The sequence below is a fragment of the Buttiauxella brennerae ATCC 51605 genome (assembly GCF_001654925.1).
Taxonomy (GTDB): domain Bacteria; phylum Pseudomonadota; class Gammaproteobacteria; order Enterobacterales; family Enterobacteriaceae; genus Buttiauxella; species Buttiauxella brennerae.
On sequence record NZ_LXER01000032.1, the window covers coordinates 172815 to 288157 of the forward strand.

A 115343-nucleotide genomic window follows, 5' to 3' on the forward strand; every position below is an offset into this window, starting at 1 on the left:
TGGCTGCCGAGCATCACCAGCCACAGCACCGTAAAACCAATCACCATGCTTCCGGCATCACCCATAAAAACTTTAAGGCGCTTGCCGCCTATAAAACCCATGTTGAACATCAAATAAGGGATCAGGGCGACTATCATTAACAGACACCACATGGCACGAATTTCTGTCCCAGCCAGTAAGAAGACCACCATTAGTGCTGCGAATATCACGCATGACACGGAACCGAGTAAACCATCAACACCATCAATCATATTGAAAGCATTGATAGCGGCCCAGGTGGCAAACAGCGTCGCCAGATAACCCACTGGGCCAAGCTGCAGTTCTTGTTCGCCTAACAGGTGGCCGAAAGTATGTAGGTAAAGGCCGTCGACCATAAGAATGACAGCGGAAAGCGCCTGAATGACAACGCGTGGAGCCACCGGAAGATCAAAGCGGTCATCCGCAATGCCAACAAAAAGCAGCAATGAAACGCTCAGTAAATAGGTAAGAAAATGTGCTTCGGTGTGGGGCAAAACTTCAGGGCTGAACAGATAACACATTGCGATAACGCAATAGAATGAAATCCCACCGACCAGAGGTATTTCACCTTTGTGTTGTTTACGACCGCCGGGTTTATCCACCAGGCCACATTTTAAGGCCACCACGCGAGCGATAAGGAGCGCTGCCATTGCGGTCAAAAAAATGATGATGATTTCTTTAATCATGATGCTGATACCTAAATTCCTTTTAACAACGCTACCGCCCATAGCGAACGTGGAAATAACCACGGCCATTACAGAGATTCATTTTGTGCACACATCACAACAACCACATCCGTGTGGTTACTTAAGTCTTAAGAAGAGTGAATTTCGCGCATTCTATTACAGGAAATTAAGAGGAGCAAAAAAGCACCAGCTTTATATTGAGCCATTAAAAACTTACAATAATATTTCATTAAAAATTAATTTATACATAAAAAACAAACAGTTAAAACCATTTAATTAATGGAAATTAATTTTTTATAATTTCTTAAAATACGAATTAAATGGCAATTACTTATTATTTAATAAATCATTAGCCATCGAGAATTAAGGTTTTTAAATCATTGCTAGCTATATATTTAGTATATATTCAAGTAATATATAAAAGATGTATTTATCGTGAGTTGTAAATCTCCACATAAAACCGGATGGAGAGTATCGATGTATATTGTTATTTTATATTCAGAGCTGCGTTATCTGAAAAAGTAAGGGGATAGTGTTTAATATCCAGACCGAATGGTTGTTTGTTTTTTACGCACCACCTGTAAAAAATCGCTCTCAGAATAATCTTAGCCAGCCAAAAACAAAGATAGTTTTTTTGCGAGGGAACATCTTCACCGTATCGCGACTAACAATTTGAAACAAAAAGATTTTATGAGAATGTGATGTTCTCATATCAACTGTAGCAAACTGATTTAACCGCTAGTTAAGCAAACATAAATAATTAATTCAGTAAACTTGTAGAACTATTGCGGCAGGCTCGTTGAATAGTGATAAGAAGTGAATAAATGGATGATAAGCAGTCATTTCTCGCCCTGCTGCCTTGCGAATCTGACGGATCTAACAGCGAGTTGTGTTATACACCCGTATTCAGAAATGGTGAGAATTGAGAAGATAATTGCTGGAAATCTACACACAAGCGATAACAGATAAGGTCAGAATTTCCCCCATAGAACCCCGCTTTCACAATTAAATCTTTTGCGAAAATTCCGTAAACCGACTGCGATTATTCTGCAAATTCAACGTTTCGCTGCCAGGGGTGGCGCTATCGCAAGGCTCCGTTCACTTCTGGTTAGTGAGGATGCAATAAAATAGTGGTGTATTGTCGTAGCTAAACAAATAGCTCGACACATTTTCGCGGATCATTTTCAGGCTGATTCCGCGCTCGCGATAAATGAAAAAGTCCGGTGTTTGCGGAAAGTACTGACTGAACACCTTCTCCAGCTCGCTATGCTCACCAGAAATCATGATGATTTTTCCGTCTTCATGCCAGTATTTGAAGCTGAAATTATTGTTGGTATTGATCTCAGGTTTACCCTTTTCTTTCAGTATCCCCAGTGACGAGTAAGTCCCCGAGCCGTTATCAAAAGTGAGGTGAGTAATCATGTCATAGCTGATATTTTCACCGACAATATTCGTTGTAGCATCACAAGAAAAATGGTCCTTTTGATAAGACTGATACCAGGAAAGAGACAACGGGAGTGCGATTAATAAAACAATCAAAACCCAGCAGTACGCCGCTTTTCTAGTTTTCATAGCGATCTTTCCTGAGAATGTATGACTGGCACTGGGTGTTGCTGTATTCAATTTTACTGTTACATAGCAACACCGACACGCCCTGCTGAGAGTGATTCAGTGTTAAATAAGCAACTGTGCCGGTTTTACATATCACCGGTTGGCGCTTATCCAACAACAGAAAAGTGCTGATACTTTTCTCCTCACCAGACCATGATGAATAAAGTGAACAGCCTTTTACCTGACCGATGTAATGGTAATCAGAATAGAAAGAATCGCCGCCGATTCTTTGCATATAGAGCACACTGCAAGAAAGAATAAATGCCAGTCCTGCAATAAAATATGCCCAGCGCGAGTGGAAAACTTCAATGATGCGTGTTTTTTGCGCTGCAGGTTCATGGCGTTTTGGAGTCAATATTTCATCGGTGAGAGGCGCTGGCTCAGCACTTTCAACAGGTATGAGGAAATCACTTATTGTCCCTTCCCGCACCGTAGCAATCGATTTAAAACCCATTTTAGGCACAGTTTTAATGATGTTTTCCGCAAGCCCAGCCGACTGTAGCCCTTTTCTGAGGGAGGCAATACTTTGATAGAGCGCATTGGTCGTCACCACGGCACCATGCTTTTCCCAAACCTGTTCAAACAAAAATCGCTGGGTTAATACCTGATGGTTGTGGCGTAGCAAGAGTAGTAAGCATTCACTTGCAGGGGTATGAATTATCACCTTGCTACCAGGAAACCCCTCCTGCGGGCGCAGGCTGTGCTCATCCGGGTCGAAAAGCAGCGAGTCATTAATCAAAAAGACCGTGTTCATTGCATTGCCCTCGCCATATTCTTCGCCATCTACGGGAGCTTCAGGGGGAAAAGTTCTCGTTATAAAAATCTGATTCAGATTTTTTACATTTAAAATCAATTAATTAAAATCGTCACAAAGTATTAGTCTCCAGTAAAACCAAGTTGTAGCTAAGTATAAATCATATAAATTCACTCCTCCTGGCGCATGAAATCGCTATGCTAACTCCATCGTCAAAAACAGTCGGTTTGCTGATAAAAGCGACTTTAATAAGGAAAATTCCTGGTTGTGACTCTTTTGCTGGCAGGGTGAAATAGATTTTCAAAACAGTAGATTAACTGTCGAGTCAGATTAATAATCCAAACATGCTGCACAATTCGAAATTTTATCTTGAGCGGTGGAGTAATGATCATTATCCAGACTAAAGAGTGGTTATTTTGTTTTGTTAGTTTTTTTATGCTGAAAACTATCATCTTGTAAGCGTTTAACTCTAAAAAAAGAAGTTCAGGCCCTTTGAACGACTCTGCTGGCGCATATGTTGTAAGTATTCACCGTAGTCATATAATCCTCCCCTATAAAATGTAGGGCTTATAGGAAATGAACACGAGTGATACCTCCTTAGTCGGATTTATTTTATATGAGCATGAAAGATATGGACTATCAATTGCATGGATTCATGATCGGCAAGGAAATCCATTTTGATATTTATAGCGGCAGGCTATATCGCCTACCGTCTGGTGGCACTGAACGTAATTTCATTTTTGCTTCGATCTTCTTTAATGACACGATGCTGCAGTTATTTACGTATCTATTACTGCATGCCCGGCATAAAAAAGTCACCAAAGATGAATTACTGAAAAAAATTTGGGAAGAAAATAACCTTATCCCTTCCACGCAACGCTTGTGGCAGGTGTTAAACAATCTCAATAAAAGGCTGCATCTGTTGGGGTTACCTGATGATTTCATTTTAAATATGAAAGGCAGTGGCTATATGATCAATTCATTTGATGTCACACCCATTTACTACAAATTAAGCGACGCACCGGTTATTTCCGATATGGATAAAAAATAACAATATAAAGTAGCACCTTGAGTAAGTGCTACGATAGCAGGATGCATTTGCCCTGATTATAGATATTTTCAGGGCTTTTTTTATAAATACCTTCATTGATGAGTGATTCTTGCAACCTCTCCGTTCGAGAGTGAGTTGTTGGTGAGGGTATTTATCAAAAAAGACCACCTTTTGCATTTCACAAATGATAGCAACTTCAAATAATAACGCTAACCAAAGGCTATGTAGCCATTACTGGATATAGTATGAGTATAATAAACGCGTTTTCCAATTTAAAAATCAGCAAAAAACTCTTTCTGGGGTTTGCAACTGTATTAACGATTACGATTATTATCGTCGTCTGCGGGCTGTCTGGTCTGATAAACATCCAGGATAAAATAACCAAAAGCGCATTAACGGCTGAACTCAATAATAGCCTGACCGCAGCGCGCCTGAGCCGCACTAACTATCAATACACTCATAATCCTCATTATCTTGATCAAAACAGCAATGCCCTGAATCAAATGGCAGAAACGGTTTCTCAGTTGAAAACATTAAACTGGTCACCGCAAAGTATGGATGCCTTGCTGAAAACAGAAACCGCGGTGAAAAGTTACATGCTTAGCACCACACCTTTCATTAATGCCCTGAATCAAAAAAATCAGGATGAAGATCGCCTCAATTCAAAAGATCTGTATCAAAAATCTGTTATCGCAGACAAGCTCAGCCGCAATGAAACGCTGGCTTCTGCGCAACAAACTCAGGTATCCCAGCTGAGTTTTATCTTTAATGACATCGATTCGATGTTAAATGATTACAAAGCGAACCCCACTTTACAGTCCCAGCAGTTACTGCAAACACGTTTAACGACGGGGATTAACCATGCGAAACAACTGCTGCCTATGCTTCCGGCGTCTGAGCAAACGTGGGTGCAGGAGGGCATCAGTGAAAGCCAGGGGTTTACTGCTGAACTCCCCGCTTATCTTGCCGCGTGGACGCAACAAAACACCCTTTCAGCACAGTTGACCGATCGTGCCGTGGAGCTGACACGTTCGATTAATGCTCTGTTTGAGCTACAGCAGCTGACGGCTGAAAAAGTCGTCATCACCACTGAATGGGAAATGGCGATCGTTTCTCTTGTTGGGATTCTGATTGGCGTACTGATGGCTTTATTTATCACCCGATCAATTACGCGCCCACTGAACGAAACGCTGCGGGTTGCTGAACAAATTGCCAAAGGCGACCTGACCGGCACGCTGGAAAGCCAGCGCAGCGATGAGCCAGGCTTACTCATGCAGGCAGTTTCAACAATGAATACCAACCTCAAAGATATCATCCACAACGTGCGCGAAGGCGTCGATAGTGTGGCGCGTTCGTCATCGGAGATTGCCGCCGGGAATATGGATTTATCTTCCCGCACGGAGCAGCAGTCTGCCGCCGTGGTGGAAACCGCCGCAAGTATGGAACAGCTAACGTCAACCGTGGCGCTGAATGCTGAGAATGCAAAACATGCGCGCCAGTTAGCGGAAGCCGCCTCGCAAAAGGCCAATGAAGGAAGTCAGATTTCTAAGATGGTCATCGACACGATGAAAAACGTGCAAAGCAGTTCGCACCGAATTTCTGAAATTACGTCGGTGATTAACAGCATCGCATTCCAGACCAATATTCTGGCGCTGAATGCCGCGGTTGAAGCTGCACGAGCAGGAGATCAGGGGAAAGGGTTTGCCGTGGTAGCAGGGGAAGTGCGTAACCTGGCGCAACGAAGCGCGCAGTCAGCAAAAGAGATTGAAACCTTAATCCACGAATCTGTTTCTTATGTCGATTCAGGGTTCCGTCTGGTGGAAGGTGCGGGCGTAGCCATGGATAACATCGAAACATCTGTTATCCAGGTTCGCGACATTATGAGTGAAATTGCTGCCGCAACAGATGAGCAAAGCAAAGGAATTTCGCAGATTGCGCAAGCGATGGCAGAAATGGACACGACCACTCAGCAAAATGCGGCGTTGGTCGAAGAATCCTCCGCTGCCGCCAGCTCGCTTGAAGAACAAGCCGTGCAGCTGGAAAAAGTCGTGTCGATATTTCGTGTGTCAAAAACGCAAAACGACGCCGAGGAGGCTCGCGCTGTGACCAACCATTCCGTGGCTTCTGTGGTAACAAAAAGATCGACAGTAAACAGCAAAGATAGCTGGGTAGAATTTTAACGATTGATTTTGTCATGCCAATACCAGGGGAAACAAAGGGCGGGAAACCGCCCTTTACTTTTCGACTATTATTTCTTCTTATTTAGCATCGATTTTAAATCTGCGAACGGGTTATACGTCGCTTCGCCGACATCTTTTTGCGCGTCTTCACCCGCAACGACGGTGGAACCATACTGGTCAGCTTCGGTGTACTTTGAGTGTTCGTGATCGTGGCAATACAAGCACAACAGTTCCCAGTTACTGCCATCTTCCGGGTTATTGGTGTGGTCGTGGTCCATGTGGTGTACGGTGAGTTCGCGCAAATTCGAATATACGAACTCACGGGAGCAACGCCCGCAGACCCACGGGAAAAGTTTCAGTGCTTTTTCACGGTAGCCACTTTCCAGCCGCGTGTAGTTTTTTGGGATAAGAGCCATAGTCGATGTTTATCCAGTTCATACCCTCGAATTATTTAGGGTATAGAGGTTAAAGTTGGCGCCAGTTTCCGGCTAAATTACGTCTTTATCAATCCCCAAACGCTTCATACGCGAAAGCAATGTGGTACGTTTTAGCCCCAAACGTTGTGCTGCACCACGTGGCCCGGCGACCACACCATTGGTTTCTTTAAGCACACGCAAAATTCTCTGCGCTTCATCTTCCCCTTCGCGGATTTCTTCGCTCGCGACAAGCTGCATCGGTTTTTCTTCCGGTTGCTGGTATTCCATCTCTGGCAACGAAAGATGCAGCACATTGCCGCGGGTTAACAGCACAGCACGTTCAATCACGTTTTCCAGTTCACGCACATTGCCCGGCCAGTCCATGCGGCTCAGGGTACGCAAAGTTTCCGCCGGAATACTGTCGATATTGCGGTTCATGCGATGGGCGATTTTAAAGGTAAAAGATTTCACCAACAGCGGGATATCTTCCGGACGCTCACGCAGCGGCGGCAACATAATTGGGAACACGTTCAGGCGATAGTAGAGGTCGCTACGGAATTCTCGCTCGGTGACCATCTCTTTGAGGTTACGGTTAGTCGCAGCAATCAGGCGCACATCCACCTGCTGAACTTTATTACTGCCGAGGCGCTCAAACTCTTGTTCCTGTAGCACGCGCAACAGCTTAGGTTGCAGCTCCAGCGGCATATCGCCCACTTCATCGAGAAACAGCGAGCTTTTGTCCGCCAGCTCAAAACGCCCGATGCGCTGAGTGTTCGCGCCGGTAAACGCACCGCGTTCATGGCCGAACAGGTCACTTTCCAGCAGACCGGCAGGCATCGCCGCACAGTTAATTTTCACCATCCGGCGGCTGTTGCGCTCGCTCAGGTTGTGAATAGCGCGGGCAATCAGTTCTTTACCGGTGCCCGTTTCGCCGAGGATCAGCACAGTACTGTCGCTTTTCGCCACCATCTCGACTTGTTTAAGCACATTCGACATCACGTCGCTGCGGCCAATAATTTCACCAAAATCACTGGCGACATTATTGATTTGCTCGGTGAGATAGAGGTTCTCGTCGACCAGGTTTTCTTTCAGGCGATTGATTTCCTGATACGCCAGCGCGTTATCTACCGCGATGGCGATACGTTCGGCAATCTGGCGCAGAAGTTTCAGGTTTTGTGGCGTGAAGACGCCCGCTTCGCATTGCGCCAGTTTCAGCACGCCGAGCATGTTACTGCCAAAGGTCAGTGGCAGCAGGCACAGCGTCTGGAGTTGGTTGCCCCACATCTCAAACAGCATGCGTTCATACGGCGCGAGTTGGTCACCGTGATGCAGGTTCAACAGCAGCATTTCACCACTTTTGAGTACCCGCTCAGAAAGTGTACCCGCCATTGCCACATCGCTTTGGTCGTGGATTGATGACTGTTCTTTCACGAAATGCGTGGAGTAGACCGTCAGGCGGTCTTTGCGGTTTCCGCGCAGCACGACACTTATCGAGTCTATCGAGAAATAGTGGTGAATCTCGTTACCAATTTCGCTGATCAACTCATCGAGATCGAGTTTAGAAAGTACAGCGTTCGTCACTGCGACGAGGATTCGGTAATCGTCACGTTCGCGGCACAGCTGTTGATAACCGAGGTTGGAATCCAGGCGGCTTTGAATTTGCTCCGCAACCAGCGCCACAACTTGAGCCAGGGTGTGCAAGCGGTTGAGTTCTTTATCCGTCCAGGCTGCATCGTTGTTGCGAATAAACTCACAGCCACCAAAAATTTTACCTTCCGCCGCCAGAGGCAGCAGGCAGTAGCGGCCAAATGGCGCATACAGTTCCAGGTTCATCACCTGTGGCCAGGTGTCGGTGAACTCTTCGTGTGTACAGATCAGTGCTTCCGGGCGCGACAGCACACGCCGCACAGGCCCGTTTGCCAGCACCATTTCATCTTCGTAATGCAGTTCCTTGCCATTTTTATCCGTGCCATAAAATGCCACACGCTGATGCAGCGGATGATAAAGCAGAATATGCACTCTATCCGCTAACGCACCTTGCTTTGCCATTTGAGTCAAGCAGTTAGCAAGTGCCGGGAGATCAGGTTGCTGCAACAGGTTGCGCGTAATATCAAATAAACCCTGTTGCCCGAGATCGCTCATCGGTGTGTATGACATTTTGCTTATCCATGAAGGTGAAAACTGAAGGAAGCTACAAATCAGAACGCCCGGCGATTTGTCATATAAATAGTGCTTAAGTGTAGCCAGGACATCTCGCTGGGTTTATGGCTTAGGTCAACAAATGCGAGGTAGCGGTTCTGAATGTGGCAAATCTAAGGTCCGTTTTACACCATAAAGCCCGGCGACACGCACGCCTTTGCGCTCAACCACATCGCCGATAATAGCCGCATTTTGCCCCAATGGATGTGCCTGTAAAGCCGCAAGAACGCTTTCTGCGGCATCCCTCGCAACGGCAATCACCAGTTTGCCTTCGTTGGCAAAGTTAAGCGCATCGAGGCCGAGCAATTCGCATACGCCACGCACAGCCGGGTTCAATGGCAGCAGGCTTTCTGTCACTTCCATCCCGCAACCGCAAGATGCCGCAAACTCATGCAACACGGCATTTACTCCACCACGCGTCGCATCACGCAGCGCCTTAACGCCAGCAATATTCAGCAATGGCGCAATTAACGGAGCCAGCACGGCGCAATCACTGATCAGTGCACCTTCCAGACCAAGCGATTCACGCAGGTTAAGGATGGTCGCGCCGTGGTCGCCCAACGTGCCGCTGACGATAAGCACATCGCCAACGCCAATGTGTTGCGTGCCCCAATTCAGGCCGGCAGGAATAGCGCCGATACCCGCAGTGTTGATAAACAGTTTATCTGCAGCCCCACGCTGCACGACTTTAGTATCACCGGTGACCACCGCGATACCCGCCGCTTTTGCCGTCGCCGCCATGCTGGTGACCACGCGCTCGAGCGTTTCAAGCGGTAAACCTTCTTCAAGGATAAAACCGCACGACAGCCAGCGCGGTGTTGCACCGCTTACCGCAACGTCGTTCGCCGTACCGCAAATGGCTAACTTACCGATATCGCCACCCGGGAAAAAGAGGGGGTCGATAACGTAGCTGTCAGTTGAAAATGCCAGGCGATCGCCGCTTGCGGTGAGTTCAGCCAGCGGTAACCGCGCCTGATCTTCTTGCTCAGCAAGCCATGGATTATCAAACGCCTGCATAAACAAGTCAGCTACCAATTTTTGCATTGCCTGGCCGCCGCTGCCGTGGGCCATTTCGATTGTTTTCATACTTCGCTCTCCTGCCCGCGATATTGATACCATGCGGCACACGCGCCTTCGGATGACACCATCAGTGCACCAAAAGCATTTTGCGGATTACAGGTTTTACCAAACATTGGGCACTGGTGTGGTTTGCAACGCCCGGTGAGCACATCACCACAACGGGCGAGTGGGTCGTCGTAAACCTGCTGCGGTGCGGGCTTGAAATGATCTTCTGCGTCGAACTGGCGATAGTCGTCTGTCAGCTGAACGCCAGAATCGCTAATCGTGCCAAGCCCGCGCCATTCTGCATCACCACGCACGGTAAAGACATCGGCAATAGCTTGCTGCGCAAGGCTATTACCGGCATCCGGCACCACACGTTTGTATTGGTTTTCCACTGTACTGTGTTGATGGATTTTTTGCTCCACCAGCATCACCACACCTTGCAGTAAATCCAGCGGTTCAAAACCCGCAACGACGAGTGGGCGATGATGTTGGGTGGCAATAAAATCATAGGCTTCGGTGCCTATCACCATGCTGACGTGACCAGGAGCCAGGAAAGCATCAATGCCGTTATCCGGCTGCTCCAGCAAGCTACGCAGCGTTGGAATAAGCGTAATGTGCTGGCAGAAAAAGTAAAAATTATTAATGCCCTGCGCTTTCGCCTGTTTCAACGTGATGGCCGTTGTCGGCATCGTCGTTTCAAACCCTAGGCCGAAAAAGACCACTTTGCGATCCGGGTTCTGGCTCGCCATCGCGAGCGCATCCATTGGCGAGTAAACCACGCGCACATCCGCGCCACGCGCTTTGGCCTGCATCAACGAACCATTTTTCCCCGGCACACGCATTGCGTCGCCAAAGGTACAAAAAATGACGTCGGGATGGCTGGCAATCTCAATACAGGCATCAATACGGCCCATCGGTAACACACACACCGGGCAACCCGGTCCGTGGATAAATTCGATGTTTTCCGGCAGCAACTGGTCGAGGCCAAACTTAAAGATGGCATGGGTGTGCCCGCCGCAGACTTCCATAATACGTAACGGGCGCTGTGCGGTGTACGCGAGTTTAGGTGCACGCTCGCGCAGTACATCAATAAGTTGCATAACTTTTTCTGGCGCGCGGTATTCATCTACAAAATGCATCATCCGCGTTCTTCCCCGAAGAGCAAGCCGCCAACATCAGGCTCCACTTCGAACATGTTTTGTAGTGCATCCAGAGTGTCGCGGGCTTCGGCTTCATCAATGATGCTCATCGCAAAACCGACATGAACCAACACCCACTGGCCGATTTGCGCATCGCCCACCAGCATCAGGTTTACATCACGCTTAATACCGCAGACGTCCACTTTGGCGCTGCCATCTGGCAGTTTTTCAACAATCTGACCCGGAATGCCTATACACATCGTTGCGTCTCCAGCCAGTTCAGCCACTCGTCCATGCCTTCACCGCTTGTCGCGGAAACCAGCAAGATTTCAATATTCGGGTTCACCTGGCGTGCATAGTCGAGGCACTTCTCGACATCAAATTGCAAATACGGCAACAGGTCGATTTTGTTGAGCAGCATTAATGAAGAGGCAGCAAACATATGCGGATACTTAAGCGGTTTGTCTTCACCTTCGGTCACGGAAAGCACCGCCACTTTATGGCGTTCGCCGAGGTCAAAACTCGCCGGACACACCAGGTTGCCGACGTTTTCGATAAACAGAATGCCGTTGCGTTCAAGCGGCAGGCGCTGCATCGCATCGCGGATCATCTGTGCATCAAGGTGGCAGCCTTTACCGGTGTTAACCTGAATGGCTGGCGTGCCGGTTGCGCGAATGCGCTCGGCATCGTTTACCGTTTGCTGATCGCCTTCAATCACGGCGCAAGGCACATTTCCGTGTAGGCGCTTCAGGCTTTCGGTCAGCAATGTGGTTTTGCCGGAACCAGGGCTTGAAACCAGGTTCAGCACCAACTGTTGCTGTTTCGCAAACTGTTCACGGTTATACACCGCGAGCTGGTTGTTTTTATCCAGCACGTTGAGTTCGATTTCCAGCATACGGCGCTGAGTCATACCCGGCGCGTGGGTGCCTGCGGCACCGTGGCCATAATGCAGGTCGCCTTGTTCATCGGCGGTGGGGGCAAATTTCACCCCGGTGATTTGCATTGTTGCGCGCGCAGCTGGCGCGAAAGGTGCGCTACGGAATCCTGAGTGCGGGTTGCGCTCGTCGCCTTCTATATACAAGTTGCCTTCAGCGCAACCACAAGTACTACACATGATTCGTCTCCTCCACTTCCAGACGCTTAATCTGCACGCCATCATCTGCAACGATGCGTAAATTACTGCCTTCACACAACGGGCAGCGCCTCACCAACTGAGTCACCAGGGTGATGTGTTGCTGGCAGTCGTAGCACCAGCACTCCGCTTCTTGCTGGTGAATATAAAGCTGGCAGCCTTCGGCTAATGTGTCGCGGCACACTAATTCGAAACAGAACTCCAGCGCGCTTTGCTCAACGCATGAGAAAGCGCCCACTTCCAGCCAAACACCTGTGACGCGCGTGGCGCCGTGTTGGCGGGCTTGAGTTTCGATGAGTTCCAGTGCGCGTTGGCAGAGGGTGATTTCGTGCATGTTGCCTCCGGGGATGTCTGCTGGAGGTAATGCAAGGATGATGCCAGGGTTTATACACTTGCCGTTTGGGAGGCAATACTATGTCCGGCATGGTGATTTTCCGTTCACCCGGACGTTATTCGATCCCTGGTTTATCTGCGAACGGTGAACGTCCCAGGAGGATTACGACATCCCCCTGGGGACCCCGTCGCCCGGTGATTAAATTGCCGCTGCGCGGTAAACCCCAGCTTATCCCCAACGTTCAGGGTCGTTCGCGACTCGCTCCCGGCGATCGCTCTCTTTCGCTGCTCCAGGCAGCTCAACCCTGACTTGGGGAACACTGGGGCAATTTATACCGGGAACAAGGTCAAAACCGGCTCAGTGTGGTCTTTAGGCCTTTAGGTTTTGACGTTGACCTTGGGTTCCGGCTTCAATCGCCTCCGTTTTGACTCCAGGTGGCCGGGTCCAGCCGTCGGGAACGGCTGGAGGGCGCGATCGCCGGGAGCGAATCGCAACCGACCCTGACACGGAGGCAAAATGGAGGTTTACCGCTTGCGGCGATTGACTGGCCGGACGCCTGGATTATCAAGGGGTTGGCGTTAACCCCTTGATACGTTCACCGTTCACTAATTTATGTGGGAGCGGATAACTTTCGGGTGAACGGAAAATCTCCATCCTCCCATAGGAGCTACCTCAACAGGGCCAAATGTCACTCCCCGTCAAACATGACGAAATGACATGTCAATCCTGTGGTCATTTACTGACATTTAATACAAAAACCAATAATTTCAACAAAATACAATATTGGCACGAAACGTGCTCTGTAGACGCAACAGCAAAAACAGAGTGATTTAATAATGAACATTTGGGAACTGAGCGAAAAAGCCGAATACATTGCCGACAAGCACCAGCGCTTGCTCGCGCAATGGCAACATTACTGCAATAGCTTGATTCAGGGCATCACCCTTTCTAAAGCAAAACTGCATCACGCCGTAGGGTGCAATCCTGATGATTCCCTGCGCTTCTTCTTATTTGACCATTTCGTCATTCACGTGCGCCTCGCCGAAGGCTTCAACAGCCATACCATCGAGTACTACGTTGAGAAGCGTAATGGTGAAGATAGAGTATTGATTGCCAAGGCAATCCTTGATGACGAAGGCCGCATCGATAACAGCATCAGCAACCGTAACCGTGAAGATGTGCTCGAGCATTATCTCGAAAAAATTCACCCGGTATACGAAAGCCTGTACAGCGCCGTTAACACCGATACTCCGGTATCGATGGGGCAGCTACAACAAAGCGCTCAGGCCTGATAGCCATGTTGGGTGTCGAAAACTGTCGAAACGACAGCCGTCGGCACAGTTTCGTCAAAATTGATGACGTGTTCTAAGGAAGACCTGGTGAATCGCTTTATTATCGCCGACTCCAAACTTTGCATGGGTTGCCACACCTGTGAGGCGGCTTGTTCTGAAACGCACCGCCTGCATGGTCTGCAATCTATGCCGCGCCTGAAAGTCATGCGTGATGCTAATGATTCCGCGCCGCAAATGTGCCACCACTGCGAAGATGCGCCTTGCGCGGGCGTTTGCCCGGCGAACGCCATCACCCGCATCGATGGGGCCGTACAGCTTAATGAAAGCCTGTGCGTAAGTTGCAAACTGTGCGCCATTGCCTGCCCATTTGGCTCTATTGAGTTTTCCGGCAGCCGCCCGATTCACATCCCTGCCAATGCCAACAGCCCGAAAGCGCCACCTGCGCCACCAGCCCCTGCGCGAGTCAGTACGCTGATCGACTGGGTTCCTGGCATTCGCGCAATCGCGGTGAAATGCGACATGTGCAGCTTTGATGAAGATGGCCCGGCGTGCGTGCGCACCTGCCCAACCAAAGCGCTGCGCGTGGTTGATAACAATGACATTGCCAAATCCAGCAAACGTAAACGTGAACTGACTCTGGGCGCAACGCTTGGCGATCTCACAATGTTTACCCAGCCTGAGGTGAAAAAATGAGTGCTTTTATCCTGATTCATTGGGCGCTGATGGGTTTTCTGCTGAGCGCAGTACTGGCAGGTATCACGGCATTTAATAAAACGCTGAGCGGTTTAATTGCCGGTCTGGGCGGCGCGATAAGTTCGGTTCTGGTGCTGATTGCCGGTTTCGACGCGTTAACCGGGTTTAGCGGTATGGCACAAATCTGGCAGCTGCATTTACAGCTCAACGCCTTTAACGGCGTGTGGTTGGTCACCTTAGCGCTGCCAGGCCTGTTTATCTCTCTGTTTAATATCGACTGGCATCGCCATGACGCCGTTAAAGCCAATGGCTTGCTGGTGAACCTGGTGATGGCGGCAGCGGTCGCGACTCTGGTTGCTGACAACCTCGGCATGTTGGTCGTGCTGGCTGAAATCGTGGCACTTAGCGGCTACTTCCTGACGGGCTGCCAGAAATCCGGGCAGTTGTGGTTTGCATTGGGCCGCCTCGGCACCGTGTTGCTGGCCATTGCGTGCTGGATGCTGTGGAAACAGTACGGCACCCTCAGCTACGCCGAATTGCACTTGATGACCAATGGCGCACCGGTTAGCTCGGTTATCTGGTTGCTGGGTCTGGTTGGTTTTGGCCTGATGGCCGGCATTATCCCGCTTCACGGTTGGGTACCGCAGGCACATGCCAACGCTTCTGCTCCGGCAGCGGCACTGTTCTCAGCCGTTGTGCTGAAAATTGGCCTGTACGGCATCATGAGTTTCTCGCTGATCAGCAATGTTATGCCGCTGTGGTGGGGCATTCTGGTGGTCGTGCTGGGTATGATTACGGCTTTCATCGGCGGCCTGTATGCGCTGATGGAACATAACATCAACCGCCTGCTCGCTTATCACTCCCTTGAAAACATCGGCATTATCCTGCTCGGCCTTGGCTGTGGCCTGATGGGCCTGGCGCTGAACGAATCCACGCTGGTTGCGCTCGGTATGATTGGTGGCTTGTATCACCTGTTCAACCATAGCGTGTTCAAAACGACGTTGTTCCTTGGCGCAGGCGCGGTGTGGTTCCGCACCGGTCATCGCGACATCGAAAAACTCGGTGGTATCGGCAAGCGTATGCCGTTGATTTCCATCGCGATGCTGGTTGGCTTAATGGCGATGGCTGCACTGCCTCCGCTTAACGGCTTTGCTGGCGAGTGGGTGATTTACCAGTCGTTCTTCCATCTCGGTACTCTGCCGCTGTTTATCGCACGTTTCTTAGGCCCAATGCTGGCTGTAGGTCTGGCGATTACTGGTGCACTGGCAGTGATGTGTATGGCGAAAGTCTATGGCGTCACCTTCCTTGGCGCACCACGCACACCAGAAGCTGAAAACGCGACTTCTGCACCGTTCCTGATGAACCTGAGTGTGGCGGCCCTTGCCGCATGTTGTGTGATTGCCGGTGTTGCCGCTCCGTGGCTGATTCCACTGCTGCAAAACGCGATTCCACTGCCGCTGCAAACGGCTAACACCACCGTTTCACAACCAATGATCACCCTGCTGCTGATTGCCAGCCCACTGCTGCCATTCATTCTGATGGTGATTTTCCGTGGTGATCGCCTGCCAAACCGCACACGCGGCACGGCCTGGGTCTGCGGTTACGACCACGAACAAGCGATGGTGATTACTGCGGGTGGCTTTGCTCAGCCAGTGAAAGCGGCGTTCGCGCCACTGCTGAAACTGCGCAAAACCCTGAACCCGGTGAAATGGGTACCTGGCTGGCAGTGTGATTGCCTTGCCGGTACGTTCCGTCGCCTGGCGATGATCGAACTGGCCGTGTTGCTGGTTGCGGTTTGCGCTTAAGGAGCCTGAGATGAATACCATTTTCTTTTCGTTGATTCAGGCGCTGGTTCTGTTTGCCGTCGCGCCACTGCTGTCCGGTATTACCCGCGTCACTCGCGCCCGCATGCACAACCGCCGTGGGCCTGGTGTGATGCAGGAATATCGTGACCTGTTCAAATTGTTCAGCCGCCAGAGCGTGGCCCCGGCCGCGTCCGGTTGGGTGTTCCGCCTGATGCCGTTTGTGATGGTTGGCGTCATGCTGACGATTGCCACCGCGCTGCCGGTTGTGACCCTCTGGTCACCGCTGCCGTCGCTGGGCGATTTGATAACGCTCATCTACCTGTTCGCCATTGCCCGTTTCTTCTTTGCGATTGCAGGCCTGGATACCGGTAGCCCGTTTACCGGCATTGGTGCCAGCCGTGAAGCGATGCTTGGTGTGTTGGTTGAGCCAATCCTGATTCTGGGGCTGTGGGTTGCGGCACAAGTTGCTGGCAGCACACATATCAGCAATATCGCCTCCACCATCTACCACTGGCCTGCCGCGCAGAGTTTGACTCTGATTCTGGCGCTCGCCGCTTGTGCCTTCGCCACGTTTATCGAAATGGGCAAACTGCCATTCGACCTCGCAGAAGCCGAGCAAGAGTTACAGGAAGGTCCGCTGACCGAGTACAGCGGCGCAGGTTTTGCGGTGCTGAAATGGGGGATTTCCCTCAAGCAATTGGTCGTACTGCAGATGTTCGTTGGCGTGTTCCTGCCATGGGGCCAGATGAGCGAATTTAGCTGGGGCGGCCTCGTGATTGCGCTGGTTCTGGCGGCTGTAAAACTGGTTGCTGGCGTGCTGATTATCGCGCTGTTTGAAAACAGTATGGCGCGTTTACGGATGCTGGAAACCTCACGCATTACCTGGGCCGGTTTTGGCTTTGCCTTTTTAGCCTTCGTCTCCTTGCTGGCGGCGTGATTTAAGAGAATTTATCAATGTCTGAAGAAAAGATTGGCCAACATTATCTCGCCGCTTTGCATAAGCAATTTCCTCATGCGGTGATCGACGAAGCGTGGCAAACCAAAGACCAAATCACCGTCACCGTGAAGCTCAACATGCTGCCAGAAGTGGTGGAGTGGCTTTACTACCAGCAAGGCGGTTGGTTATCCGTATTGTTCGGCAACGATGAGCGCCAGTTGTGCGGCAACTATGCAGTGTATTACGTGCTTTCGATGGAAACCGGCGTGAAATGCTGGATCACCGTGCGCGTAGAAGTGGACGCTGACAAACCAGAGTTCCCATCCGTGACGCCACGCGTTCCTGCTGCGGTTTGGGGCGAGCGTGAAGTACGTGATATGTACGGCCTGCAACCTGTTGGCCTGCCGGATGAGCGCCGTTTAGTGCTGCCAGATGATTGGCCTGATGACCTGTATCCGCTGCGTAAAGACAGCATGGATTACCGTCAGCGCCCGGCACCGACCAGCGATCAGGAAACATATCAGTTCATCAATGAGCTGGGCAGCAAGAAGAACAACGTGGTGCCGATTGGCCCACTGCATGTGACTTCCGATGAGCCAGGCCACTTCCGCCTGTTCGTTGATGGTGAAAACATCATTGATGCCGATTACCGCCTGTTCTACGTCCACCGTGGCATGGAAAAACTGGCTGAAACCCGCATGGGTTACAACGAAGTGACCTTCCTGTCTGACCGTGTTTGCGGTATTTGCGGCTTCGCCCACTCCACCGCGTACACCACGTCGGTTGAGAACGCGATGGGTATCGTGGTGCCAGAACGCGCCCAGATGATCCGCGCCATCTTGCTGGAAGTTGAACGCCTGCACAGCCACCTGCTGAACCTCGGCCTGGCTTGCCACTTTGTCGGCTTCGACTCAGGCTTTATGCAGTTCTTCCGCGTGCGTGAGATGTCCATGAAAATGGCGGAAATCCTCACCGGCGCACGTAAGACTTACGGCCTGAACCTGATCGGCGGGATTCGTCGCGATCTGTTGAAAGACGACATGATCCAGACGCGCCAGCTCGCACAGCAAATGCGCCGCGAAGTGAAAGACTTGGTCGATATTCTGATGACCACGCCAAACATCGAACAGCGCACTGTCGGCATTGGCCGCCTTGACCCGCAAATCGCCCGCGATTTCAGTAACGTCGGCCCAATGGTTCGCGCCAGCGGTCACGCTCGTGATACCCGTGCCGATCACCCGTTCGTTGGTTACGGTTTGCTGCCAATGGAAGTTCATAGCGAAACAGGCTGCGACGTGCTTTCACGCCTGAAAGTGCGTATCAACGAAGTCTATACCGCGTTGAACATGATTGATTTCGGCCTCGATAACCTGCCTGGCGGCCCACTGGCTGTAGATGGTTTCACCTACATTCCAAACCGCTTCGCCCTTGGCTTCTCCGAAGCACCACGCGGTGACGATATTCACTGGTCAATGACTGGCGATAACCAGAAGTTGTATCGCTGGCGCTGCCGTGCGGCAACGTATGCCAACTGGCCGACGCTTCGCTACATGCTGCGCGGTAACACCGTTTCTGATGCGCCATTGATCATCGGCAGCCTGGATCCTTGCTACTCATGTACCGACCGCATGACGATTGTCGATGTGCGTAAGCGCAAGACCAAAGTGGTGCCGTACAAAGAGCTTGAGCGCTACAGCATTGAGCGCACCAATTCGCCGCTGAAATAAGCTGGAGTCACCATGTTTAACTTCATCAAAAAAGCCATTAAAGGCGGCGTGGCCACTGAGTCGTACCCGCTACAACCGATAGCCGTGGATCCGAACTTCCGTGGTAAACCGGAGCATAATCCACAGCAATGTATCGGCTGTGCGGCGTGTGTGAACGCCTGCCCATCGAACGCATTAACGGTGGAAACCGACCTCGTGGCGGGGCAACTGGCGTGGACCTTCAACCTTGGGCGCTGCATTTTCTGCGCGCGCTGTGAAGAAGTCTGCCCAACGGCTGCCATCAAGCTTTCTCAGGAATACGAACTGGCCGTCTGGAATAAAGCCGACTTCCTGCAACAGGCGCGTTTTGACCTGTGCAACTGCCGCCAGTGCAGCAAGCCTTTCGCGGTACAAAAAGAGATTGATTACGCGATTGCCTTGCTTGAGCACAACGGTGACAAGCTTGCCGAAGCGCATCGCGCCTCGTTTGAAACCTGCCCGGAATGCAAACGCCAGCAAAGCCTGGTCTCTTCCGACCAAATTGACCTTAGCCGCCAAATTAGAGAGGCCAGCTAATGAGTATGTTACTCGGCCCACGCGACGACAACGGCATGCCAGTGCCAATGACGGTGGATGAATCCATCGCCGCGATGAAAACGTCGTTGCTCAAAAAGATTAAACGTTCCGCGTATGTATACCGCGTTGACTGCGGTGGTTGTAACGGGTGTGAAATTGAAATTTTCGCCACCCTTTCACCACTTTTCGATGCAGAACGCTTCGGGATTAAAGTTGTTCCGTCTCCTCGTCACGCGGATATTTTACTGTTTACCGGCGCTGTGACTCGCGCCATGCGTTCCCCCGCGCTACGTGCCTGGGAATCAGCGCCGGACCCTAAAATTTGCATCTCTTACGGCGCGTGCGGTAACAGCGGCGGTATCTTCCACGACCTGTATTGCGTCTGGGGCGGCACCGACAAAATCGTACCGGTGGATGTCTATATTCCGGGTTGCCCGCCAACACCTGCGGCAACGCTGTATGGTTTTGCCATGGCGCTTGGCCTGCTGGAGCAAAAAATCCACGCCCGCGAAGCCAGTGAAATGGATGCACAACCGGCGCAAATTCTGCACCCGGATATGGTTCAACCATTGCGTGTGCGTATCGACCGTGCCGCGCGCAGCCTTGCGGGTTATCGCTATGGCCGCCAGATTGCTGACAGCTATATGGAAAACCTCACCGCCGGTGGCGGCAGTGTTCAGCAGTGGCTGGCACACGAGAACGATCCGCGTCTGACTGAAATCGTCACGCATCTGGAAGATCTGGTTAAGCAGGAGCGCGTGTAATGAGCGAGTCGGTGGTGTTTTGCCAGCTTAGCCGTAAGTTTGTCGATGAAAACGACAACACACCGAGTGATGCGCAGCAGGTGGTTTATTACAGCCTGGCAATCGGCCACCATCTCGGCGTTATCGACTGCCTGAAAGAGAACCTGGTTTGCTCGTATGAGCCTTACAAAGCGTGGATTTCCACGCTTGAAGAAGGTAGCGAAGCGCGGCGCAAAATGGAAGGTGTGCCGCGTTACGGTGAAATAGTTATCGACCAAAGTCACGTGGTTTTGCTGGCGAAAGCGTTTGATGCCGCCAAACCCACGCAAACTGAACAGCAGCAAGAGTGGAGCCAGGAATTGCTCGATATGCTGCAAGCTATTCAACAAGAACCCGCCATTTATTTGATGGTACGGAGACGCTATGACTAACAGAAACGTACTATTGTGCGTCGGCAACAGCATGATGGGTGACGATGGCGCAGGCCCGCTACTTGCCGAGAAATGCCAGGCAGCCCCACAAGGCGACTGGATTGTTATCGACGGCGGCACCGCTCCTGAAAATGATGTGGTGGCAATTCGCGAATTGCGCCCGGAAAGATTGCTGCTGGTTGATGCCACAGATATGGGACTGAACCCAGGCGAAATCCGTGTCATCGACCCGGACGATATCGCTGAAATGTTTATGATGACCACCCACAACATGCCACTTAACTATTTAATCGATCAGATTAAAGAAGATGTTGGCGAGGTGATTTTCCTCGGCATTCAGCCTGATATTGTCGGCTTTTACTACCCGATGACCGACGCGATAAAAACGGCGGTGGAAACGGTGTATCAACGTCTGGCGGGCTGGGAAGGTAAAGGCGGTTTTGCGGATTTAGAAGCGCCAGAGTTCGAGTAATAGGGCTGTCGCTTATACGGACCTTTGAAGGGCGAATCCTGCCGATCCGGAGAAGGTTCCGTTCACTAAACGTTCTGTGATCCCTGTATTCACCGAACCGGTGAACGACTTAGGGTGACCACCGTCGTCACCCTAAGAACCCTGACTCCCGGCGTTTAAATCGCCGCTTCGCGGTAAACCTCCGTTTTTCCTTTCAGTCCCTGGGTCGGTTGTGATGCGGTTATTCGGCACATCCCTGTGTCGAACCACTTCGTGGCCAACGCAAGCATTGTTCAAAAATGTTCCTGACATTTTTGTCCGGCGATCACAACCTCTCGCCGTTCCCGACGGCGAGACCCGCTCCTTACAGTCAAAACAGAGGCGATTTATGCCGGACTAAAGGTCAACGTCAAAAGCCAAAGGCTAAACCGGTTTAGATTTTGACCTTGTTCCCGGTATAAATTGCCCCAGCGTTACCCATAAGTCAGGGTTGAGCTGCCGGGAGCAGCGAAAGAGAGCGATCGCCGGGAGCGAGTCGCGAACGACCCTGAACGTTGGGGATAAGCTGGGGTTTACCGCGTAGGGGCAATTTAATCACCGGGCGACGGGGTCGCCAGGGGGATGTCGTTATCCACCTGGCACGTTCACCGTTCGCTGGCAACTATGAGATAGCGTAACGTTCGGGTGAACGGAAAACCTCTCATCTAACAAATCTCGCCCTGACAGATTGCCAGTGAGGAATGCGTGTAAGAGACAGCCCTCAGGGAAAGGACTGGGGTGAAGGTGAGTAAACATCCTTCTGTCATCTGCCCAAATGACATCGTCAAATGTGTCGAAGTCACTGTCATCCCTCCCTCGATCAATGCGCAAAGCCTTGAATCACGCTAGTTTCAAAGTTGGCACAATTTATGTATGCCTACAGAAGTCTTATAAAAAAACACTCTATCCAGGAGTCTATGATGAACCGTTTCATCATTGCTGATTCGAGCAAATGTATTGGCTGTCGCACTTGCGAAGTGGCCTGTGTCGTAGCACATCAGGAAGCACAAGATTGCGCAGTATTAACACCGCAAACCTTCCTTCCACGTATTCATGTGATTAAAGGCGTGAATATTTCTACCGCGACAATGTGCCGCCAGTGCGAAGACGCACCGTGCGCCAACGTCTGCCCTAATGGCGCAATCAGCCGTGAGCATGGTTTTGTGAACGTGATGCAAGAACGTTGCATCGGTTGCAAAACCTGTGTGGTTGCCTGCCCATATGGCGCGATGGAAGTGGTTGTTCGCCCGGTGGTTCGCAACAGCGGCGCAGGTCTTAACGTGATGGCAGAAAAAGCCGAAGCGAATAAATGCGACCTTTGCCACACCCGTTCGGAAGGCCCGGCCTGTATGGAAGCCTGCCCAACCAACGCCATTCTTTGTGTTGATCGCAATAAACTTGAACAAATGAGTGCCGAAAAACGCCGCCGTGCTGCGTTCGATGCAACTTCATCTCTGATTTTCTAATTTCATCCCCTGACGGGAACGAAATTTTCAACTTTTAACAGGTCTGTTACTGATGAAAAAAATTACCAGCGTCTGCCCTTACTGTGGTGCAGGCTGCAAACTGAAACTGGTTGTTGAGAAGAACAAAATTATCCGTGCCGAAGCGGCTGATGGCGTGACTAACCAAAATGAACTCTGCCTGAAAGGCTATTACGGCTGGGATTTTCTCAACGATACCAAGTTGCTCACACCGCGTCTGACGCAGCCGATGATTCGCTATGAAAAGGGCGGCAAGCTTCAGCCGGTGAGCTGGGAAGAGGCGATTAGCTATACCGCAAAACGCCTGAAAGCTATCAAAGAGCAGCATGGCCCACGCTCAATTATGACGACCGGCTCGTCACGTGGGACAGGTAACGAAACCAACTATGTGATGCAGAAGTTTGCACGCGGTGTCTTGCATACCAATAACGTTGACTGCTGTGCGCGTGTTTGCCACGGGCCGTCGGTCGCAGGTTTGCAGGTGACGCTGGGCAACGGCGCGATGAGTAATTCCATCGGCGATATCGAAAACTCAAAATGCCTGTTGGTGTTTGGCTATAACTGCGCCGATTCGCACCCGATCGTGGCGCGTCGTGTGATTAAAGCGAAAGAAAATGGCGCGAAAATCATTGTTTGCGATCCGCGCCGCATCGAAACCGCCCGTATTGCCGATCAGCATCTGCAACTGAAAAACGGCTGCAATATGGCGCTGGTGAATGCCTTTGGTTATGTGCTGCTCGAAGAGAATCTTTACGACACCGAGTACGTTGCGAAATTTGCCGAAGGTCTGGACGCTTACCGTGAAGTGGTTAAAGGCTACGCGCCAGAAGACGTTGAGCACCTGACCGGTGTTCCGGCGCATCAGGTCCGCCAGGCAATGCGTACTTTTGCCGCCGCACCGTCAGCCACCATTATGTGGGGCATGGGCGTGACACAGTTCGGCCAGGCGGTTGACGTAGTCAAAGGGCTTTCAAGCCTTGCGCTGCTGACCGGAAACCTCGGGCGTGAAAACGTCGGCGTTGGCCCGGTTCGTGGCCAGAACAACGTGCAGGGCGCGTGTGACATGGGCGTGCTGCCAAACCAGTTCCCGGGTTACCAGGATGTGGTTGACCCGCAAGTGCGTGCGAAATTCGCCAAAGCCTGGGGCATCAACGTTGAAGATATGGACGACCAGGTTGGCGTGCGTATCACCGAAGTACCGCATATGGCGATTCACGGCGAGATGAAAGCCTACTACATCATGGGCGAAGACCCGTTGCAGACCGAAGCCGATCTTGGCCTGGTACGCAAAGGTTTTGAAGCGCTCGATTTTGTCGTCGTGCAGGACATCTTTATGACCAAAACCGCTGAAGTGGCAGACGTCATTTTGCCAGCCACTTCCTGGGGCGAACACGGCGGTGTGTTTACCTGTGCTGACCGCGGTTTCCAGCGTTTTGAAAAAGCCATTGATGCGAAGTACAACGTCAAACGTGACTGGGAAATTATCAGCCTGCTCGCCACCGAGATGGGCTACCCAATGCACTACGATAACAACCAGCAAATCTGGGATGAACTGCGTGAACTCTGCCCGCTGTTCTATGGCGTAACCTACGAGAAAATGGGCGATATGGGCCATGTGCAGTGGCCGTGTCCGACGCTCGATCACCCGGGTACGCCTTATCTCTACAAAGACAGCAAGTTCGACACCCCAACCGGCAAAGGCCAGCTGTTTGCCGCCGAGTGGCGTGCGCCAGCCGAAGTACCGGATGCCGAATATCCACTGGTGCTGTGCACCGTGCGTGAAGTCGGCCACTACTCCTGCCGTTCAATGACCGGGAACTGTGCTGCATTGCAGACTCTGGCCGATGAACCTGGTTTTGTGCAGATGAACCCAACAGATGCCAACCTGCTTGGGATTAAAGACAAGCAACTGGTGTGGGTCAGTTCGCGTCGCGGCAAAGTGATCAGCCGTGCCGAAGTGAACGAGCGCATTAACGTGGGCTCGGTGTACATGACTTACCAGTGGTGGATTGGGGCTTGTAATGAGCTGACTCAGGACAACCTTGACCCGATTTCCAAAACACCGGAAACCAAGTATTGCGCGGTCAACGTCAGCCAAATTGCCGACCAGCAGTGGGCAGAAAACTACGCTCAGACGACGTATAGCGATATGAAAGCGCGTTTGCGTAGTGCGGTAGAAGTTTAAGTGTAAAAACAACCCTCACCCCAACCTTCTCCCTGAGGGAGAAGGAGTATTTCCCCCTCTCCTGTGGGAGATGGTCGGGGTGAGGGCGTAAAACATAAAACAGGATAAATAGTGAATTTTAACGGCGTGATGCTACGCATTCGCGGCAAAGTACAGGGCGTTGGCTTCAGGCCATTCGTCTGGCAACTGGCACAACTTCTCAAACTCACGGGCGATGTCTGCAATGACGGCGCCGGTGTGTTGGTGCGCCTGACTTCCCCCGCCGATGCGTTTATCACCCAGCTTCACGCCAAATGCCCGCCACTGGCGCGTATCGACAGCATTGAACAATCGTCAATGCTATGGGAAACACGCCCCCATGATTTCACCATTCGCCACAGCGCCAGCAGCTCGATGGACACGCAAATCGTCCCGGATGCCGCAACCTGCCCGGATTGCCTGCGCGAGCTGAATGACCCGCACGATCGCCGTTATCGCTATCCGTTTATCAACTGCACCCACTGTGGCCCGCGTTTTACGATAATCAATGCCATGCCCTATGACCGCCCAAACACGGTGATGGCTGCGTTCCCGCTCTGCCCGGCGTGCGAAAAAGAGTACCGCGACCCAATGGATCGCCGCTTCCATGCCCAGCCTGTCGCCTGCCCGGAGTGTGGGCCGCAAATTAGCTGGCAATGTGGCGAGCAAAACCTTGCACGCGAAGAGGCGTTACAAGCAGCCATTGCAGCGTTAAAAGACGGGAAAATCATCGCGATTAAAGGGCTGGGTGGTTTCCACCTGGCGGTTGATGCAAGCAACGATGCCGCCGTTTCGCGCTTACGCTCCCGCAAACATCGCCCTTCTAAACCGCTGGCTGTCATGCTGCCCGACTCGCACCGGTTGCCCGCAGAGGTAACGGTACAGCTCAACACGCCAGCGGCACCGATTGTGCTAATGGCGAAATCTGCTTTGCACGGTTTAAGCACGTTTATCGCCCCAGGCCTGAGCGAAGTCGGCGTGATGTTACCCGCCAACCCGCTACAACACCTTTTGATGCAGGATTTTGGTGGCCCGCTGGTGATGACATCCGGCAATTTAAACGGCAAACCGCCCGCCATAACCAATCAGCAGGCGCTTGAAGAGTTGGCTGAAATTGCCGACGGCTGGTTGCTGCATAACCGCGACATCGTCCAGCGCATGGATGATTCCGTGGTACGAGCAAAAGGTGAGATGCTGCGCCGTGCCAGAGGTTTTGTGCCAGATGCTCTCCCGTTACCCCCAGGTTTTGACGCACTGCCGCCGATTCTGGCGTTAGGCTCTGATCTGAAAAACACCTTCTGCTTGCTGCGCGGCAACCAGGCGGTGCTCAGCCAGCATCTGGGCGATCTCGCTGAAGAAGGCGTGGAGCAGCAGTGGCAAAAAGCGTGCACGCTAATGTGTGAGGCTTATGATTTTAAAGCGCAATACGTCGCGATAGACGCGCATCCCGGCTACCACAGCTCCCGCATCGGGAAAGAAATGGGTTTGCCAGTGAGCACCGTTTTACATCATCACGCTCACGCGGTGGCGTGTATGGCTGAACACAACTGGCTACAGGATGGTGGCGATGTGATTGCCCTAACTCTTGATGGTATTGGTTATGGCGAGAACGACCAGCTGTGGGGCGGAGAATGCCTGCGGGTTAACTATCGCGACTGTGAACATCTCGGCGGTTTGCCTGCTGTGGCGCTCCCCGGGGGTGACCTCGCCGCTCGCCAGCCATGGCGTAACCTGCTCGCCCATTGCCTGGCGTTTATACCTGGCTGGCAACGCCACCCGGAAACGGCCGTCATTCGCGCACAAAGCTGGCCATTGCTGGCCACCGCCATTGAACGTGGCATTAATGCGCCTGTCGCCTCCTCCACGGGTCGCCTTTTCGATGCTGCCGCAGCGGCGCTACACTGCACACCCTTACAGCAAAGCTATGAAGGGGAAGCCGCCTGCCGCTTCGAAGCACTGGCGTCACAAAGTCGCGGGTGCCTCCACCCCGTTACGCTGCCGGTTATCGCAGGCCAGCTCGACATGGCGACATTCTGGCAGCAGTGGTTGAGCTGGCATGACTGCGCGTCCGCTCGCGCCTGGGCATTTCATGACGCCCTGGCAAAAGGTTTTGCTGATTTAGCCCGCAGCCATGCGCAAAGGCTTGCCATAAAGACTCTCGTCTTCAGCGGCGGTGTGCTGCATAACCGCCTGATGCGCGAAAGATTTTCGTATCACCTAGCAGATTTCAACCTGCTCTTCCCGACACAGTTACCTGCCGGTGACGGTGCCCTTGCATTGGGCCAGGCGCTTGTTGCCGCCGCCCGTATCACCCTTCCCCCACAAGGATAAAATGATGTTATTGCGTGTTCTTCGTGATAATCCACGTGCCGCTGTTTTGTTGGTGGTTTTAGTCGCAGCCAATCTTGCCGCCTGGGCCTGGGCGCTGGTTTCGTTTCACCACAGCACCGCGCTGATGGCCGCCAGTCTCCTGGCCTGGTGCTACGGTTTGCGCCATGCGGTCGACGCCGACCATATCGCAGCGATTGATAACGTGACGCGCAAGATGATGCAGCAAGGGAAACGCCCGTTTGGTATCGGAGCCTGGTTCTCACTCGGCCATTCCAGCATTGTGGTGCTGGCGTCTATCGCGATTGCCGCAACCGCGGCGGCATTTCAAAATGATATGGACTGGTTCCATGATGTGGGCGGCGTGATTGGTACTGCCGTATCGGCGTGTTTCTTGCTGGCAATGGCGCTGGTCAATCTGGTGATTTTACGCGGCGTATGGCGTAATTTCCGTCAGTTAAAACGTGGCGAGTCGCTGTCAGCCGAAGACACCGATTTTAACGGTGGCGGTATCATGAGCTGGCTGTTCCGCTCCACATTTAAGCTGATTAACAAAAGCTGGCACATGTATCTGGTCGGTTTTTTGTTTGGTTTAGGGTTTGATACCGCAACAGAAATTGGCGTGTTGGGCATTTCTGCCGCCAGCGCATCCAGCGGGATGTCGATATGGTCGATTCTGGTGTTCCCGGCGCTGTTTGCAAGCGGCATGGCGCTGATTGATACGCTCGACAACATGATTATGGTCGGTGCTTACGGTTGGGCGTTTAACAAGCCGCAGCGAAAACTCTATTACAACATGACGATTACGGGCACATCCGTTGTGGTGGCGCTGTTTATTGGCGGCATGGAAGCGTTAGGGTTGTTAGCGGATAAATTCAACCTGCACTCCGGCATGTGGAAGTGGGTCGATGCGTTAAATGAAAACCTCGGCAATGCAGGCTTTATCGTGGTTGGGCTGTTTATTGGCTGCTGGATTGTGTCGATGCTGAACTACCGTTGGAAGGGATACGATTCGTTGGTAGTTCGCTAGAGAATTGCAGAATAATGTCGGATGTCGCTCACGCTAATCCGACCTACGAAAACCATTGTAAGGTGGATTAGCGCAAGCGACATCCACCGTTACAATTCAATCAATTACCGCTTTCAGCCCACGCGCGCTCAATCTCTTCGGCAAGGATCTTCACTCCCGCCTCGATTTTCTCCGGCTCCGGCACATAGTTCATGCGCATGCACTGATGCGTGTGCGGCCACGGCTTATCCAGACCCGGGAAGAAATAATCCCCTGGCACCATCAATACACCGCGCTTTTTCAGGCGCTGATAAAGCAGCTCAGTCGAAATCGGCAGGTCTTTGAACCACAACCAAAGGAAAATTGCCCCTTCTGGCTTGTGGATCAGGCAACGTTCTGGCGATAAATAGCGACGAATAACCGCGATCGTGTCCTGAACACGCTGGTAATAGAACGGTTTGATCACTGTTTCAGACAAGCGCAGCAAATCATTACGCTTAATCATTTCGCACGCCATCGCCGGGCCAATACCGCCTGGTGCCAGGCTGATAATGCCGTTCATATTACTGACCGCAGAGATGATTTTTTCATTGGCGATGATGATACCGCAGCGACTACCCGGCAGGCCGAGTTTCGACAGGCTCATGCAAAGGATAATGTTCGGATTCCACAGCGGGCGTGCCTCGGTGAAAATAATGCCCGGGAACGGCACGCCATACGCGTTATCAATCACCAGTGGAATACCGTGCTGGTGCGCCAGAGCGTCGAGTTTAATCAGCTCTTCATCGGTAATGACGTTGCCCGTCGGGTTGGTTGGGCGCGACACGCAAATCATGCCGGTGTCCGGGCCAATGTGCAGGTGTTCGAAATCTACGTGGTACTTAAACTGGCCTTCTGGCAGCAGCTCGATATTTGGGCGCGTAGAGACAAACAGGTCTTCTTCAAGGCCTGAATCGGCATAACCGATGTACTCCGGAGCGAGCGGGAACAGAACTTTTTTAGTGCTGCCATCCGCATAACGACCCGCGAACAGATTAAACAAGTAGAAAAATGCGCTTTGGCTGCCATTAGTCAGTGCAATATTCTGCGGAGCAATATCCCAACCTAATTCTGTACGCAGCATTTCTGCAAGCGCGCCAAGTAACTCACTTTTCCCCTGCGGACCGTCGTAATTGCATAGTGCATCGGTCATTTTCCCGTTTGCCAGCATGTCTGCCAGTAGATCCTGGAAGTAGTCGTTCATCGCAGGAATTTGGGCAGGATTACCGCCACCGAGCATGATAGCTCCAGGTGTGCGTAGGCCGTCGTTAAGGTCCTCCATCAGGCGTGTGATGCCTGCATGGCGGGTAAATTTGTCGCCGAAAAGTGAAAACGTCATAACGTAGATCTGTCTTTGACTATCAAAAGAGGCTAACCATAACGCCGGAGAAGACGCGGTGCAAACGCATTAAGGATAGCCTCTGGTGTGTATTGTGCTGTGAATTTTAGATTTGTCAGAATAAACAACCCTCACCCCAACCCTCTCCCTGAGGGAGAGGGGGAAAGGGCAAGAATGGGGATTCGCTCTCCAGGAGAGGGTGAAAGGGTAAGAACGGGTTATTCCCTCTCCTGGGGGAGAGGGCCAGGGTGAGGGCGTCCGACACTAAATCAACAATTACGGATTCCCCGCCCAAACGACCATCACTTTGTCGCCAGCAGATTCACGGCTAAAACCGTACCCTTGCTTCATACTCACCGTGTTCTGTTTACCCGTGCCAATAGCCGGGTGGCGGGCGCGGAACTGGCTGATTTTCTGCCAGTGAGCAAGCGTGGCAACGTTTTGCCCCCAGTTCATATCTGAACGGGTTCCCTGAAGCGGATCGGAACCGGTCGGGCCAAATGGCCGTTCTGTCTCGTCGCCATAGAAAATCTGCACCGCACCCGGAGCCAGCAAGAGCAACTCTGCCGCACGCTGCCCGCCTTCACGGAACAGGCGGGTATCATGCGAGGAAAGATAGCTAAGAACATTAAACTCCTGCAATTTAGTCGCCATCTGCTGCCAGGTGAGATCGATATTTGCCAGGCAATCAACGGCTTTCGACGCTTGTTCCTGATAATCGAAATTGATCATCGCATCGAAGCCGCTGTTGTAGTAATCGCTCTTCATCACGCCATGACCCCAGGATTCACCCGTCATCCAGAATGGCGCGTCATCCAGCTTCTTGTCGGGGTTGGCCTTCTTCCACTCTGCCAGCGCTTCAACAGACTGCTGTTTGAGCTGCTGCCACCCTGCTTTCTCAACGTGTTTTGCGGTATCGACCCGGAAACCGTCGATGCCGTAATCACGCACCCATTGGCTCAACCAGTGCGTCAGATAATCTCGTACGGCAGCGCCCGCTATTTCTTTGGCGTGGGTATCGGGTTTATTGCGATAAAAGATGGGCAAACCCGCCGGTTGCGTGGATTCGGTTTTTAAATCCGGCAGGAACGCCAGCGACATCGTTAAGTCATCAAAACCTGGGCTGTCGTAATTGCCGATATCGGTGCGGATCCAATTTTTCCCCCACCAGTTCTGCCAGGCGGTTTTATCGCTAAAGTTGATGTAATCATTAAAAGAGTGCCAGCTTTGACCTGGGCCGGGCTTCCAGTCGGTCCACTTTTTGCCCAGTGTTTTAGTCAGCTCATTACCTTTGAGATACAGCGCACCAAACTGGTATTGCTGCATGTCGGCGAGCGTTGCGTAACCGGTGTGGTTCATCACCACGTCGAACAAGATGCGAATGCCGCGTTTGTGGGCTTCATCCACCAGGGTACGCAGTTCATCTTCGGTGCCCATATTGGCATCGAGCTTTGTCCAGTCCATGGTGTAGTAGCCGTGGTAAGCGTAATGCGGGAAGTCGCCTTTCGTACCGCCGCCTACCCAGCCATGGATTTGCTCCAGCGGCGAGCTAATCCACAACGCATTCACGCCCAGTTTTTCCAGGTAATCGAGCTTTTGGGTTAAACCTGCGAGGTCACCGCCGTGGAAGGTGCCGATTTCCTGCATGCCATCTTTGTGGCGACCATAGCTGTTGTCGTTTTTCGGATTGCCGTTTTCAAAACGGTCAGTCAGCACAAAATAGACCGTGGCATTGTGCCAGCTAAACGGAGCAACCTTTTCGGTTGTCGCTGACTCCAGCAGCAGCAGGCCGTTGCTATTTGCCGCAGGCATCAGCGTAACCTGGCCTTGTTTCACCGTGGCAGTGGCACCACTGTAAAAATCACGCACTTCGCTGCCCTCAGCGAAGGTTTTACTGACATTAATGGTCAGCGGTTTGCCATCCCACTTCGGGCACTGGCGGGTGACGTCAACAGGTGCGGTTTGTGCCTCACTGTTGACGCTCAGGTTGAGAGTAGGTGTACCGCTGCGTGTGTCAATTTGCACCCGGTACTCGCCTTCACGAAATAAGCGCCAGACCGGGGCTTCTCCCTCGCAAGGTTTCAGTGACAGCGCCTGGTTCAGCTTGATAGATTCTGCGGGCTGCCAGCACGCCTGATCAAGCTTGAGGCTTAGCGGTAGCGTGCCTTTTGCAAGCTTCGCCTCGCTGACAAACAAGCCCGGAGTTTGCTCCTTAAACGCAGGTATTCCGGGAACCATCCAGCCTGCTTGCACAAGCCCGGGAAACAGTAAAAGCAGCAGAGGTAATTTTTTCATAGGGTTAAGCCCGCGATTATCTTTTATTCAGTTTGGCACTGTTTTAAATAGCGGGATTCATCCCCAAAAGGGGTTAGCAGGGGTGGAGATAATAGGGTGAGTGATGCGCTTATCAATTCGCATAAATATGGGATAAACGTCGCATATTGCAATAGTTTTTGCCGTCATAAGAAGATCGTACGTGACATCATTTAAGAATCGGATTATTTCTTTTGGTGCTCTGAAGGTCTATTTTTGTTAGTATCTGCGTTTACTTTATTCGAAACCTTTGACAAATAAGGCACTGGAAACGTAACGATCCGACCAGGAGATCTAATGATATCAACCCATTTCCGACGATTTGGGGCTGCGATACTCATGTTACTCACCATCAGTTTTTCAACTGGGGTATTAGCAAGTAAACATGAGCCAAAATCGCAAAAGGCCCATTTAGTTTCAACGAAACATACAGCAACAAAAAGCAAGACGACGAACAGTAAGAAACTGGCAAGTAGTAAAAAAGAGTATTCTCGCAATAGTGAAATAGCATCGCTCCCTGACTTGCGAAAATACCCTTCCGGAACACCTAGAAAAAAAGCGTTTCTCCGGACGGTCATGCCATACATTACTAGTCAAAATGCCGCGATTACTGCTGACCGTAACTGGTTGGTTTCTAAGCAGTATGAAAAACGCTGGTCACCATCAGAGCGTACACGCCTGAAAGATATTACTCAGCGCTACAAAATTTCGTGGAACGGTAATACCAAGCGTGTGCCATGGAATACGCTGATGGAAAAAGTCGACATCATTCCTACCAATATGGTAGCGACGATGGCCGCAGCCGAAAGTGGCTGGGGTACGTCTAAACTTGCGCGTAACAATAACAACTTGTTTGGTATGAAGTGCAGCCAGCGCCATTGCAACAGCGAGCCAGGTAAAGTTAAAGGCTATTTGCATTACGAATCTGTTAAAGAGGGTGTTAACTCTTATGTAACAAATTTGAATACACATCCGGCCTATAAATCTTTCCGTAAATCCCGCGCTCAATTGCGTAAAGCGGACCAGGAAGTGACTGCCAGCAATATGATTCATAAGCTGAAAGGGTATTCCACAAAGGGTAATAGCTATAACAACTACCTATTTGCGATGTATCAATCCAATCAGCGTTTTATGGCACCGAACTAAATAATTAAAATAGATTGTTAATAATAAGTAATAATTCACGCCTTCAATTCGAAGGCGTTTTTTTTACACCAAAATCTCACTGTACCTATCGCGATGCTCTTTCGGTGTTGCGTCGTATTCTTTCTTGAAAACAGAGTAGAAATATTGCAGTGAAGGGTAGCCACACATCTGCGATATTTCATTGATTGATAAAGACGTAGACACCAACAAGCTGCGCGCTTTCTCTAACTTTTCAGCATGAATCATTGCGTGAATCGTCTCGCCTACTTCCTCTTTAAAACGCTTCTCAAGGTTCGATCGCGAGATCCCCACAGCATCTAACACCTGTTCAACTTTGATGCCCTTGCAGGCATGGTTGCGGATGTAATGCATCGCCTGAATCACTGCCGGGTCGTGAAGAGAACGGTAGTCCGTGGAGCGGCGTTCCACCACGCGTACCGGTGGCACCAGCACACGTTGCAAGGCTAGCGGTTCGTTGTCCATCAAACGGTGCAACAGTTTTGCTGCCTGGTAACCCATCTGCCTGGTCCCCTGCGCCACCGAGGAGAGCGCAACCCGTGACAAATAACGCGTGAGTTCTTCGTTATCGATGCCAATCACACAGAACTTTTCCGGCACCGGAATATGCAAATGTTCACAGACTTGCAGCAAGTGCCTGGCGCGGGCATCAGTCACGGCGATAATGCCGGTTTGTGGCGGCAACGTTTGCACCCAATCTGCGAGGCGATTTTGTGCGTGCTGCCAGTTTTCAGGTGCGGTTTCTATTCCCTGATAAACCACCCCACGGTACTTCTCTTTCGCCACCAGTTGGTTAAAAGCATATTCACGTTCCATCGCCCAACGTTTGCCGCTGGAGTTCGGCAAACCGTAGAAAGCAAAACGCTGCACGCCCTTCTCTTTGAGATGTAAAAATGCACTTTCTACTAACGCATGGTTGTCGGTGGCGATGTAATGCACAGGCGGGTAATGTTCAGGCAAGTGATATGAGCCACCCACCCCGACAATCGGAACGTCTGCGCCATCGAGCAGGCGTTGAATTTCCGTATCATCAAAATCGGCAATCACGCCGTCACCCAACCACTCTTTAATATTGTCGATACGAGCGCGGAAATCTTCTTCAATAAAAATATCCCACTCAGATTGAGACGCCTGCAAATATTCGCCAACCCCTTCAACGACCTGGCGGTCATAGGCCTTGTTGGCATTGAATAACAACGTAATGCGGTGACGTTTCTCAAACATGCTTTTATTCCCTGATAACAAAACATTAAACTCAATACCACAAATGCAACAATGCCGGGAAACATTGCCCCGGCATTGTGAACATTTGCACACTTACGCTTTGCGTTTTGTTGCTGAGTCCATCCATACCGCCAGCAACAAAATGGCACCTTTCACGATGTATTGCCAAAAAGTCGGCACATCCATCATACTCATTCCGTTATCCAGAGAAGCCATGATAAATGCTCCCATCACGGCTCCGGCAACGCTCCCCACTCCACCCGCAAGACTTGTTCCCCCAATCACACATGCGGCAATTGCATCGAGCTCAGCGATGTTCCCGGCAGATGGGGACCCCGCCCCCAGCCGCGAGCTGAGAATCAACCCGGCAATCGCGACCATCAGGCCGTTAATGGCAAACACTGCCAGCTTCGTGCGCTCGACATTAATGCCAGACAGCCGTGCAGCTTCGATATTGCCGCCAATGGCATAGATACGCCGCCCGAATGCAGTGCGGGTTGCCATAAACATTCCCGCCAGCAGCAACAACGTAAGGATGAGCACCGGAGTGGGCACACCGCGATAATCATTAAGCAGCCAGATGGCACCCAACACGATAACCGCAGTGATAGCCTGCCGCCCTACCATCCCCGTAGACGCGGGTGCCACCAGCCCCAGAGCCTTGCGACGAGTCCGCATCCGCCATTGCCAGGCAACAAACGCGACCAGCCCTAATGTGCCGATGCCAAAACCGATACCGTCAGGCAGATAGCTTTGGCCGATTTGCGACATCGCCGCACTGGTTGGTGACACGGTGGTGCCGTTAGTAATGCCAATCAGCACACCACGAAACGCCAGCATCCCGGCAAGTGTGACGATAAATGACGGCACTTTGCGGTACGCCACCCACCAACCGTTCCACGCCCCTAAAACGAGGCCAAGAACCAGCGTTACGGCAATCGTGAGCGGTAAAGGCCAGCCCAGCCAGACATCAAAAATGGCGGCCACTCCACCCAGCAGACCCATCATCGAGCCAACAGAAAGATCGATTTCCGCCGAGATGATGACGAACACCATGCCGACCGCCAGAATCCCGGTGATAGCCGTTTGCCTCAGCAGGTTAGAAACATTTCTGGCGCTGAGATATGCGCCGTCGGTCGTCCAGGTGAAGAACAGCATAATCACCACAATCGCCGCAATCATGACAAAAACCTGGAGATTCAGCGCTCGCAGGCTCGCTAAAGGTGATGCGGCGGGTAGAGCCAGTTTCATTTCAGACTGATTGCTTTTCGACATGCTTTTCACTCCTCAAGGCGGCTTCCATGACCTGTTCCTGGGTCAGGTTGTGGTTTACCAGGTCGGCTTTGATTCGCCCCTCATGCATCACCAGGACTCTGTCGCTCAGGCCAAGAACCTCTGGCAATTCTGATGAGATAACAATGACTGCAATCCCTTGCTGAACCAGTTGGTTAATCAGTTTGTAGATTTCATATTTAGCGCCGATATCAATGCCCCGCGTGGGTTCATCAAGAATCAGAATGCGTGGGTTAAGCAGCAGACAACGCGCAAGAATCGCTTTTTGCTGATTGCCGCCGCTCAGGCGGCCAATCGGCAGTTCTGGGGATGAGGTTTTGACTTTCAGCCGCCCGATTGATTGCAAAATACAGTTTTGTTCTGCGGCATCATCCAGGTGAGTTAACACACCTGAAAACTGGCTTAATGCGGCTAGTGTGATGTTTTGCCCCACCGCCATTACCGGCACGATGCCATCTTTTTTGCGGTCTTCGGGCACCATCGCAATACCGTGGCTAATGGCTTGCTGGCAATGGGTGATTTTTACCGGTTTGTTATCGATGAAAATACGGCCTTCAGATTTCCCCGGCCAGACACCAAACAGGCACTGAACGGCTTCGGTTCGCCCGGCGCCCACCAGCCCGGCAATGCCAAGGATTTCGCCTTTGTGCAGCGAGAATGAAATATCATTCACGCGCTTGATATGCCGGTTAACCGGGTGCCAGGCGGTGAGATGCTCAACACGCAGGATTTCGTCGCTAATGTGATGGGGTTCATTCGGGTAGAGCGCGGTGAGTTCACGCCCCACCATCATGGTAATGATGTCTTCTTCGCGCATCAGCGCGCACTCACGCGTGCCGATAGGCTTCCCGTCACGGATGACACAGACGGTGTCGGAAATGGCTTTCACTTCATTGAGCTTGTGGGAGATATAAATGCAGGCGATGCCGTGCGCCTGGAGATCGCGAATAATCCGCAGCAGTACCGCCGTTTCTTGCTCAGTTAATGACGCCGTTGGCTCGTCGAGAATCAGTAAACGAACCTGTTTATTCAGCGCTTTGGCGATTTCCACCAGTTGCTGCTGCCCAAGTCCCAACGAACCCACGCGGGTATCCGGGGAAATATTCAGGCTCACCTGCGCCAGCAATTTCTGGCAGCGCAGCGTCATGCTGTCGTAATCCAGCACGCCATATTGTGAAAGCTCAGCACCGAGGAAAATATTCTCAAGCACGGTCAGATGCTTCACCAGCGCTAACTCCTGGTGAATAATCGCAATGCCTTTACGTTCGGTATCGCGGATATGGCTGGCCTGGAGTTTTTCGCCAGCAAACCATATTTCCCCTTCGTAACTACCAAAAGGGTAAATACCGCACAGCACTTTCATCAGCGTAGATTTGCCGGAACCATTTTCGCCGCACAGCGACATCACTTCACCGGCATCCACCGCCAGGCTGACGTTATCTACGGCTTTCACAATGCCGAAAGCCTTGGTGATATTTTTCATTTCCAGTAAACAAGGCATAGCCCCTCCTTACCTGCTTTAAAGGTATCGCCCGCGCAAAAACACGGGCGCAGTGGGTTATAGCTCGTTCTTTTTGTGGAAACCGTCAGCCACAACGGTGCTGTCGATATTCGCTTTATCGACCTCGATTGGCGTCAGCAGCCGTGAAGGGACATCTTTCATGCCATTATTCAATACAGCATCAGATGCAGGTTGTTTGCCTTCTCCTAATTCCACGGCAATTTCAGCGGCGGTATTTGCCAGTTTGGTGATGGGCTTATAGACCGTCATGGTTTGCGTACCGGCAATAATGCGCTTCACCCCGGCAAGATCAGCATCCTGCCCGGAAATCGCCACTTTGCCAGCCAGACCCTGCGCACTTAACGCCTGAATTGCACCACCCGCAGTGGCATCATTTGATGCCACCACAGCATCAATTTTGTTGTTATTGGCAGTGAGGGCATTTTCCATAATTTTCAATGCATTCTCAGGCAGCCAACCATCAGCCCATTGATCGCCGACGACTTTTATTTTTCCGCTATCAATATAAGGTTTTAATACTTTCATCTGCCCGGCGCGGAACAGTTTGGCATTATTATCAACAGGCGAGCCACCCATTAAGAAATAATTACCAGAAGGCACTTTATTAACAATGCTTTGCGCTTGTAATTCGCCGACTTTTTCATTATCGAAAGAGATATAATAATCAATATCGGCATTATTAATCATGCGATCATAAGCTAATACTTTTATCCCTTCTCTTTTTGCTTCGGCAATCACATTACTTAATACCTGGCCGTTGTAAGGGATAATGACCAACACATCTACGCCACGGTTAATCATGTTTTCGATTTGTGACATCTGCGTTTCTTCATTGCCATTAGCAGATTGTACAAAGACTTTCGCCCCTAACGATTCTGCTTTTTTAACAAAGATATCGCGATCTTTCTGCCAGCGCTCAAGGCGTAAGTCATCGATTGCCATACCGATTTTAACTTCTTTAGCGATACCGCTGATGCTGGTAAGGACGAGTGAGGCACACAACGTTAGTAAAAGGTTCTTAATCTTCATTTTGTTATACCTGTAGGGTGAAATAAATCGGATTAAAAATTATTAACATCTGTCGACCGGGGGAATTGTTGTCTGTGAATGGCAATCCAGCAATTACAGATTTTTATCTTCTCATTACGTTTTTTTGTTTAATTGTTAATTTATGATGGCGATCGTACTTTAATTTAGAAATCCATTTCATTGCGATATTTACTGGAATAACGCTCGAGTTGTTTTTTGGTTTATTTTCATCATTTTTTGCGAGGTGGCGCACGTTTGAGCATTCTCTTAATCGCAGTGTGAAATAACGTAATTGAGCAACGGCGGAGGAAAATACAGGATAGTTACAGAATCGCTTACTTGCCGCCCCCTCTTGATTATGATTACGGAGTCAATTATGCAAGCCTATTTCGACCAACTCGAACGTGTACGTTTTGAAGGCACTAAATCCACTAACCCTCTGGCCTTCCGCCACTATAACCCGGACGAAATTGTTCTGGGTAAACGCATGGAAGAGCACCTGCGTTTTGCCGCCTGTTACTGGCATAACTTCTGCTGGAACGGTGCCGATATGTTTGGTGCCGGTTCCTTTGAGCGTCCGTGGCATCAAGCAGGCGATGCATTAGGCCTGGCAAAACTGAAAGCGGATGTGGCGTTTGAATTCTTCCACAAACTGAATGTGCCGTATTACTGCTTCCATGATGTGGACGTATCGCCAGAAGGCGCGTCACTGAAAGAGTACTTGAATAACTTCGCACAAATGACCGACGTGCTGGCGCAAAAGCAGCAAGAAAGCGGTGTGAAATTGCTGTGGGGTACCGCTAACTGCTTCACCAATCCGCGTTTTGGTGCGGGTGCGGCAACCAACCCGGATCCAGAAGTGTTTTCCTGGGCCGCCACGCAAGTGGTGACCGCGATGAACGCCACTCACAAACTGGGCGGTGAAAACTATGTGCTTTGGGGTGGCCGTGAAGGCTACGAATCCCTACTCAATACCGACCTGCGCCAGGAACGCGAGCAAATTGGCCGCTTCCTGCAAATGGTGGTTGAGCACAAACACAAAATTGGTTTCCGTGGCACGCTGCTTATTGAGCCAAAACCACAAGAGCCGACTAAGCACCAGTACGATTACGACGTCGCGACGGTTTATGGTTTCCTGAAGCAGTTTGGTCTGGAAAAAGAGATCAAAGTAAATATTGAAGCCAACCATGCAACGCTTGCGGGCCACTCTTTCCACCATGAAATCGCCAGCGCCATTGCACTGGGGATCTTCGGCTCGGTTGATGCCAACCGTGGCGACCCGCAACTGGGTTGGGACACTGACCAGTTCCCGAACAGCGTGGAAGAAAACTCGCTGGTGATGTATGAGATCTTAAAAGCAGGTGGTTTCACCACGGGTGGCCTGAACTTTGACGCCAAAGTACGCCGCCAAAGCACCGATAAATACGATCTGTTCTATGGTCATATTGGAGCCATGGATGTGATGGCACTGTCGCTGAAAATTGCGGCTCGTATGATTGAAGACGGTGAACTGGATAAGCGCGTTGCGAAGCGTTATGCCGGTTGGAATGGTGAGCTGGGCCAACAAATCCTGAAAGGGCAAATGTCGCTTGCGCAGATTGCGCAGTACGCTGAACAGCATAACCTGGCGCCGCAGCATCAGAGTGGGCATCAGGAGCTGTTGGAAAACCTGGTGAATCATTACCTGTTTGATAGATAAGTTTAAGCCGTAGTTGCAATGGTGGATGACGCTAACGCTTATCCACCCTACGAATTCCCGCGCCACGTTTTACGTGGCGCGTTTGTAAGGAGTCGATATGTATATCGGAATCGATCTCGGCACCTCGGGTGTGAAAGCAATTTTGCTGGACGAGCAAGGCGAGGTGGTGGCATCACGCACTGAAACACTGACTGTTTCACGCCCCCACCCGTTGTGGTCTGAGCAAGATCCAGAGCACTGGTGGCAAGCGACAGACAGAGCAATGAAAGCACTTGGCGAGCAGCATTCTCTTCAGGGCGTAAAAGCGCTGGGGATTGCCGGGCAAATGCATGGCGCAACCCTGCTTGATAAGCAGCAGAACGTTTTACGCCCGGCGATTTTGTGGAACGATGGCCGCTGCGGTGAAGAATGTGCGCTGCTGGAAGCCGCCGTGCCTGAATCTCGCGAGATTACCGGCAACCTGATGATGCCAGGTTTTACTGCGCCGAAGCTGCTATGGGTTCAACGCCATGAGCCTGAGGTTTTCGCGCAAATAGATAAAGTCCTGTTACCGAAAGATTACCTGCGTTTGCGCATGACCGGTGTGTTCGCCAGCGATATGTCCGATGCGGCAGGCACCATGTGGCTGGATGTCGCCAAACGCGACTGGAGCGACAAAATGCTCGACGCCTGCCAGTTGAGCCGCCGGCAAATGCCTGAGTTATTCGAAGGCAGTGAAATCACCGGCAGGCTGAAAGCAGACGTGGCACAGGCATGGAATATGCCCGCTGTGCCTGTGGTCGCGGGTGGTGGTGACAACGCCGCAGGTGCCGTTGGCGTGGGTATGCTGGACGTAGGTCAGGCGATGTTGTCGCTGGGTACATCTGGCGTTTACTTCGCCGTTAGCGATGGTTTTCGCAGTAAGCCGGAAAGCGCCGTACACAGTTTCTGCCACGCGCTGCCAAACCGCTGGCACTTGATGTCCGTGATGCTGAGCGCCGCATCCTGCCTGGACTGGGCTGCAAAACTCACCGGGTTAGATACCGTTCCGGCATTACTGGCAGCTGCTGAAAAAGCGAATGAGGAAGCGGGCGATGTGTGGTTCCTGCCGTATCTTTCCGGCGAGCGTACTCCGCATAACAATCCTCAGGCAAAAGGAGTTTTCTTTGGTCTGACACATCAACATGGCCCGGCAGAGTTGGCTCGTGCAGTGCTTGAGGGTGTCGGTTATGCGCTGGCTGAAGGTATGGACGTGGTGCATTCCTGTGGGGTAACGCCGCAAAGCGTGACGCTAATCGGTGGCGGTGCGCGTAGCCCGTACTGGCGGCAAATGCTGGCAGATATTAGTGGGCAAACGCTGGATTACCGTACCGGAGGTGATGTTGGCCCGGCGCTGGGTGCGGCCCGTCTGGCTCAAATTGCCATGTCACCAGATAAACCTTTGCAATCCATGCTTGCGCAGTTACCGCTTGAGCAGCAACACAAGCCAGATATGGCACGCCATGAGCGTTACAAAGAGCGTCGAACGGTGTTTAGCCAGATTTATCAGCAGCTGTTGCCGTTGATGTCATAAAGATATTTTGCTGGGTGGTGATGTGCCCGCCCAGTAAATGTCGGATGTCGCTGCGCTAATCCGACCTACGGAAAACTGTTGTAGGGTGAAATAGTGTAGCGACATCCAACTCCAATTATTAAGACAGCAGCGAGAACGCAACCATCCCAACAACCGCACCCGTGGTACCAAGGATGGTTTCCATCATGGTCCAGGTTTTGAGAGTCTGCCCTTCCGTTGCACCGGTAAACTTACCAAACAACCAGAAACCGGCGTCGTTGACGTGGCTCACTACAATCGAACCGCCTGCGATACAAATCGACAACGCTGCCATTTGTGCGCCGCTATAGTTCAGCTGTTCGATAACCGGCATCACCAGGCCAACAGCAGTCAGGCAAGCAACCGTCGCGGAACCCTGAATAATGCGCACCGCAGCGGCCAGCACAAAACAAGTTACTGCAATCGGCAAACCTAAACCGGTCAGCGCTTCGCCCAGTGCAGGGCCAACGCCAGAATCCACCAGCACTTGTTTAAACACGCCGCCCGCACCGATCACCAGCAAGATAATGCCCGCTGGTTGCAACGCGTGGCCGCAGATTTCCATGACCTTTTCTTTCGCCATTCCCTGACGGTACGCCAGGCCATAAATAGCCACCAGACACGCCACCAGAATCGCGGTGAATGGGTGACCAACAAACTCGAGCCATTCGTATAGCGTGGAACCCTGTTCGACGAAACGCGCAGCGATGGTTTTCATGCCAACCAACACCAGCGGCAGCAGAATAAGCGACAAGCTGAAACCGAACGATGGCAGTTTGCCTTCGCCCAGATGCGGTTCGGTAATGTCATCAGGAATGTGTAGCTCAACGTATTTACTGATGAAATTACCAAACAACGGTCCCGCAATAATCATGCTCGGAATGGCAGCGCACAGGCCCAGCAGAATCATCCAGCCAAAGTCGGCGTGCATCTGGGAGGCGAGCAGCATTGGCGCAGGCCCTGGCAGCAGAAATGCAGCAGCAGCGGCAACGCCAGCAAACAGAGGAATAACCAATTTAACCAGGTTTGTTCCGGTGTGGCGGGCCATAGAAAACGCCACGCTAATCAGCAGGACGATGGCAACTTCAAAGAACAGCGGCAGTGCGCAAATCAAACCCGCGAGGCCAATTGCGTAATGTGCACGGCTCTTGCCGAAAGCCTTAAGCATTTTGACCGCGATTTGGTCTACGGCCCCCGTCTCATGAAGGATCTTGCCAAACATCGCGCCAAGCGCGACGACGATAGCCAGAAAGCCGAGTGTGCCACCCATGCCTTTTTCCATAGTTGTCGCGATTTTATCGAGCGGCATCCCGGAAAATATCCCTGCACCAATTGAAACCACCATCAGTGCAACGAAGGCGTGCATACGCGCCTTCATCACTAAAAACAGCAGCAGCAAAACAGAGCCAACCGCTGTTAAAACCAGAGTTAAAGTGCTCACTGCGCAGTGCCTTTATTAATCATATCAATAGTGCTGGCCACCACGCCTTCCAGCGTTTGGTCAATATCCACCACCAGAACATCAGGTTCGTCAGCTTTTGGTTCTTCCAGTGTTTCAAACTGAGTGACCAACATCTGAGTTTTGAAGAAGTGCCCTTTACGCGCTTTCAGACGGTTTTCAATCACCTCGAAATCACCTTTCATATAGATGAAAGAGAGGTTTGGGTTACCGTCGCGTAATTGGTCGCGATAAACTTTTTTCAGTGCGGAGCAAACAATCAGGGAGACTTTATTGGTGCGTTGCATGGCGAAAGCCGCGTCGTTTAACGCTTGCAGCCATGGTTTGCGGTCTTCATCGTTGAGCGGCTCACCGGATGCCATTTTCATGATATTGCAGCGTGGGTGCAGGAAGTCACCGTCAAGGAACGCGGCTTTGAGTTGATGTGCTACTTCACTTGCAACAGCAGATTTACCGCTGCCAGAAACGCCCATCAGGACGTAGATATGGTGGTCATGGTTAGTAGTGCTCATAGCGTAGCTCCGACTGTTATACCCTTCATACTTCAAGCTGCATCCTTGTTGGCTGCGTTCACTCGTCCGAATCACTTAGTTTACTAAGCTCATCGGAACTCCTTCTCTTGCCGCCGCGATGCAACTCGAATTATTTTGGGAATATTAAAACTGTTACGGGTAACTGTTATCGGTAACATTGTCTAAGCTGACTGTGCAATAAGCAATAACCATTAGCTTGCAAAGTGTATAACTGTGAACTAAATCATGTTTTGAGACGGTTAGATTGAGCCACCTGGAGATAAAGTGAAACCCAGGTCGAGCATTTGCGGCGTCACCGTTTCGCCACGAATCCTCGCCAGCAAGCGCTCGGCGCCAATACGACCCATGCGTTCACGCGGCGTTAGTACGCTGGCAAGACGCGGTTCCATCACCTGCCCAATATCGTGGCCGTGGAAACCGGCAATCGCCATATCTTTTGGAATACTTAAACCCTGGCGCTGGCATTCAAACGCCGCACCAATGGCTAAGTCATCGTTAGTACAGAAGATGCTATCGAGCTGCGGATATTCACGGCGCGCCTGACGGAACAGTTCGATGCCCGTGGAATAGGAAGAGGAGTTTTCGACCATTACACTATATGGCACAAGCCCGGCATCGTTCATCGCCTGCTCGTAGCCTTTTTTCTTAATCACAGTACGTTCATCAAGACGTGCACCGAGATACGCTACATGGCGGTGGCCACGCGCAATAATGGCGGCAGTCATCTGGCGTGCTGCTTCGAAGTTATCAAACCCGACGGCAATGTCGAGACACGGCGAAATGCTGTCCATCAATTCCACAACCGGAATGCCTGCCACTTCGATCATTTTCAAAGTGCGCGGAGTATGGCTACGTTCGGTAAGGATAAGACCGTCGATATTCCAGGAAAGCATTGATTCCAGGCGCTCTTCTTCCAGTTCCGGCTTGTAGCCGTAGTGGGCGAGCATCGTCTGGTAGCCGTAAGCATCGACAACGTTTTCAATACCACGAAGCACTTCAGCGAAAACCTGGTTGGTAAGCGAAGGCAACAACACACCGATTGCGCGGCTGGTCGAATTGGAAAGAATATCTGGAGCGCGGTTAGGAATGTAGCCAAGTTCATCAAGGGCTGCGGCAATTTTTACCTGTAACGCAGCGGAAACCTGGTCAGGGTTACGCAAAAAGCGACTGACCGTCATTTTGGTGATTCCAACGCGGTCTGCAACGTCCTGTAATACCGGTCTTTTCTTTTTCATTGTCCTGCTGTGCGGGTTAACTATCGACAACGAAGTTTAGCACGGACAAAGCACAACCTTCCCCTGTTTCCGAGGAAGGTTGTGACCGGTAACTAACGGTATTTATTACACTGGTGGCAAATCGAACAACAGAATCTCACTCGCTTCGTTAGCATGAATCGAAATCGCTTGTTCGTCCCACACGGCGATAGCATCGCTGGTTTTGGCCTGAGTGCCATTAATCGACACATCACCTTTCACGACCTGAACCCAAATGCGGCGATCAGCCGGAATCTGATAAACAGATTGTTCGTCTTTCGCCAGTGCCCAACGCGACAGTTCCATATCCTGATTCACCAGCAAGGAACCGTCACGTGCATCCGGTGAAAGCACCAGTTGGCGGCCTTGTGGTGCATCGAAGCGGCGTTGATCGTAACGCGGCGTGATGCCGGTTTTATCTGGAATGATCCAGATTTGGTACAAACGCAGGCGCTCAGTTTTGCTTGGGTTGTATTCGGAGTGAGTAATCCCGGTGCCGGCGCTCATAATCTGGAATTCGCCCGCAGGAACCTTCTCTTCGTTCCCCATACTGTCCCGGTGAGCAACCGCGCCTTCCAGCACATAGGTCAGGATTTCCATGTCTTTGTGTGGATGCGTACCAAAACCTTCACCGGCTTCAACTACGTCTTCGTTAATGACACGTAATGCCGAGAAGCCCATGAAATTGGCATCGTAATAATTGGCGAAAGAGAATGTGTGCCAGCTATCCAACCAACCATGATTCGCATGACCACGTTCTTCAGCTTTTCTTAAAAAGATCATCTTCATTTCTCCGCAATTCGTTTGATGGGCTAAGTGTGGACCCGAATCGGAAATGATCATAGAGGGTGAAAATTGACGCCTCTGTTCAAAAAAAGTGAACGAGTCAGAGGCGTAAAATTTCTGGTTAAGCGAGGGTCACAGTAGAAGGTGAAGCTTGCTCGAAACCACGTTCGAGGATCTCAAGGTTGGTTAATGCTTCAACTTCTCTGACGTAATTTGGCTTGCCGTTAACAATGGTTTCGTACAGCGCGTCGTATACACGCCCGTAGTCTCCCGCTTCCGGTTTCAGCTCTTCGCGCACGGTTTCGCCCACGTCGTTGACATACTCAAGCACGCCTACGCTGCTGTCTGCCGCAAAGCCCGGTTCGCCCGGCATGATGTACGCTTTAAGGCTGGTTTCTTGCTGGTCGATACCGTACTTAATGAACGAGCCTTTGGTGCCGTGAACCAGGAATTTAGGGTAATCGATTTTGACTAAATGGCTGGTTTTGACGATGGCTTTCATATCGCCATAGAAAAGCTGCGCTTCAAAGGTATCGTCCGGGTTGGCTTTGTTACGCACGCTACGAATATCGTAGGCAACGTGATCGGGGCGGCCAAACAGCGAGATGATTTGGTCCATGGTATGCACACCGAGGCCATAGAACGCGCCATCAGCCGGCAGGCCAGGTTTAGTTTCCGCAGCCGGGCGATACATATCAAAGTGGCTTTCTATTTCAACGATATCGCCAAGTTTGCCGCTGTCGATGGCTTTTTTCATCGTCAGGAAACAGGAGTCAAAACGGCGATTCTGGTAAGGCGTAACGGTCAGCCCTTTCGCTTTCGCCAGTTCAAACAGCTCTTTGGCTTCAGCCAGTGTTGGGGTAAACGGCTTTTCCACCAGCACATTTTTACCCGCTTCCAGTGCGCGTTTCGCGTAATCAAAGTGGCTATCCGCGTGAGTGCAAACCACCACCAGCTTGACCTGTGGGTCGTTCAGCACTTCGTCCAGATCGCTGGTGAAATGAATGTGGCTGTATTCCGGCTGCTGCTCGATGTCCGGCTTTTCATGGCGACGAAAAATATGGGCAACGTGGAATTTATCTTTGCGAACCAGTACGTAAGGGAGGTGGTAACGCGTGGTGCTTTTGCCAAAACCTATAAAAGCGCAGTGTAGGGTCATTGCTTCGTCCTTTTTGACTTTGAATTGCAATTACCATACTTGAGACGCAGGCGGATGTCGCGGCGCTAAGCCGTCCTACGAAAACAATGTTTTTATAATAAAGATCGAGGGTTTTGCCCAAATTAGTTGGTGATGTTCATAGATCAGCCGTCGGCGGCGCAGCCAGTTTGTTCGCGGCCTGCGCGCAGAAACCGGAGCGTACTTAAAGTACGTGAGGATTTCGAGCACAGCACGAGGACAAAATGGCAAGTAAGCCAGGCTGAAAAAAGGATAAAAAAAAGCCAGCAGAGCTGGCTAAAGTAATACTGGAAGCAATGTGAGCAATGTCGTGCTTTCAGGGTGTCTCCGTAGGGGTCTCCCCTGAACGCATGACAATAATAATCATTATCATTCGCACTTGTCTACTTTTTTTTCACAAAAGATGGCAGTTGACGAAAATAAAAAAATCAATGATGTTGAAGGGGTTATCTAACTATTTGAGGAGAAAAGGAATGAGCGAAATCGTGATACGCCATGCTGAATTAAGAGATCTTGATGCTTTACGTCAGATTAACGCCCAGCCAGAGGTTTATCACAACACGCTACAAATTCCTCATCCTTCGCTAGAAATGTGGGAAGAACGAATGAAGCATCCACCTTCTGGACGCAAAAGCCTGGTGGCTTGCATCGACGATGTGGTTATGGGCCATTTAGTTCTGTCTGTTGAACCCAACCCGCGCCGCAGCCACGTTGCGACTTTCGGGATGAGTGTTTGTATGAAACATCGCAATCTTGGTGTCGCCAGCGCGCTGATGGCAGCCATGACCGACCTGTGTGATAACTGGCTGCGCATCGAACGCATTGAGTTGACAGTGTTTGTAGATAACGCGCCTGCATTGGCGGTCTACCTGAAATTCGGTTTCGAGGTTGAAGGTACCGGTAAGAATTACGCGCTGCGAAATGGTCAGTATGTGGATGCGTATTTTATGGCGCGGATTAAGCCGGAGTAAATCGCCCTCACCCCGGCCCTCTCCCTGAGGGAGAGGGAGAAAACCAAGCAGTCCCCTCTCCCCCAGGGAGAGGGTTAGGGTGAGGGGGAAAATTAATAACCTGCCGTCAAATCATCCACTGAACGCGGGTCAGATGCACCGTACAACGTGCCATCTGGCGCGACCATAATGCTTTGCGTACTGCCCATCACCTCTTTCACCTTCACGTTCTGCCCCTTATCCTTCAGCAGTTTTAACGTGTCCGGGCTAAAGCCTTTTTCAACGCGCAACTCGTCTGGCAACCACTGATGATGGAAGCGCGGCGCATTGGTTGCTTCAGCGACGTTCATCCCATAATCAATAGTATTCATCACCATTTGCAGCACAGTTGTGATAATTCGGCTGCCGCCAGGGCTACCGGTGACCAGCCAGGTTTTGCCGTCTTTCACCACAATAGTTGGCGACATCGACGACAGCGGGCGTTTATGCGGCCCAACGGCGTTAGCATCGCCACCGACCAGTCCGTAGACGTTAGGAACACCCGGTTTAGCTGAGAAGTCATCCATTTGGTTGTTCATCAAAATGCCGGTGTTGCCTGCCACAATGCCGGTGCCGAACACAGTGTTAAGCGTGTAAGTCACCGCCACGGCGTTGCCATCTTTATCCACCACCGAGAAATGCGTGGTCTGGTTACTTTCATATGGCGCGAGTTTGCCAGGCTTAATTTCACTCGACGGGCGGGCCTTGTTGATGTCTATCTGCTCCGCCAGCGATTTGGCGTAGGCTTTGTTGGTCAGCGCCTGCCACGGCACTTTCACAAAATCCGGGTCGCCGAGGTATTCCGAGCGATCGGCATAAGCATACTTTTCCGCTTCTGCGGTGAGTTGCATCGCATCGGCACTGCCGAAACCGTATTTGCCGAGATCGAAGTTTTCCAGAATATTAAGGATTTCCACGATGTGAATACCGCCAGACGATGGCGGCGGCATGGAGAAAATCTGGTAGCCACGGTAGTCACCGCTGATTGGCGCACGCTCGACAGCCTTGTAATTCGCCAGATCGGCCTTGCTAATTAACCCCCCATTTTTTGCCATTTCATCAGCAATCTGGTCGGCAATGGCCCCTTTATAGAAGGCATCAGGGCCATTTTCGGCAATCATCTCCAGGCTTTTGGCGAGGTTCGTCTGCACCAGTTTGTCGCCCTTTTGCAGCGGTTCGCCATCCGCTTTCCAGAAAATAGCTTTGCTGTTTAGGTGATTCGGGATCACTTCCGCGCCATAGACTTTCAGGTCTTCAGCTAATGCGTCGTTCACCGTGAAGCCGTCCTGCGCCAGTTTGATTGCAGGCTGGATAACTTTGTTGAGCGGCAAAGTACCGTATTTTTCCAGCGCCATGGAGAAGCCAGCCACGGTGCCTGGTGTGCCAGAAGCCAGATGAGAAGTGAGGGATTTTTTGCTGTCAGCATTGCCCTGCGCATCAAGGAACATATCGCGTGAGGCTTTTTCTGGCGCCATTTCACGGAAATCAATGGCGGTGGTTTTACCGTCTTTGGTACGCAGCATCATAAAGCCACCGCCGCCGATATTACCCGCCTGTGGATGGGTGACCGCCAGCGCAAAACCAACGGCAACGGCGGCATCTACTGCGTTGCCACCTTGTTTAAGGATATCGACACCCACTTGTGTCGCGAGCGAATCTTGCGAGGCCACCATGCCATTTTCAGCACGTACCGGGTGAAATATATCCGCTTCCACACCGTAGGAAACAGGTGCTGCAACCGGAGGAGGAGCAGCACTAACAGAGAGGCACAGCCCTATCATCAGCGCGGGAACGGTCATCCAGCGCAGAATTTCTAAACGAATATTTTTCCACTGCTTCATCGTTGTTTTCTCCATGTATTTATAAAACCCTATGGATTTCATGGTGCAAGAAGGCGGTAAGCGAACGCATCTGCAACGTGAAAGACGACGGGTTCTAGAGTCAATAGCCCATAAAGCCTGGTCTAAAACTCCTAAATAATCTTCGTAACTATGGAAAACGATTAAACTTAGTAGATCCCCCAAATGGAGGAAGTGAAGATGAAAAAAATATTGCTCCTGGCGGCTTGGCTGCCATTGACCTGTCTGGCACAGCCGATTAATACCATGAATAACCCAAACCAACCGGGTTACCAGATCCCCAGTCAGCAGCGGATGCAGCAGCAAATGCAGACGCAGCAGATACAACAAAAAGGGATGTTGAATCAGCAGTTACAAATGCAAACGCAAGTGCAACAGCAGCATCTGGAATCGCAGATAAACAATAATTCGCAGCAGAACGTCTTCAAGGTGAAGAAAACGTTGCCGAATGAGTTGGATGTCGGAACGCAGCAGGTGTTGCCAAATAACAACGGCGGGATGTTGAGTGGAAGTAGCAGCACAAGCAGTCAGGATCACATGCTGCAACCGAAAAGCAATGGCAGCATGCTTAACCAAAGTAATCACTCGGCGCCATTGCAGCCGAGTATTCCGCTGAAAACTATTGGGCCGTAAAATCAGCGCCAATCTGGTCAATACGGTCGGTACAAATGGTATCAACTCCCCAGCGCAGCAGCGTTGCTGCTCGTTGGGGAACATTCACCGTATAAACCAGAATATGCAGTCCCGCCGCTTTAAGCTCATTCACACGAGATTCATCAAGCAGTTTATGGTTCAAGTGAATGGAAACGCAGCCAAGTCGGGTGGTCAGTTCCCGCCAGTCATCACGCCATTCATCGAGTAACAACCCGCGTGGTAGTTCCGGGACAGCATGTTGTGCGGCTTCCAGCGCTTCGATAGAAAACGAAGACAGCAACGGTGCGGTTTGCCCCTGCCATAATTCAATGGCTGCCAGAGCAATAACTTTCCCGGTTTGCGCATCGGTATCGGTCGACGGCTTGATTTCGATGTTTGCCATCATGCCGTGCTGTTTACAACGTGCGGCAACCTGCGAAAGCAGTGGCAATGGCTCGCCTTTAAACTCACCGCTAAACCAGCTTCCGGCATCGACATTCAGTAATTTATCCCACGGCAAATCACCCGCAATTCCCCAGCCATTACTGGTGCGCTCAAGCGTGTCGTCATGCAGCAAGAAGATTTGCCCGTCTTGTGAAAGTTTGGCATCAAACTCAATCATGGTGTGGCCGTAGCGCGCACCAACATCAATGGCTGCCAGCGTGTTTTCCGGTGCCAGTTTTCCGCCGCCACGATGGGCCGCGACTTTTGGGTATGGCCAGTTACTCATAAACGTTGTCCATTTTCTTTATCAAAGAAATGCAGATTTTTTTCAGGCAGATGCAGCCAAAGCGTGCTGCCAGGCTGAGGACGTTCCTGGTGTGACAGGCGCACCACCATTTTTTGCTCGCCCCAACGCCCATGCACTAAATTATCTGCGCCGAGCATCTCCAGCGTGTCCACCATAAACGGCACGCCGCCTGCGGTTTGTGAGCTTAGCGCAATATGTTCCGGGCGGATACCCAGGGTAACAGCGCGGCCTCGTTGCAGATTTGCCGCGTTTCCCAGTGGCAACGCCATGCCGCCTGCCAGCTCAAAACGCGAGCCGTCAGCACTGATATTCCCTTCCAGCAAGTTCATGGCGGGTGAGCCGATAAAACTTGCCACAAAGCGGCTTGCCGGGCGTTCGTAGACTTCAACTGGCGTGCCGATTTGCTCGGCGACACCTTTGTTCATCACCATCACACGCTGCGCCAGTGTCATCGCTTCAACCTGATCGTGTGTCACGTACAGACTGGTGGTTTTCAGGCGGCGATGCAGTTGTTGTAATTCGAGGCGCATTTGCACCCTCAGTTTAGCGTCGAGGTTTGATAATGGTTCATCAAACAGGAAGACCGCCGGATCGCGCACAATCGCCCGCCCCATCGCCACGCGTTGGCGTTGCCCGCCCGAAAGCTCACGCGGGCGGCGTTTCAGTAAACCATCGAGTTCCAGAATACGTGCCGCTTCTGCCACTTTCTGCTGAATATGCGCTTTGCCCATGCCACGGATTTTCAGCCCCCACGCCATATTTTCTTCCACGCTCATATGTGGATAAAGTGCGTAGTTCTGGAACACCATCGCGATGCCGCGCTCTTTGGGTTCCATCTCGGTGACGCGCTGGCGATCAATCCAGATATCACCACTGGTCACGCGCTCAAGGCCGGCGACCATACGCAGCAATGTTGATTTGCCGCAGCCTGACGGGCCAACCATCACGATAAATTCGCCGTCTGCCACATCCAGCGTTAACGGTTGAATCACCTGATTTTTGTTATCCCAGCTTTTGCTTACTGCCTGTAACTTCAGTCCTGCCATGGGTTATTTCTCACTATCTACTAAGCCACGCACAAACGCGCGTTGCATGGCTAAAACAATAATTACCGGGGGAATCAGCGTCAGCAGCATCGCCGCCATCACCTGGTTCCACTGTGTAGAGCCTTCGCCAGACGACATCATCCCTTTGATACCTGCCACAGCGGTGCCGAGGTTAACGTCGCTGATAATCAGCAACGGCCACAGATACTGGTTCCAGCCGTAGATAAAGGTGATGACGAACAGCGCCGCGAGGTTGGTTTTCGAGAGCGGCAGCACGATGTCGCAGAAGAAACGCATCGGCGATGCACCGTCGATACGCGCCGCTTCCATAAGCTCGTCAGGCAGCGTCATAAAGAACTGGCGGAATAAAAAGGTCGCCGTCGCTGATGCCATTAACGGCAGCGTCAGGCCGGTGTAGCTGTCGAGCATTTTGAGATTGGCGATGACTTCTACCGTTGGAAAAATGCGCACTTCGACCGGCAGCATCAGAGTGATAAAAATCATCCAGAAGAACAAGTTACGCAGCGGAAAGCGAAACCAGACAATAGCGAAAGCGGAGAGCATGGAAACCGTGATTTTGCCGACAGTAATCACCATCGCCATGACAAAACTGTTCAGCAGCATCAGGCCAAATGGCGCACTATTGGCACCGACGCCATGCGTCCAGATATAGCCCATGTTTTCCAGCAGATGCGTGCCTGGAATCAGCGTCATTGGCGTCTGAAAAACGGCTTCGTTATCAAGCGTTGCCGCCACAAATGCGACGTACAGCGGGAACAGAATCACTATGATGCCCAGAATCAGCATGGTGTGGCTGAAAATCGTCAGCCCACGGCGGTTCTCAATCATTGGTAGCGCACCTTACGTTCCACAAAGCGAAACTGAACTACGGTCAGGATGATCACCAGCAGCATTAACACCACTGATTGCGCGGCCGACGCGGAGAGATCGAGTCCGGCAAAACCTTCGCGATAAATTTTGTAGATAAGCGTGGTGGTCGCCTGCACTGGCCCACCGCCTGTTGCGGCGTCGATAACCGGAAAGGTGTCGAAAAACGCATAGACCAGGTTCACCACCAGCAGGAAGAAACTGACCGGGGCAATCAGCGGCAGCGACAACTTAAAGAAGCGGCGCACCGGGCCTGCTCCGTCGATGGAAGCTGCTTCGATTAATGAACGTGGGATCGACTGTAACGCCGCGAAGAAGAACAGGAAGTTGTAGCTGATTTGCTTCCAGACCGAAGCAAACACCACGAGGAACATCGCCTGGCCGCTGTTTTGCGCGTGGTTCCAGTGGTAACCAAACTGCTCAAGCACATGAGTCAGCAAGCCGCGCCCAGGGTTAAACAAGAAGATCCACAATACGGCGGCAATGGCCGGAGCCACCGCATATGGCAGCAACATCAGCGTTTGGTAAATGCGGCTACCACGAATCACGTAATCCGTGAGAGCGGCAAAAAACAGTGATACCAGCAGGCCACTGCCCGCCACTAATCCACTGAAAATTAAGGTGGTGTAGAAAGAGTCGAGATAGTAGCTGTCGTGGAAAAGTTGTTTGAAGTTATCCAGCCCGACAAAAGTACTCGAAAGCCCAAAGGGATCAACATTCTGGAGGGAGTACCACAACGCTTCGCCCGCAGGCCAAATGAAAAAGATAATGGTGATAACCAGTTGCGGCAGGACAAGGGCATACGGCAGCCAGCCTGAACGGAACACCGGACGAGAAGATGACATAGTGTGGCTCTTATAGAGATTAATGGTGGATGTCGCATGCGCTAATCCACCCTACAACGGCTTTCGTAGGTCGGATTAGCGAAGCGCCATCCGACACCAACAAAACTTAAGACTTCGTCGACTGCTCGAAACGGCGCAGCAGCTGATTCCCACGCTCAACCGCTGAATCCAGCGCCTGCTGTGGTGTTTTTTTACCGGTCCACACCGACTCCAGCTCTTCATCCACAATGGTACGAATCTGTGGCATGTTGCCCAGACGCAGCCCTTTGGTGAACGGCAATGGCGGCTTGTTCATCATCTGGCGAGTGGCGATATCCGCACCTGGATTTTTCTCGTAGAACCCTTGTTCACGCGTCAGGTCATAAGCCGCTTTGGTGATCGGCAAGTAACCTGTTTTCTGGTGCCATTCGGCGGCGATTTCTGGCTGGGCGAGGAACTGCATAAACTCAGCAACACCTTTGTAAGTCGCAGCGTCTTTACCCTGCATTACCCACAAACTTGCCCCACCGATAATGGCGTTCTGCGGCGCGTTTGGAATGGTTGAGTCGTAAGGCATCATGCCCACGCCGTAGTTGAATTTGGCGTAATGGCGGATGTCAGCCAGTGAACCAGAAGAGGCGGTCGTGATCGCGCAATCACCGTTGTAGAACTTCTCGGTGGACTCATCTTTACGGCCAAAGTAGCTAAAATCACCTTTCTTATTCAGCTCTTCCAGCAGAGCGATGTGTTTCACCTGCTCTGGTTTATTGAATTCCAGCACGGCGTCAGTAGCATCAAAACCGTTGTTTTTGGTCGCAACCGGCAAGCCGTTCCACGCGCTGAAGTTTTCAATTTGAATCCAGCCTTGCCAGCCGCTGGCGTAACCACATTTCATACCCGCCGCTTTAAGTTTTGCGGTGTATTCAGCCAGGTCCTGCCAGGTTTTTGGCGGCTGGTCCGGGTTGAGGCCAGCTTTCTTAAAGGCATCTTTGTTGTAATACAGCACTGGCGTTGAGCTGTTGAAAGGCTGGGAAAGCAGATGCCCGGTTTTCGCATCGGTGTAGTACCCGGAAACCGTTGGCACAAACTGGGATTCGTCGAACTTAATGCCTGCATCGTTAAACACTTCATACACCGGCTTGATCGCTTTCGAGGCCATCATGGTCGCCGTACCCACTTCATAAACCTGCAAAATAGCGGGCGCATTGCCCGAACGGAAAGCAGCGATCCCTGCCGCCAGGTTTTGTTCGTAGTTGCCTTTATAAACCGGGACAATTTTGTAGTCTGGATGCGTCTGGTTAAAGCGTTGAGCCAGTGAATCAACTTCTTTGCCCAGTTCGCCTTCCATTGAATGCCAGAACGGAATGGAGGTGGCGGCGATAGCGCTGCTGCTAAATACGCATCCTAGCGCAAGGCAAATTGCGGTGTGTCGTAACGATGCAGTCATGTCTTATCTCTCGAATTATTTTGAGTTGAATAAGTTGCGCGAAAATACGCGTTTTTGTTCGCATCAAAACATGACATGCGCGAATGACAGAAAAATAACCGTGAGGTGACAGGATCGTTACGATGAAGTGAAGGAATTATGACTGGAGGCAAAATGTCATAAAAAAAGGAGCCAAAAGGCTCCTTAGGTTTGAAGCGATAAACTAGCCGCCGAGGTAGGCGCTACGTACCGCTTCGTTAGCCAGAAGCGCATCACCGGTGTCTTCCAGCACCACGTGGCCGTTTTCCAGCACGTAGCCGCGATCAGCGAGTTTCAACGCCTGGTTGGCGTTCTGCTCGACCAGGAAGATGGTCATGCCTTCGCTGCGCAGTTGTTCGATAGTGTCGAAAATCTGCTGGATGATAATTGGCGCAAGACCGAGCGATGGTTCATCTAACAGCAACAGACGCGGCTGGCTCATCAATGCACGGCCAATCGCCAGCATTTGCTGCTCACCACCGGACATAGTGCCCGCACGCTGAATACGGCGCTCCAGCAGGCGCGGGAACAGTTCGTAAACGCGTTGGATGCGTTCATGATACTGGTCGCGTTCCGCAAAGAAGCCGCCCATCGCCAGGTTTTCCTCTACAGTCATGCGAGAAAACACGCGGCGGCCTTCAGGCACGATCGCCACGGCTTCACGCATGATGCGCGCGGTATGCCAGTCGGTAATGTCTTTGCCATCAAAAGTAATTTTGCCGCTGGAAGCGCGCGGATCACCACACAATGTGCCGAGCAGCGTTGTTTTTCCCGCGCCGTTCGCGCCAATCAGGGTAACAATTTCGCCCTGTTTAATATGCAGACTGACCTCATGAAGCGCCTGGATTTTTCCGTAGTGGGCGCTCACATGGTCAAATGACAACATGATATTTTCCATCTTATGCCTCGCCCATTCTTATGCTTCGCCTAAATAGGCGCGGATTACGTCAGGGTTATTACGGATTTGCTCCGGCGTGCCGTTTGCAAGCGGCGTCCCCTGGTTTACCACGTAAATCCTGTCAGAAATGCCCATCACCAGTTTCATATCGTGCTCGATTAACAGCACGGTGGTGTTGTGATGGTTACGCAGCTCCATGATTAACTCATCGAGTTCATGCGTTTCTTTCGGGTTAAGGCCAGCGGCGGGTTCATCAAGCATCAGAATTTCTGGCTGAGTCACCATGCAGCGCGCAATCTCAAGGCGGCGTTGATCGCCATACGCCAGGTTGCTCGCCTGACGGTTAGCCTGCTCAAGCAGACCAATACGATCAAGCCAGGTTGCAGCGCGGTCCAGCGCTTCGCTCTGTGAGCGGCGGAAGGCTGGCGTTTTCAGCAGGCCAGAGAACACACCGGTTTTCAGCTGCATATGCTGAGCAACCAGCAAGTTTTCAATCACGGTCATTTCACGGAACAGACGCACGTGCTGGAAAGTACGCACCACGCCCATACGTGCAATTTGCTGACCCGGCAGCCCTTCAAGGTGCTGATCACGCAACAGAATCGTACCGCCTGATGGCTTGTAAAAGCCGGTCAGGCAGTTAAACACTGTGGTTTTACCGGCACCGTTCGGGCCGATTAACGAAACAATTTCTTGTGGATGCAGTTCCAGAGAAACATTGTTTACGGCGAGCAGGCCGCCAAAACGCATCATCAAGCCGTTTACGGATAACAATGGCTGACTCATGCCTGCTCTCCTTTCACTTGTTCCACTTGCTCTTTTTTAAGCTTCAATTGCGGACGCGACATTGGCAGCAAGCCTTGTGGACGCCAAATCATCATCAGCACCATCAAGCCACCAAGTACCAACATGCTGTATTCGTTCAGATCACGCATCAGTTCACGCGACACCACCAGCAGCACGGCGGCGAGGATAACGGCAAATTGCGAGCCCATACCGCCCAGTACCACAATCGCCAGCACGAATGCAGATTCGGCAAAGGTGAAGGATTCCGGGCTAACAAAGCCCTGGCGTGCAGCAAACAGCGTACCGGCAAAGCCTGCAAAGGCTGCGCTAATAGTGAATGCGGTCAACTTGATGCGCGTCGGGTTCAGACCCAGCGAACGACAAGCGATTTCATCTTCACGCAACGCTTCCCACGCACGGCCCAGCGGCATACGCAGCAGGCGGTTAATCACAAACAGCGACAGTACAACCAGCAAAAGCGCAACGAGGTACAGGAAGATAATCCTGTCGCCGGGGTTGTATGCGACGTTAAAGAAGTTGCTGAAGGTGTCCCAACCGCCTTCACGCGTGCTGCGGCTGAATTCCAGACCGAATAGCGTAGGTTTTGGGATCTGGCTGATACCGTTCGGGCCACCGGTAATTTCGGTGTTGTTGAGCAGCAGGATGCGGACGATTTCACCAAAGCCGAGCGTCACAATCGCAAGGTAGTCGCCCCGTAAACGTAACACCGGGAAGCCGAGCAGGAAACCTGCCGCCGCAGACACCAGGCCGGCGATTGGCAAGCATGTCCAGAACCCTAAACCGTAGTAGTGGTTGAGCAGCGCAAAGGTATAAGCGCCGATGGCATAAAAACCGCCGTAGCCCAGAACCAGTAAGCCAGACAAACCGACAACCACGTTCAGGCCAAGACCGAGAATGATATAAATCATGGTCAGCGTGGCGATATCCACAGTACCGCGTGACACCACAAACGGCCACGCAACCGCGAGCACCAACAGTGCCGCCAGGAACAGTTTTTGTTTCGGCGTAGAACCATCTAACGCAGGCAGCACAAACTTCGGCCCGGAGACTTTTTTCATGCCTTTCTGGAATGCAGGGCGCAGTAACTGGAAGACGAAGACAATCGCCGTACCAATCAACACCCATTCCCAGCGCACTGTTTCCGCGCTGTGGACTACAAGCTTAGTGCCATCGAGACTCAGTTGAACGCCCATAAAGACGCCCGCCAGCACGAAAAATATGGCCGCCGAAAGCAGCGCCAAAACAACATGCATCGGTTTCATACTTTTTCTACCTCCGGGCGACCCAAGATACCGGTAGGCATAACCAGCAGAACCACGATAAGCAGCGCAAAGGAGACAACATCTTTATATTCAGTGCTCAGATACGCGGAGGTCAGCGCTTCTGCAACACCTAAAATCAGGCCACCAATCATCGCACCAGGAATACTGCCGATACCGCCAAGAACCGCTGCGGTGAAGGCTTTCATCCCGGCCATAAAGCCGATGTATGGGTTGATAACGCCATAGAACTGGCCGAGCAGAACACCCGCTACCGCCGCCATGGCAGCGCCAATCACGAAGGTCAGGGAGATAACGCGGTCGGTGTTAATTCCGAGCAGGCTCGCCATTTTCAAATCTTCTGCACACGCGCGGCACGCACGGCCCATGCGGGAGTAGCGAATAAACAGCGTCAGCGCGAGCATCGCAAGGAACGTCACCACCCAAATCACCAGTTGCATGGTGGTAATGGTTGCGGTGAAGTTGTCGCTGGCACCAACGACCCACTGGCCGTTAAACAGGCTTGGCAGCGCAATATCACGTGAACCTTCAGTCAGGCTGACGTAGTTTTGCAGGAAGATAGACATCCCGATAGCAGAGATCAGTGCAATCAGACGCTTAGAGTTACGCACCGGTTTGTAAGCAACGCGCTCGATGCTCCAGCCGTAGGCACTGGCGATGACAATAGCACCAATAAAACCTGCACCCACCAGCATCCAGCCCACATCAATGCCCATCATCATCAGCGCTGCGATGATCATAAACGAGACGTAGCTGCCGATCATATACACCTCGCCATGGGCGAAGTTGATCATGCCGATAATGCCGTAAACCATGGTGTAACCGATGGCTATCAACGCGTAAGTACTGCCCAGCGTGACGCCGTTAAACATCTGTTGCAGGAAATAGAGGAACTGCTCGGACATACAATAACCTTATTTATTCCTCCCCAACGCATAGCCGCCGGGGAGGTGGGATGACCCAGATTTGCCGATCTATTTAGCTACGGAAGACGAACCGTCGGCATGCCACTGGAAGACACCAAAATCAAATCCCTTCAGATCGCCTTTCTCATCCCAGTTCAGCGGCCCAATCACGGTTTTCGCACCGTTTGCTTTTAAGTCTTTAATTAAATCAGCAGGTTCTTCACTGCCGGTACGCTCAAGTGCTGTAGCCAGAGATTGCACTGCTGCGTAAGTAATCCATACGTACGGACCACTTGGATCTTTCTTCTCGGTTTTCAGCTCATCAACAATAGCTTTGTTCGCTGGGTCCTGGTCATAGCGTTTTGGCATAGTCACTAACATGCCTTCGCCTGCAGCACCCGCGATGTTAGACAGTGATGCGTTACCCACGCCTTCTGGGCCCATGAACTGGGTTTTCAGGCCAACAGCACGTGCCTGACGCAGAATCTGACCCATTTCTGGGTAGTAACCACCGTAATAAACGAAGTCGATGTTTTCTTTTTGCAGACGCGCAACCAGCGTAGAGAAGTCTTTATCGCCCGCAGTGATACCGTCGAAGAAGACGATGTTCGCGCCGCCTTTTTTCAAGCCGTCTTGTACAGAACGCGCCAGGCCTTCGCCATATTGCTGTTTGTCATGAATGACCGCGATGCGCTTCGGTTTCACAGTGTCGAGAATGTATTTAGACGCCGTTGGACCCTGGGAAGAATCCAGGCCTGCGGTACGCATAATCATTTTGTAACCACGGGCAGTCAGCTCTGGGTTAGTTGCACCAGGGGTTATCATCAGGATGCCTTCGTCTTCGTAGATATCAGACGCAGGCTGAGTGGAAGAGGAGCAGAGGTGGCCGATAACGTAACGCACACCGTCGTTGACGATTTTGTTGGCAACCGCTACCGCTTGTTTCGGGTCACAAGCATCGTCGTATTCAACCGCAACAAGTTTGTCGCCTTTGATGCCGCCTTTAGCGTTGATGTCTTTAATTGCCTGGCGCGCGCCATTGAATTCCATATCGCCCCACTGCGCAACCGGACCAGACATTGCACCAACAACCGCAACTTTGATGTCTGCTGCGGTTGCCGCGTGAGACACCGCCAGTGCAATAACTCCAGCGAGTAATGTCTTCGCGTTCATTTTCATAGATCCAATTCCTATTCGTGATTATGTGGTTTTATAGTGACCAAAAAACGCACTATGTGTTTTTTAGCCTTTAACCATTTTTATGAGTGCCTTTAAGGGCTTAGCGCTAAAATTTACAATTTTTAAAGCTAAACTCTCTATTTTTCAGGCTATTAAGCAAAGATATTATTCTGTATTTGCTCATAGTTAAACAAAAAAAAGCACGTTTTTCAGCATAAAATAGCGATACAAAGAGCGGAATAAATCACTATGTTTTAGGGTTTTATACTGACCATTTTTCAATCTGCCATTTATCGAACTGGCATATGTTTGAGGCAAAAATTAATCGTCTGGTATATGGCAGATAAAAGATAAAGCGTCTGGCGCAAATAAATTGGTTACACTCGGGGTTTTCCCGCTTTTTGGTTAGCTCGCTTATGAAACTCACCATCATTCGTCTGTTTGAGTGTAGTGCTCAGGATGAGATTGATCTTGCTAAGATCTGGCCGGAATACTCCAGCGCTTCGCTTGCTCTGACTGATACGCACAGAATTTATGCTGCAAAATTTAATGACCGCCTGCTCGGTGCGGTTCGCGTCACGCTTGCAGGCAGTGAAGCCGCACTGGATTCGCTACGGGTACGCGAAATCACCCGTCGCCGTGGCGTGGGGCAGTACCTGGTAGAAGAAGTGATTCGTGATAATCCTGACGTTACCGGATGGTGGATGAGCGATGTTGGCGTGGAAGACCGGGATGTTATGACGGCATTTATGCAGGCGGTAGGGTTTAACGTTCAGAGTGGTGGCTGGAAGAAGTAATAACTGTTTGGTTATCACTTCCCCATTTATCGAAGCATTTCGCGTTGCAGGAAGGCGGCAAGTTGTGAAATCCCCGGGAGCTTACTCCAGTAAGTGACCGGGGTTGAACAACGCAGCCAACGCATCTGCGGCGCGAAAGGTGCCCGATAAATTATTTGGCGTCGGTAGCAGTACCGTTCGCATGCCAGGTAAACACACCAAACTCGAACCCTTTCAGGTCACCCTTCTGATCCCAGCTCAACGGACCCATTACGGTATCAACCGTTGCGCCTTTCAGGTACGTCGCGATTTCAGCCGGATCTTCTGACTTGTTCAGGCCCGCAGCCAGAGATTGCAGCGCTGCGTATGTGGTCCATACGAATGCGCCACTTGGATCTTGTTTCTTCGCTTTAATCGCATCTACAACCGGTTTGTTAGCAGGAACCTGGTCGTAGTTCTTAGGTTTGGTGACTAACAAGCCTTCGGCAGATTCACCCGCGATGTTAGACAGCGAAACGTTCGCCACACCTTCTGGACCCATGAACTGAGTTTTCAGGCCTGCTGCACGAGACTGACGCAGGATCTGGCCCATTTCCGGGTGGTAGCCACCGTAATAAACGAAGTCGATGTTCTCTTTCTTCAGGCGAGCCACCAGCGTGGAGAAATCTTTCTCGCCTGCGGTGATACCGTCAAAGAACACCACGTTAGCGCCCGCTTTTTTCAGGCTGTCCTGAACAGAGCGTGCCAGACCTTCGCCATACTGCTGCTTGTCATGAATCACCGCGATGTTTTTCGGTTTTACATGCTCAAGGATGTATTTTGCCGCCGTTGGGCCCTGATCGGAGTCCAGGCCGGTGGTACGCATTGTCAGTTTGTAACCACGCGCGGTCAGCTCAGGTGCCGTTGCCGCTGGTGTGATCATCAGAATACCTTCGTCTTCGTAGATGTCAGACGCAGGCTGTGTGGAAGAAGAACACAGGTGGCCGATAACATATTTGATGCCGTCGTTAACCACTTTGTTAGCTACCGCTACCGCTTGTTTCGGGTCACAAGCATCGTCGTATTTGGTGATAACCAGTTTGTCGCCTTTGATGCCGCCTTTGGCATTAATGTCAGCAACCGCTTGTTCTGCACCGGTAAATTCCTGGTCGCCATACTGTGCAACCGGGCCAGACATCGCCCCAACTACCGCTACTTTGATGTCCTTAGCAAATGCCGCGTTGCTCATCGCAAGTGCAATACAACCAGCCAATAACGCTTTGCCCTTCATTTTCATCCTGAGATCCCCATTTTTGTTGTGATTGGTATTTACCCATCATCCTTCAAGCTGCAGGGGTGTTGGCTGCACTCACTTACCCGAATCACTTACCTTAGTAAGCTCATCGGGATAAGCTCCCTGGCCGCCTACCTGCAACTCGAATGCTAATGGGTATTTGTTGTGTTGTTTTGGCACGATTTTATTTTTAATTGACGAATACCGCGTGTGCCTTCGCCGCACTCAGAGTTAAAAACATACCCGAATTTGCGGCTTTTGGAATAACAATTTTTTCACAATAGGGAAGGAAAGTGACGGGCATAAAAAAACCGCCCCGAAAGGCGGTTTTTTTTGTCTGGCTGAATAACTTACGCTTCGATGGCCATGCGCAGTTTTTTCATCGCGTTCTTTTCAAGCTGACGGACGCGCTCGGCGGAAACGCCATAACGGTCGGCCAGTTCTTGCAGCGTGCTTTTGTTGTCTTCGTCGAGCCAACGGGCACGGATAATATCCTGGCTACGTTCGTCCAGACCCAGCATAGCGTCGCTGAGTTTATCAGCCGCGTGCGATTCCCAGTTGTCGTCTTCAATGCCATCGGCAAAGTTAGAAGACTTATCCTGTAAGAACAGCACAGGAGCCATTGGCGCGCTGTCTGAATCGTCGTCGTTACCCATGTCGAACGTCATGTCCTGCGCCGCCATTCGAGATTCCATTTCACGGACATCTTTGCTGGAAACCCCCAGCTCGTTGGCGACCATTTCCACTTCGTCCTGGTTGAACCAACCCAGACGTTGTTTAGTTTTACGCAGGTTAAAGAACAACTTACGTTGTGCTTTAGTGGTTGCCACTTTCACAATACGCCAGTTACGCAGAACGTATTCGTGAATCTCAGCTTTGATCCAGTGCACGGCGAACGACACCAGACGGACACCCACTTCCGGGTTAAAGCGGCGCACCGCTTTCATCAGGCCGATGTTACCTTCCTGAATCAAGTCAGCCTGCGGCAAGCCATAGCCCGAGTAATTACGAGCGATATGAACAACAAAGCGCAGGTGAGACAGGATCAGCCTTTTCGCTGCTTCCAGATCGCCCTGGTAATGCAGCTTTTCAGCAAGCTCCTTCTCTTCCTCAGCCGTCAACATTGGCCAGGAATTAGCGGCCCGGATGTAAGACTCCAGGTTACCAACAGGGGCTAAAGCTAAATTATGCATTTCTTTGGTCATTCAAACCCTCTCTTAAAGACTAACGTACAGGTTGCTACACCATGCTGCACCTGACAACACGTCAAGCGCCAGACCGTACCATCCACAGTAAACTCAGACAGTGACGTTATCCACAAGTTCACTGTAAAGCTGTGCATATATTACACACAAAATGTGACAGAGCTATGAAACTGGGCAGGAGAAACACAAACCGAGGTGGGAGCGTGTCCCCTGCTGACGGGTACTTCGTAGCAGGGAACAAGTATACCAAAAAATTTTTACTGTGGGGTAAAACGACGTAAATGTTGTACCGTTGCGATCCATGCAGCCAACCAGCCACTCATGGATGAAACCAGCAGCAACAGCAGGCATTCGTCGAACCCTAAGCCGGTAAGATCAAATTTAGTACCAAAGACTTGCGCCACTTCGGTGACTGCAGACGACAACCGCCACACCAGTATTTCGGTCAGGATCAGCGACAAAAATGCCCCGCTGAAACCTAACAACGCACCGCCATACAAAAACGGACGCAGGATGAACCCGTCCGTTGCACCGATCAGTTTTTGCACGTTGATGGTGTCGCGGCGGGCAAAGATGCTCAGGCGCACACTGTTACCAATCACCAGGAATACCGCGGCGACCATCAGCACACCAATCATCGCCGCTACGCGGCCCACCAGGCCCGTCAGCGACGCCAGGCGTGCAAACCAGCTGTCATCCATACGCACTTCATCAACACCGTTAATACGGGCGACGCGGTCACGCAAAGTGTTCAGGTGGTCGGTGGTCTGGAAATCGAGTTTCGGGTTAACCACGGCAACAGCAGGCAGCGGGTTTTCTTCCAGCATATCCAGCGCGCCACCAAAGCCCGACCAGTTGCGGAACTCACCCAGCGCTTCGTCACGGGAAAGATAGTTAACTTTATCGACGCCCTCTTCAGCCTGAATCGCGCCAACCACTTGCTGCGCGGCGTTATCATCCAGCGCTTTATCGAGGTAAACCGTGATTTGCGGGGAAGGATAATACTGCGTGGCGGCCTGATTCACGTTCTTGTAAACCATGTAGCACACGCTAGGCAGCGTCAGGGAGATGGCGATAACCATCACCGTCAGAAAAGTCGCTAATGGCTTGCTGCGTAAATCCTGGATAGCACCCTGCCAGGCGTAGCGGAATTGCTCATTCACGCCACCTTTCAGAGATTTGCTTTTCGACTGCGGCCCTTTGCCACGTTTTTTCACCGAGCGACCTAAATCCCCTAACTTATTCAGCGAGTTGATTTTATCCAGCTTGTTGCTGAAGCGCTTTATTTGATTGAGCGCGCTGCGTTTATTCACCTGCCAGGCCTCCATGCAAATGGCCGTCACTTAACGTCAACATGCGATAATTACGGCGGGATATCAGCCCCATGTCGTGCGTCGCCATCAAAACGGTTACACCCACCCGGTTGAACTCTTCGAACAGACGCAAAATCCCTTCCGAGAGTGCATCATCGAGGTTACCGGTTGGTTCATCCGCCAATAACACGGCGGGTTTGTTCACAACAGCACGCGCAATACCGACGCGCTGTTGCTCACCACCAGAGAGTTGGATCGGGAAACTTTTCGCTTTATCGAGCAGACCAACTTTATCGAGTGCTGCCGAGACACGGCGGCGAATATCTTCACCGCTGGCACCCGCGATGATCAGCGGGATCGCCACATTGTCGTAAACGGTTCTGTCCATCAACAGATGGTGATCCTGGAAGATCATCCCAATCTGACGACGCAGGAACGGCACTTCGCGGCTCTTGAGGCGGCTAATATCATGGCCGCCAAAAGCAATCTTGCCGGCACTTGGCCGCTCAATACCGCAGATAAGCTTGAGCAGGGTACTTTTCCCCGCGCCAGAGTGGCCGGTCAGAAAAGCCATCTCGCCAGGTTGCATGTGGAAAGTGACTCCCTGCAACGCTTGTCTCCCACCGAGATAGGCCTTACTAACGTGTTCAAAGCGAATCATGGTTAATCCTCTCGGGCAAAAAGTGCCTCAATAAAATCGCCCGCATTAAACGGACGCAAGTCCTCAATACGCTCGCCGACGCCAATGTAGCGAATCGGAATACCAAACTGATCGGCAACGGAGAAAATCACGCCGCCTTTGGCTGTACCATCCAGTTTGGTGAGCGTAATGCCTGTCAATCCAACGGCTTCATGGAACAATTTAGCCTGGCTAATCGCATTCTGCCCGGTGCTGGCATCGAGGGTGAGCATAACCTCATGCGGTGCATCCCCGTCCAGTTTTTTCATCACGCGGACAATTTTCTTCAACTCTTCCATCAGGTGCGCTTTGTTCTGCAAACGCCCAGCGGTATCCGCCAGAAGGACGTCGACATTACGTGCTTTTGCGGCCTGAATGGCATCAAAAATCACTGAGGCGGAATCAGCCCCTGTGTGCTGAGCAATAACAGGAATATTGTTACGATCGCCCCACACCTGCAGTTGTTCCACCGCAGCGGCGCGGAAGGTATCACCCGCCGCCAGCATCACCGATTTGCCTTCCTGCTGGAACTGGCGAGCCAGTTTACCGATGGTGGTGGTTTTACCCACGCCATTGACGCCAACCATCAGGATAACGAACGGCGTTTTGCCTTCAACTTTCAGCGGCTCATCGACTTTCGCGAGTATTTCGCCCATCTCTTCTTTCAGCAGACCGTACAACGCTTCTGCGTCACGCAACTCTTTGCGGCTTGCGCCTTCTGTCAGATTGGTAATGATTTTACGCGTGGTTTCAACACCCACGTCGGCAATAAGCAGCTGCTCTTCGAGTTCTTCAAACAGATCATCGTCGATTTTCTTGCCGCGGAACAGACTGATAAATCCGGAACCGAGGTTCTGTTTGGTTTTAATCAGGCTGCGTTTAAGGCGAGCAAAGAAACCTTCTTTGGTTGGTCGCTCTTGTTCTTGTTGGATTTCTTCGGCCTGAGTTTCTTCAGGCTCAACGTCCACCGGAACGTCTTCAACGATAGCGGCGGCAACTGGAACTTCTTCAACGACGTCTTCTACCGGAGCTTCTTCAACAACAACTTCTTCAACCGCAATATCTTCAACAATGACGTTTTCAACTACGATAGCTTCAACCGGAGCGACTGCAACCTCTTCAGGTTCAACAAGTTCTTCAGTCTCGATAACCGGTTCGGCTTCAACGACCGCTTCGACAACAGTTTCAGATACGACAGGTTCTTGCTCAGGCTGCCACTCTTCTAATGATTCAACCTGCGCCACTTCTGACGCGACGATCTCTTCAGGAACCGGCAACTCTTCGTGTTCGACCACAGCTTGCGCGGTAACTTCTGGTTCTGGTTCTGGAATGATTTCCGGTTCAACCGCAGCCACTTCGCTTTCGACGAGTTTTTCAGTGACTTCTACGATCTCTTCAGCGAAGGCTTCAGGTTCTTCATGCTTTTCAAGCACAACTGGTTCAGCTTCAGGTAAAACTTCTGGCTGAATCTCGGTTTGTGCTTCTGGCTTAATCTCTTCTGGTTGTGCAGTTTCGTCAGCGGCTTGCGGTTGTTCAGATTCAACAATCTGCTCAACAATCTCTTCGGCAACCGGTTGTTCTTCGGCTACTTTTTGTTCTGGTTCTTGTTCAGAAGCCTGCTCTTTCTGGCCAAAGCCTAACCATGAAAAAAAGCCACGTTTTTTCTCTTTCGCCATTTGCGAACACACCCCTCGCTGTTAATTCATGGCACAGGCCCGATTGAGCATGCCACGGGCACTGAAAATAATTATCTAATGAATGCCTTAGTCTATCACTTTCCCCGCCTTACACACACCGTTACACTAGACGGCAAGAAATTGCATCGCAGTGAGTCTCATGAAAAAACCGCAATCTACTGGCACCGGCCAGATCCGTATTATTGGTGGCCAATGGCGCGGCCGCAAACTGCCCGTACCAGACAGCCCTGGCCTGCGTCCTACCACGGACAGAGTGCGTGAAACGCTGTTTAACTGGCTGGCACCCACCATGGTCGATGCCACTGTGCTGGACTGTTTTGCAGGAAGCGGTGCATTGGGGCTTGAAGCCTTGTCGCGTTACGCGAGCCGTGCCACATTGCTGGAGATGGATCGCAACGTTTCACAGCAGTTGCAAAAAAATCTCGCCACGCTGAAAGCGACCAACGGAAAAGTCGTGAACACCAACACGCTTAATTTCCTGGCGCAGCCCGGTGAACCACACAGCATCGTATTTGTTGACCCGCCATTCCGCAAAGGCTTGCTGGAAGAGACATTAGCCTTACTGGAAAGTAATGGCTGGCTGGCTAACGAAGCGCTGATTTACGTTGAAAGCGAAGTGGAAAACGGAACGCCAGCGGTGCCCGTAAGCTGGTCTTTGCACCGTGAAAAAGTCGCGGGACAGGTCGCGTATCGTTTGTATAGCCGTGAAATTCAAGGAGCAGAGTCATGCTGATTAACATAGGTCGATTGTTGATGCTCGGCGTCTGGGCATTTTTGTTACTAAATATTGTCCATCCGTTCCCGCGCCCGCTGAATATCTTCATTAACGTCGCGCTGATCTTCACTGTGCTGATGCACGGTATGCAGTTAGCGTTGCTGAAATCGACTCAGCCAAAAGGCAGCCCGCCGCTCAGTCGCGCTCAGCAAATTAAGATTTTTATCTTTGGGGTATTTGAACTGCTGGTCTGGCAGAAGAAGCTCCGCCAGGGTAAATAATCATAATGCGGTGCCACCAGGCGTAATTGTTGCAGCCAGTTTGGACACGGACAGCGCGGAGGAACCGGAGCGTACACGCAGTACGTGAGGATTCCGAGCACTGCCCTGGTCAAAAATGGCAAATAAAATAGCCTGTTATTAGTCGGGGATGAAGCCCACAAAGCGCGTCCCCTTGTACTGCAAAGTCCCTGCATCACCAACACTCATCGAGTGATACTGCTCTGCCGTCACGCGCATTTTTAGCTCCAGTCCGCCACTTTGTGGGCGAAACCAAACCTCATAACGCATTGTATCTTCGACAGGTGTGACCTGGCGCTGTCGTGTACGACGATCGGTGGTTGGCAATTCACGTTTTGTCGCCACCAGCACGCTTCTTTCCATCACCGGTGCCGCATCATTTTCAGCATTCTGACGGCGCTGCTGCACAAAGCGGAACGATGCCGCCACGACGATGACAGCAACAACAGCAATGAAGAAAAGTGGCATTTTACTCATAGATTTATCTCGATTTGTCAGGCACTTTTAAGAATACCCTGCACGTCGTGGCATTGTCACCCACCGACATTGACCACTAGACTGAGATAAGTAACGTCGTGCTTTCAATTTTAATTTTATGCCCTAAGGACATGCCATGCTTTGGTCATTCATCGCCGTATTCTTCTCCGGTTGGCTGTACGTTGATGCCTCCTACCGTGGGCCAACCTGGCAACGCTGGGTCTTCAAACCTGTTACCCTTTTGCTTTTATTACTGCTGGCCTGGCAAGCGCCGATGTTCAACGCAACTGGCTATTTGATCCTCGCGGGGCTTGCGGCAACGCTGCTCGGTGACGCTCTCACCCTGCTTCCAACCCAGCGCATGTTGTACGCTATCGGCGCATTTTTCCTGTCGCACCTACTGTATACCCTCTATTTCGCCAGCCAAATGACATTCAGTTTCTTCTGGCCTTTGCCGCTGGTTCTGCTGGTTATTGGTGCACTACTGACCGCCGTCATCTGGACGCGCCTCGAAACCTTCCGTTGGCCGATTCTGACGTTTATCGGCATGACGCTGGTGATGGTGTGGCTGGCCGGTGAGCTCTATTTCTTCCTGCCAACGCGTCCGAGTTTCTCAGGCTTTATCGGCGCAACACTGCTGCTTTTGGGCAATATAGTCTGGCTGGGTAGCCATTACCGCCGCCGCTTCACAGGCGATAGCGCCATCGCCGCAGCCTGCTATTTTGCCGGGCACTTTATGATTGTCCGCGCGCTGTATATTTGACCTTGCGGGCGGTTTTTACCGCCCCTCAAATTTCCCTCTTGACTCTGGAGTCAACTCCAGAGAGTAACATGCGTAATGAGAACATTATCATTACCCAGGAGGGCGCATGCTCAACTCCCCAAAAACACCACAATTTGCGAAGGCAAAGCTCAGCCCGTTGGCGATAAAAACGGACGCATGCCATGGTAATGATTGCTGTAGCAACGCCACTGTAGCTCCTGAAACAGAAATGCTGCCTGATACCGGCGAACGTTATAGCTGGCTCGTCGATGGCATGGACTGCGCCGCTTGCGCCCGCAAAGTTGAAAACGCCGTCAAACAGATTGCCGATGTGCAGCGCGTCCAGGTGCTGTTCAGCACAGAAAAACTGCTGGTCACCGCGCAGCGCGATGTTCGCGACGACGTTGAAAAAGCCGTGAAAGCCGCAGGTTACAACCTGAGAAACAGTGCTGCCCCCGCACCGAAAACATCCGCCTGGCATGAAAATTTACCGCTCATCTTACTGATAGTCATGATGGCGCTGAGCTGGGGGCTTGAGCAGTTTAACCATCCGTTCGGCAACATAGCATTCATCGCCACCACGTTGGTTGGCCTGTGGCCGATCGCGCGCCAGGCCGTGCGCCTGATGCGCACCGGTAACTGGTTTGCCATCGAAACGTTGATGAGTGTCGCTGCCATTGGCGCACTGTTTATCGGAGCGACCGCAGAAGCCGCGATGGTATTACTGCTGTTCTTAATTGGTGAACGTCTGGAATCTTACGCCGCCAGCCGCGCGCGCCGTGGGGTAAGCGCATTAATGGCGCTAAAACCAGAAGTCGCAACTCGTATTCGTAACGGTGAACGTGAAAGCATCGCGCTCTCTGATTTACGACCGGGCGATGTCATCGAAGTTGCTGCCGGTGGGCGTTTGCCTGCTGATGGCCGCTTGCTAACGCCTTTTGCCAGCTTCGATGAAAGCGCATTAACCGGCGAGTCGATTCCGGTCGAACGTCAGCAAGATGAGAAAGTCCCGGCAGGCAGCACCAGCGTCGACAGACTGGTGCAGCTCGAAGTCATTTCCGAACCAGGTGATAGCGCAATTGACCGCATCCTGCGTTTAATTGAAGAAGCCGATGAGCGCCGCGCGCCGATTGAGCGCTTTATTGACCGTTTCAGCCGAATTTACACGCCGATTATTATGGCAATTGCCCTGCTCGCAGCGGTTATTCCTCCGCTGCTGTTTGGGCAAAGCTGGGGCGAGTGGATCTACAAAGGGCTGGCACTGTTACTCATTGGTTGCCCGTGCGCGCTGGTGATTTCTACCCCTGCAGCAATTACCTCCGGACTTGCAGCGGCAGCTCGCCGTGGCGCGTTAATTAAAGGCGGTGCAGCTCTCGAACGCCTCGGCAAAATTCAGCATATCGCTTTCGATAAAACCGGCACGTTGACGGCCGGAAAACCACAAGTCACCACCATTGAAGTCAATGGTGAACTTAGCGAAAACGACCTGCTGGCACTGGCCGCTGCCGTGGAGCTTGGCTCATCACACCCGCTTGCCCAGGCGATTGTGCGTGAAGCGCAAAACCGCAATCTGGAATTGCCTGACACAACTGCACACCGGGCGCTGGCAGGTATTGGCGTGGAAGCCACAATTAATGGCGAAACGTTGTTATTAAGCGCGCCGGGTAAGCTCGCGAATACCGTGCTGGATGCGGCCTGGCAGCAGCGAATCACTCAGCTTGAAGCCGAAGGCCAGACGGTGGTTGCCCTGTTACAACAAGGCCAGTTACTTGGCGTTCTGGCATTACGCGATACCTTACGCAGCGATGCAAAAACGGCGGTTGCGGCACTGCACAACCTCGGTGTTCAGAGTGTGATGCTGACGGGTGATAACCCGCGTGCAGCAGCAGCCATCGCGCAGGAATTGGGGATGGATTATCGCGCAAGCCTGCTGCCTGCCGACAAAGTCAGTGCGGTGAATGAACTCAACGCCCGTGCGCCGCTGGCTATGGTTGGCGACGGCATCAACGACGCTCCGGCAATGAAGGCTGCAACTATCGGCATCGCCATGGGCAGCGGCACAGACGTGGCACTCGAAACCGCAGACGCAGCTCTCACGCACAACCGTCTGACTGAGCTTGCCAACATGATAGGGCTGGCGCGGGCAACACATAATAATATTCGTCAGAACATCACTATCGCATTGGGTTTGAAGGGGATTTTCCTGGTGACTACGCTGTTGGGTATCACCGGCCTGTGGCTTGCGGTGTTGGCTGATTCGGGTGCTACTGCATTGGTTACCGCGAATGCTCTGCGACTGCTGCGGAAAAAATAAATTGCGAGCATCCTCGACGGTATTGGCTTTGCAGCTATAGAAAACTGAGGAATCTGAGACACTGGTATTCGGCCCCAGGGAGTTGACGTATTGGCAACTCCCTGGCTATATTGGTTGCCAGATAGTCAACTTCAGGACGAAGTATGCATTTAATCTCTCTAAGAGCATTGAGTGAAGCCAGCGAAAGATTTCCCCAACACGCTCAAGAACTTCTCATACTGGCCCGAGTTATAGAAAAAGGACATTTCCCGACACCTGAATCACTCAAGAAAGTCTATCGAACACTTGATAATTTTAAGTATCTCGATAAGCACTATGTCATCAATATTGCTCGCAACGAGTTGCGGCTAATCGCGTTGATATTCTTTGAAAGCCAGAAATTCTATGTTCGCGACATCATGACGCATGCGGATTACATGAGATTTACCGAAACCCATCGGGGAAAGAAAAAATGATTGCAGATGCACTGAAAGCCGCTGAAGCGCTGAAAACTGCCGTGCCATTTCTTGCGGGTAACACTGGAGAGAAAGAGTATCTGGAAGCACTGGAATTGGTGGAATATCTGCTGGTCAATGAGCCAACCAACCCACTGCTGGATTTAGTCAGCCTGAAGATTTCTGAGTATGAAAACCAACTGCCAGAGGTTATCGCCTTTCGTGAGCAAATGAATGCCCTGCCATCCGGCATTGCCGTGCTCAGAACGTTGATGGATCAATACCAGTTGAATCAAAGTGATTTTCAGCAAGAAATTGGCAGCAAATCAATGGTGTCACGCGTACTAAGTGGAGAACGCCAGCTCACTATTGAGCACATCAGAAAGCTGTCCCTGCGATTTGGTATTTCTCCCGCGTTGTTTGTCTAACCCTCATCCCATCCGGGGCGAGGGTTAGACAGCCAACTTAACTCGTCATGCCCAACATATGCGGCAGCCACAATGAAACGGCCGGAATATAGGTCACCATAGCCAGCACCACCAGCAACATGGCGTAGAATGGCAGCATAGCGCGAACCACTACTTCAATTTTCTGCTTACTCACCGCACTGGCGACAAACAGCACCGAACCGACCGGCGGCGTAATCAAACCGATGCCGAGGTTCACCATCATGATCATCCCGAAATGCACCGGGTCGATGCCCAGCGAATTTGTCACTGGCAGCAGTACCGGCGTGAGGATCAGGATAATCGGCGCCATGTCCATCAAGGTGCCAATCAGCAGCAGCATGACGTTGAGGTACATCAGAATGACGTACTTGTTGTCAGACAGCGACGTGAAGAACTCTGTGATGCGTGACGGCAGTTGCATGTAAGTCATGACTGCGCCGAACGCTGCCGCAAAACCAATCAGAATCATGACGATAGAGACTGTTTTTACGGTGCGGAACATCAGCTTTGGCAGTTCGTTCCACTTATAGTCTCGGTAGATAAACATGGTCACGAAGAACGCCCAAACGCAGGCGACAGCCGCCGATTCGGTTGCGGTAAATACCCCGGTCAAAATCCCACCGAGGATGATTACCACCGTCATCAGGCCCCAAAGTGCATCGAAGAAAATCTTCACCGCTTGCTTGAAGGGAATGCGTTCACCTTTCGGGTAACCGCGCTTATGGGCAAACCCGAGGCACATCACCATCAAGCTGACCCCGAGCAGTAACCCTGGTAATACGCCCGCAATGAACAACGTTGCGATAGAAACAGTGCCGCCTGCAGCTAACGAGTAAATCACCGAGTTATGGCTTGGCGGGATCAAAATCGCCTGCACCGATCCACTCGCCGTAACCGCAGCAGCATATTCGCGTGGATAACCTTTTGCCTCCATTTCCGGGATCATCACGCTGCCAATGGACGCTGTATCCGCCACGGACGATCCGGAAATCGCGCCAAAGAAAGTGGACGCCACGATATTCACCAGCGATAAGCCGCCGCGAATAAAGCCAACGAAAATATACGCAAAGTTCACCAGGCGACGGGCAATTCCCCCTTCCGCCATAATCGCCCCGGCCAGAATAAAGAACGGGATCGCCAACAGGGTAAATTTATTCACCCCACTGGTGATTTGAATCATGATCGCTTCCAGCGGCAAATCTATCCATAACGCCCCCACAATGGCGCTTAGCCCAACGGCAAAGGCCACGGGCATTCCCACTGCAAGCAGCACCGCTAGTGTGGCTAATAATATAAATGCGTCCATGTTATCCCCTGGTCTTAACCGTGATTACCCAGCAACACGATTGGGCGGTTCTCTTGAGAGCCGTACAGCAGTCGCTCGACAACAAACAGAATCATTAAAATCGCGCCGACAGGCAGCGGGAGGTAGGTTTGACCGGAAGTGAGAACCGGGAATTCGGCAACAGGCTGTTCCCATAAATCGGCACACAGATAGAAGCTGTAATAGAACATCACCAGTGAGATGAGCAGCATCAGCAAATCGACGATACGTGCGCAAAAGGTCTGCGCCGCCAGCGGCAGGCGGTCTGTCAGCATATTCACCGCAATGTGTGAACCGGCGCGGTAACTGACCGCCGCGCCGATGAACGTGAAGGTCACCATGCAGATTATTGCTACCGGTTCTGGCCAGGATTCCCCACGGTTCAGAACGTAACGAGAGAAAATCCCAATCGGTATAATGATGGTCATCACCAAAAGAGACAGCCCGGCAATAACCATCGCCAGCAAATAAACTTTATCCATCAAGTCTGAGTAGCGTTGGGACATAAGATGCCCTCCACAAATGCGTTAGCGACAATAGTTACTTAACGTCAGCAATAGCTTTCATCAGGTCCTGGTGCTTATCGCCATACTCTTTACGAACCGGCTCAGTCGCTTTCACAAACCAGGCTTTGTCGATTTCATGGAACTGAACGCCACCGGCTTTCATTTTTTCCAGCGCTTGTTTGTTGTAAGCATTCCACAGTTCACGCTGTTCCATTTGTGCAGCACGCGCCAGGGTAAGGATTTTTTGCTGCTGGTCAGGCGTTAATTTGTCCCACTTCACTTTGGAATAAAGCAGCATTTCTGGCGTGATGAAGTGGCCGCTCAAGGTGTAATTTTTGGCAACTGGCATGTAGTTGTGGGCAATAAACGTCGGCGGGTTGTTTTCAGCACCGTCGATAACGCCGGTTTGCATCCCGCTATACACTTCGCTCACCCCCATGGCGACCGAGTTGGCGCCCATGTCTTTAAGTGTTGCGAGTGCTACCGGACTACCCTGAACGCGGATTTTCATGCCTTTGAGATCTTCAGGCTTCACCACCGGGTTTTTAGTGATCAGGTTACGTGTACCGGAGTCCATCCAGCCGAGGAAGACCAGGCGGGATTTCGGGTTGTTAGTCAGCTTGTCGCCAATTTGTTTACCCAGATCGCCGTCGATCACTTTGTGCATATGGTCTTCATCGCGGAACACATATGGCAAGGTAAAGACTTCAACATCTGGCAGGATTGCCGCAACCGGTGCCATCGAAACGCGAATGATATCGATAGCCCCCATTTGCGCCTGTTCAATCATCTGTTTTTCATCGCCAAGCACGCCGCTTGGGAACACTTTAATTTCTAAATCACCGTTGGTTTCTTGTTTGAGTTTTTCGCCCATGTGCTGAACCGCAACCACGTTCGGATAACCTTCCGGGTGAACGTCGGCAGCTTTAATCACTTGCGCGATAGCAGAATGTGCAAACAGAACTGACGCGGTAGACAGACATAAACCAGCAAAAGCAGGCAGAAAGGTCTTCTTCATTGTGTCGCTCCAGCAGAGGTAGAAATATGAGGTAGGAAGTAAAACAATGTTTTAATTTGTCGTTTAAAAATTAGACTATGTGGAGAAAAGCGTGGGTGAAGCACTTCACAAAAAGCGACAAAAAATGAAATTGGGGTTCATTAGAGATGCAAAGAGGGTTCAGAAGCCCAAAGCGGGGAGCAAAGGGCTGGCGCGGCGTTACTGGCCTTTACGCAACAGATATTGGTAAGGCAATGATTCCACTTGCTTAGCAAGCAGTTCGTGTTCCATGAAAATGCAAAATCCAGGGATGTCGCGCGTGGTCGCGGGATCATCAGCAATAACCAGCAGCGTTTCGCCAGCCTGCATATTGCGGACTGTTTTGCGCACCATCATTACGGGTTCCGGGCAACGCAGGCCCATGGCATCAAGAGTGTGGTCAGGACTGGAAAAAAGATCGGTCATCATCGGTCTCGAATTTAACAAACCGCGATAGTTTACGCCCGGTAGATTATCGTGCAAGTCACGTGAACGATTGCGCTAAAATTAACCATTGCAAAGCGGGACTAAAGCAGTATCATCGCCCCCGCTTCAAAAAAGACCAGGGTTCCCTCACCCCTTTCACTAAAAAGGCTACAAAATGACGCAGTTCAATTCTACTCAGCGCACTAAAGCGCTGTTTTGGCTATCGCTATTCCATTTGCTGGTGATCACTTCCAGTAACTATTTGGTGCAATTACCGGTCTCGGTTTTTGGTTTCCATACCACCTGGGGCGCGTTTAGCTTTCCGTTTATCTTCCTCGCAACCGACCTGACAGTACGCATTTTTGGTGCACCGCTGGCACGCCGCATTATTTTTGCTGTGATGCTGCCCGCACTGATAATTTCGTACGCCATTTCTGCACTGTTTTATATGGGCACCTGGCAAGGGTTCGAAGCATTGCTGCACTTCAATCTGTTCGTTGCCCGTATCGCTGTCGCCAGCTTTATGGCTTACGCGTTGGGGCAGATTCTGGATGTACACGTGTTTAACCGCCTGCGCCAAAGCCAGTACTGGTGGCTCGCGCCAACGGCATCCACGCTTTTCGGTAATATCAGCGACACGCTTTCCTTCTTCTTTATTGCTTTCTGGCGCAGCCCGGACGCTTTTATGGCGCAGCATTGGGTCGAAATCGCCACCGTAGATTACTGCTTTAAAGTGTTAATCAGCATTGTCTTCTTCCTGCCGATGTACGGCGTTTTGCTGAATATGTTGTTGAAACGTCTGGCAGATAAGTCTGAAAATTCGGCGTTACAGCCGGGTTGACGGTGGTTGAATTATCTTGTGATAAGATGATGAGATCGGCCGCAAAGGCTTGCTAACGTAAAGGAAGAAGTCATGGGTAACCTGGTAAAATATGTCGGTATTGGCCTGCTGGTATTAGGCCTGGCCGCTTGCGATAACAGTGATAGCAAAACGGCCAAAACGGATGCAGCGGCGGAAAGCAGCGCAGCTGGCCAGCCGGTTAGCTTGCTGGACGGCAAAATTAGCTTTGCACTGCCTGCCGATATGACCGACCAGAGCGGTAAATTGGGCACTCAGGCGAACAATATGCACGTTTATTCTGATGCATCTGGTCAGAAAGCGGTGATTGTTATTGTCGGCGATAACACCCCTGACGACCTGGCAGCTTTAGCGAAACGCCTTGAAGATCAACAGCGTGCTCGTGACCCGCAGTTGCAAGTTGTGACCAACAAATCTATCGAGATTAAAGGCCAAACGCTGCAACAGTTAGACAGCATTATCTCTGCCAAAGGCCAGACGGCTTACTCGTCTGTTATCCTGGGTAAATTTGATAACCAACTGTTAACTATGCAAATTACGCTGCCTGCTGATAATCAGCAACTGGCGCAAACTGCTGCTGAAAACATCATAAATACCATCACCATCAAGTAACTGTTTTTCGATAATTACTGCTGTGATGATGAAACGGCCTCCGGTTGCTCAACCGGGGGCCGTTTTTTTAACTGCCACGCCATCAGTAGCGCGATACAAACCAGCGCCGCCGCAGCCAGATAAATCACCGAAACTCCCGCATAAGCCATCACGAACCCTGCAAGCGGGCCGGTAATGCCCAGCGATAAATCCATAAACACGGTGTAAGTCGCAAGGGCGCTACCCTGATTTTGCTGCGGCACCATTTTCACCGCCACCACGCCCAGCGCCGGGAACACCAAGGAAAAGCCCGCGCCCGTCAGGAAAGTCCCCACTTTTGCCATCCAAGGTTCGCCCGCAAAGCCCACCAGCAGCAAGCCAATAATCTCGACTGAGAAGCAAATCATCGCCACATTCAAGCCGCCAAGCCGGTTAATACCATTCGGGAAAAGTAAGCGAGTGCCAACAAACGCGCAGCTAAAGAGTGTTAATGCGAAGGCTGCACCATCCCAGCCTTTGGCGTCATAAAACAGTGTGATGAACGTTGCGATCACCCCAAAACCGGCAGACGCAAGTGCGAGCGCCATTCCGTATAGCCAGACGCGCCCCAGCACCGCGCGAAACGGCAGCGGTTTGCCTTTACTGGCTTTCACCGCCGGGCGTGGCAATGCCAGCAGCACGGCGACCAACGCCACCGCCATAATGATTCCTGCGAGTAATTTCAGCCCGCCAAGGTGATAGAACAACACGCCCAGCGGTGCACCCATCGCCATCGCGCCGTACGTTACAATCCCGTTCCAGGAGATAACCCGCCCAATGTGCAACGAACCAACCATGCCAACACCCCACAGCGTTGAGCCGGTGCCCGCAAAACTCTGCCCAATCCCGAGGATAACGCGCCCCATACAGAGCAATACCAGACTCACCAACGGCCAGGCGCTACCAAACGCTGCCAGCATGTAGCTCGCCCCGCTGAGGAAGCAGCCGCATAAACCGAAGATAACGATTTTTTTCGGGCCAAGAATGTCGGCATAACGCCCGGCGTGTGGGCGGCTGAGCAACGTGGCGAAATATTGCAGGCTTATCACAAGCCCCGCCCAAAAGGCGCTGTAACCCATCACGTCGTGAACGTAACCTGGCAAAACTGCCAGTGGCAGGCCAATAGTCATGTAGCTGGCAAAGTTGAACATCACGACAGAAACAATCTGTAGATTGAGTTGGAAACTGCTTAATGCGGGGGCGGGTGTGAGGTCAGGCATGGGTATTCACTTTTAAAACAGCATTCCCCAGTATATACACGTAAGGTTTCACATTTCAGCAACAGACTTTCAGACTCGCCCTGCGGGTGCGAAACAAACGAAACGCTACACTTAGAAGATCCCTCGTATACAGGATTTTCCCATGCTTTCTCCAGAACCCGATAAAACCGGGCTACATATTCTAATAAAGCTTTCAGCGCTGGTGATTATTCTTGCCGGGATCCATGCTGCGGCAGACATTATCGTCCAGCTATTATTGGCACTCTTTTTTGCCATTGTGCTTAACCCGTTAGTGACGTGGTTTATCCGCCGGGGAGTGAACCGTCCGCTGGCTATCTCGATAGTCGTATTTGCGATGTTGGTTGTGCTGACGATACTGGTGGGTGTGCTGGCGGCATCCATGTCTGAATTCGTCGATATGCTGCCGAAATACAACAAGATGCTGACGCAAAAAGTGTTTGAGCTCGAAAAGATGCTGCCCTTTATGCATCTGCGATTATCACCCGAGCGCATGTTGCAGCGTATGGACTCTGAGAAAGTGATGTCTTACGCCACCACGCTGATGACCGGGCTTTCCGGCGCGATGGCCAGCATTCTGCTGCTGGTGATGACGGTGGTATTTATGCTGTTCGAGGTACGCCACGTTCCATACAAACTGCGCTTCGCCCTTTCCAACCCGAAAATTCATATCGCCAGCCTGCACCGTGCGCTCAAAGGCGTGACCCATTATCTGGCGCTAAAAACGCTGATCAGCCTGTGGACCGGGCTGATTATCTGGCTCGGCCTCGAATTGCTGGGCGTGCAATTTGCGCTGATGTGGGGCGTGCTGGGGTTCTTGCTGAATTACATCCCCAATATCGGTTCGGTTATTTCCGCCATTCCACCAATGATTCAGGCATTTTTGTTTAACGGCACCTATGAAATGATTTTGGTTGGTGTGCTGTTCCTGAGCGTTCATATGGTGCTCGGGAATATTCTCGAGCCACGCATGATGGGGCGCGGCCTTGGCATGTCGACCTTCGTGGTGTTTCTGTCGTTGCTGTTCTGGGGCTGGCTGCTGGGCCCGGTGGGGATGCTTCTGTCCGTACCGCTCACCAGCGTATGCAAAATTTTAATGGAAACGACTCAGGGCGGTGCAAAACTTGCGGTGTTGCTCGGCCAGGGGCGGCCCAAATCCCGCTTGCCGGGGTAGGTTCTTCGTTTGCCGGGTGGTACGTTAATGTTCACCCGGGAAAAGAAAAAGGAGAGACTCACCCATGCCGCAAACCACCATCACGCTGGCCGCCATTAAGCAGCCAGAGATTTACCTGAACGTTCCGAGTGTTGTGCTAAACGACCCGACAATTGAGGCGCGCCGCCGCAAAATTTTTCAGGGTATGGCGCAGCAGAAGCTCGATTCGTTAGTCGTTTATGCCGATAAAGAGCACGGCGGGAATTTTGAGTATCTGACCGATTTCATTCCGCGCTTTGAAGAAGGCTTGCTGGTGCTGCATAAAAACGGCGAGGCGGTGCTGGTTCTCGGTAATGAAAACCTCAAGCTGGCGCAGTTTTCCAGAACGCCCGCGAATGTGGTTCATGCTCCGTGGTTCTCACTGCCGAACCAGCCAATGGATACCTCACTTTCCCTGAGCGAAGTACTGCAACAAGCCGGGCTTAACGGGCAGCAACGAGTGGGGATCGCTGGCTGGAAACTTTTCACCGGCAACAACGATAACAACACGTCACTGTTTGATATCCCGACCTTTATTTTTCAGGCGCTGCAGGCCGCACTTACTTGCGAATGTGAGCTGCTCAACGCCACCAGTCTGTTTATTTCGCCGCGCAATGGTGCCCGGATTATCAATAACGCCAATGAAATCGCCCATTATGAATACGGTGCAAACCTGGCATCGAGTGCCGCACTGACCGCGCTTAATGCCGTTGAATTGGGTAAAACGGAAAAGTCGATTGCCGCGCTGCTGGCCGCCGAAGGGCAAGCCAATAATGTGGTGACCATTGCCGCGACGGGTGATCGTTTTGAGAATGCCAATTTGTATCCCTCCGATAAACAGATTCAGAGGGGTGACAAATTCTCGTTAACGGTCAGTTATAAAGGCGGTTTAACCAGCCGTGCGGCATACGTCGTCAGCCAGGCTGACGAGCTTCATGCTGAGGTCAGTGATTATCTTGATGTGGTCGCCATTCCGTATTATCGCGCGGTCGTCGCCTGGCTTGAGTATATGCACGTCGGTGTGAAGGGCCACGAAGTCTATGAACTGATTGAGCGTGTTTTGCCTAAAACCGAATACCACTGGCACCTCAACCCCGGCCATTTGGTTGCCGATGAAGAGTGGCTGTGCTCGCCGATTTACCCGGCATCAGATATCGCTTTATCCAGCGGAATGTTGCTGCAAATCGACATCATCCCATCACGTAAAGGTTACGCGGGAGCGAGCATCGAAGACACCATTGCCCTTGCCGATGAATCTTTGCGCCAGCAACTCGCCACGCTTTACCCGGCGCTATGGCAGCGTATATCGGCACGCCGCAAGTATCTCGATGAGGTACTCAATATTAAATTGCATGAAGATGTCTTGCCGCTGTCTAACACCGTGGGTTATTTGCGCCCCTACTTGCTGAATAAGGGCCAGGCGTTGGTGAAAAACCAGGCGGTTTAATTCAGGTGCGGCTTTACTTGCGCTGAATTATCGAGCGCCCAAATCGCGGGTGTAAAGCACACAGCAATGGTGGCAAGAACAACGGCTGCGGCTGAGTAAAGTAAAACCTGAGTGTTGCCGTAGTGCATCGCAAGTGGGCCTGCGGCAAGCTCACCAATTGGAATAGCCACGAATGACCCGAGTGCGTCATAGGCATACACGCGCGCGAGTTTGTCTGGCGGAATGTGCGTTTGCAGTGACTGCGCCCAGGCTACACCGAACAACCCAAAACCGACCCCGGCTACGAAGAATGCCGCCATTAGAAATGTCGTCGACGGGAGCAGCGCCAGGATAACAATCGGGCCGGCACAAAAGATCACCAGCATAGTGCCGATTAACAAATCGCGTCGTGGCCGCCAGCGAAGCGCAATAAAAGAGCCGGCAATCAAGCCAACACTTTGCGCAGCGATAGCCATCCCCCACCCGGCACGGCCGAATGTGGCGTCCGCAACGACCGGGCCGAGCACCATCATCACACCGCTGAATGCCGCATTAACAATGGTAAATTGCACCACGATTGCCCAGACCCATGTGCGCGAAATAAACTCCGCCCAGCCATCTTTTAAATCCTGCAAAATGTTTGAGTGCGAACCCTGAGGCTGTGCAAAGGTGGCGCGGATCATCAGGTAAAGCGGTGCCGAGGCGGCAAAGCCTAAAGCATCCACGACTAGCCCCCAACCCGGCCCCGTCACACTGGTAAGCAGGCCACCCAACGAGGCACCAATCACCGTGCCGCCGTAGATACCCAACTGGATGAGGGCGTTGGCTTCTCGCAAAGCATGTACCGGAACGGTTTGTGGAACCATGGCTTGCGAGGCCGGTAAAGAAGTACCCGCTGCCGCGCCATTTATGGCTCCCAGCACCGCCAGCAGAGTTATCGTTGCAGACCCATCCAGCACCAGGCAGGCGACAATTCCCTGAGATATGGCGGCGATGACGGATGAATAGAGCAGCACTTTGCTTCGGGAATAACGGTCGGCGAGCACGCCACCAAGCAATAAAAAAGCGACGTTAAAGATTGAACGTGCTGCAATGACAATGCCTAAATCAGCGGCTGTTCCGCCCATATCGAGCACGGCAAATGCCAGCGCAATCGGTGCGATCCCATTGCCCAGCACCGTGAGAAGACGAGCAAAAAACAAATTGCGAAACGGCGCATAATGGAATGCCCGGTTTGAAGATAACGCAGCCGTAACGGTGGTCATTGACCGACCAAATCCTGAGCGCACGCCCAGGCTGAACTCCAGGCCCACTGGAAATTATACCCGCCTAACCAACCACTTACGTCCATCACTTCACCGATGAAATAAAGGCCCGGCACGTTGCGTGCTTCCATGGTGCGTGAACTGAGTTCTTTAGTATCCACCCCACCCAGCGTGACTTCTGCGGTACGGTAACCTTCGGTGCCGTTAGGCTGCACTTGCCAGGCTTGCAGGGTTTCAACCAGCTCACTTTGTTGACGCACGTTAAGCTGCTTAAGCGTGACATCGGGAATTTGCCCAAGTTGTTGCAGGCACTCTACCAGGCGTTTTGGTAACACCATCGCCAGAGTGTTTTTCAGGCTTTGGTTCGGGTGGCTGGTGCGCTGTTCGTTCAGCAATGCGTCCAGATCGGTATCAGGAAGTAAGTTAACGCTCACAAACTCACCAGGCTGCCAGTAACTGGAAAGCTGCAATACCGCAGGGCCAGACAAGCCTCGGTGGGTGAACAGCAAACTTTCACGGAAACTCACGCCATTCTCAGCGGTGATAACCGACGGCACAGAAACGCCAGACAATACCTGTAATTGTTCGAGTAGCGGTTTATGCAGGGTAAATGGCACCAGGCCCGCACGCGTTGGCAGCAGATTCAAACCAAACTGCTCGGCAACTTTATAACCAAAAGGCGTTGCCCCAAGGCCCGGCATGGAAAGTCCACCCGTTGCGATGACCAATTTTGCCGCTTGCACGCTGTCGCCATTTAATTGGATGGTATAGCCGTTTTCATCACGTTCTATGCCCAGCACTTCGCTGCGCAGGCGGATAGTGACTTGCCCTTTGTCACATTCTGCAACCAGCATGTCGACGATTTGCTGTGCTGAGTCGTCGCAGAAAAGTTGGCCAAGGGTTTTCTCATGCCACGCGATACCGTGCTTACCGACCATGTCGATAAAATCCCACTGCGTATAACGCGCAAGAGCAGATTTGCAAAAATGAGGGTTTTGGCTGAGATAGGCGGCAGGTTCGATATAAAGGTTAGTAAAGTTGCAACGCCCGCCACCCGACATCAGGATTTTACGGCCTGGTTTTTTACCGTTATCAATAAGCAGCACTCGGCTACCTGCCTGTCCAGCCATCGCTGCACAGAACATTCCTGCGGCACCTGCACCAATAATAACGGCATCAAACTTTCCCACGACCTACTCCCGACTATGCTTAATGCAAGGAATTGTAAAGATAGCGGGCTGGACGCACCAGCTAAATGCGTCTTAACAATTGCAGGTGATTGAAAATAAATATGTAAATCTTTTCAATGTTTGACTCAACAGGGACAAACATCAAGAAAAGTCCATATTTCTGTTGGCGCATTACGGAGTTGTCTTACATAATGCGCCGCGTTCATGTCCTCAAAATGGCGTAACGTCTATGGAATTTCTGTTTAACGGCCTGGATCTTCATACCGGGCTTTTGCTATTACTTGCTCTGGCGTTTGTTCTCTTCTACGAAGCGATCAATGGCTTTCATGACACTGCTAACGCAGTGGCAACCGTTATCTATACACGTGCAATGCGATCGCAACTCGCGGTGGCAATGGCGGCATTATTTAACTTCCTCGGCGTTCTGCTTGGTGGATTGAGTGTTGCGTATGCGATTGTGCATATGTTGCCAACCGATCTGCTATTGAACGTAGGGTCCGCACATGGCTTAGCCATGGTGTTCTCTATGTTACTGGCCGCTATCATCTGGAACCTCGGCACCTGGTATTTTGGTCTGCCGGCATCCAGCTCCCATACGCTTATCGGTGCCATCATTGGTATTGGTTTGACGAACGCACTGATGACCGGAACCTCGGTAGTCGATGCGCTGAATATCCCGAAAGTCATTGGGATCTTCATGTCGTTAATCCTTTCCCCAATCGTGGGTCTGGTGATTGCGGGCGGGTTAATCTTTTTGCTACGTCGCTACTGGAGCGGCACCAAAAAGCGCCGTCGTATCCACCTGACACCTGCCGAACGTGAAAAACAAGACGGCAAGAAAAAGCCTCCATTCTGGACTCGGATCGCTCTGATTATCTCCGCTATTGGCGTGAGTTTCTCTCATGGTGCAAACGACGGTCAGAAAGGTATTGGCTTGATCATGCTGGTGCTGATTGGTGTAGCGCCTGCAGGCTTTGTGGTGAACATGAATGCTTCTGGATACGACATTGCTCGTACCCGTGATGCCATCACCCACCTTGAGCAGTACTACGCGCAGCATGGCGATGTGATTAAGCATGTTGTTGATCTCAATCCAGCTATCCCGACCCCTGAAGAAGTGAAGGGCCAGGACAAACCTGCTGAGTTCCATTGCGATGCCAGCCGCGCCATTCTTGCGGTTCAGGGCGCAAAAGCACTATTGGGTAACATCGACAGCTACGACAAGCTGAGCATTGAGCAGCGCAGCCATATGCGCCGTCTGCTGCTTTGCATTTCAGATACTTCAGAGAAAGTTGCTGCTCTGCCGGAAACCAAACCGGACGATAAGCGCTTCCTGAAAGAGCTCAAAACTGACTTGCTGTATACCATCGAGTACGCACCAATCTGGATTATCATGGCGGTTGCTCTGGCACTCGGCCTCGGTACTATGATTGGCTGGCGTCGTGTGGCGACAACTATCGGTGAGAAGATTGGTAAGAAAGGCATGACGTATGCGCAGGGTATGTCCGCGCAGATGACAGCCGCCGTCTCCATTGGTATTGCGAGCTACACCGGTATGCCGGTTTCTACCACTCACGTGCTTTCTTCTTCCGTAGCGGGGACGATGGTTGTTGATGGTGGCGGTTTGCAGCGTAAAACGGTAACCAACATCCTGATGGCCTGGGTGTTCACTTTACCGGTGTCGATTCTGCTTTCTGGTTCTCTTTACTGGATTTCACTGCACTTTATTTAAGTGCGGTGTCGTCACCAAAAAGCAAAAAGCGGGTCAGTTTACTGGCCCGCTTTTTTTATACGCTGCTTAAATCACTAGTGCCAAAGCATTAAACCAATCAAACTTATTACGACTAATCCACACAAAGCACTGGTCAAAATAAACTGGCGGCGCAGACGTTCACAGCGGCGGATAAACTCGTCATCGTGATGATCGAGATATCGCTGGGCGTAGATATAACTCACTAAGCGGATCTGTTTGCTGGGCTGGCCGTGAGAGGTAAAAAAACCGCCTCCATCGACGTATTGGTACAACAACGGATCGCACCCGCGTAATACCACCAGCAGCGCGCGCAAAGATGAGTAATAGCGCGCCATATTCACAACACAAACTACACAAAGCGCCCAAAAAAGCGCGACGGTGCTGATCATCATAATTCCCCTCCCGGTGAAGCCCCAGAACATCACTCCAGGGCAACCGCTCACCCCGAAAACCAGAAAGACCGTTCAGCGAGCCCAAAAAGCCGATCCGGCTCACATGACTATACCCAATGGATTTCGAGTGGCAGGCAGGCGGCAAGATAATGAGTCCCGATGCGCTTACACGAGTAAGTGATTCGGGCGATTGAACGCAGCCAACGCACATGCAACTTGAAAGACGACGGGTATATTCCGGAACGGCTTATTTAATAGTGTAGGAGATCCGTTCATTTTTTTTCCACATCGTTAATCTTTATCAAAGCTATAACGTCCATTTAGGACTTCAATGTATACAGTGGTGGCACGTTGACGATTTCTATCATTCGCTATAGGGTAGAAATATCATCTACAATTTAGGTCTTTACACGCGGGTAGCACCGATGAAGTCTATCTTGTTACCCGACCAGGCTGGTCATCGACAACTTATGGAAGGAGTAAAATATATGGCTTACAAACACATTCTGATCGCGGTAGACCTCTCCCCGGAGAGCAAAGTACTGGTGGAAAAAGCCGTGTCTATGGCTCGTCCATACAACGCGAAAGTTTCCCTGATTCATGTTGATGTAAATTACTCCGATCTCTACACCGGATTGATTGATGTCAATCTGGGCGATATGCAAAAACGCATTTCTGAAGAAACTCACCACGCATTGAGCGAGTTATCCACTGGTGCAGGTTACCCAATTACTGAAACACTGAGTGGCAGCGGCGATCTTGGCCAGGTACTGGTCGATGCCATTAAAAAGTACGATATGGATTTAGTGGTTTGCGGCCACCACCAGGATTTCTGGAGCAAGCTGATGTCCTCCGCACGCCAGCTTATCAACACCGTACATGTTGATATGTTGATTGTTCCACTGCGTGACGAAGACGAAGATTAAGTTTAGAACGTTTAAGCCCTCACCCTAACCCTCTCCCCCAGGAGAGGGAAAAGTATGGTTTCCCCCTCGCCCTCAGGGAGAGGGTCGGGGTGAGGGTTGTTCAAACCGCCGTACCCGAATAAATATCAAAACGGTGGCCTTTGGTGACCACAGCGTTATGCGTTTCCACACCACCGAGCGGTGGCGCGTAGTCCGGGCGTTTCACAACCACACGTTTTGTCGCCAGCTTTTGCGCAGGCAACAGCAAACCGTCTGCATCTTCGTCCGGCCCCACCAGCGACTGAAACACACGCATCTCTTTCTTCACCAGCGCGCTTTTCTGCTTATGCGGGAACATCGGGTCGAGATACACCACTTCCGGGCGCGGTGTGATATCGCTTAACGCCGTCAGGCTGGACGCGTGAATCAACTGCAAACGCTCCTGCAACCAGCCGCCGATTTCTGCATCCTGATACCCTCGGCGCAAGCCGTCATCGAGCAAAGCCGCAACCACCGGGTTACGCTCTAACATTCGCACCCGACAGCCCACAGACGCCAGGACAAACGCATCACGCCCAAGCCCGGCCGTGGCATCCACGACACTCGGCAGATAACCGCTTTTGATGCCAACCGCTTTTGCCACCGCTTCGCCACGCCCACCGCCAAACTTGCGGCGATGCGCCATCGCACCCGAAACAAAATCGACAAAAATGCCGCCCAGTTTTGGCTCATCGCGCTTGCGCAATTCCAGATGGTCCGGCGTTAATACCAGCGCCATCAGCGAGTCTTCGTCGTGCTCAAGACCCCAGCGTTCGCTCAAAAGTGATAAGGCGCCGGAGTCGGCGCCTGATTCAGTTAGTAAACAGATTTTCACAGAATGACTTAGCCCTTGATACCGTAATGAGCCAGCATCGCATCGAGCTGAGGCTCGCGGCCACGGAAGCGTTTGAACAGCTCCATTGGCTCTTCTGAACCGCCACGGGTCAGGATGTTATCAAGGAATGACTGGCCGGTTTCGCGGTTGAAAATACCCTCTTCTTCAAAGCGCGAGAACGCATCGGCTGCCAGCACATCGGCCCACAGGTAGCTGTAATAACCCGCTGCATAACCACCTGCAAAGATGTGGCTGAAGGCGTGTGGGAAACGGCCCCATTTCGGTGACGGCACAACCGCAACCAGCTTCTTGATTTCATATAGAGTTTCCAGCACTTTCGCGCCTTGCTCCGGGTTGAATTCAGCATGCAGGCGGAAGTCGAACAGGCCAAACTCCAGCTGACGCAGAATAAACAGCGCCGCCTGGTAGTTTTTCGCCGCCAGCATTTTATCGAGCAGCTCTTTTGGCAGCGGTTCGCCGGTTTCGAAATGGCCGGAGATAAACGCCAGTGCATCCGGCTCCCAGCACCAGTTTTCCATAAACTGGCTTGGCAGTTCGACCGCATCCCACGGCACACCGTTAATGCCAGAAACACCCGCCGTTTCGACTTTGGTCAGCATATGGTGCAAACCGTGGCCGAACTCATGGAAGAGGGTGATCACTTCGTCATGAGTAAACAGCGCAGGCTTGCCGCTAACCGGGCGGTTAAAGTTACAGGTCAGGTAAGCGACGGGTTTTTGCAGCGATCCGTCAGCTTTTCGCATCTGGCCAACGCAATCGTCCATCCATGCCCCACCGCGTTTATTTTCACGCGCATACAGGTCGAGATAGAAGCTGCCGCGCAGGTCGCCAGTCTCGTCATACAGCTCGAAGAAACGCACATCCGAATGCCAGACATCGATGTCTTTACGCTCTTTCGCAGTGATGCCGTAAATGCGCTTCACTACTTCAAACAGGCCGTTTACCGCGCGGTCTTCCGGGAAGTACGGGCGCAACTGCTCATCGCTGATGCTGTACAGATGCTGTTTCTGTTTTTCGCTGTAATAGGTGATGTCCCAGGGTTCCAGTTCATCAACGTTAAATTCTTTTTTGGTGAATGCACGCAGTTGCGCCAGTTCCGCTTCGCCCTGTGGGCGCGCACGTTTCGCCAGATCGGTTAAGAACTCCAGAACCTGCTGCGGGTTTTCGGCCATTTTGGTGGCGAGAGATTTTTCTGCATAGTTGCCAAAGCCCAGCAGCTCTGCCAGCTCGTGGCGCAGTGCCAGAATCTCTTCCATCACCGGGGTGTTATCCCATTTGCCTGCGTTCGGGCCTTGATCGGAGGCGCGAGTGGCATAAGCGCGATACATCTCTTCACGCAGTTCGCGGTTGTCGCAGTAAGTGAGTACTGGCAAATAGCTTGGAATATCCAGCGTCAGCAACCAGCCATCTTGCTCTTTGGCTTCTGCCTGAGCACGTGCGGCGGCCAGCGCACTTTCCGGCATACCCGAAAGTTGTGCTTCGTCGGTAATCAGTTTCGTCCAGCCCTGAGTCGCATCCAGCACGTTGTTGCTGTAGGTCGAACCCAGTTCAGACAAGCGCGCAGCGATTTCGCCGTAACGCTTCTGTTTTTCTTCCGGCAAGCCAATGCCAGACAGCTCGAAGTCACGCAGTGCGTTATCAACAGCCTTTTTCTCAGCCATGCTGAGATCGGCGTAAAACGCACCATCACGCAGGTTACGATATGCCTGATAAAGCCCTTCGTTCTGGCCAACCCAGGTGCTGTATTCAGACAGCAACGGCAGCGTTTGCTCATAGGCTTCACGCAGTTCTGGGCTGTTTTGTACCGAATTCAGGTGGCTGACCGGGGAGAAAATGCGCCCCAGGCGGTCGTCCACTTCAGCCAGCGGCTGGCAAAGATTATCCCAGTTATAAGGCGCACCCTGTGCCACCACGCTTTCGACTTTTACGCGGCAATCATCCAGCGCTTGCTGCACGGCTGGCACGATATGTTCAGGTTTAAGAGCGGAAAACGGCGGCAGATCGAAAGGCGTTAACAATGGATTGGTCATAAGCGCGGTTCCTGATGTCTGAGAAGTGGAGCGCATTGCGCGCTACAAAAGCAATCTTATTAAGATGAGGCTTAGTGTAGTTAATTTCAATGCCAGGCACGAAGCATAAGGCTGTATACTGTGCAGAATAGTTGTTCTTCTTTTGTCTTTGGAAACCCTTCAAGCCATGCTCAGTTATCGCCACAGCTTTCACGCCGGCAACCACGCCGACGTACTGAAACACACCGTTCAAAGTCTGATCATCGAATCCTTAAAAGAGAAGGAAAAACCTTTTCTTTATCTGGATACTCATGCAGGCGCAGGCCGATACAAACTGAGCAGCGAGCATGCCGAGCGTACCGGTGAATACCTGGAAGGCATCGCCCGCATCTGGCAGCAAGATGATTTGCCAGCTGAGCTTGAAGCGTACATTGGTGCGGTTAAAGCCTATAACCACGGCGGCCAACTGCGTTACTACCCAGGCTCCCCGCTGATTGCGCGCCAGCTTCTGCGTGAGCAAGACAGCCTGCAATTGACCGAACTTCACCCGTCGGATTTCCCGCTGCTGCGCTCTGAATTCCAGAAAGACAACCGCGCACGCGTTGAACGCGCTGACGGTTATACCCAGCTGAAATCAAAACTGCCGCCGGCTTCCCGTCGTGGTCTGATTCTTATCGACCCGCCGTATGAGATTAAAACCGATTACCAGGCCGTTGTGACGGGCATCAACGATGGCTACAAGCGTTTTGCCACCGGCACTTATGCGCTGTGGTACCCGGTTGTCATGCGCCAGCAAATCAAACGTATGCTGCGCGAACTGGAAGAAACCGGTATCCGCCGTATTCTGCAAATTGAACTGGCCGTGCTGCCGGATAGCGACCGCCGTGGCATGACAGCTTCAGGCATGATTGTTATCAACCCGCCGTGGAAACTGGAACAGCAGATGGCTAACGTACTGCCGTGGCTGCATAAAACGCTGGTTCCTTCCGGCAATGGCTCGACCACGCTGAGCTGGGTTGTGCCTGAGTAATAGCTATCAGAGATATCGGTGGAACCTTTGCTCTAAAATTTCTCGGCGCGCTACAATCGCGAATATTTTTCGACTCATTAGGGAAACATCATGACCAAACATTATGACTACCTCGCCATTGGCGGCGGCAGCGGCGGTATCGCCTCCATTAACCGTGCGGCGATGTATGGGAAGAAATGCGCCCTGATTGAGGCGAAAGAGCTGGGCGGCACCTGCGTAAACGTGGGTTGCGTACCGAAAAAGGTCATGTGGCATGCGGCACAAATCGCCGAGGCCATCCATAACTACGGCCCGGACTACGGTTTTGACACCACGGTGAATAAATTCGACTGGGACAAACTGATCGCCAGCCGTACCGCGTATATCGACCGCATCCACACCTCTTACGACAACGTTCTGGGTAAAAACAACGTTGACGTGATTCGTGGCTTTGCCAAATTTGTTGATGCACATACCGTTGAAGTGAATGGCGAAACCATCACCGCAGACCACATTCTGATTGCAACCGGTGGCCGTCCAAGCCGCCCGTCAATTCCAGGCGCGGAATATGGTATTGATTCTGACGGTTTCTTCGCGCTGCCTGCTTTGCCAAAACGCATTGCGGTTGTGGGCGCAGGCTATATTGCCGTTGAAATCGCAGGTGTGGTTAACGCGCTGGGTTCAGAAACCCATCTGTTCGTGCGCCAGCACGCGCCGCTGCGTACTTTTGATCCACTGATTGTCGAAACCCTGTTGGAAGTGATTAACACCGAAGGCCCAACGCTGCACACGCAAGCGGTGCCGAAAGCGGTGGTTAAAAATGCCGATGGCAGCCTGACGCTGCAACTGGAAGATAGCCGCTCTGAAACGGTAGATTGCCTGATTTGGGCGATTGGCCGTCAGCCAGAAACCGACAACTTCAACCTGGCGGCGACGGGTGTGAAAACCAATGCCAAAGGCTACATTGAAGTCGATAAATTCCAGAACACCAACGTGCCGGGCATTTATGCCGTAGGTGATAACACCGGTGCTGTAGAACTGACACCTGTCGCGGTTGCCGCAGGTCGTCGCCTGTCTGAACGTCTGTTTAACAACAAGCCTGACGAGCATCTGGATTACAGCAACGTGCCAACCGTGGTGTTCAGTCACCCGCCAATCGGCACGGTCGGTTTAACCGAGCCACAAGCGCGTGAGCAGTACGGCGACGATAACGTGAAGGTGTATAAATCCTCTTTCACCGCCATGTACACCGCTGTGACATCGCACCGTCAGCCATGCCGCATGAAGCTGGTGTGCGCAGGCCCGGATGAGAAGATTGTCGGTATTCACGGCATCGGTTACGGCATGGATGAAATGCTGCAAGGCTTCGCGGTTGCACTGAAAATGGGCGCGACCAAGAAAGACTTCGATAACACCGTGGCGATTCACCCGACGGGTTCGGAAGAATTCGTTACTATGAGGTAGCTAATCTCGATGTAATCGAATCTTAAAAAACTGACTGTAACAGGTCAGTTTTTTTATGTGCTTTTTCCAGGAACAATATCACCGAAAAGTTGATTCATTGCGGTTTCAAGTCATCGGAAAGCTTGTTTTTGCCACTCCCTGAATGATTTACGTAGGTTATAGTAATGAAATGTAACTATATATAAATAATATTGTATACCCACAAAATCATTGGTAGTTTGATTGCAGGAAAAACACAACAGAAACAAAGGGATAATAATGAAAAAGCTACTTGGTATCGTGGGTACACTGATTCTGGTTTCAGGATCTGCAATGGCTACGACCACACCTGACTGCGTCAAAGTAGACAAAGCGCAGATTGAAGGCTTGTTTGATAAATGGAACGATTCCCTGCAGACCGGTGATGCTAAAAAAGTAGCAAATAATTATCTTAGCGATGCCGTATTGCTGCCGACTGTTTCCAATAAAGTTCGCCTGACTGACGCCGAGCGAGTGGATTATTTCGAGCACTTCTTAGAGAAGAAGCCGTTTGGCAAAATTGACAGCCGTACTGTGCGACTGGGTTGTAATAAAGCGGTAGATGCCGGGACTTACACCTTCACCTTCGCTGATAAATCCAAAGTCTCAGCGCGTTATACCTTCACTTACGCGTGGGATGGTAAAGAGTGGAAAATCTCTACCCACCACTCTTCTGCGATGCCAGAAGCATAAAACAACGGGTCGATAATCCCGCCAGTATTTCAGTTGAAGCCTCCGCATTTCAAATGCGGAGGCTTTTTCTATAAGTGGCCATTCTAAAAACAAAGGCAGGTGAAAAGAATGTGCAGGCAAATAAAAGGAATAGAGCTCTAATAATCAAAAAAGCTAACCCATTAATTTTCATATACATGTGAGATAAAACTAAAGGAAACGCAAAGAAAAATATAATTTTATTTATTTGCTTACATTTAGACGCAAGTGGCAGAACTATACTATTCTGGTTTCAATCGTTTAAAATTGTATTTATTCAAATTGCTTATCATTTATTTTCTAGGATATATCTCATGAATAATAAAGCATCCACCTTATTAGGTGTTCTGGCAGGCACAATTTTGCTGTCTACTTTTTCTATCAGCACTGCCAATGCGACTCAACAAGGCCAACAACGCCGCGAAGCGCGTGACACTCGTCAGGATACCCGCGAGGATTCACGTCAGGAGAAGCGCGACTGTGTGGTTAGCAATGACCAAAGTAACCATGATTGCCGCCAGGACAAGCGCCAGAATAAACAAGATGGCCGTGAAGAAGCTCGAGACATCAAATATTAAAACGGGTCTTTCACCGTCTCGAACAGAATAATAGTTAAGTGCAAAACATTACGCACTTTTATGTCCAGGAGGACAACTTATTGAAAAAATATATCCCAGGTTTACTGATTTTAACCTTCGCATTTTCAGGCAACGTTTTTGCTATTGATAAAACATCTGGCGGAGCGTTGGCTGGTGCAGCAATTGGTGCTGTGACGGGCAAAAGCGTGAAGAGTACTGTCGGTGGTGCGGTCATTGGCGGTGGCACAGGGGCAATGTTCAAAAGTGGCGATACAGGAAAAGCTGCCCGTAAAGGTGGTGCGATTGGTGCCGCAGTGGGGGGTGTTGCAGCAGCAGCAACCGGCCAAAGCGTCTTAAAAGGTGCGGCCGTTGGCGCAGGCGGTGGTGCTCTGGTCGGTGAAGCCACTCACTAAGCTAAAGCTGACTCACCCCGAATACTCAAAAGCCCGGCATCTTTCGATGTCGGGCTTTTTCATTTCACGGCCAGTAAAACGTTTACTTTCTTCCAGCCATGTCAGGAATAATCAGATCCCCACGCAGCACGTTCGAACCCAGCGCACTTTTGGTTTTCTCGGTCAGCCACGCAACAATTCTTGCCGCCATCGCATCCATGGAATACTCAATGGCCGGAATAGTCGGAATGCCTGGCAAATGCAGCGACCCGGCGAGGCTAAATACCATAATGTCTTGCGGCACGGATTTATTAAACGCCTGCAACTGCGGAATGATGCGCTGCGCTTCTTGCTCATCGGCCACCAGTAACGCGTTGAAATTCAGCGTGGTGCTGTTATTGAGCAGCACTTGCAGCGCAACCGACGAAGAGGTGGAGTCCATAAAAATCAGGTTACGGTTAAACGGCAGGAAATTGTTTTCCAGCGCACGTTTGTAACCCAGCAGGATTTGTTCAACGGAACCGCATGAGTCAGGGTTAATCACGGCAATCTGCCGCCGTCCCTGTTTAATCAGGTAATTACAGGCAGTTTCCGCAGCAAATGCGTGATCAAACTGAATGCTGTTGCTGGAGTCGACATCCACACAATCCACCAGAATGACATTCTCATGGCTGATATTGAGCGGGAAACGGGCACCGATAACCAGCACGTCATCGCACAGGCCGCAGGTCAGCTCATCAAGCGCGTGCAACACCTCGGTTTTGCTATTGGCAAAACGCAGCAACAGGTGTTTTTGATGCTGGCTAAGGTGTTTCTCCAGCGCGTACAGGTAACCCGTGGTCTGGTTAATATTGTCCTGCGCACAAATCACGCCAATACAGCCTGTTGACTGGCTAAGCAAGGATTGCGCGATAACATTCGGCCGGTAATGCAACTCTTCCACCGCTTTAAGCACAGCCAGACGACTCGCTTCTTTCACCCCACGAGATCCACTCAATACCCGAGATACTGTGGCTTTAGACACCCCAGCTAAACGCGATACATCATTGATTGTAGACATCATTTTCCTTTATCAGGCTCTGGCTTATGCCTGTCATCCTAAATACTGCCCTGGCTCACATTCTAACCAATTTTAAGTATAGTCGTTTCGCTTTTCTATGGAAACCGATTTTCCGCATGATGTCCAAACCGTACCTCAACCAGATAATTTTGTGATGACGATCCAATAAGCAAAGCCTATAAACGCTGGATGTTGATGAGTATCACAGATCGGTTGGCTGCGGATGGAAAACGGTTTCCATAAAGTATCAAATAATTTCCGCAATACTTTATTTACATTTTGAGGATGAGTGTTAATGGTCAAGATCATGTTGTGTTGTTCTGCCGGAATGTCCACCAGCCTGCTGGTCAGAAAGATGCTGAGCGTAGCGGAAGAACGAGGAATGCCTGTTGAAATAGAGGCTTACGGTGTCGCTGAATTTGACGTGCAGTTTCCGCGCTACCAGGTGGTGCTGCTCGGGCCGCAAGTGAAATATATGTTAAGTACGCTTTCAGAAAAGACCGCCTCTCACGGCATTCCCGTTCAAGCCATCGATATGATGGATTACGGCATGCAACGTGGCGATAAGGTGTTGGATTATGCTCTGTCGCTTATCGAAGCGGCTCACTAAAAGGGTGTTCATATGAGTTCGCTATATCAATCAATGGTGACGGTGATTGAGCAATCTATCACCCCGCTGGCGGGTCGTCTGGGGCAACAAAAGTACGTTATCGCCATTCGTGATGGGTTCACCGCGGCCCTGCCGTTTATGATCATCGGCTCCTTTATGCTGGTGTTTATTTTCCCGCCGTTCTCGGCCGATACCACCCTTGGCTTTGCCCGCGCATGGCTGGATTTTTCACAGACTTACCGTGAACAACTGATGCTGCCATTTAACCTGAGTATGGGCGTGATGACGTTCTTTATCTCAGTCGGGATTGGTGCAAGTCTGGGGCGGCAGTTTAATCTTGACCCGGTGATGTCCGGTTTGCTGGCCTTTATGGCGTTTTTGCTAGTTGCTGCACCCTACGCTGATGGCAAAATCTCGACTCAGTACCTTTCAGGCCAGGGCATTTTCACCGCGCTGATTACGTCGATTTACTCCACGCGTATTTACGCCTGGCTTAAAGAGCACAAAGTCACGATTCGTCTGCCAAAAGAAGTGCCAACAGGCGTTGCGCGTTCATTTGAAATTCTGATCCCGGTGGTGGTGATTATCGGCACGCTGCACCCGCTGAATTTATTCATCGAAGCGCAAACCGGCATGATTATGCCGCAAGCGATTATGCACCTGCTGGAACCGCTGGTTTCCGCATCGGATTCCCTGCCCGCTATTTTGTTGTCTGTGTTGCTGTGCCAGATTTTCTGGTTCTCAGGCATTCATGGCTCGCTGATTGTTACCGGCATCATGAGTCCATTCTGGATGACAAACCTTGCAGCAAACCAGACTGCGCTTGCCGCTGGCGCTGCATTACCACACATTTACCTGCAAGGTTTCTGGGACCACTATTTATTGATTGGCGGCGTCGGCTCCACTCTGCCGTTAGCGTTCTTATTACTGCGCAGCAAAGCCACCCACTTACGCACCATTGGTAAAATGGGCATCGTGCCAAGTTTCTTTAATATCAATGAACCGATTCTGTTCGGCGCGCCCATTATCATGAACCCGTTGTTGTTCATTCCGTTTGTTTGCGTACCGATGGTCAACGCCGTTCTGGCTTATACCGCCACAAAACTGGGTTGGCTGGCGCAAGTCGTTTCCCTGACGCCGTGGACGACACCCGCACCGATTGGCGCTTCGTGGGCAACAAACTGGGCCTTTAGCCCGGTGGTGATGTGTTTGATTTGCATGGTCGTTTCCACCTTAATTTATCTGCCATTCCTGCGTGCTTATGAGCGTTCATTGCAGAAAACCGCCGTGGAAAACGAAGCGCGTTCACCGTTGACAGAAACGGCTATCAGCAATTAATAATCGCCGTCTAATAAATCTGGGAAAAATGATGATCGAATTAGAAGAAGCCGTCATGGAAATTATTATGAATGCCGGGCAATCACGTAGCCTGTGTTTTGAAGCACTGCATTCAGCGCGACAGGGTAATATTGAAGAAGCCAAACTGTTATTACATGAAGCTGATGGTTACGCCCGTGAAGCCCATAAGATGCAAACTAAATTGATTGAACAAGATGCCGGTGAAGCTAAGCAACCCATGACATTAATTATGGTGCACGCGCAAGACCATTTAATGACATCCATGCTGGCACGCGAACTTTCGAACGAAATTATTCATCTTTATCAACGCTAAGCATTACGTAAAAACAAAAACTATTTAACCTCTGGCACGGAGAAACAATTACGTAAATAATTTTAATTAAGTCCAATCCGATGAAAGTATAAATAACGATAAATATGTTTGGGTAATAGAGTTTTCTCTATTAACCCGGAGCAGGATATTTATTGTCTGAAAAATAAATTACTAAATTGAGATTATAATGAAAACAATTAAAAAACTTCCATTAACAATGGCGGTTATCGCCGCGTTGTGCCCAATTTCTGTACTCGCACAAGAACCAATGTCTCAGGAACAAATTGACCAAATCGTGGCGAAGGCCGTGGATAAAGCGCTGGCCGACCGTGATGCGAAAATAGAAGCGGCACGCCTCAATAGGACCGATACGTTAGTTACGCCGCAAGTTCCCACCACGCCAGATAAGGCTGTTCCGTTGGGGCTTAAATTTACCGGTTATGCGCGTTACGGTGCGCATTTCCAGGCAGGTGATCAAAAATATATTGGCGTTGACGGTTCCTACAACGGCTCCTCCGCAATTGGTCGTTTAGGTAACGAAGGCAACGGCGGCGAATTCCAGCTCACCAAAATCATAAAAGCCGATAACGGGGCCATCTGGGACATCGGCGTGATGATTGACCACTGGGGCGATGAAGTTAACCTGAAAAAAGCCTACGCGGGTGTCACAAACCTGTTTGAATCACAGCCAAATGCTTATTTCTGGGCCGGTCGCGACTTCCACCAGCGTCCACAACAAGGGATCAACGACTACTTCTGGATGAACCACGATGGGCAAGGTGCGGGGGTGAAAAGCCTCGATCTCGGCTTTGCTCAACTGGATATGGCGGCGGTTGCATCGGTGGAGCAGTGTAATCCTGAAATGATAGAAGATGGCGGCAACCCGTCGCGTATCTCTTGTACGGGCGGCTCCGGCACTGGCGATAAAGGCAACTACGCGGCAACGTCAAAACTGCATGGTATCAAATTCGGCCCGATCGATTTCGAGCTGTACGCCAACTATGGTTTTGACTCCAAAGCCATTGATAGCGACGAACGTTCCAAAGCCTGGCAAGCCGCGGTGGTGTTAAGCCACACCGGTGAAAATAGCCTGAATAAAATTATTGCCCGTTATTCTGACCACTCGGATAACAGCGTTTATAACAAAACCAATGGCCTGCACACCGTGTATACCAGCTTCGAAGGGAACTATAAGTTCACTCAACAAGCACAGGTGGAATATCTGTTGGCCTTCCACGATTACGATAATGACGAGCAAACGCTCGATAACCGCCGCAACTACGGTGCCATCGTTCGCCCGATGTACTTCTGGAACGACATCCATTCAACGTGGCTTGAGGCGGGTTATCAGCGCGTAGATTACGAGAATGATGGTGATAACAAAGGCTGGAAACTGACGCTGTCGCAGAACATTTCTATCGCGATGGGGCCGGAGTTCCGCCCGATGCTGCGCTTCTACGTTACCGGCGGCCAGGTGGAGAACAACCACACTACGCGTGTCGCAGGGCAGGATAATACTCAGCTTGATTCGTTTAACGTGGGCGCGATGTGGGAAGCCTGGTGGTAAATTCAAGCTGCGTCTGCGTTGGCTGCGCTCGCTCACCCCGGTCACTTACTTGAGTAAGCTCCCGGGGATTCACTCGCTTGCCGCCTTGATGCCGCTCGAATTATTTGGGATATAAAAAATTTTTTTGGGGTTGTAGGGTGGATCCGTCCACCCTACGAAAGAGATAACAAACACTCACCGCATCGCGTTATAAATGGCCTGCTGAATATCAACCGCACGTTTTTCTTCAGCAATACCCTGCTCATCTTTACGCTGTTGCTGCGCACTGAGCCGCAGTTTTGCTCTGTCCAAATCCTCTTTCTGTCGCTTGATGGCTTCAGGCGAGCTGCAAAAAGTTTGCAGGAATTGTTTACGCAGCGCCGTGAGGCTTTCCCCGTCGGTCATCGCCTGGCTGTAGGTTCTGACCATGCGCCGACACGGGCGTTCTTCATCCATTTGCGAGCGATGCTGCAAAAGAGCATTGAGCGCGTCGCGGTAATCACCCGTTAATGCGGATTCGGTGTAAGAGACTTTCCAGTTCATGCCGCCTTGCATAAACAACCGCACCACGGTGGCATCTCCACGCTCGATGGCCGAGCGTAAATTGCCCTCTTCCCAGCCAATCCCGATGTTAGCCAGTTTTTCACGCGCGCTTTGCGCTTCGGGAAGTGAATCAATCACCGTCACTTTCGCGGGCTGGCTGTTTGCTTGCACGGGTTTATCGGCGATATCACTCAGCAAATACATGCCGAAAATGGCGGCGCCAATTACCGCCACGCCAGCGATACACCAGCACACCATCTTCAGTGTCTCGCTGGTGTCCTGTTTGCTTTTGGTATTACGCAAATCGGGCCGTTCAATGGTGTCGCGCACTTCTTCATTATCGCGTCCGGTAGCCTGGTGTTTTTTCTGCGCAAGCGTCAGCCATGCCTGTAACTGCGCGTCGTCTGCCGCCAAAAGTGCTGCCGGGTTAACTTTGGTTCGCCCCTCATCGAAAGCCTGCTGAATAACAGCGCTGCTTTCCTGGTAATAGCTATTGAGCAATGCGAGTTGTACGGAGGTTAATGTCTGCTGCTGCACGAGGTCGTTGCGAATTTCGCGTACATCATCGAGAAAAGTTTGCAGCGTTTTACGCTGGTCAATCAACAAACCCAGTTGCGTTGCGTGTTGGAAAAGCCCGGCATAATGGTTGGCGTACTCTTTTTTATCGACCACCATTAAAGCCAGTTCGCTAAAACGCATGCCGCTGAGAATATCGCCCCGCTCGCCGTTCTTTAGCCAGCGGCGCAAGCTATCCGCGCCAAATAGCATTTTCAGCTTATGCACCAGCTGCGACTGACCGGCATAACTGTTTTCCACCAGGTTCTTAAGCATCAGCTCAAGGGCACGCATCTGGCGCATCGCTTTTTGCTGCACCGCAACATCGTGACTTTCAATTTCGGTGGAATAGCCAAGCAAGGGCTGCTTTTCTCGCACCCGTTCGAGGTAACTGACAAAACGCAGCGCGGCTATTAACTGGTTATGACTGACTTCCTGGCCGCTTTCGAACTGCGGAACCAGTTGCTGTAAATGGCGCAAAAGCAGTGTGAAATGCGAGATTTCAGCGTCGTTAAGATTTAAGCGCTTCGCCACCGCCATCCAGCTGCCGAGAGCGAGGCGAGCCTGCTCAAGCTGTTGGAAAAACCACTGTGGATCTTTGCCATCACTGGCTTTGATAGTGAGAAGTGGCAGGATTTGCAACGATGCATGGCGAATCACACCCAGGCATGTTTCAAACTTTTCCCGCATCAGCAACTGTGCCGCGCTTGCCATGATTTTCCTTTGTAAGAGACGTGCGCCTGGACCGAGAAGCGCCATTGCGCAGAATCTTAGCTCAGCCATGCAAGAGTCTATGGCTGTAAAAGCACAGGAAAATTAACTATTTTCAAAAACCTGGCTGATAAGCTCACCCATATCACGCAGCGCGGTTTCAGTCGTGGTATTGAACGGCAGCGCGTAATTGAGGCGCATACAGTTGCGATATTTCCCGGAAGCCGAAAGCAACGACCCCACCGCAATGCGGATATTATGCTGGCGCAGCACCTCGCTGATGGGCACGATATCAATCTCTTCCGGCAGCTCAATCCACATCAAAAAACCGCCCTGTGGGCGAGAAACGCAGATACCGCACGGGAAGTAGTGGCGCACCCAGCAGGTGAAGATATCGAGGTTGCGCTGATAGTGCTGGCGCATACGCCGCAGGTGGCGGTGGTAATGGCCGTTACGCACAAACTCCGCCACCGCCATTTGCGTAAACGTGGTCGTGCTGCCGGTCACGATATACTTCATATGCATGGCGCGGTCGAAATAGCGCCCCGGCACAATCCAGCCCACGCGCAGTCCCGGTGCCAGCGTTTTTGAAAATGAGCTGCACAACAGCACCCGGCCATCGACATCCAGCGATTTAATCGTCATCGGGCGTGGATATTCATACGCCAGTTCGCCGTAAACATCGTCTTCAATGATCGCAATATCAAAACGTTGCGCGAGATTCAACACCGCTTTTTTACGCGCATCGGGCATGATAAAACCGAGCGGGTTATTACAGGTCGGAACCAGAATCACCGCTTTAATCGGCCACTGTTCCAGCGCCAGCTCCAGCGCTTCCACGCTGATACCCGTTTCAGAATCTGTTGGTATTTCCACCACTTTAATGCCGAACGCACGTAGCATTTGCATCGTTCCGTGGAAGCATGGCGACTCAACGGCCACAATATCGCCCGCCTCACAGACGGCGCGAATCGCAATCGACAGCGCTTCATGGCAACCGGTGGTCACCACAATGTCATCCGGCGTGACGACACAACGGCTGTCGAGCATCAAACGTGCGATTTGTTCGCGCAGCACCTGCTTACCGTTAATGCAGTCATAACCCAAAATTTCGGATTCCTGATGCTGCACAATGCGGCTCATTTCGCGCCACAGCGGTTTGATCGTCGCCTGGGTGACATCAGGAAAACCGCTGCCAAACGCGATACTTCCGGCATCTTCCCTTCCGGTTAATTGCTCAAGCACCGCATCCCATTGGGTAATTTCAACCGGGCGCTGTGCCGGGCGGGTCAGCGCGGGCACCGGAGGCTGAGATTTTTGCGGCGTAACAAAGTAACCCGAGCGCGGCTGCGGGGAGATGAGTTGGCGATCTTCAAGAATATGATAGGCCTGCTGTACGGTGCTGATACTGACGCCGTGTTCACTGCTCAGGTTGCGCACCGAAGGCAGGCGTTCACCACTGCGATACAGCCCTTGTTCAATGCGCTCTGCCAGCAAAGTGGCCAGATGTTGGTAACGCGTCATGCTGTATCCTCTTTATTCACCATACAGACAGAAAAAGCAGTACAGAGTGATGGCAAAACCACCATTCAGATCCTGTTTTAGCGCGTCTGTATGTTAAATAAAAGTTATATTTGCGTCTGCCAGCAATCTGTATGGCGGCGCATGATTGTTCCCATCAACACGATGAGGAGCAACACCATGGGCTTTGAAGAGAACCGTCCGCACAAACCGTTTTATGGCTTTGTGATGATTTACCGTTATTTCCGCCAGAGATGGTTAAACCGCCAGACAGCACGCACACTGCAAGGATTGAGCAAGGAACAATTACGAGATATTGGACTCACGACGGATGACATTTCACACTGGAAATAACCTATTTAATACCCAAAATAATTCGAGTTGCAGGCAGGCGGTGAGCGAGGGTATCCCAATGAGCTTACTCAAGTAAGTGATTTGGGTGACAGAGTGAAACCAACGCATCTGCAACTCGAAGTATGAAGGGTATGGCGTCGTTATTTTTTTGCTGATATGAATTAAACACCTGCCAAAAATAAAAATAGTGAATTGAAAACCATGTTCCCACTTGTGACCTCCAGACTGAGCCTGACGCAAATTACCGAGCAAGAATGGCCTTTCTTTTTGCGCCTGCAACAAGACCCTGTCGTGATGCGTTTTGTTTCCGATGAGCGACGAGAAGCGGAAGTCCGCCTGATTTTTAATTCACGCCTCGTGCGCTGGGAAATTCCCAGCCGACACTGGCTTTGTCTGGTGATGCGCGATAAGCATAACGGCACGCCGATTGGTTTCACGGGTTTTGTGCGTGGCGACGAAGGCCTGGCAGAAGTCGGTTTTATTCTCGACCCCAAATTCCACGGGCAAGGTTACGGTTATGAATCGCTTCATGCCGTGTGCAAATTTGCCTTTGAAAAATGCGCGATCCGAAAATTAACCGCGACCGTCACGGTCGGGAATATCGGTTCGAGAAAGACGCTGGAAAAAGCAGGCTTTGAGCTGGAAGGGATACTGCGTGAGAACTATTTTCTGGCCGGGGTCTGGCAGGATGACTGGATTTTTGGCTTGCTGCGCAAAGAATTTAAATAAAACACGGGCCGCGCAGCGGCGGCCCATACAGCGTGAATTCTTAGTTATACATCTCAGCAACGCCAAACACTTTGTTATCGCCACCAGCAGAAATGATGCGGATAGATTTTGCGCCTGCCTGCTCAGCTTTTGCTTGTAGCTGTGCTTGAAGGCTATCAATGTTTGATGCGCCGGTTACGGAAACTGTACCGATTTTCTGGCTTTCAACTGATTGAGTAGAGGCAGCGAAAGTTGAGAATGAAGCAGCCAGAGTCATAACAACGGCAAAATATTTGATGCTTTTCATGATGTGTATCCTTGAGCTTGTTTAAGTGTGAAAGCATGTTCGCTTTCGATGTGATAAGAATAGTGCCGCATCACAAATGGTGATAGCGGAATGATTCGCTCAAGTCATTCAATATTTTTGACAAATATTTAACAGGCAAGAATGCGTTGTACTTCACCCTTGCCTGTTCTGCTGCTTATAAAAACATGCCGCCAGAAACTTCAACACGCTGCGCATTCATCCAGCCACTTTCGTCACTGAGCAGAACGGCAATCGCGTTACCAATATCATCCGGTTGCCCTACACGCCCCAGCGCCGTTTGTGCCGCGATAGCCTTCGCTACCTGTTCGTTATCACGCACCACACCACCGCCGAAATCGGTCGCAATCGCACCCGGTGCAATGATGTTGACGGAGATCCCACGCGCACCCAACTCTTTGGCCTGGTACTTCGTCAGCACTTCCATCGCCCCTTTCATGGCGGCATAAGCGGCTTTCCCCGGCAGGGCAAAACGCGTCAGGCCAGTGGAGACATTCAGGATGCGGCCACCGTCTTTAATCAGCGGCAATAAGTGCTGAGTCAGGAAGAATGGCCCTTTGAGATGGATGTTCATTAAATCATCAAACTGTTGCTCTGTTGTTTTTTCGAACAGCGCATCGAGGCCAGTTCCTGCATTGTTTAATAAATAATCAAAAGAGTCGCGTTGCCATACATCATGTAGCTGCTGCTTCACTTGCGCTGCAAAAGCAGCAAAGCCTGCGCTTTCGGCAACATTCAATTGAATTGCCACGGCTTTTACGCCAGTTAGCTCAATTTCACGTACCAAATTGAGCGCTTCTTGCTGCTGGCTGTTGTAAGTCAGAATAATATTCACGCCACGTGCTGCCAGCTTCAATGCTGCGTTTTTTCCTAATCCACGGCTGCCGCCGGTCACTAATGCGATTGTTTGACTCATGATTTGCCTCGTTGATGACTATCGGGTTGTTGAGATACAGCTTATTAGCTGCTACAAAATCAATAAAGAGTGCTAATTGCGCATCACTGTTTCACTACAAACAACAATGTGAGAATAATGTGGATAAAATACACGCAATGCAGTTGTTCATTAGAGTGGCTGAACTCGAGAGTTTCTCCCGCGCAGCAGACACACTGGGCCTTCCTAAAGGTAGCGTATCGCGCCAGATTCAGGCCCTTGAAGGCCTGCTGGGAACAAGGTTATTGCATCGCACCACCCGCCGGGTGCAGCTGACGCAAGACGGTATGGTGTACTACGAGCGCTGCCGCGATCTGTTAGCCAACCTTGATGAACTAGATGGTCTTTTTTTGCACGATCCTAAAAGCGTTAGCGGGCGCTTGCGGGTGGATATGCCGGTTGGCATCGCCAAAAATTTGGTTATGCCAAAACTTCCGGCATTTTTGCAGCAATATCCCGGTATTGAACTGGAGCTAAGCAGCAGCGACCGCATGGTCGATGTGGTGCGTGAAGGTTTTGATTGTGTGGTGCGCGTGGGGCAGCTTAAAGACTCCGGTCTGGTGGCCCGTCCGCTTGGGAAACTGACATTAATAAACTGCGCCAGCCCCGATTATCTGGCGCGTTTCGGTTACCCTGAAAGCATTGACGATCTCACTTCTCACGCCATGGTGCATTACGCGCTAAACCTCGGCAGCCGCCCGCAAGGTTTTGAATTTTTCGAAGATAAAAATACCCGCTGGGTGAAAACCGGTGGCGTGATTACCGTGAATAGCACCGAAACCTATCAGGCAGCCTGTCTTGCCGGGCTTGGGATTATTCAGGCGCCACGCATTGGCGTAAAAGAGTTACTCAAGAGCAAAAAACTGGTGGAGATCCTGCCGCAATATCGAGCTGAACCGATGCCCGTTTCGCTGCTTTACCCGCATCGCCGCAACCTTTCGCGCCGCGTTCATTTGTTTATGGAGTGGCTGACGGGGCTGGTTAAAGGATATGTGGACTAACACCAGGCTATAATTTCTTTAACCTTCTGCCAGAATTATAGGGAAAATAACCTGATGACAGTGCCGGATAACACCGAAAAACGTCCTACAGAAACGCTCGACTATGAACCAATAGTCAAAATAAAAACCAGCAATGAGAAGGTGAACAAAACCATCGATAGTGTGAATAACACCGTCGAGCGCGTCGAACGCAACCCTGTTGTTGCGCACTTGATACGGGCAGCTGAACGCTTTAACGACCGTATGGGCAACCAGTTTGGCGCGGCAATCACCTACTTTTCATTCCTGTCACTGATCCCGATTTTGATGGTGGCATTTGCCGCCGCCGGTTATATCCTTGCCTCGCACCCCACGCTGCTGGAGGAAATTTTCGAAAAGATCCTCACCAACGTGAGCGAGCCAACGCTTGCCGCCACACTGAAAAACACCATCAATACCGCGGTGCAGCAGCGCACGACTGTCGGGCTGGTTGGCCTGTTGATTGCACTCTATTCCGGCATCAACTGGATGGGGAATTTGCGTGAAGCGGTGCGTGCCCAGTCGCGCGATAAATGGGAGCGCAACCCGCAGGATCAGGAGAAGTTCTGGGTAAAGTATCTGCGTGATTTAGTGTCGCTAATTGGTTTGTTGGTGGCGTTGATTGTGACGCTTTCAATCACGTCGGTTGCCGGTTCAGCCCAGGCATTCCTGATAACTCTTTTGCATCTCGACGGTATCGAATGGTTAAAACCGGTTTGGCATTTAGTCGGGTTAGCGATCTCTATTTTTGCTAACTACCTGCTGTTCTTCTGGATTTTCTGGCGTCTTCCACGCCACCGTCCACGCAAGAAAGCACTGATTCGTGGCACATTGATTGCGGCAATTGGTTTTGAGGTTATCAAAATCATCATGACCTACAGCCTTCCAGCGCTGATAAAATCACCCTCCGGCGCAGCATTTGGCTCTGTTTTAGGTCTGATGGCCTTCTTCTATTTCTTCGCCCGCCTGACGCTGTTTTGTGCCGCGTGGATTGCCACCGCACAATACAAGGATGATCCGAGAATGCCGGGTAAAACTCAAAGTTGATTGATAACAGGCTGGTACGAGATAACGTTTCAGCACATAAATCCAGCCTGTAACTTTTATTTAACCTAAAAGCAGTTTTATTCACTGATTATTTAAATATGAGAAGCACGACATAGATATTTATCTTCTGGACTAAAAATTATCCTCTTAATGCTTATTTATTACACAGCCATGCCCGAAACCGTGCGTTGAAATGCGCCTTTTGCTATGCGTAATATGGCTTTCGTTCGCTATAAATAAGAAAAATCTATGCAAGCCACCATCGCTAATTCAATCAATACTGAAACTGACGCCACGCCCGTCAACTCACGCGGAAAAGTTGTCGTTGCCTCGCTTGTCGGCACCGCCATCGAATTCTTTGATTTCTATATTTACGCCACTGCGGCGGTCATTGTATTCCCGCATATTTTCTTCCCGCAGGGTGACCCTACTGCTGCGACGCTACAATCGCTGGCAACATTCGCCATCGCCTTTGTCGCGCGCCCAATTGGTTCGGCACTCTTCGGCCACTTCGGTGACCGCGTAGGCCGCAAAGTGACACTGGTGGCATCACTTCTGACGATGGGTGTTTCAACCGTTCTGATTGGCCTGTTGCCGAGCTATGAGACCATCGGCGTATTAGCACCGGTGCTGTTAGCTCTGGCACGCTTCGGTCAGGGCCTGGGTCTGGGCGGCGAATGGGGCGGAGCGGCATTGCTCGCAACCGAGAACGCACCACCACGCAAACGTGCGCTGTACGGTTCATTCCCGCAGTTAGGTGCGCCAATCGGCTTCTTCTTTGCCAATGGCACCTTCCTGCTGCTTTCCTGGTTACTGACTGATGAGCAGTTCATGAGCTGGGGCTGGCGCGTACCCTTTATTCTTTCTGCAGTGCTGGTGATTATCGGCCTGTATGTGCGCGTATCGCTGCATGAAACCCCGGTGTTTGCCAAAATTGCCAAAGCGGGCAAACAGGTGAAAATACCGCTCGGCACGCTGCTGACAAAGCACCTGAAGGCGACCGTTATCGGCACCTTTATTATGCTGGCAACTTACACGCTGTTTTACATCATGACGGTCTATTCAATGACCTTCAGCACCGCCGCCGTGCCGGTAGGTCTTGGCTTCTCACGCAACGATGTGCTGTGGATGCTGATGATGGCGGTGATTGGTTTTGGTGTGATGGTGCCGATTGCGGGCTATCTGGCTGATAAATTTGGCCGCCGTAAGTGCATGATTGTGATCACCAGCCTGATGATTGTCTTTGCTTTAGCTGTGTTCCAGCCACTGTTAGGTTCCGGTAACCCGACGCTTGTGATGGCGTTCTTGCTGATTGGTCTGAGCCTGATGGGTTTAACTTTCGGCCCGATGGGCGCGCTGCTGCCAGAGTTGTTCCCGACAGAAGTGCGTTATACCGGCGCGTCGTTCTCGTATAACGTGGCATCAATTCTGGGTGCGTCTGTAGCGCCGTATATCGCCACCTGGTTGCAGGCGAATTACGGCCTGTTCTACGTCGGCTTGTATCTGGCGGCGATGTCAGCGATTACGCTGGTTGCGCTGTTGGTGTCGAAAGAGACACGCCATTTGTCGCTTTAGGTTTTTCGCCCTCCCCACTAAAGGCTTTCTCTTATAAGCATCTCGCTCTGGCAATCTATCAGGGCGAGATCTGTAAGATGTGAGGTTTTTCCGTTCACCGGTTCGGTGGCTTTATAAATCACAGAACAGTAAGTGAACGGAACCTTCACCTGGCTCACATAGATATGTCTAAGAGCCAGCCTTGGCGGTGACAACCGGCGGAGGGCCTCACTTCTTCATCTGCCCCAAAATACGGCTGCACTGATTGTCACCGCCTTCGGATGGCGAGATCAGCGCCAGTAGCGCAGCAGCAGGCGTCACCAGCGTTGCCAGTGCGGCGGCGACTGCACCACGGGCAATCAACGGACCGGCTTTCACTCCGGCATCCGGGTTCTTAAACGTTCCGCGCACGTAGAGCGGCGACCGCAGGGTAATAATTCGAATCCCCTTGCTCTCCGGGTCGATGGTTAAATCGAGACGTTCAGTGGCGAAGTTGGTGGTGCCGGTGACGTTAATCAGCGAGTTTTCAGTATCAAAGGCAAAGATACGCGGCGTCGCGACACCACCGCGTAAATCGAGGTTTGCCGCCGCGCAGTTAATCCTTACTTCGTCATCACCAAAAATCTGCCCGACGATATAATTCCCGACGTTCAGACCGACGATTTCCATCAGGTTGCGGCTGATAAGCCCGTCGTTCATCAGCAGTTTCAGGTTGCCGTCGCTGCTGCCCAGCAACTCAGCAATAGAGTTGCCACGGCCCCGTAATTCCGCATCGCCGTTTAGCTCACCGAGCGTTTTCTGCATCGACTCCACTTTCGGCATCAGTTGCTTGAGCTGCAAACGCCGCGCCTGAATATCAGCCGTGCCGCGCATCGGCTTTTTATCGCCTTCAAGATGAATGTTGGCGCTGATGGTGCCGTTCGCCATGCCAAATTTCAGCGGCGCAAGGCGCAGGTCGGCATTTTTCAGAATCACATGCGTAGACAGGTTGCTCAGTGGCAGCGTGCCGCTGTGTTCGATACGCCCGCCTTTAAAGCGCACGTCGGCGTCCATCACATCCCATTTGTCGGTTTCAAAACGATCATACGGCAGCACTTTGTCGGCGGGCTGAACGGTTTTCTCGCCCTTAGCCTGCTCAGACTGTTTGCTTTGCTGCGCACCTTTACCAGAATCCACCCCGATCAATGGGCCGAGATCTGCCAGGCGGAGCTGTTTAGATTCAAGGTCGCCTTCCAGTTTCGGGCGCGGTTTGCCTTGTGAATAAGTGAGCGAGCCGTGAATATCGCTGTCGCCAATCCGCCCGTTAAAATTCTGGTAGCGGAAGACCGAGCCTTTTTCGGTGTCGATTTTTGCCAGCAAATGCCCGTCGGTTTCAAACGGCGGGGTATCAGGCAGCAAAACGCCGGTCAGATCGTAGAGATTCCCCAACGAATCGCCGGAGAATTTCAGCCGTAAATCCACGCCGCCCATTTTCATCGGGTCGTTAATTGTACCGATAAATGCCACGCGTGAGTTGCCGGAATGCACGTCGGCCTGTACCGGGAATGCGGTTTCGCCTTCGCTGCGCAGCGCTAACATGCCGCCAATTTTCCCGCTACCCTCGATAGGCTCACCGTTATAACGGCCAGTCACTTTCAGGCCAAAAACGTAATCCCCGGCTTTTGCAGCATCTTTGCCGGTCGGCTTTTTCCCTTCCACTTCACTAAATGGCAACGGCTTACCGAGCGGGTCGACGAGGATTTCGATATCGGCTTTGGTGAGTTTGTCGTTAATCGCGATACGGCCTTTATCGAACAGAATGTTGTCCATTCGGAATGACCAGGCTGACGGCGGCTGGTTAGGATCTTTATTTCCGTCTGAGGCTAAATTAAAGGTCCAGTTATTGTTCTTTTCCGACAGGCGAATCAGCCGCGCATCAGGTTGCACCAGCTTAATCCAGGGGATATAGACCGTTTTGGTCAGTAGCGCGAGCGGTGCGAGCGTGGCATCTACGCGTGGCAGGTGCACCATCGTCACTTCAGGAATTTCAGGGGGGTTACCAAGAATAATATCTTCGGCGTGAACGTGCGGCCAGGGCACCCAACTGCGCCAGCCTGTTTCTTCTTTGTTGCGTTCCCAAACCACGCCCAAATCACCACGAATAGCAAACGGACGGTTCAGTTCTGTTGAGACTTTTTGGTTGATGGTCGGTTTGAGCCGGTTCCAGTCAAACGTCGCAATCACAATGATCGCTACCACAACTAACAACAATAAAACCCCAACGGTCCCACTAACGATTTTTCCAGTTTTCGTCATGCCTTTCACCTTCTCCTGATGTGGCTCGCTTTAACTAAAGATAGTTTAGCGGGGCCAAAAGGCATCAGGAGAGGCGAATCAGCACATTCTCCAACTGTTCAAATGGAATGGGGCGTGAGAGAAAATAGCCTTGCGCGGCATAGGCGGGCGAGCTTTGGACATCACGCCATTCATCTTCAGTTTCAACACCTTCAACGATGACACCCTTACAGTAGCGGTTCATCAATTGCAGCAGCATGGTGAATAAATTGCGACCTTCATCGGTAGTGCGCAGCATGATAAACAAGTCACGCGCGACTTTGATGTAGTCATAGTGCATCTCACTTAATGCGGAGAAGTTCGCCACACCAGTGCCGAAATCATCAAGCCACAACGGGCCAAACTCCTGCATCCCGGCAAGCGTCACTGCCTGCGGTTGGGTGATGTGCTCAACCAGCTCAAAGCGCACCCACGGCATTTTGTTGATAAGCGTAAGAATCGGCTGGTGCTGCTTCATCGCCATCAGTGTCGGGCCGTCCACATTGACCGAGGCTAAAATTTTGTAGCCGAGGAAAATAGACTCCCACTGCGCCAGCAAGGTGAGCTGCTCTTCGATAACCATCAGCTTCGTGCGGCTGGAGACAGACATAAAGTAGCGATCGGGCGGGATGCGAATTTCCGGCTCATCCGGGTGTGTGACCACTGTCAGCAACTCTATCGCCATTAAGTGACCATCGATTTTATAGATCGGCTGGAAGGTGTACTGCCGCTGGCACTGTAACCAGAACCGCCGTTCCTGCAAACTTTCGACACTCGCCTCAAGCGTATTAAGCCGGTGAGTGATCTGCTTAAACTTCATCATGTACGTCCTGTTTACCTTGATAACTCAGATGGCTCATCGTGAAGTTATCGGCGTGGCGCATGAGAACTTTATGTTCGCTTTCAGTACAACCGCAATGAAAGAGAGTTCTCTCACATTGCCAATAAACTGCCTTAGCTCAAAGTTTTCCGAAACATCGTTTTAAATTGTTTGACTCGTTTTTAGCCGCCCATCAAACTAGCGGTAATTTCATTAATTCAGGTTTACTGCTATGCCAACGCGCAAAATCGCCGTTATCGGTGAATGTATGATTGAACTGTCGCAAAAAGGTGCGGAAGTTAGCCGCGGCTTTGGTGGCGATACCCTAAACACTTCCGTTTATATTGCTCGCCAGGTTGATGCTTCCGACCTTGAAGTCCATTACGTTACCGCTCTGGGCGAAGATAACTTCAGCCAACAGATGCTGGACGCATGGCAGCAAGAAAACGTTCACACCGAGCTGACTCAGCGCCTGGAGCACCGTCTGCCGGGCCTGTATTACATCGAGACCGACTCTACCGGCGAGCGCACGTTCTATTACTGGCGCAACGAAGCCGCAGCCCGTTTCTGGCTGGAGAGCGATCAAGCGCAGGCTATCTGTGCTGAACTGGCTCAGTTCGATTACCTGTATCTGAGCGGTATTAGCCTGGCTATCCTCAATGCGGCAAGCCGTGAGAAGCTGATGGCGCTGCTGACTCAGTGTCGCGCCAACGGTTGCAAGGTTATCTTCGATAACAACTACCGTCCGCGCCTGTGGGCTAGCCGTGAAGAGACGCAACAGGTCTACCAGCAGATGCTGGCTTGTACCGATATCGCGTTCCTGACGCTGGATGACGAAGATTTGTTGTGGGGCGCAAAGCCGGTCGAAGAAGTGATTCAACGTACTCAGGCTGCTGGCGTGCACGAAGTGGTTATCAAGCGTGGTGCGGATTCTTGCCTGGTGGCCATTCAGGGCGAATCGCTGGTAGAAGTACCGGCGGTTAAATTACCGAAAGAAAAAGTTATCGACACTACTGCGGCTGGCGACTCTTTCAGTGCGGGTTACCTGGCTGTGCGTTTGACCGGTGGCAGTGCAGAAGAAGCGGCAAAACGTGGGCATTTGACCGCGAGCACCGTGATTCAGTATCGCGGCGCGATCATTCCTAAAGAGGCGATGCCTTCGTAATAACACCTCTCACCCCGGCCCTCCCTCTTAGGAGAGGGAGAAAACCGATTAATTCCCTCTCCTGTGGGAGAGGGTTAGGGTGAGGGCAAATGTTATTGTGCTGGCGGAATATCCGACACATCCTGCTTAGGTTCATCCGTTATTGGAAGCGCCTTCGAAGGAACCATCACTTTGTCCCACGTCGCTTGCAAATCCTTCATATTGAACTCAGGCTCACCTTTCGGTTGCAGCAACACTAAGGCCATCTCTTGCGACAACTGCTGGCGTAAATCCTGGTTCAGCATGTTCAGCGTCAGACTGTTCAGGAAATCCTGACGCAGTTTCTGATACTGTTCCGGTGCGATATCAACCACCTGGTTTTGCAGTGAACGCATGCGCTGGCTAATCAACACGTCGGTGTCAGTACGCGCATAAGTAGCAAACAACTTGGCAAGCTCCGCTTTTTTCTGCGCAATTAACGCATCAAACTCTTCCTGCGAAAGCCCTTTATCACGCACCTTAAGCAACTCTTTGCCCACGGTCGCCAAATTAGCATTCAGCTTATCGTTAGGTGAATCAAGATTGATGCCACATTGCGCACGCTGGTACAGCACACGGCAATCGAAGCTCAGGTTGAGATCTGTCTGGTTCTGCTTACTGAGGTTTTGCTGCACGTGCCAGAACAAGGCCTCGCGAGCCAGATCAGCACGCCAGTAGCGCAACAGCATGGAGGATTCACGGATCGGCTGCCAGGCGTTGTCCCACATCAGTGAGAGCCTGTCCTGACGCACGCTGTCCGTCATCAAACTGACTGGAGTGCGCTTGAGCGGAGAAAGCGTGGCGACTGGCGCAGGCATTTCACGCTTGCCCGTCAGAGTGCCAAACGTCTTGTTGATTTGGTCAGCAACACTGCGGCTATCCACGTTACCCACAACAATGATTGTCATGGCATCCGGGGTATACCATTTCTGGTAGAACGCCTTGAGTTGTTCGATATCAACCGGTTGCTTAAGATCTTCTGCCGGGTCATGGCCCAACAGGGTGGAACCTTGCAGACGATAGCGCCAGGAACTGTCTTTGGTGTCCATCGGCCAGGTGGCAACCATATCCTGCGTTTGCAGCGCAAGGTTCACCGTTTCTGGGGTGATAGCCAGTTTGCCACTGCTGTCTGACAGATAGGTTAAGGCTTCTTTGAGCAAATCATTGCGGTTGTTCGGCAGGCTGAGATTAAACAGCGTGAAGTCATAAGAGACGACAACCGGTGGCAGCGGACGCTTCGGGTCCACACTTTGCTGCCATAGAGAACGCGCCTGCAGCGGCTGTAAGCTGCCGCTTTGTGTTAACGCAACGCGTGGTAAAAAGTGGCTATAGCCGCTCTGCTGGGTGGTCTCAGTCAATGAGCCAGTGTTAACCAACAGACGAATTTCTATACGGTCGCTAGGACGCTGAGGTGTGGCCAGGACTTGCCATTGAAAACCATTGGCAAGCGTACCTTGCTGCCAGGCTGGGTCGGGCTGTAGTGCTTCTGCCTGCACATTACTGGCGGCGGCGACCAACAGCAATCCGCCAGCTAAGAGTCGAATTTTGGTGCCCTGCATGTTAACCCCTGGAAAACTATCCTGATTAAAAAGTGTAATGGCGACATAGCATTACGCAATAAAGCCACCACAAGTGACGTTTCACCACTCCGTTTGACCGCATCTTCGCGAAAACGTCACTTTAAAAATGAAAAAAACGCCAAAGAAATTGGCTCAAGGGTCAATTATGCGCAGTCACCCACAGCGAGGGCAAGTCGCTGTGGGCAATTGAGGGACTTAAGACGAGACTTCGCTCACTTTTTTTGCGGATTGTGGGTTATCGAGTGTTTCTTTCAGCTGTTTTTCATCGAGTTGCTTCACCCACTTCGCGACCACGACGGTGGCCACACCGTTGCCGACCAGGTTAGTCAGCGCACGCGCTTCTGACATAAAGCGGTCGATACCCAGAATTAACGCAAGCCCTGCTACCGGCAAATGCCCCACAGCGGAAATGGTCGCCGCCAGCACGATAAAGCCACTTCCGGTCACACCAGCAGCACCTTTAGAGGAGAGCAACAACACCACCAGCAGCGTGATTTGATGGAAAATATCCATGTGGCTATTGGTCGCCTGGGCAATAAACACCGCCGCCATCGTCAGGTAAATAGAGGTGCCATCAAGGTTAAACGAGTACCCGGTTGGAATGACCAGCCCAACAACCGATTTGCGGCAGCCGAGTTTTTCCATTTTATCGAGCATTCTTGGCAGCGCAGATTCCGATGAGGATGTGCCCAGTACAATCAGCAGTTCTTCTTTGATGTAACGGATAAATTTGAAGATGCTGAAACCGGTCACTTTGGCGATAGAACCCAACACCAAAACCACGAACAAAATACAGGTGATATAGAAGCAGATAATCAGCTGGCCGAGCTGCACCAGCGACCCGACGCCATATTTACCGATGGTGAATGCCATGGCACCGAAAGCACCGATTGGCGCAAGGCGCATGATCATATTGATGATGCCGAAAATGACCTGCGAGAAACTTTCAATCACGTTGAAAATCAACTGCCCTTTGTGGCCCAGGCGATGCAGTGCAAAACCAAACAGCACCGCAAACAGCAACACTTGCAGGATATTCCCGCTGGCAAACGCACCAATCACGCTGCCCGGAATCACATCCAGCAAGAATGCGGTCACGCCCTGTTGTTGCGCCTGTTCGGCATAAATCGCCACGGCTTTCGCATCAAGCGTTGCCGGGTCAACGTTCATACCCGCTCCTGGCTGCAGGACGTTGACGACAATCAGACCGATGATCAACGCAATGGTGCTGACGACTTCGAAATAGAGGAGTGCCACAGCACCCGTGCGGCCCACGGCCTTCATGCTTTCCATGCCAGCGATGCCGGTCACAACCGTACAGAAAATAACCGGGGCGATAATCATTTTAATCAGTTTAACGAACGCATCGCCGAGCGGTTTCATCTGCGCGCCTATTTCCGGGTAGAAATGTCCCAGCAAGATGCCGACGGCTATCGCCGTAAGAACCTGGAAGTAGAGGCTTTTGAAGAG

At 51.5% G+C, this 115343-nt stretch carries 105 protein-coding genes (2 of these 105 cut by a window edge); 48 read left to right on the plus strand and 57 right to left on the minus strand.

Features of this window, described 5'->3' with window-relative positions:
• From wecA to M975_RS18035, 3 genes are all read right to left on the minus strand, one after another.
• Positions 1-773, minus strand: the 5' portion of a protein-coding gene (gene wecA, locus M975_RS18025; RefSeq protein WP_245164474.1) for a UDP-N-acetylglucosamine--undecaprenyl-phosphate N-acetylglucosaminephosphotransferase. It extends 394 nt beyond the left edge of the window; only the first 773 of its 1167 coding nucleotides appear in the window; it begins with the start codon at positions 771-773; the stop codon falls past the left edge of the window.
• A 1029-nt stretch (positions 774-1802) separates the two neighbouring features.
• Complete coding sequence (locus tag M975_RS18030) at positions 1803-2276, minus strand: hypothetical protein (RefSeq protein ID WP_064561270.1); 474 nt, start codon at positions 2274-2276, stop codon at positions 1803-1805.
• Positions 2266-3069, minus strand: coding sequence for a winged helix-turn-helix domain-containing protein (locus tag M975_RS18035; protein ID WP_064561271.1), 804 nt, complete (start codon positions 3067-3069; stop codon positions 2266-2268). The genes M975_RS18030 and M975_RS18035 overlap by 11 nt, the downstream gene beginning before the upstream one ends.
• Before the next feature lie 616 nt (positions 3070-3685).
• Here M975_RS18035 and M975_RS18040 point away from each other — a divergent pair.
• Both M975_RS18040 and M975_RS18045 read left to right on the plus strand, forming a co-directional pair.
• Positions 3686-4120 (plus strand): winged helix-turn-helix domain-containing protein, encoded by a 435-nt coding sequence (locus M975_RS18040; protein ID WP_245164477.1) that lies wholly within the window; start codon positions 3686-3688, stop codon positions 4118-4120.
• 245 nt (positions 4121-4365) lie between these two features.
• Positions 4366-6300, plus strand: a complete 1935-nt coding sequence (locus tag M975_RS18045; protein WP_064561272.1) for a methyl-accepting chemotaxis protein — start codon at positions 4366-4368, stop codon at positions 6298-6300.
• Positions 6301-6368: 68 nt separating this feature from the next.
• Here M975_RS18045 and yajD read toward each other — a convergent pair whose 3' ends face one another.
• The 7 genes from yajD to hypA form a co-directional block, all read right to left on the minus strand.
• Positions 6369-6716 (minus strand): HNH nuclease YajD, encoded by a 348-nt coding sequence (gene yajD / locus M975_RS18050; protein ID WP_064561273.1) that lies wholly within the window; start codon positions 6714-6716, stop codon positions 6369-6371.
• Positions 6717-6788: 72 nt separating this feature from the next.
• Positions 6789-8873: a formate hydrogenlyase transcriptional activator FlhA gene (gene flhA, locus M975_RS18055; protein WP_064561274.1), complete on the minus strand. Its 2085-nt coding sequence runs from the start codon at positions 8871-8873 to the stop codon at positions 6789-6791.
• 117 nt (positions 8874-8990) lie between these two features.
• A complete protein-coding gene (gene hypE / locus M975_RS18060) occupies positions 8991-10001 on the minus strand; it encodes a hydrogenase expression/formation protein HypE (protein WP_064561275.1) in 1011 nt (336 codons plus the stop codon).
• Positions 9998-11119, minus strand: a complete 1122-nt coding sequence (gene hypD, locus M975_RS18065) for a hydrogenase formation protein HypD (protein ID WP_064561392.1) — start codon at positions 11117-11119, stop codon at positions 9998-10000. Before hypD ends, hypE begins: the two co-directional genes overlap by 4 nt.
• The gene (locus M975_RS18070) at positions 11119-11379 is read right to left on the minus strand and encodes a HypC/HybG/HupF family hydrogenase formation chaperone (protein ID WP_064561276.1); all 261 of its coding nucleotides are present in this window, start codon (positions 11377-11379) and stop codon (positions 11119-11121) included. The genes hypD and M975_RS18070 overlap by 1 nt, the downstream gene beginning before the upstream one ends.
• Positions 11370-12233, minus strand: coding sequence for a hydrogenase nickel incorporation protein HypB (hypB, locus tag M975_RS18075; protein WP_064561277.1), 864 nt, complete (start codon positions 12231-12233; stop codon positions 11370-11372). The genes M975_RS18070 and hypB overlap by 10 nt, the downstream gene beginning before the upstream one ends.
• Positions 12226-12585, minus strand: a complete 360-nt coding sequence (hypA, locus tag M975_RS18080) for a hydrogenase maturation nickel metallochaperone HypA (protein WP_064561278.1) — start codon at positions 12583-12585, stop codon at positions 12226-12228. Before hypA ends, hypB begins: the two co-directional genes overlap by 8 nt.
• A gap of 836 nt (positions 12586-13421) precedes the next feature.
• Here hypA and hycA point away from each other — a divergent pair.
• The 13 genes from hycA (at position 13422) to M975_RS18145 (ending at position 28303) form a co-directional block, all read left to right on the plus strand.
• Positions 13422-13877 (plus strand): formate hydrogenlyase regulator HycA, encoded by a 456-nt coding sequence (gene hycA, locus M975_RS18085; protein ID WP_064561279.1) that lies wholly within the window; start codon positions 13422-13424, stop codon positions 13875-13877.
• 87 nt (positions 13878-13964) lie between these two features.
• Positions 13965-14570 (plus strand): 4Fe-4S dicluster domain-containing protein, encoded by a 606-nt coding sequence (locus M975_RS18090; protein ID WP_064561280.1) that lies wholly within the window; start codon positions 13965-13967, stop codon positions 14568-14570.
• On the plus strand, positions 14567-16375 hold the full coding sequence (gene hycC, locus M975_RS18095) for a formate hydrogenlyase subunit 3 (protein WP_064561281.1): 1809 nt from the start codon (positions 14567-14569) through the stop codon (positions 16373-16375). Before M975_RS18090 ends, hycC begins: the two co-directional genes overlap by 4 nt.
• Positions 16376-16385: 10 nt before the next feature.
• On the plus strand, positions 16386-17312 hold the full coding sequence (locus tag M975_RS18100; protein ID WP_064561282.1) for a respiratory chain complex I subunit 1 family protein: 927 nt from the start codon (positions 16386-16388) through the stop codon (positions 17310-17312).
• Positions 17313-17329: 17 nt separating this feature from the next.
• Positions 17330-19039 (plus strand): hydrogenase large subunit, encoded by a 1710-nt coding sequence (locus tag M975_RS18105; RefSeq protein ID WP_064514573.1) that lies wholly within the window; start codon positions 17330-17332, stop codon positions 19037-19039.
• Positions 19040-19051: 12 nt separating this feature from the next.
• The gene (locus M975_RS18110) at positions 19052-19594 is read left to right on the plus strand and encodes a formate hydrogenlyase complex iron-sulfur subunit (protein ID WP_034460466.1); all 543 of its coding nucleotides are present in this window, start codon (positions 19052-19054) and stop codon (positions 19592-19594) included.
• Positions 19594-20358, plus strand: coding sequence for an NADH-quinone oxidoreductase subunit B family protein (locus M975_RS18115; RefSeq protein WP_064561283.1), 765 nt, complete (start codon positions 19594-19596; stop codon positions 20356-20358). Before M975_RS18110 ends, M975_RS18115 begins: the two co-directional genes overlap by 1 nt.
• On the plus strand, positions 20358-20768 hold the full coding sequence (locus M975_RS18120) for a formate hydrogenlyase maturation HycH family protein (protein ID WP_064514579.1): 411 nt from the start codon (positions 20358-20360) through the stop codon (positions 20766-20768). Before M975_RS18115 ends, M975_RS18120 begins: the two co-directional genes overlap by 1 nt.
• Complete coding sequence (gene hycI, locus M975_RS18125) at positions 20761-21240, plus strand: hydrogenase maturation peptidase HycI (protein WP_064561284.1); 480 nt, start codon at positions 20761-20763, stop codon at positions 21238-21240. Before M975_RS18120 ends, hycI begins: the two co-directional genes overlap by 8 nt.
• A gap of 938 nt (positions 21241-22178) precedes the next feature.
• The gene (gene hydN, locus M975_RS18130) at positions 22179-22724 is read left to right on the plus strand and encodes an electron transport protein HydN (protein ID WP_064561285.1); all 546 of its coding nucleotides are present in this window, start codon (positions 22179-22181) and stop codon (positions 22722-22724) included.
• Between the two features lie 52 nt (positions 22725-22776).
• Positions 22777-24927, plus strand: a complete 2151-nt coding sequence (gene fdhF, locus M975_RS18135) for a formate dehydrogenase subunit alpha (protein WP_064561286.1) — start codon at positions 22777-22779, stop codon at positions 24925-24927.
• 129 nt (positions 24928-25056) lie between these two features.
• Positions 25057-27276, plus strand: coding sequence for a carbamoyltransferase HypF (gene hypF, locus M975_RS18140; protein ID WP_064561394.1), 2220 nt, complete (start codon positions 25057-25059; stop codon positions 27274-27276).
• 4 nt (positions 27277-27280) lie between these two features.
• Positions 27281-28303 (plus strand): HoxN/HupN/NixA family nickel/cobalt transporter, encoded by a 1023-nt coding sequence (locus M975_RS18145; RefSeq protein ID WP_064561393.1) that lies wholly within the window; start codon positions 27281-27283, stop codon positions 28301-28303.
• Between the two features lie 100 nt (positions 28304-28403).
• On the opposite strand, the gene avtA is transcribed toward M975_RS18145, so the two are convergent.
• Both avtA and M975_RS18155 read right to left on the minus strand, forming a co-directional pair.
• Positions 28404-29660 (minus strand): valine--pyruvate transaminase, encoded by a 1257-nt coding sequence (avtA, locus tag M975_RS18150; RefSeq protein WP_064561287.1) that lies wholly within the window; start codon positions 29658-29660, stop codon positions 28404-28406.
• Positions 29661-29936: 276 nt separating this feature from the next.
• Complete coding sequence (locus M975_RS18155) at positions 29937-31955, minus strand: alpha-amylase (RefSeq protein ID WP_064561288.1); 2019 nt, start codon at positions 31953-31955, stop codon at positions 29937-29939.
• A gap of 315 nt (positions 31956-32270) precedes the next feature.
• Between M975_RS18155 and M975_RS18160 the strand changes: the two genes are divergently transcribed.
• The gene (locus tag M975_RS18160) at positions 32271-33119 is read left to right on the plus strand and encodes a protein bax (RefSeq protein WP_064561289.1); all 849 of its coding nucleotides are present in this window, start codon (positions 32271-32273) and stop codon (positions 33117-33119) included.
• A gap of 63 nt (positions 33120-33182) precedes the next feature.
• Here M975_RS18160 and xylR read toward each other — a convergent pair whose 3' ends face one another.
• The 4 genes from xylR to xylF all read right to left on the minus strand — a co-directional run bounded on the left by xylR (position 33183) and on the right by xylF (position 38205).
• Positions 33183-34361, minus strand: a complete 1179-nt coding sequence (gene xylR / locus M975_RS18165; RefSeq protein WP_064561290.1) for a D-xylose utilization transcriptional activator XylR — start codon at positions 34359-34361, stop codon at positions 33183-33185.
• A 93-nt stretch (positions 34362-34454) separates the two neighbouring features.
• Complete coding sequence (gene xylH / locus M975_RS18170) at positions 34455-35636, minus strand: xylose ABC transporter permease XylH (RefSeq protein ID WP_064561291.1); 1182 nt, start codon at positions 35634-35636, stop codon at positions 34455-34457.
• The gene (locus M975_RS18175) at positions 35614-37155 is read right to left on the minus strand and encodes a xylose ABC transporter ATP-binding protein (protein WP_064561292.1); all 1542 of its coding nucleotides are present in this window, start codon (positions 37153-37155) and stop codon (positions 35614-35616) included. The genes xylH and M975_RS18175 overlap by 23 nt, the downstream gene beginning before the upstream one ends.
• A gap of 57 nt (positions 37156-37212) precedes the next feature.
• Entirely contained in the window at positions 37213-38205 is a 993-nt protein-coding gene (gene xylF, locus M975_RS18180; RefSeq protein ID WP_064561293.1) for a D-xylose ABC transporter substrate-binding protein, read from the minus strand.
• A gap of 376 nt (positions 38206-38581) precedes the next feature.
• Between xylF and xylA the strand changes: the two genes are divergently transcribed.
• Together xylA and xylB are read left to right on the plus strand one after the other, a co-directional pair.
• A complete protein-coding gene (gene xylA, locus M975_RS18185) occupies positions 38582-39904 on the plus strand; it encodes a xylose isomerase (protein WP_064561294.1) in 1323 nt (440 codons plus the stop codon).
• Positions 39905-40001: 97 nt separating this feature from the next.
• Positions 40002-41456 (plus strand): xylulokinase, encoded by a 1455-nt coding sequence (gene xylB, locus M975_RS18190; RefSeq protein ID WP_064561295.1) that lies wholly within the window; start codon positions 40002-40004, stop codon positions 41454-41456.
• Between the two features lie 118 nt (positions 41457-41574).
• On the opposite strand, the gene gntU is transcribed toward xylB, so the two are convergent.
• The 5 genes from gntU to M975_RS18215 all read right to left on the minus strand — a co-directional run bounded on the left by gntU (position 41575) and on the right by M975_RS18215 (position 46664).
• Positions 41575-42915: a gluconate transporter gene (gntU, locus tag M975_RS18195; protein WP_064561296.1), complete on the minus strand. Its 1341-nt coding sequence runs from the start codon at positions 42913-42915 to the stop codon at positions 41575-41577.
• Complete coding sequence (gene gntK / locus M975_RS18200) at positions 42912-43445, minus strand: gluconokinase (RefSeq protein ID WP_064561297.1); 534 nt, start codon at positions 43443-43445, stop codon at positions 42912-42914. Before gntK ends, gntU begins: the two co-directional genes overlap by 4 nt.
• Before the next feature lie 260 nt (positions 43446-43705).
• Positions 43706-44701, minus strand: coding sequence for a gluconate operon transcriptional repressor GntR (gntR, locus tag M975_RS18205; RefSeq protein ID WP_064561298.1), 996 nt, complete (start codon positions 44699-44701; stop codon positions 43706-43708).
• A 105-nt stretch (positions 44702-44806) separates the two neighbouring features.
• Positions 44807-45502: a pirin family protein gene (locus M975_RS18210; RefSeq protein ID WP_064561299.1), complete on the minus strand. Its 696-nt coding sequence runs from the start codon at positions 45500-45502 to the stop codon at positions 44807-44809.
• Between the two features lie 124 nt (positions 45503-45626).
• Positions 45627-46664: an oxidoreductase gene (locus M975_RS18215; protein WP_064561300.1), complete on the minus strand. Its 1038-nt coding sequence runs from the start codon at positions 46662-46664 to the stop codon at positions 45627-45629.
• 491 nt (positions 46665-47155) lie between these two features.
• On the opposite strand from M975_RS18215, the gene yhhY reads away from it, so the two are divergent.
• Positions 47156-47653, plus strand: coding sequence for an N-acetyltransferase (gene yhhY, locus M975_RS18220; protein WP_064561301.1), 498 nt, complete (start codon positions 47156-47158; stop codon positions 47651-47653).
• Positions 47654-47745: 92 nt separating this feature from the next.
• Here the strand turns inward: yhhY and ggt are convergent, their stop codons facing one another.
• Positions 47746-49512 carry a gamma-glutamyltransferase gene (gene ggt / locus M975_RS18225; protein WP_064561302.1) on the minus strand — a complete coding sequence of 589 codons (1767 nt, stop codon included), beginning with the start codon at positions 49510-49512 and terminating at the stop codon, positions 47746-47748.
• Positions 49513-49710: 198 nt separating this feature from the next.
• On the opposite strand from ggt, the gene M975_RS18230 reads away from it, so the two are divergent.
• Positions 49711-50163: a DUF2756 family protein gene (locus tag M975_RS18230; protein ID WP_064561303.1), complete on the plus strand. Its 453-nt coding sequence runs from the start codon at positions 49711-49713 to the stop codon at positions 50161-50163.
• Here the strand turns inward: M975_RS18230 and ugpQ are convergent.
• The 10 genes from ugpQ to livK all read right to left on the minus strand — a co-directional run bounded on the left by ugpQ (position 50150) and on the right by livK (position 60206).
• Positions 50150-50893: a glycerophosphodiester phosphodiesterase gene (ugpQ, locus tag M975_RS18235; protein WP_064561304.1), complete on the minus strand. Its 744-nt coding sequence runs from the start codon at positions 50891-50893 to the stop codon at positions 50150-50152. The two genes, M975_RS18230 and ugpQ, sit on opposite strands and share 14 nt — an antisense overlap.
• On the minus strand, positions 50890-51960 hold the full coding sequence (locus tag M975_RS18240) for a sn-glycerol-3-phosphate import ATP-binding protein UgpC (RefSeq protein ID WP_064561305.1): 1071 nt from the start codon (positions 51958-51960) through the stop codon (positions 50890-50892). Before M975_RS18240 ends, ugpQ begins: the two co-directional genes overlap by 4 nt.
• A 3-nt stretch (positions 51961-51963) precedes the next feature.
• Entirely contained in the window at positions 51964-52809 is an 846-nt protein-coding gene (gene ugpE / locus M975_RS18245) for a sn-glycerol-3-phosphate ABC transporter permease UgpE (protein WP_064561306.1), read from the minus strand.
• Entirely contained in the window at positions 52806-53693 is an 888-nt protein-coding gene (ugpA, locus tag M975_RS18250; protein WP_064561307.1) for a sn-glycerol-3-phosphate ABC transporter permease UgpA, read from the minus strand. Before ugpA ends, ugpE begins: the two co-directional genes overlap by 4 nt.
• A 106-nt stretch (positions 53694-53799) precedes the next feature.
• Positions 53800-55119 carry a sn-glycerol-3-phosphate ABC transporter substrate-binding protein UgpB gene (ugpB, locus tag M975_RS18255; RefSeq protein ID WP_064561308.1) on the minus strand — a complete coding sequence of 440 codons (1320 nt, stop codon included), beginning with the start codon at positions 55117-55119 and terminating at the stop codon, positions 53800-53802.
• 202 nt (positions 55120-55321) lie between these two features.
• Positions 55322-56035 (minus strand): high-affinity branched-chain amino acid ABC transporter ATP-binding protein LivF, encoded by a 714-nt coding sequence (livF, locus tag M975_RS18260; protein ID WP_034499522.1) that lies wholly within the window; start codon positions 56033-56035, stop codon positions 55322-55324.
• A gap of 18 nt (positions 56036-56053) precedes the next feature.
• Positions 56054-56821 carry a high-affinity branched-chain amino acid ABC transporter ATP-binding protein LivG gene (livG, locus tag M975_RS18265; protein WP_034460506.1) on the minus strand — a complete coding sequence of 256 codons (768 nt, stop codon included), beginning with the start codon at positions 56819-56821 and terminating at the stop codon, positions 56054-56056.
• Complete coding sequence (locus M975_RS18270; protein ID WP_064514635.1) at positions 56818-58104, minus strand: high-affinity branched-chain amino acid ABC transporter permease LivM; 1287 nt, start codon at positions 58102-58104, stop codon at positions 56818-56820. The genes livG and M975_RS18270 overlap by 4 nt, the downstream gene beginning before the upstream one ends.
• Entirely contained in the window at positions 58101-59027 is a 927-nt protein-coding gene (livH, locus tag M975_RS18275; protein ID WP_064514637.1) for a high-affinity branched-chain amino acid ABC transporter permease LivH, read from the minus strand. Before livH ends, M975_RS18270 begins: the two co-directional genes overlap by 4 nt.
• Before the next feature lie 69 nt (positions 59028-59096).
• On the minus strand, positions 59097-60206 hold the full coding sequence (gene livK / locus M975_RS18280) for a high-affinity branched-chain amino acid ABC transporter substrate-binding protein LivK (RefSeq protein WP_064561309.1): 1110 nt from the start codon (positions 60204-60206) through the stop codon (positions 59097-59099).
• Between the two features lie 416 nt (positions 60207-60622).
• Here livK and panM point away from each other — a divergent pair, with 416 nt between their 5' ends.
• Positions 60623-61003, plus strand: coding sequence for an aspartate 1-decarboxylase autocleavage activator PanM (gene panM / locus M975_RS18285; RefSeq protein WP_064561310.1), 381 nt, complete (start codon positions 60623-60625; stop codon positions 61001-61003).
• A 151-nt stretch (positions 61004-61154) separates the two neighbouring features.
• Here panM and M975_RS18290 read toward each other — a convergent pair whose 3' ends face one another.
• The 5 genes from M975_RS18290 to ftsY all read right to left on the minus strand — a co-directional run bounded on the left by M975_RS18290 (position 61155) and on the right by ftsY (position 67128).
• Positions 61155-62258, minus strand: coding sequence for a branched-chain amino acid ABC transporter substrate-binding protein (locus M975_RS18290; RefSeq protein WP_157093409.1), 1104 nt, complete (start codon positions 62256-62258; stop codon positions 61155-61157).
• A gap of 347 nt (positions 62259-62605) precedes the next feature.
• The gene (gene rpoH, locus M975_RS18295) at positions 62606-63460 is read right to left on the minus strand and encodes an RNA polymerase sigma factor RpoH (protein ID WP_064561311.1); all 855 of its coding nucleotides are present in this window, start codon (positions 63458-63460) and stop codon (positions 62606-62608) included.
• A gap of 257 nt (positions 63461-63717) precedes the next feature.
• The gene (gene ftsX / locus M975_RS18300) at positions 63718-64773 is read right to left on the minus strand and encodes a permease-like cell division protein FtsX (protein ID WP_064561396.1); all 1056 of its coding nucleotides are present in this window, start codon (positions 64771-64773) and stop codon (positions 63718-63720) included.
• On the minus strand, positions 64766-65434 hold the full coding sequence (ftsE, locus tag M975_RS18305; RefSeq protein WP_064542330.1) for a cell division ATP-binding protein FtsE: 669 nt from the start codon (positions 65432-65434) through the stop codon (positions 64766-64768). The genes ftsX and ftsE overlap by 8 nt, the downstream gene beginning before the upstream one ends.
• Positions 65435-65436: 2 nt before the next feature.
• Complete coding sequence (ftsY, locus tag M975_RS18310; RefSeq protein WP_064561312.1) at positions 65437-67128, minus strand: signal recognition particle-docking protein FtsY; 1692 nt, start codon at positions 67126-67128, stop codon at positions 65437-65439.
• Positions 67129-67288: 160 nt separating this feature from the next.
• Here ftsY and rsmD point away from each other — a divergent pair, with 160 nt between their 5' ends.
• Together rsmD and M975_RS18320 are read left to right on the plus strand one after the other, a co-directional pair.
• Positions 67289-67882, plus strand: a complete 594-nt coding sequence (gene rsmD, locus M975_RS18315) for a 16S rRNA (guanine(966)-N(2))-methyltransferase (protein WP_064561313.1) — start codon at positions 67289-67291, stop codon at positions 67880-67882.
• Positions 67876-68145, plus strand: a complete 270-nt coding sequence (locus M975_RS18320; RefSeq protein WP_064561314.1) for a DUF1145 family protein — start codon at positions 67876-67878, stop codon at positions 68143-68145. Before rsmD ends, M975_RS18320 begins: the two co-directional genes overlap by 7 nt.
• A 138-nt stretch (positions 68146-68283) precedes the next feature.
• Here the strand turns inward: M975_RS18320 and M975_RS18325 are convergent, their stop codons facing one another.
• Entirely contained in the window at positions 68284-68640 is a 357-nt protein-coding gene (locus tag M975_RS18325) for a DUF2500 domain-containing protein (RefSeq protein ID WP_064561315.1), read from the minus strand.
• A 136-nt stretch (positions 68641-68776) separates the two neighbouring features.
• Between M975_RS18325 and M975_RS18330 the strand changes: the two genes are divergently transcribed.
• The 4 genes from M975_RS18330 to M975_RS18345 all read left to right on the plus strand — a co-directional run bounded on the left by M975_RS18330 (position 68777) and on the right by M975_RS18345 (position 72579).
• Entirely contained in the window at positions 68777-69403 is a 627-nt protein-coding gene (locus M975_RS18330) for a lysoplasmalogenase (protein ID WP_064514650.1), read from the plus strand.
• 106 nt (positions 69404-69509) lie between these two features.
• The gene (gene zntA, locus M975_RS18335; RefSeq protein ID WP_064561316.1) at positions 69510-71717 is read left to right on the plus strand and encodes a Zn(II)/Cd(II)/Pb(II) translocating P-type ATPase ZntA; all 2208 of its coding nucleotides are present in this window, start codon (positions 69510-69512) and stop codon (positions 71715-71717) included.
• 143 nt (positions 71718-71860) lie between these two features.
• Positions 71861-72172: a type II toxin-antitoxin system HigB family toxin gene (locus tag M975_RS18340; RefSeq protein WP_064561317.1), complete on the plus strand. Its 312-nt coding sequence runs from the start codon at positions 71861-71863 to the stop codon at positions 72170-72172.
• Positions 72169-72579 (plus strand): helix-turn-helix domain-containing protein, encoded by a 411-nt coding sequence (locus M975_RS18345; protein ID WP_064561318.1) that lies wholly within the window; start codon positions 72169-72171, stop codon positions 72577-72579. Before M975_RS18340 ends, M975_RS18345 begins: the two co-directional genes overlap by 4 nt.
• Before the next feature lie 37 nt (positions 72580-72616).
• On the opposite strand, the gene M975_RS18350 is transcribed toward M975_RS18345, so the two are convergent.
• The 4 genes from M975_RS18350 to tusA form a co-directional block, all read right to left on the minus strand.
• On the minus strand, positions 72617-73906 hold the full coding sequence (locus M975_RS18350; protein WP_064514654.1) for a TRAP transporter large permease: 1290 nt from the start codon (positions 73904-73906) through the stop codon (positions 72617-72619).
• A 14-nt stretch (positions 73907-73920) separates the two neighbouring features.
• Complete coding sequence (locus M975_RS18355; RefSeq protein ID WP_064561319.1) at positions 73921-74430, minus strand: TRAP transporter small permease; 510 nt, start codon at positions 74428-74430, stop codon at positions 73921-73923.
• 34 nt (positions 74431-74464) lie between these two features.
• A complete protein-coding gene (locus M975_RS18360) occupies positions 74465-75448 on the minus strand; it encodes a TRAP transporter substrate-binding protein (protein WP_064561320.1) in 984 nt (327 codons plus the stop codon).
• Between the two features lie 198 nt (positions 75449-75646).
• Entirely contained in the window at positions 75647-75892 is a 246-nt protein-coding gene (gene tusA, locus M975_RS18365) for a sulfurtransferase TusA (RefSeq protein ID WP_064561397.1), read from the minus strand.
• A 175-nt stretch (positions 75893-76067) separates the two neighbouring features.
• On the opposite strand from tusA, the gene M975_RS18370 reads away from it, so the two are divergent.
• Complete coding sequence (locus tag M975_RS18370; RefSeq protein ID WP_064561321.1) at positions 76068-76733, plus strand: 7-cyano-7-deazaguanine/7-aminomethyl-7-deazaguanine transporter; 666 nt, start codon at positions 76068-76070, stop codon at positions 76731-76733.
• Positions 76734-76805: 72 nt separating this feature from the next.
• Positions 76806-77363 (plus strand): DcrB family lipoprotein, encoded by a 558-nt coding sequence (locus M975_RS18375; protein WP_064561322.1) that lies wholly within the window; start codon positions 76806-76808, stop codon positions 77361-77363.
• 14 nt (positions 77364-77377) lie between these two features.
• Here the strand turns inward: M975_RS18375 and M975_RS18380 are convergent, their stop codons facing one another.
• Positions 77378-78601, minus strand: coding sequence for an MFS transporter (locus M975_RS18380; protein ID WP_064561323.1), 1224 nt, complete (start codon positions 78599-78601; stop codon positions 77378-77380).
• A gap of 142 nt (positions 78602-78743) precedes the next feature.
• Between M975_RS18380 and M975_RS18385 the strand changes: the two genes are divergently transcribed.
• Together M975_RS18385 and M975_RS18390 are read left to right on the plus strand one after the other, a co-directional pair.
• Positions 78744-79793: an AI-2E family transporter gene (locus M975_RS18385; RefSeq protein ID WP_064561324.1), complete on the plus strand. Its 1050-nt coding sequence runs from the start codon at positions 78744-78746 to the stop codon at positions 79791-79793.
• 64 nt (positions 79794-79857) lie between these two features.
• A complete protein-coding gene (locus tag M975_RS18390; protein WP_064561325.1) occupies positions 79858-81258 on the plus strand; it encodes a M24 family metallopeptidase in 1401 nt (466 codons plus the stop codon).
• Here the strand turns inward: M975_RS18390 and M975_RS18395 are convergent.
• Both M975_RS18395 and M975_RS18400 read right to left on the minus strand, forming a co-directional pair.
• Complete coding sequence (locus M975_RS18395; RefSeq protein ID WP_064561326.1) at positions 81255-82502, minus strand: MFS transporter; 1248 nt, start codon at positions 82500-82502, stop codon at positions 81255-81257. The genes M975_RS18390 and M975_RS18395 overlap by 4 nt on opposite strands.
• Positions 82499-83692, minus strand: coding sequence for a BaiN/RdsA family NAD(P)/FAD-dependent oxidoreductase (locus tag M975_RS18400; RefSeq protein WP_064561327.1), 1194 nt, complete (start codon positions 83690-83692; stop codon positions 82499-82501). Before M975_RS18400 ends, M975_RS18395 begins: the two co-directional genes overlap by 4 nt.
• Positions 83693-83921: 229 nt before the next feature.
• On the opposite strand from M975_RS18400, the gene pitA reads away from it, so the two are divergent.
• A complete protein-coding gene (pitA, locus tag M975_RS18405) occupies positions 83922-85424 on the plus strand; it encodes an inorganic phosphate transporter PitA (RefSeq protein WP_064561328.1) in 1503 nt (500 codons plus the stop codon).
• Positions 85425-85498: 74 nt separating this feature from the next.
• Here the strand turns inward: pitA and uspB are convergent, their stop codons facing one another.
• On the minus strand, positions 85499-85834 hold the full coding sequence (gene uspB / locus M975_RS18410; RefSeq protein WP_064561398.1) for a universal stress protein UspB: 336 nt from the start codon (positions 85832-85834) through the stop codon (positions 85499-85501).
• A gap of 491 nt (positions 85835-86325) precedes the next feature.
• Between uspB and uspA the strand changes: the two genes are divergently transcribed.
• Complete coding sequence (gene uspA, locus M975_RS18415) at positions 86326-86763, plus strand: universal stress protein UspA (RefSeq protein ID WP_034460563.1); 438 nt, start codon at positions 86326-86328, stop codon at positions 86761-86763.
• 100 nt (positions 86764-86863) lie between these two features.
• Here uspA and rsmJ read toward each other — a convergent pair whose 3' ends face one another.
• On the minus strand, positions 86864-87616 hold the full coding sequence (rsmJ, locus tag M975_RS18420; RefSeq protein ID WP_064561329.1) for a 16S rRNA (guanine(1516)-N(2))-methyltransferase RsmJ: 753 nt from the start codon (positions 87614-87616) through the stop codon (positions 86864-86866).
• Positions 87617-87624: 8 nt separating this feature from the next.
• Positions 87625-89667 (minus strand): oligopeptidase A, encoded by a 2043-nt coding sequence (gene prlC / locus M975_RS18425; protein WP_064561330.1) that lies wholly within the window; start codon positions 89665-89667, stop codon positions 87625-87627.
• Positions 89668-89833: 166 nt separating this feature from the next.
• Here prlC and M975_RS18430 point away from each other — a divergent pair, with 166 nt between their 5' ends.
• The 5 genes from M975_RS18430 (at position 89834) to M975_RS18450 (ending at position 93839) form a co-directional block, all read left to right on the plus strand.
• On the plus strand, positions 89834-90676 hold the full coding sequence (locus M975_RS18430; protein WP_064561331.1) for a 23S rRNA (adenine(2030)-N(6))-methyltransferase RlmJ: 843 nt from the start codon (positions 89834-89836) through the stop codon (positions 90674-90676).
• A gap of 90 nt (positions 90677-90766) precedes the next feature.
• Positions 90767-92119, plus strand: coding sequence for a glutathione-disulfide reductase (gorA, locus tag M975_RS18435; protein WP_064561332.1), 1353 nt, complete (start codon positions 90767-90769; stop codon positions 92117-92119).
• A gap of 258 nt (positions 92120-92377) precedes the next feature.
• Positions 92378-92830, plus strand: coding sequence for an SgcJ/EcaC family oxidoreductase (locus M975_RS18440; RefSeq protein WP_064561333.1), 453 nt, complete (start codon positions 92378-92380; stop codon positions 92828-92830).
• 332 nt (positions 92831-93162) lie between these two features.
• Positions 93163-93426 carry a hypothetical protein gene (locus M975_RS18445; protein WP_064561334.1) on the plus strand — a complete coding sequence of 88 codons (264 nt, stop codon included), beginning with the start codon at positions 93163-93165 and terminating at the stop codon, positions 93424-93426.
• Between the two features lie 80 nt (positions 93427-93506).
• The gene (locus M975_RS18450) at positions 93507-93839 is read left to right on the plus strand and encodes a hypothetical protein (RefSeq protein ID WP_064561335.1); all 333 of its coding nucleotides are present in this window, start codon (positions 93507-93509) and stop codon (positions 93837-93839) included.
• A gap of 82 nt (positions 93840-93921) precedes the next feature.
• Here M975_RS18450 and M975_RS18455 read toward each other — a convergent pair whose 3' ends face one another.
• Entirely contained in the window at positions 93922-94878 is a 957-nt protein-coding gene (locus M975_RS18455) for a LacI family DNA-binding transcriptional regulator (RefSeq protein WP_064561336.1), read from the minus strand.
• Between the two features lie 295 nt (positions 94879-95173).
• On the opposite strand from M975_RS18455, the gene M975_RS18460 reads away from it, so the two are divergent.
• From M975_RS18460 to M975_RS18475, 4 genes are all read left to right on the plus strand, one after another.
• Complete coding sequence (locus M975_RS18460; RefSeq protein WP_064514706.1) at positions 95174-95488, plus strand: PTS sugar transporter subunit IIB; 315 nt, start codon at positions 95174-95176, stop codon at positions 95486-95488.
• 12 nt (positions 95489-95500) lie between these two features.
• The gene (locus M975_RS18465) at positions 95501-96826 is read left to right on the plus strand and encodes a PTS sugar transporter subunit IIC (RefSeq protein WP_064561337.1); all 1326 of its coding nucleotides are present in this window, start codon (positions 95501-95503) and stop codon (positions 96824-96826) included.
• Between the two features lie 31 nt (positions 96827-96857).
• Complete coding sequence (locus tag M975_RS18470) at positions 96858-97160, plus strand: PTS lactose/cellobiose transporter subunit IIA (RefSeq protein ID WP_151993846.1); 303 nt, start codon at positions 96858-96860, stop codon at positions 97158-97160.
• Between the two features lie 187 nt (positions 97161-97347).
• Positions 97348-98727, plus strand: a complete 1380-nt coding sequence (locus M975_RS18475; RefSeq protein WP_064561338.1) for a carbohydrate porin — start codon at positions 97348-97350, stop codon at positions 98725-98727.
• A 174-nt stretch (positions 98728-98901) separates the two neighbouring features.
• On the opposite strand, the gene M975_RS18480 is transcribed toward M975_RS18475, so the two are convergent.
• Both M975_RS18480 and M975_RS18485 read right to left on the minus strand, forming a co-directional pair.
• Positions 98902-100518 carry an STY4199 family HEPN domain-containing protein gene (locus M975_RS18480; RefSeq protein ID WP_064561339.1) on the minus strand — a complete coding sequence of 539 codons (1617 nt, stop codon included), beginning with the start codon at positions 100516-100518 and terminating at the stop codon, positions 98902-98904.
• A 102-nt stretch (positions 100519-100620) separates the two neighbouring features.
• Entirely contained in the window at positions 100621-102039 is a 1419-nt protein-coding gene (locus M975_RS18485) for an aminotransferase-like domain-containing protein (protein WP_064561340.1), read from the minus strand.
• A 141-nt stretch (positions 102040-102180) separates the two neighbouring features.
• On the opposite strand from M975_RS18485, the gene M975_RS22570 reads away from it, so the two are divergent.
• Entirely contained in the window at positions 102181-102390 is a 210-nt protein-coding gene (locus M975_RS22570; RefSeq protein WP_425339022.1) for a DUF1127 domain-containing protein, read from the plus strand.
• Positions 102391-102591: 201 nt separating this feature from the next.
• Positions 102592-103119, plus strand: coding sequence for a GNAT family N-acetyltransferase (locus M975_RS18490; protein WP_064561341.1), 528 nt, complete (start codon positions 102592-102594; stop codon positions 103117-103119).
• A 40-nt stretch (positions 103120-103159) separates the two neighbouring features.
• Here the strand turns inward: M975_RS18490 and M975_RS18495 are convergent, their stop codons facing one another.
• Entirely contained in the window at positions 103160-103405 is a 246-nt protein-coding gene (locus tag M975_RS18495; protein ID WP_064561342.1) for a YdgH/BhsA/McbA family protein, read from the minus strand.
• A 175-nt stretch (positions 103406-103580) separates the two neighbouring features.
• Positions 103581-104339: an SDR family NAD(P)-dependent oxidoreductase gene (locus tag M975_RS18500; protein ID WP_064561343.1), complete on the minus strand. Its 759-nt coding sequence runs from the start codon at positions 104337-104339 to the stop codon at positions 103581-103583.
• 119 nt (positions 104340-104458) lie between these two features.
• Between M975_RS18500 and M975_RS18505 the strand changes: the two genes are divergently transcribed.
• The 3 genes from M975_RS18505 (at position 104459) to M975_RS18515 (ending at position 107998) form a co-directional block, all read left to right on the plus strand.
• On the plus strand, positions 104459-105358 hold the full coding sequence (locus tag M975_RS18505) for a LysR family transcriptional regulator (RefSeq protein ID WP_064561344.1): 900 nt from the start codon (positions 104459-104461) through the stop codon (positions 105356-105358).
• A 54-nt stretch (positions 105359-105412) separates the two neighbouring features.
• Positions 105413-106423: an inner membrane protein YhjD gene (gene yhjD, locus M975_RS18510; RefSeq protein WP_064561345.1), complete on the plus strand. Its 1011-nt coding sequence runs from the start codon at positions 105413-105415 to the stop codon at positions 106421-106423.
• Positions 106424-106672: 249 nt separating this feature from the next.
• On the plus strand, positions 106673-107998 hold the full coding sequence (locus M975_RS18515) for an MFS transporter (protein ID WP_064561346.1): 1326 nt from the start codon (positions 106673-106675) through the stop codon (positions 107996-107998).
• A gap of 207 nt (positions 107999-108205) precedes the next feature.
• Here M975_RS18515 and M975_RS18520 read toward each other — a convergent pair whose 3' ends face one another.
• Both M975_RS18520 and pdeH read right to left on the minus strand, forming a co-directional pair.
• The gene (locus M975_RS18520; protein WP_064561347.1) at positions 108206-110272 is read right to left on the minus strand and encodes an AsmA family protein; all 2067 of its coding nucleotides are present in this window, start codon (positions 110270-110272) and stop codon (positions 108206-108208) included.
• A 64-nt stretch (positions 110273-110336) separates the two neighbouring features.
• Complete coding sequence (gene pdeH, locus M975_RS18525) at positions 110337-111110, minus strand: cyclic-guanylate-specific phosphodiesterase (protein WP_064561348.1); 774 nt, start codon at positions 111108-111110, stop codon at positions 110337-110339.
• 232 nt (positions 111111-111342) lie between these two features.
• Between pdeH and kdgK the strand changes: the two genes are divergently transcribed.
• Entirely contained in the window at positions 111343-112275 is a 933-nt protein-coding gene (gene kdgK, locus M975_RS18530) for a 2-dehydro-3-deoxygluconokinase (protein WP_064561349.1), read from the plus strand.
• A 92-nt stretch (positions 112276-112367) separates the two neighbouring features.
• Here kdgK and M975_RS18535 read toward each other — a convergent pair whose 3' ends face one another.
• Complete coding sequence (locus tag M975_RS18535) at positions 112368-113852, minus strand: M16 family metallopeptidase (RefSeq protein WP_064561350.1); 1485 nt, start codon at positions 113850-113852, stop codon at positions 112368-112370.
• A 216-nt stretch (positions 113853-114068) separates the two neighbouring features.
• Positions 114069-115343, minus strand: the 3' portion of a protein-coding gene (locus M975_RS18540; RefSeq protein ID WP_064514745.1) for a dicarboxylate/amino acid:cation symporter. Its footprint extends 12 nt past the window's final position; only the last 1275 of its 1287 coding nucleotides appear in the window; the start codon falls outside the window, past its right edge; the stop codon is at positions 114069-114071.

Excerpts from the sequence above, each read along its gene's own strand:
- M975_RS18030 (WP_064561270.1), bottom strand. The coding sequence starts at position 2,276 with ATGAAAACTAGAAAAGCGGCGTACTGCTGGGTTTTGATTGTTTTATTA.
- M975_RS18035 (WP_064561271.1), bottom strand. The coding sequence starts at position 3,069 with ATGAACACGGTCTTTTTGATTAATGACTCGCTGCTTTTCGACCCGGAT.
- M975_RS18040 (WP_245164477.1), top strand. The coding sequence starts at position 3,686 with ATGAGCATGAAAGATATGGACTATCAATTGCATGGATTCATGATCGGC.
- M975_RS18045 (WP_064561272.1), top strand. The coding sequence starts at position 4,366 with ATGAGTATAATAAACGCGTTTTCCAATTTAAAAATCAGCAAAAAACTC.
- yajD (WP_064561273.1), bottom strand. The coding sequence starts at position 6,716 with ATGGCTCTTATCCCAAAAAACTACACGCGGCTGGAAAGTGGCTACCGT.
- flhA (WP_064561274.1), bottom strand. The coding sequence starts at position 8,873 with ATGTCATACACACCGATGAGCGATCTCGGGCAACAGGGTTTATTTGAT.
- hypE (WP_064561275.1), bottom strand. The coding sequence starts at position 10,001 with ATGAAAACAATCGAAATGGCCCACGGCAGCGGCGGCCAGGCAATGCAA.
- hypD (WP_064561392.1), bottom strand. The coding sequence starts at position 11,119 with ATGCATTTTGTAGATGAATACCGCGCGCCAGAAAAAGTTATGCAACTT.
- M975_RS18070 (WP_064561276.1), bottom strand. The coding sequence starts at position 11,379 with ATGTGTATAGGCATTCCGGGTCAGATTGTTGAAAAACTGCCAGATGGC.
- hypB (WP_064561277.1), bottom strand. The coding sequence starts at position 12,233 with ATGTGTAGTACTTGTGGTTGCGCTGAAGGCAACTTGTATATAGAAGGC.
- hypA (WP_064561278.1), bottom strand. The coding sequence starts at position 12,585 with ATGCACGAAATCACCCTCTGCCAACGCGCACTGGAACTCATCGAAACT.
- hycA (WP_064561279.1), top strand. The coding sequence starts at position 13,422 with ATGAACATTTGGGAACTGAGCGAAAAAGCCGAATACATTGCCGACAAG.
- hycC (WP_064561281.1), top strand. The coding sequence starts at position 14,567 with ATGAGTGCTTTTATCCTGATTCATTGGGCGCTGATGGGTTTTCTGCTG.
- M975_RS18100 (WP_064561282.1), top strand. The coding sequence starts at position 16,386 with ATGAATACCATTTTCTTTTCGTTGATTCAGGCGCTGGTTCTGTTTGCC.
- M975_RS18105 (WP_064514573.1), top strand. The coding sequence starts at position 17,330 with ATGTCTGAAGAAAAGATTGGCCAACATTATCTCGCCGCTTTGCATAAG.
- M975_RS18110 (WP_034460466.1), top strand. The coding sequence starts at position 19,052 with ATGTTTAACTTCATCAAAAAAGCCATTAAAGGCGGCGTGGCCACTGAG.
- M975_RS18115 (WP_064561283.1), top strand. The coding sequence starts at position 19,594 with ATGAGTATGTTACTCGGCCCACGCGACGACAACGGCATGCCAGTGCCA.
- M975_RS18120 (WP_064514579.1), top strand. The coding sequence starts at position 20,358 with ATGAGCGAGTCGGTGGTGTTTTGCCAGCTTAGCCGTAAGTTTGTCGAT.
- hycI (WP_064561284.1), top strand. The coding sequence starts at position 20,761 with ATGACTAACAGAAACGTACTATTGTGCGTCGGCAACAGCATGATGGGT.
- hydN (WP_064561285.1), top strand. The coding sequence starts at position 22,179 with ATGAACCGTTTCATCATTGCTGATTCGAGCAAATGTATTGGCTGTCGC.
- fdhF (WP_064561286.1), top strand. The coding sequence starts at position 22,777 with ATGAAAAAAATTACCAGCGTCTGCCCTTACTGTGGTGCAGGCTGCAAA.
- hypF (WP_064561394.1), top strand. The coding sequence starts at position 25,057 with ATGCTACGCATTCGCGGCAAAGTACAGGGCGTTGGCTTCAGGCCATTC.
- M975_RS18145 (WP_064561393.1), top strand. The coding sequence starts at position 27,281 with ATGTTATTGCGTGTTCTTCGTGATAATCCACGTGCCGCTGTTTTGTTG.
- avtA (WP_064561287.1), bottom strand. The coding sequence starts at position 29,660 with ATGACGTTTTCACTTTTCGGCGACAAATTTACCCGCCATGCAGGCATC.
- M975_RS18155 (WP_064561288.1), bottom strand. The coding sequence starts at position 31,955 with ATGAAAAAATTACCTCTGCTGCTTTTACTGTTTCCCGGGCTTGTGCAA.
- M975_RS18160 (WP_064561289.1), top strand. The coding sequence starts at position 32,271 with ATGATATCAACCCATTTCCGACGATTTGGGGCTGCGATACTCATGTTA.
- xylR (WP_064561290.1), bottom strand. The coding sequence starts at position 34,361 with ATGTTTGAGAAACGTCACCGCATTACGTTGTTATTCAATGCCAACAAG.
- xylH (WP_064561291.1), bottom strand. The coding sequence starts at position 35,636 with ATGTCGAAAAGCAATCAGTCTGAAATGAAACTGGCTCTACCCGCCGCA.
- M975_RS18175 (WP_064561292.1), bottom strand. The coding sequence starts at position 37,155 with ATGCCTTGTTTACTGGAAATGAAAAATATCACCAAGGCTTTCGGCATT.
- xylF (WP_064561293.1), bottom strand. The coding sequence starts at position 38,205 with ATGAAGATTAAGAACCTTTTACTAACGTTGTGTGCCTCACTCGTCCTT.
- xylA (WP_064561294.1), top strand. The coding sequence starts at position 38,582 with ATGCAAGCCTATTTCGACCAACTCGAACGTGTACGTTTTGAAGGCACT.
- xylB (WP_064561295.1), top strand. The coding sequence starts at position 40,002 with ATGTATATCGGAATCGATCTCGGCACCTCGGGTGTGAAAGCAATTTTG.
- gntK (WP_064561297.1), bottom strand. The coding sequence starts at position 43,445 with ATGAGCACTACTAACCATGACCACCATATCTACGTCCTGATGGGCGTT.
- gntR (WP_064561298.1), bottom strand. The coding sequence starts at position 44,701 with ATGAAAAAGAAAAGACCGGTATTACAGGACGTTGCAGACCGCGTTGGA.
- M975_RS18210 (WP_064561299.1), bottom strand. The coding sequence starts at position 45,502 with ATGATCTTTTTAAGAAAAGCTGAAGAACGTGGTCATGCGAATCATGGT.
- M975_RS18215 (WP_064561300.1), bottom strand. The coding sequence starts at position 46,664 with ATGACCCTACACTGCGCTTTTATAGGTTTTGGCAAAAGCACCACGCGT.
- yhhY (WP_064561301.1), top strand. The coding sequence starts at position 47,156 with ATGAGCGAAATCGTGATACGCCATGCTGAATTAAGAGATCTTGATGCT.
- ggt (WP_064561302.1), bottom strand. The coding sequence starts at position 49,512 with ATGAAGCAGTGGAAAAATATTCGTTTAGAAATTCTGCGCTGGATGACC.
- M975_RS18230 (WP_064561303.1), top strand. The coding sequence starts at position 49,711 with ATGAAAAAAATATTGCTCCTGGCGGCTTGGCTGCCATTGACCTGTCTG.
- ugpQ (WP_064561304.1), bottom strand. The coding sequence starts at position 50,893 with ATGAGTAACTGGCCATACCCAAAAGTCGCGGCCCATCGTGGCGGCGGA.
- M975_RS18240 (WP_064561305.1), bottom strand. The coding sequence starts at position 51,960 with ATGGCAGGACTGAAGTTACAGGCAGTAAGCAAAAGCTGGGATAACAAA.
- ugpE (WP_064561306.1), bottom strand. The coding sequence starts at position 52,809 with ATGATTGAGAACCGCCGTGGGCTGACGATTTTCAGCCACACCATGCTG.
- ugpA (WP_064561307.1), bottom strand. The coding sequence starts at position 53,693 with ATGTCATCTTCTCGTCCGGTGTTCCGTTCAGGCTGGCTGCCGTATGCC.
- ugpB (WP_064561308.1), bottom strand. The coding sequence starts at position 55,119 with ATGACTGCATCGTTACGACACACCGCAATTTGCCTTGCGCTAGGATGC.
- livF (WP_034499522.1), bottom strand. The coding sequence starts at position 56,035 with ATGGAAAATATCATGTTGTCATTTGACCATGTGAGCGCCCACTACGGA.
- livG (WP_034460506.1), bottom strand. The coding sequence starts at position 56,821 with ATGAGTCAGCCATTGTTATCCGTAAACGGCTTGATGATGCGTTTTGGC.
- M975_RS18270 (WP_064514635.1), bottom strand. The coding sequence starts at position 58,104 with ATGAAACCGATGCATGTTGTTTTGGCGCTGCTTTCGGCGGCCATATTT.
- livH (WP_064514637.1), bottom strand. The coding sequence starts at position 59,027 with ATGTCCGAGCAGTTCCTCTATTTCCTGCAACAGATGTTTAACGGCGTC.
- livK (WP_064561309.1), bottom strand. The coding sequence starts at position 60,206 with ATGAAAATGAACGCGAAGACATTACTCGCTGGAGTTATTGCACTGGCG.
- panM (WP_064561310.1), top strand. The coding sequence starts at position 60,623 with ATGAAACTCACCATCATTCGTCTGTTTGAGTGTAGTGCTCAGGATGAG.
- M975_RS18290 (WP_157093409.1), bottom strand. The coding sequence starts at position 62,258 with ATGAAAATGAAGGGCAAAGCGTTATTGGCTGGTTGTATTGCACTTGCG.
- rpoH (WP_064561311.1), bottom strand. The coding sequence starts at position 63,460 with ATGACCAAAGAAATGCATAATTTAGCTTTAGCCCCTGTTGGTAACCTG.
- ftsE (WP_064542330.1), bottom strand. The coding sequence starts at position 65,434 with ATGATTCGCTTTGAACACGTTAGTAAGGCCTATCTCGGTGGGAGACAA.
- ftsY (WP_064561312.1), bottom strand. The coding sequence starts at position 67,128 with ATGGCGAAAGAGAAAAAACGTGGCTTTTTTTCATGGTTAGGCTTTGGC.
- rsmD (WP_064561313.1), top strand. The coding sequence starts at position 67,289 with ATGAAAAAACCGCAATCTACTGGCACCGGCCAGATCCGTATTATTGGT.
- M975_RS18320 (WP_064561314.1), top strand. The coding sequence starts at position 67,876 with ATGCTGATTAACATAGGTCGATTGTTGATGCTCGGCGTCTGGGCATTT.
- M975_RS18325 (WP_064561315.1), bottom strand. The coding sequence starts at position 68,640 with ATGAGTAAAATGCCACTTTTCTTCATTGCTGTTGTTGCTGTCATCGTC.
- M975_RS18330 (WP_064514650.1), top strand. The coding sequence starts at position 68,777 with ATGCTTTGGTCATTCATCGCCGTATTCTTCTCCGGTTGGCTGTACGTT.
- zntA (WP_064561316.1), top strand. The coding sequence starts at position 69,510 with ATGCTCAACTCCCCAAAAACACCACAATTTGCGAAGGCAAAGCTCAGC.
- M975_RS18340 (WP_064561317.1), top strand. The coding sequence starts at position 71,861 with ATGCATTTAATCTCTCTAAGAGCATTGAGTGAAGCCAGCGAAAGATTT.
- M975_RS18345 (WP_064561318.1), top strand. The coding sequence starts at position 72,169 with ATGATTGCAGATGCACTGAAAGCCGCTGAAGCGCTGAAAACTGCCGTG.
- M975_RS18350 (WP_064514654.1), bottom strand. The coding sequence starts at position 73,906 with ATGGACGCATTTATATTATTAGCCACACTAGCGGTGCTGCTTGCAGTG.
- M975_RS18355 (WP_064561319.1), bottom strand. The coding sequence starts at position 74,430 with ATGTCCCAACGCTACTCAGACTTGATGGATAAAGTTTATTTGCTGGCG.
- M975_RS18360 (WP_064561320.1), bottom strand. The coding sequence starts at position 75,448 with ATGAAGAAGACCTTTCTGCCTGCTTTTGCTGGTTTATGTCTGTCTACC.
- tusA (WP_064561397.1), bottom strand. The coding sequence starts at position 75,892 with ATGACCGATCTTTTTTCCAGTCCTGACCACACTCTTGATGCCATGGGC.
- M975_RS18370 (WP_064561321.1), top strand. The coding sequence starts at position 76,068 with ATGACGCAGTTCAATTCTACTCAGCGCACTAAAGCGCTGTTTTGGCTA.
- M975_RS18375 (WP_064561322.1), top strand. The coding sequence starts at position 76,806 with ATGGGTAACCTGGTAAAATATGTCGGTATTGGCCTGCTGGTATTAGGC.
- M975_RS18380 (WP_064561323.1), bottom strand. The coding sequence starts at position 78,601 with ATGCCTGACCTCACACCCGCCCCCGCATTAAGCAGTTTCCAACTCAAT.
- M975_RS18385 (WP_064561324.1), top strand. The coding sequence starts at position 78,744 with ATGCTTTCTCCAGAACCCGATAAAACCGGGCTACATATTCTAATAAAG.
- M975_RS18390 (WP_064561325.1), top strand. The coding sequence starts at position 79,858 with ATGCCGCAAACCACCATCACGCTGGCCGCCATTAAGCAGCCAGAGATT.
- M975_RS18395 (WP_064561326.1), bottom strand. The coding sequence starts at position 82,502 with ATGACCACCGTTACGGCTGCGTTATCTTCAAACCGGGCATTCCATTAT.
- pitA (WP_064561328.1), top strand. The coding sequence starts at position 83,922 with ATGGAATTTCTGTTTAACGGCCTGGATCTTCATACCGGGCTTTTGCTA.
- uspB (WP_064561398.1), bottom strand. The coding sequence starts at position 85,834 with ATGATCAGCACCGTCGCGCTTTTTTGGGCGCTTTGTGTAGTTTGTGTT.
- uspA (WP_034460563.1), top strand. The coding sequence starts at position 86,326 with ATGGCTTACAAACACATTCTGATCGCGGTAGACCTCTCCCCGGAGAGC.
- prlC (WP_064561330.1), bottom strand. The coding sequence starts at position 89,667 with ATGACCAATCCATTGTTAACGCCTTTCGATCTGCCGCCGTTTTCCGCT.
- M975_RS18430 (WP_064561331.1), top strand. The coding sequence starts at position 89,834 with ATGCTCAGTTATCGCCACAGCTTTCACGCCGGCAACCACGCCGACGTA.
- gorA (WP_064561332.1), top strand. The coding sequence starts at position 90,767 with ATGACCAAACATTATGACTACCTCGCCATTGGCGGCGGCAGCGGCGGT.
- M975_RS18440 (WP_064561333.1), top strand. The coding sequence starts at position 92,378 with ATGAAAAAGCTACTTGGTATCGTGGGTACACTGATTCTGGTTTCAGGA.
- M975_RS18445 (WP_064561334.1), top strand. The coding sequence starts at position 93,163 with ATGAATAATAAAGCATCCACCTTATTAGGTGTTCTGGCAGGCACAATT.
- M975_RS18455 (WP_064561336.1), bottom strand. The coding sequence starts at position 94,878 with ATGTCTACAATCAATGATGTATCGCGTTTAGCTGGGGTGTCTAAAGCC.
- M975_RS18460 (WP_064514706.1), top strand. The coding sequence starts at position 95,174 with ATGGTCAAGATCATGTTGTGTTGTTCTGCCGGAATGTCCACCAGCCTG.
- M975_RS18465 (WP_064561337.1), top strand. The coding sequence starts at position 95,501 with ATGAGTTCGCTATATCAATCAATGGTGACGGTGATTGAGCAATCTATC.
- M975_RS18470 (WP_151993846.1), top strand. The coding sequence starts at position 96,858 with ATGATCGAATTAGAAGAAGCCGTCATGGAAATTATTATGAATGCCGGG.
- M975_RS18475 (WP_064561338.1), top strand. The coding sequence starts at position 97,348 with ATGAAAACAATTAAAAAACTTCCATTAACAATGGCGGTTATCGCCGCG.
- M975_RS18480 (WP_064561339.1), bottom strand. The coding sequence starts at position 100,518 with ATGGCAAGCGCGGCACAGTTGCTGATGCGGGAAAAGTTTGAAACATGC.
- M975_RS18485 (WP_064561340.1), bottom strand. The coding sequence starts at position 102,039 with ATGACGCGTTACCAACATCTGGCCACTTTGCTGGCAGAGCGCATTGAA.
- M975_RS22570 (WP_425339022.1), top strand. The coding sequence starts at position 102,181 with ATGATTGTTCCCATCAACACGATGAGGAGCAACACCATGGGCTTTGAA.
- M975_RS18490 (WP_064561341.1), top strand. The coding sequence starts at position 102,592 with ATGTTCCCACTTGTGACCTCCAGACTGAGCCTGACGCAAATTACCGAG.
- M975_RS18495 (WP_064561342.1), bottom strand. The coding sequence starts at position 103,405 with ATGAAAAGCATCAAATATTTTGCCGTTGTTATGACTCTGGCTGCTTCA.
- M975_RS18500 (WP_064561343.1), bottom strand. The coding sequence starts at position 104,339 with ATGAGTCAAACAATCGCATTAGTGACCGGCGGCAGCCGTGGATTAGGA.
- yhjD (WP_064561345.1), top strand. The coding sequence starts at position 105,413 with ATGACAGTGCCGGATAACACCGAAAAACGTCCTACAGAAACGCTCGAC.
- M975_RS18515 (WP_064561346.1), top strand. The coding sequence starts at position 106,673 with ATGCAAGCCACCATCGCTAATTCAATCAATACTGAAACTGACGCCACG.
- M975_RS18520 (WP_064561347.1), bottom strand. The coding sequence starts at position 110,272 with ATGACGAAAACTGGAAAAATCGTTAGTGGGACCGTTGGGGTTTTATTG.
- pdeH (WP_064561348.1), bottom strand. The coding sequence starts at position 111,110 with ATGAAGTTTAAGCAGATCACTCACCGGCTTAATACGCTTGAGGCGAGT.
- kdgK (WP_064561349.1), top strand. The coding sequence starts at position 111,343 with ATGCCAACGCGCAAAATCGCCGTTATCGGTGAATGTATGATTGAACTG.
- M975_RS18535 (WP_064561350.1), bottom strand. The coding sequence starts at position 113,852 with ATGCAGGGCACCAAAATTCGACTCTTAGCTGGCGGATTGCTGTTGGTC.